Consider the following 115,343-nt stretch of genomic DNA (forward strand, 5'->3'; position numbering starts at 1 on the left):
TGCAGTAAAGGGGAATATTTTACACGGTAAAATTGAGTATATCCAGGATGTTCCTTTAGGCATTTTAATCATCGAGTTAATTGGCGATGCCGTACAAATCCATTCGGCATTGGAGTATATAAAAAATCGTTCCAGTTCTGTGGAGGTGTTAAAACATGTCACTGCTTAATCCCATCGTCAATATTTTACCTGATCTTAATAAAGCCTTTCTTGAAACGATTTATATGGTCGGCGTTTCTCTTGCAGTAGCCCTGCTGATCGGTTTACCGCTTGGAGTATTGCTATTTACAACAACCAGGAATTTATTTTTTGAAAATGGCATCGTGAATCGATCTCTCGGTTTCGCAGTCAATATTGTCCGTTCAATCCCGTTCATCATTCTCTTGGTCGCCCTCCTTCCTTTAACGGACCTACTTACGGGATCGACGATAGGGCCAAGAGCAGCTTCTGTTTCCCTGTCCGTTTCCGCAATCCCTTTTTTTGCAAGGATTGTTGAAACGGCATTACGTGAAATAGACAGAGGAGTGATTGAAGCTGCAATTGCCGTAGGTGCCACTCCATGGATGATCATTAAGGATGTACTTCTTCCAGAGGCAAAACCGGGAATCATTCAAGGACTGACATTAACGACCATTTCGCTAATCGGTTATTCAGCAATGGCTGGGACAATCGGCGGTGGCGGAATTGGCGACCTGGCCATCCGGTACGGATATTACCGATATGACAACACAGTCATGATCACGACGATCGTCGTGCTGATCTGCCTTGTGCAACTCATTCAAATGGTTGGTGACAAAGTTTCATACATAGTTAACAAGCGATAGGTTCAATCATTTTTTTAAATGACTCAATACATTTCATTACTCAGGAGGAATATCAAATGAAGAAAATAGCTTCGTTATTATCAGTCTGTGCACTTGCACTCGGCTTGGCAGCTTGCGGGAGCGATAATGCATCCCCAAATACAGAAGACAAAAAAGAATTGAAGATCGGGGCGACTACCGGGCCGTACGCCGATATGGTTAAGGAGGCCATCAAACCAGGTCTGGAAGATCTCGGATACAAAATAGAGATCGTCGAATTCACCGACTATATCCAGCCGAATAAGTCGCTTGGCAACAACTCGATCGACGCCAACCTTTTCCAGCATAAAGTATACATGGATAACTTCGCTAAAGAAAATGATTTAAAGCTTTCCGACCTTATCATAGTTCCAACAGCGCCAATGGGCATATATTCTAATAAGTATAATTCATTGAAAGAAGTGAAAGACGGTACATCGCTTGCAGTGCCCAATGATCCGGTTAACCTGGCACGTGCACTAAAAGTGCTGGTGGATGAAGGGTTGATTGAAGTCGATCCAAATGTCGACCCTTTAAAAGTATCTGAAAAGGATGTAACGAAAAATCCAAAAAACATCCAGCTAAAACCATTGGAATCCGCTCAGCTGCCCCGCGCAACAGACAGCGTTGACCTATCGGCGGTCCCTGGCAACTTTGCTCTTGCAGCGAAAATGGACCTCAAGGATGCCCTAGTTTTAGAAAGCATGCCGGATATGTATCGAAACGTTGTTGCAGTGAATACAAAAGATGTAGACGCTCAATTTGCCAAGGATATTAAATCTGTAGTGGAATCCGACCAGTTTGAAAAAGTGATCGATGACAAATTTGCCGGATTCGGAAAACCAGACTGGATGAATTGATCAAATAATCAAGGCCTGCTTCCCCTTTACCGGGAACAGGCCTTTCATTAAGGAGAGCAAATATGAATACCTTACTGGAGGTCCGCAGCGGCCCCGCTTATTACGCCTGTAAAGCAAATGTCCTTGAAAACCTGGAAGTGAAACTGTGTAGAGGGAACATTCGTAAAGTGCTCGTTATTCATGGACAAAAATCCTGGGAAGTTACTGAACCCTTCTTTCCTTCCTTAGAAAATATTGAGACGATCTTTTTCACATACGGCGGGGAATGCAGTGACCCGGAAATTGACCGCGTCATGAAGGCAGCTCTTGAACATGGTGCTGATGCCTTAATTGGCATTGGCGGCGGTAAGTTGCTCGACCTCGCCAAATCGGCCGGAAACTCACTTCAAAAGGAGATCATCCTCATTCCAACCTTGGCTTCCACCTGCGCTGCCTGGACACCGTTGAGTGTCATTTATGATGATAATGGTTCATATGTCCGTTATGATATTCATGAAAAAAGCACTTGGATGTTATTGATCGAACCAGGAATTCTTCTTAATTCGCCGATTAACTATTTACGTGCTGGAATCGGCGATACATTGGCGAAATGGTACGAGGGCAATGCACTGGCCGAAAAGCTTGCCACCAAGTCCGTTTGTATTGAATTGGCCCATCTGGCCGCAAGGCAATGCCAGGAAGTTTTATTGACATATGGCGAGGAAGCCTTAGCTGATTTGGAAAAAGGGAAATGGACAGATGCGCTGCAGCGTGTAATTGAAACGAACATCATCACAAGTGGTCTTGTTGGTGGGTTTGGCAGCCAGTACTTGCGCGTTGCCGGTGCCCACTCCATTCATAATGGCATTACTTCCATCACCCAAGCGCATCATTTACTTCACGGGGAAAAAGTTGCATATGGCATTTTAGTCCAGCTTGTGCTAGAAGGGAAATTCTCGGAAATCAAACAATTGCTGCCCATCTACCGGGTGCTTAAATTGCCGATGACATTTCTTGATATTGGCCTGACTGTTGAACATAAGGCGGAACTTCAACAGATTGCAGCCCACTCTGTCAAAGAAGGTGAAGACATCCATCTTCTTTTCCCTGATATCAACAAGGAAAAAGTGGCAGCCGCCATGGAAAACCTTGAAATCCTTACAAACCATGCAAGCCCTTCCTAAAAAAGCGATGGGGTTTTGACCCCATCGCTTTTTTTGATTCCTCATTGTATAAAATCATCCTTTCCACCGAGCATACATAATGTGCCATTAATACTTCAGTATAATAAAAGAAGGTCTCAACCTATTGTCTGTTTCCATAATCCAAGAAGATCGCTTTCATGTTGTCTGTGCATGCCTGCTTTTCTATCGGCGGATTCCGGACGGCCCTTTTCCCAATTCCATATATCTTCGAGAGTTTCTGATAGGGGACGGAATGTTAGTCCATTATTGATTGCTTTATCATTGTCGACAGCCAAAAACCCATTCAAAGGCTCCTTACCTCCTGGTAAAGGGAATTCTTCCGGTATCCATAAAGGCATTTCTCCCCACGGCTCTACTTTATTGTCATTTAAAAATTTTTCAGAGACCCATGTAAAGGCAGCATTACTTCTTGTTACCTTTTTGCAGCCTTCAAGTATTTGCCCCATAGTCAGTGTGTATTCTGGCCCAACGGCATTATACGTACCTGTCACGCCTTTTTCCATCATTTGGATGATCCATTGAGCCAAGTCCCTTGCATCGATAATTTGGATTGGACGTCCAGGGCGTCCAGGCGCTAAAACTTCTCCCCCTTCCGCTATTCTTTTAAGCCAGTACGGCAATCGGTCAGTGTAATCATATGGACCTACTATTTGCCCGGCACGAATTGACAAGACTTTCCCCGGCAGTTCTTTTTCAGCTGCTTTTTCGCTTAATGATTTTAACGGTCCATAATATTCACCGTATATCGGTCCAGCCGTTCCGCGGGTTATTTCTTCTGCTTTATCATCATTTAGTGCATGAACCTCTCCATTTTCATCAATACCTGGTTCGGTTGGATCACTATAAACCGAGATGCTTGAAATATATGTATAATGTTTAACTTGATTAAGCAACCGGCAAGATTTCGATACAGTTCGAGGGATAAAGCCTGATGTATCAATTACTGCATCCCACTGTCTTCCTTTCAGCATTTCAAGATCTCCGTCGCGGTCCCCTTTTAACTGTTCTATTTCGGGGAAAACATATGGGTCGTTTCCACGATTAAAAAGTGTGACATCATGCCCCTTCTCTATTGCAGATTTTGCTATATATCGGCCTAAAAACCGTGTACCACCCAATATTAAAATGTTCATGGATCTCCTCCTCTTAAACGATATTCCATAAAGCATACGCAATACCCTCTCCTAAAATTAATAATACTTGCACCTTTTCTTTAGTTTTCCCTTCTCGGAAAAACTAAAGATATCCTAATCTTTTGAACTTTATTCTTTTTCGCTATAATGATATGGAAAGGGAGAAAGAAGGTGGAACCGATGCTTGAAAATCTTAAACAAAAATTCCCGAACGCTCTTACCAATAAAAAGGATACTGATGATATTTCAAATTATGTTTGGTTCGAAGACTTCAGAAGTATACTTGGTATTCCCCGTTCAGAAATCACAGCAGAAGAAATCCGTTTATTGGAACTGCTTTTTGTTCCTTCCATAAACCCAAATAACCTCAATGCACATCCAGGCTCATCATGGAAAAATTTTTTATCCGAACCGAATGCACCATTGCCTTTAACGAGCTGGGAGAATGTTCGATTCCTTCATTTCAAGTTGACTCATGCTGATTTTTCCAACTCCGATTTTGAAGGGGCCTTCCTCGCTTTCGTTCAATCTGACGCAGCTATTATTTGGGAAAATGAAATGGCAGGCGTCTTAATTGAACCGGACAAGGATGAACCATTATCAAATAAAGAACTGATCGCCATTACTTCCACACTTGAAAGTGACTTTTATGTAAAGACCCGTATGTTCACCGGGCGATTTCACCCTGTAGATCAAGACCTTCGCCATCACTGGACTCAAGAGAAAAAGTGTTTTGAAGTGGCACAGGTGCATCTGCCGGATATAAAAGTGACTGATTTGGCAGACATCATCCCATACTCATTAATAAATGATCCATCCTTTAAGAATGCAAATTGGTTTATCAATGAAATTCTTGGCAAGACCAAGCAGGATACTGAGCTTATCAAAACGGTTAAAACGTATATCGAATGTAACTCCAATGCCACATATGCCGCCAAACAGCTTTATATACATCGGAACAGCTTACAATACCGAATCGATAAATTCTCTGAAAAAACTGGTCTCGATATTAGAAACTTCCGTCATGCCCTTACTGCATACTTGATACTTTTACTGAATGATTGATTTCCAATGTAAACACTTTTTTGTGCAATATGCCCATACTTTTTTCAAAACCTATAGCTTAGACTATAGCTAATTGGTACAAGTAATCTAAGAGTTTAAAAGGGGGATTTTTCATGGCAGAGTTAGTGTTGGATCATATATTCAAGATTTATGATAAAAAGGTGACGGCTGTTAAAGACTTCAACCTTCGTGTTGCCGATAAGGAATTCATCGTTTTTGTGGGACCTTCAGGTTGCGGTAAATCAACGACATTAAGGATGATTGCCGGACTGGAAGACATTTCCCAAGGGGATTTATACATAGACGGCAAGCGAGTCAATGATGTCCCCCCTAAAGATCGCGATATTGCGATGGTTTTCCAGAACTATGCCTTATATCCTCATATGTCTGTATTTGACAATATGGCATTCGGATTAAAGCTCAGGAAAACGCCAAAAGCTGAAATCAAGCAAAGAGTCAATGAAGCGGCAAGGATTCTCGGACTTGAAGAGCTGCTAAACAGGAAACCTAAAGCGCTTTCAGGTGGTCAGCGCCAGCGTGTTGCACTTGGCCGCGCAATTGTAAGGGACGCAAAAGTTTTCTTGATGGATGAGCCATTATCCAATCTCGACGCAAAGCTGCGGGTTCAAATGCGTGCGGAAATAGCTAAACTGCATAAACGGCTCGACACCACAACGATATATGTCACACATGACCAAACAGAGGCAATGACCATGGCGACACGTCTTGTTGTAATGAAAGATGGTATCATCCAACAGGTCGGTGCTCCAAAGGATGTTTATGAGAAACCAATAAACGTGTTCGTCGGCGGCTTTATCGGATCTCCTGCCATGAACTTCTTTACCGGGACTTTAAAAGAAGGCACAATCAAAATAGGCGAACAAACGCTTGAAATACCTGAATTTAAGATGAAAATGCTACGTGATCAAGGATATGTCGGAAAAGAAGTAATCCTTGGCATCCGTCCGGAAGATTTCCATAATGAAGGAGCTTATTTCACGGAGTCCCCTAACACTACATTCACGACCCAAATTGATGTAGCCGAACTCATGGGCGCGGAGATCATGCTCTACTCCACATTAGAGGGGCAGGACTTCGTTGCAAGGGTCGATGCCAATAACATTATCCAGGCAGGCGAAAAGATCGAACTTGCCCTCGACATGAATAAAGCGCACTTTTTTGATAAAGGGACCGAACATCGCATTTTGGTTGAAGAAGATGAACTGATGCAGGAAAGCATGAAGTTATCTGCAAATTAAAAATGAAAAGACCCATTCATTATGGGTCTTTTAACGTTTATTCAAATAAAGGGAGATTCATTCCTGGACCAATACCACTTCATCATGTCCGCATTCAGGGCATTTCATGAGATGGGGGCATTGCCCTTTTTGAAGGGATTGAGGGTATCCGTCGTTTTCTTTAAGTATGTCGATATCCATATAAGCACTGTAATCATCAGCATAATCCATGAATTTCCCTTTATCCTCAAGTTCACTGCCGCATTCCGGGCAATCCACATGAATTTTTCTTAGGCCGTTGCAAAGCGGGCATATAGACATTGTTTTTCCTCCTGTTCCCGATACTTATGATTTCAGTATTTGTCGATTCCATTATTTTAACACATGGAATCACCCTCCCTAATGCTAGAGGGAGGGTACTTCCATCCAATTATTTATTAACCATGTTAGCAGGATCGACCCATGCTTTGAATTCATCTTCCGTCAGGAACCCCAGTTTCAACGCCGCTTCTTTTAACGTGGAGTTGTCCTTGAAGGCAGTTTTGGCGATCTTGGCTGCTTTTTCATAACCGATATGCGGGTTCAATGCTGTTACCAGCATAAGGGAACGCTCTACATTTTCTTTGATCTTATCTTCATTTGCAGTGATGCCAACCGCACAATTATCGTTGAAGGAATGAATGCCTTCCGTCAATAATTTGACCGTTTGCAGGAAGTTATAGATGATGACTGGTTTGAATACATTCAATTCAAAGTTACCTTGGCTTGCTGCAAAGCCAATTGTAGCATCGTTACCCACGATTTGTGTCGCAATCATGGTAAGCGCTTCACTTTGGGTCGGATTGACTTTACCTGGCATGATGGAGCTGCCCGGCTCGTTTTCCGGAATGGCTATTTCTCCGATTCCGCTTCTAGGTCCACTTGCCAGCCATCTGACATCGTTTGCAATTTTCATTAAATCCGCCGCCAATGCTTTCAAAGCACCGTGTGCATAGACGATTTCGTTATGGCTAGTCAATGCATGGAACTTATTATCAGATGTGACAAAAGGATATCCTGTATCCGCTGCAATTTGTTTGGCGGAAAGTCCCGGGAATTCTTTCTTTGTATTGATTCCGGTTCCTACAGCCGTTCCGCCTAGAGCAAGGTTCAATAGTTTTTGGCTGCTTTCCTCAATCATCGCCAAATCTTTATCGAGCATCGCTTTCCAACCGGAAATTTCTTGTCCTAATGTTAATGGTGTAGCATCTTGAAGATGTGTCCGGCCGATTTTCACGACATCCCAAAATTCTTTTTCTTTTGTATCGAATGTATCACGAAGTGCTTTGATGGCAGGAACCAATTTTTCAGCGACTTCCATAAAGGCTGCAATATGCATGGCGGTCGGGAAAGTATCATTTGAGCTTTGTGCCTTGTTAACATCATCATTCGGATGAAGGATTTCCGATTCACCATTTTCTTTTAACCATTCATTCCCTTTGTTAGCGACCACTTCATTCACGTTCATATTACTTTGCGTACCGCTTCCCGTTTGCCACACTACAAGCGGGAAATGTTCATCAAGCGTACCTTCAAGGATTTCGCCGCAAATCTTGACGATGGCGTTCTTTTTAACTTCGGAAAGGTCACCAAGATCATAGTTCACCTTTGCAGCAGCTTGTTTAACGTATGCAAATGCACGAACCAATTCAATCGGCATTTTTTCGTTACCGATTTTAAAATTGTTACGGCTTCTCTCAGTTTGTGCTCCCCAATATTTATCAGCAGGAACTTTCACTTCACCCATCGTATCTCGTTCGATTCTGTATTCCATGTATTCTCCTCCTAAGTTTGCACTATTCATTGAAGAATTTTTGCATATGAAATGAATAATGTCGGATTATTCTTTCTCTCCATACATTGTACAAACTTTATTATTTTAAAGCAAAAATATCCCGCTGACCCTTTCCATATTTCTGGAAAATCCTAGGCCGTTCATATTTAGATGAAAATTTGGATATTCTTTTTTGACACATAAAGTGTAGGCACCTCTAGGCTTCAATTGACCTGGCCATGAACACAAACACATCATCACCCCCAAAATGTCCTTGACAGCGTTTTGTATATATAGTAAATTCAAAAGAAATTGAATAATCTAAACTCTTATCGAGAGAGGTAGAGGGAATGGCCCGATGACACCTCAGCAACCTTCATTTGTTTCAAACCAATGAAAAGGTGCTAATTCCACAAGTTTATGAACTTGGAAGATAAGAAGAATGACTCGTCCCTACTTAATCAAAGTCTTCTTCTTAAAGAAGACTTTTTTTTATTTTATTTAACTCAAAGGAGCAGTGAAAACCATGTATAAACCTGAAACATATCTTGCTCAATTAGGAAATCGCAGTGAAACGGCGACAGGAACAGTCAATCCGCCGGTATACTTTTCAACAGCTTTTCGCCACGAAGGAATCGGTCAATCGACGGGATTCGACTACACAAGGACAGGTAACCCTACCCGCCAGCTATTGGAGCGATCCATCGCCGATCTGGAAAAAGGAGACCAAGGCTATGCCTGCAGTTCAGGAATGGCCGCCATCTCCACTATACTCGCCCTTTTTAAATCCGGGGATGCGTGGATTGTCAGTGAAGATCTTTATGGCGGTACATATCGGCTGTTAGAACAAGGTTTTAAAAAATGGGGATTGCAGTGTGACTATGTAAACACTTGTTGTTTGGAGGATATCGAAAAAGCCATCACTCCTCACACGAAAGCCATCTTCATCGAAACTCCCACTAACCCTCTTATGCAGCAAACGGATATTAGCGCCGTTGCCGCATTGGCTAAACGATATAATTTATTGCTAATCGTTGATAACACTTTTTACACGCCTCTTATTCAACAACCCATCTTGCTTGGAGCTGATATTGTGATCCACAGTGCAACCAAGTATCTCGGTGGTCATAATGATGTGCTCGCCGGACTGATCGTTGCTAGCGGCGCTGAATTATGTGATGCACTTGCCTTCCATCATAATGGCACTGGAGCTGTCTTGAGCCCATTTGATTCTTGGCTGTTGATGCGCGGAATGAAAACCCTGGCATTGCGGATGGAGCGTCATGAAAAGAATGCCAAGATACTTGTAGATTACTTATCGGAGCATGATTGTGTTACGGACGTATTGTATCCAGGCCGGGGCGGCATGATTTCTTTCCGCATCATTGATGAAGCGGCGGTCAACCCATTTTTACAATCGCTCTCATTAATTTCCTTTGCAGAAAGCCTGGGAGGAGTTGAAAGCTTCATCACCTATCCTGCCACACAAACACATGCCGATATACCGCTTGAAGTCAGAACGGCAAACGGGGTTTGTAACCGACTGCTCCGCTTCTCCGTTGGCATCGAGGATAGCGACGATTTGATTGGTGACTTGCAGCAAGCATTCGCACATGTAAAAAGGGAGGCACTACGATGACAGATCAAAATTTTAGCTTTGAAACGAAATTACTTCATAATCAACATAAATTCGATCCGGCAACGGGCGGTGTGAGCGTCCCCATCCAGCATGCATCGACTTTCCATCAATCCGATATCGATCAATTCGGCAAATATGACTACAGCAGAAGCGGGAACCCAACCCGCGAGGCACTTGAAGACATCATTGCCGAACTTGAGGAAGGCACTCACGGCTTTGCCTTTTCATCAGGTATGGCTGCCATTTCAACAGCCTTCCTGCTATTGTCTGCCGGGGATCATATCGTCATTTCCGAAGATGTGTATGGCGGAACGTTCAGGATGGTCACAAGCGTATTGAACCGTTTCAATATTGAGCATACCTTCGTTGACATGACAGACCTTGAAAGTGTCAAAGCGGCGGTTCAGCCAAATACCAGGGCCATATACATTGAAACGCCTTCAAATCCTTTACTTAAAGTGACCGATATTCAAGCTGTATGTGATATCGCAAAAAAAGCCGGTGCCTTAAGTTTTGTTGATAATACATTCTTGACGCCCGCATTGCAAAAACCGCTGAATCTGGGCGCTGATGTTGTCCTTCATAGCGCGACGAAGTTTTTATCCGGACATAGTGATGTGGTAGCTGGGCTTGCGGTCGTGAAAGATCCGGAATTGGCGGCAAGACTCGGTTCGCTTCAAAACTCCTTTGGAGCGGTCCTTGGTGTCCAGGATGCCTGGCTCGTAATGAGAGGCTTGAAAACCTTGTCAGTTAGAATGGAACATTCACAAAAAGGGGCAGAAAAGATTGCAGCCTACTTAAAGGAGCAGCCCTTGGTGAAAAAAGTGTATTATCCCGGCCTAGCCGATCATCCACAGCACGCCATCCAGAAAGGCCAGTCACTCGGAGCAGGGGCGGTCCTATCATTTGAATTGGAAAGTGAGGAAATCTTCCGTTCCTTCGTGAACACTGTCGAGCTCCCTGTTTTTGCCGTAAGCCTGGGAGCGGTAGAATCCATATTATCCTACCCGGCCAAAATGTCCCATGCGGCCATGCCTGCTGATGAAAGGGAAAAGCGAGGCATCACGAATAGCTTGCTCCGCCTCTCTGTCGGACTGGAAAATCCGGACGATTTAATCAAGGACTTCGAAGCTGCCCTCGTCAATATTGCCAAAGGGGAAGCAATTGCTGCAAAATGATTAAAGTAGTGGGTGCCTCATATTTTATGGGCACCTTTTTTATTCCATCAATAAGAGAAGACCATCGATTTCCCGATGGCCTAACTCTCATTTCTTCATATTATATTTATCCAGGAAGCGATCCACCCGTCCGCCTTTTTCAGCAAACTTCTGCTTTCCTGTATAATAAGGGTGCGTATCCGAGCTGATTTCCACTTTTAATAAGGGATATGTTTGGCCGTCTTCCCAAACGATTGTTTCATTGGACGTCTTAGTGGAGCCTGTCAAAAATTTATACCCACTGTTGGTATCCATGAATACCACTTGTTGATAATCGGGATGAATTTCTTGTTTCACTATTATCACCTCATCGTCAGTATAGGTATATCTTAAACGTAATGATTACTATTATCAATCATTATGCTTGAAGGTACCAAAAGTCGGTACCTTCATTATAGTTTAATCTAGATGATCCACCCTTATTCCATTGTGTTCAGCCAGCCATGCCTTTATGCGGACCTGCCTGCAGTTCATACATTTGATAGTACTTCCCTTTCAGTTCCATTAATTCCTCATGTGTACCTTGCTCAGCAATCCGCCCTTTTTCCAGTACAAGAATTTGGTCGGCATTTTTTATCGTGGAAAGCCTATGTGCAATGATGAAGGTCGTTCTCCCTTTTTTCAGCACTTCCATACCCTCCTGGATAATTGCCTCGGTTTCGGTGTCGATGCTTGCTGTCGCTTCATCCAAGATCAATATGGCCGGATTGAATGCAAGGGCACGGGCAAAAGAGATTAGCTGACGCTGTCCGGAAGACAGCGTTCCGCCTTTTTCGATCACGGGCTCGTCAAGCCCTAAAGGAAGATGCTTCAGCACTTTGTCCCCCCCGACATCTCTTAATGCTTTTTCAACCATTTCCCTTGTAATGCCTTTATGATTGAGACTGATATTGGAGGCGATGGTGCCAGTAAATAAATAGGGGTCCTGAAGGACGATCCCCATATGCTCCCTAAGCGTCTGATGCGGGATATCCAATATATTTCTGCCATCGATTTTGATCTGTCCTTCACTGCTGTCATAAAAGCGGAATAATAAATTCATTATGGAGCTTTTTCCTGAACCGGTGTGGCCAACTAAAGCAACCGTTTCCCCCTGTTTAGCGGAGAAGGAAATGTCCCTTAACACATATTCTTTATCCTTATAACCAAAAGAAACATTTTCGAATTGTACGTTTCCTTTGTATCTGGATATGTTTTCATCGCTGACTGCCAATCCCTTTTCATCCAATAAGCTGAACGTCCTCTCCCCTGCAACAAGCGCCTGTTCAAGATTAGCGAACTGATTGACGATTCCGTGAAGCGGATGTAGCAGGCGGCTGATCAAATCAACAATTGCATACATCATCCCTAAGGAAATGGCCGAACCCGCTGTAAGGGAAATCCCGCCGAAATACCAGACGAATGCCATCAGCGCCAAAACCTTAATGACGCCAATCAAGTTTCCACCCGTCAACGAGTTCAAATGGAGCATTTTATTTTGATAGGAAAAATGCTCCCGGTTCAGATTTTCAAAAGATTGCTTCGTCTCCTTTTCACGTCCAAATGCCTGAATGATGCTCATACCAGAAATGGATTCATTGATCATTCCATTAATATCGCTGACCCGTTCCCGAATGATGTGATTATATTTCGAGGCGAATTTACGGTATACCATCGTCCAGATAACGATGATCGGAATAAGTATAAGGCCAATGGTACCGACACGTGGATCCAGAATAAACAAAGCAATTAGAACGCCGAAAATATTAATGGTACTCGAGAAGAAGTTGGCGAGCACGGTTACATATAATTCCCGGATCGCTTCCGTATCATTAGTGACCCTGGCTACAACTTTACCCGCTGGCATATTATCGAAATAACGTATCGGCAAACGGGAAATATGCCTAAATATATCATTTCGCATCTTCTGTATGATTCGGTTCGCCGCTTTCTGTAAATAAAAACTCTGGCCATATTGAAAAATGGAGGAAAGGATGACAAGGCTGAAATAAAAAGCCACAAGCTTAATGATCCGCGGGATTTCCGGTTGATAAAATCCCATCACTTCCTGACTCGTCAATTTCACTGCTTGCGCACGGTGCTCTTTCCCGTCTTTCTTGATGCTCAATGATTGGTTCTCCAAGGTTCTGCGCCCATCGATAGGGACAGCTTCATCTACGAAGACAAATTGATTGCCAACCTGCAGAACATGGACTTCCCTGCCTTTCTTCTCACCTTTTGCAAAGTAATCAGCACGTTTATACCAATTTCCATCATACTTAACTGCATCTTTTCCTTTACCTGCTTCATGCCAGGAAGATTCGATGCCAAGTATATGTGAATCGATGATTTTCTTGGCAACGAAAGGACCCGTTAAATCGGCCGCTACCGAAAGAGCAAGCATGATCAGGGCGCCAATGATCAATTTTTTATAAAGGGCAGCATAATTAAAAAGTTTCTTTACGACCTTCATGCCCTCACCTCCGTCCCTTCGTCAACCTGCTGTCGTTCATATTGCTCGCTATACCAGCCATCATTCAGCAGTAAATCCGCATGAGTCCCCTCTTCGATGATTTTCCCGCTGTCCAATACGATAATCCTGTCCGCGTGCTGAACGGCTGATAAGCGGTGGGTTGTGATGATGGTCGTTTTCCCTGCCCGTTCATTTTGGATATTATCGATGATCGTCGTTTCCGTTTTTGCATCGACAGCGGATAAGGAATCATCCAATATAAGGATTTCCGGATTTTTGATCAATGCTCTGGCAATCGAGATCCTCTGCTTTTGCCCACCGGACAGAGCGACACCCTTCTCACCGACGAGTGTCTCTAGACGATTTGGCAGCATCATTAAATCCTTCTCAAAATCCGCCAGCCGGATAGCTTCAGCCAGTTCATCTTCCGTTGCATCCATTTTACCGAATAAGATATTTTCCCTAACAGTCTTCGAGAATAAAAAATGGTCCTGTGGAACATATCCGATCCATTTACGGATATCTTCAAGGTGCAGTTGCTCCAGCGGCATGCCTGCAAAAGCGATTTCACCTGTACCTAAAGGATATTCCCGCAGCAATTGCTTCACGAATGTCGTTTTTCCACTACCTGTTTTCCCCACTATCCCCAATGTTTGACCGCGCTCAAGCTGAACGGAAATATCGGATAGATTCACAACCGTTGAGGAAGGGTATGTAAAATGCACTGAATTGAATTGGATATTCCCCGGGTTCGTAATACTCTCCAGTCCCATTGAATTCTTCACATCCGCTTCATACGAAAGGGTATCCTGAACACGATCTAGCGAAGCATTTCCCCTTTGCATGACATTGATCAGTTCACCCACCGCGATCATCGGCCAGATTAACATGCCTAGGTACACATTGAACGAAACAAGTCCGCCAAGCGTTATGGCCTGTTGAAACACAAGATAAGCCCCATAGCCCAACCCGATTAAATAGCTGATGCCGATGATAATGCTGATTGTCGGATCAAAGAGGGCGTCGATCCTTGCCACGGCTAGGTTTTTGCTATATACATCCTCGGTCATTTCCTCAAATCGCTTTTCATCTTCCCGTTCCTGGACATAGGCCCGGATAACACGGACACCGGAAATGGATTCCAGGACCTTGTCATTTAAAGTGCCAAAGGCTGCTTGTGCATCCGTAAAACGTTTGTAAATTTTCTTCACGTAAATTTGCATCAGCACTGCCATGATCGGAAGCGGGAGCACCGCCGCAATCGTCAACTGCCAGCTGATCGTGGCTCCCATCATGACCACTACCGTGATGGTGAACAGCACCGCGTCTACGAGGGTCAGTATCCCGAAACCAGCAGTGAGGGATATTGCCTTTAAATCATTGGTTGCCCTTGCCATTAAATCTCCTGTACGGTTTTTTTCATAAAAACTCGGCGTCATTTTCAGCAAATGGCCCATAAACCCTGACCTTAGTTTCCGTTCGACCAAGTTTCCGCCGCCGAATAACAGATAACTCCATAAGTAACCAAATAGATAACTGCCGATCAGTACCATGAGCAAATAAATAACGTATTTCATGACCCCTTCCTGTGTCATGCTGCCATTGTTCATATCATCGATGGCATTCCCGACAAGTTTTGGCGGGATAACCTCCAAGATATTCACTAGACATAGAAATAAAATCGCCAAGGTGTAACGCTGCCACTGTTCTTTAAAGAACCAGGACAGCTTTTTAAAAATTGCAAACATGAATTCCCCTCCCTTTTGTTCAAACCCTTCGCTCGCTAACCGCTTTCTGGATCTCCCGGCTGCAATAAGATTTCCAATGTCTTTTGTCTCATTTATAGTTCCTCCTATCCTGTATATGGAAAGGGTGCTAATGCACCTGGATCCAAAATGCCAAAAAGCCCCCGCCGATTAGCGGAAGCTTTTTTAGATGCGTAATAACACATATAAAAGCGCAGGCCGCGAAAATTCCACAACCTGCGCTTTAAAATCATGAATGGAAGCGAGGAATCCTATGTCTGGAAAGACAAGGTCTCAGGGCAGGCGGACGTATGATATTCAATTGTGACATCACTGTGCTTAACTGATTTAGTCATGACGTTCGCCTCCTTTTTCATTGATTAATGGTAATTTTTAACTTATTTTTAAAGATTACTACGTTTGCATATTTTTGTCAATTATGACTTTTCTAGATTATTGATGGATAATCCTTTATTCTAATAAGAATGACGCAACCTAAGGAGGTTCAGCATATGCAATGGAGAAAATATATACTCCTGGCGGTTCCCTTTTTATTATCAGCCATTTTCATCTTATTTGCCGTACCGGTCCAATATAGATTTTTATCCTTCACTCCTGTGTTTCTTTTCTGGATAATTTATTATATTTTATTGTACCGGGAAAAGAAGAAAAAAAGATGACATCACCTTGGGGGGTTGCAAATGCAACGCCCCTTTCTTGATGGCTATGCATATAATGATCGAAAAACATTCGTGGTGAAATGTATGATTTCCCAATATTTGCAAAAGCTGTTGGGTAAACACCCTGCCAAAACAAAACCGATCATCGATGCTGAAAGATATGACACGCTAAAATCCCGTTTACAAAAAGAGCTCTTTCAGCCTGTTGATGAGTCAAAAGCTTTTTTCCCCGAGGAAGCCGCCCTGATAAAAAGCATTCGAACCGAAACGGCTGCCTTGAACCGGAACAATATCACAAGAACACAAGCCTATCTTGCCTTTTACAATCGCAATCCGGAGGTTCACTGGGCCTTTTTAGCACATATGGTTTCGAGGAATGGAGGATACCATATGACTGACTTGAAAAGTTCAAACATGACCCATCTCCTTGACAGAGCGGAACGGCAGAAATTTTTCCTTTTCCTTGAGCGTGCAAATTCAGCCATATTTGCAGATGCCTTCCCCCAGCTTCTTTTATATGAACATTCTAAACAAAAAGAACTTCCGCTAAGAAGGTATTTACCAGTATTCCGCATTTCAAGATTCATGACCCCGATTTGGGAATCTTTCATCGAAGAGCCCCATTCACCCATTTTGACAACGGCCCTTATCATCAATGAACAAAGAATGCTTCAGGAAAGGATATTAAAACGCACCCGTCATGGTGAAATCCTCCGCAGGCTTGATTTTCAGCTTCAGGAATACTTAGGCTTCATGAAGGTGATCTTTCCTTATGCAAACAAGCAAAAAGGACTTCATTCCTTGACAGGACTTACCGTCGAACGCTTTGCCGACCCGAAACAGCGCATTGAAACGGGGAAATTATTATATGGGCTTCTTTTTCAGCATCCGGTGGTTTTTCGCGGAGTTGGCCATTTTACAAAAGAGATTCCCCACACGGGTTCCAGAGAGGATTATTGGGCAAGCATATATACCTCTGATGGATCCACGTCAAAAGATGATAAAATCTACAGCCCCACTCTTCATGATGCATGGAAGGATCAACTATTCTTTCCTCCCCATTCCTTTGATTGGTTCACGAATGAAAGCTTCATGGAAGATTTACGAAGTTTACCGGTCATTAAAAAGGAGGACCTGACCAACGAGGTGCTCGAAAATGTCAAGCAGCTCAAAACCCTTAACGAAATGAAAGCCATTTTCTAGCATGATGCCTCTTACTTTGAATATCCCATCCCCCATTTGGCAAGAATGGTTAGCAAAAAAGAATGGGTGAATCAAATGAGAGGCATTGTACTATTGAATCCAAATTACAAAATTGGGGATTTACATACGGATGAAAGCTTTGCAATCCAAAAGATCGTGACGGACAGGTATATGGAAGAGAATAATATTTCCCCGGTCATACTCAATCCGTATCAAATCCACCCTTATTACACCATCCCGCATGAGCTTCTATCCAATTTACAAAGTAAAAAAACGGGGCAAATCGATTCCCTTGTGCTTCATTCCCTGGAAACGATCGAACGCTTCAACTATATTTACCCTGAAAAGTGGCTTGAGCTAAGCGGATATTTCAAAGAGGTTATCACTGTCACGACTCAAACTCCTCCCGTTAGGGCTTATAAATCAAATTGATGCTTATCATGGTACTTTAGTCATTGCGAATGGATACTAAGGTTTAAAGACATTTTTCATTCATTTACAAAATTTCCTTCAAAGCGCTTTGGCCACAAGAGCGACTCATATATGCTTTTCTCCTCATGATTGTCGCTTTGCCGCTTCGCCCTCTCTCTATCTATTAAAACCCCCATTGACCTTATATGTATATCAATTTTCCCAATTATAAGATTACTAGGAATTATATAGCTTCAAAACATTCTTTTGGAAATATAGATAAATTTACGGATAAAGCATAGAAAAATAAGTTAATTTTATATATCATTGGAGATAGGAATTTTCTTATTTTTTACTTTTACTAGAAAGGAATGTTAATGATGGCCAAAGAAAAAAAGAAAAAAACCCCAATTCCTTTCCGACTGAACTTTATGTTCTTTTTAATATTCATTTTATTTTCAAGCTTAATAATCCGGCTTGGCATCGTCCAAATCGTGTATGGGGACGATTACCTCCGCGAAGTCGACAGAACGGAAAACGATGTGGCCAATACCCCCGTTCCCCGTGGTAAGATGTATGACCGGAACTTGAATCCGGTCGTTGATAATGAGCCGCGTAATGCCATCACCTATACGAAATACCCGAATACGAAAACGGCAGATATGGTGAAGACGGCAGAGGTCCTTGCCACCTTGATAGAAAAAGATACCAAAAAGGTAACCCTGCCGGATAAAAAGGATTTTTGGATTTTAAAACATCCGAAAGAAGCCGAAGCCTTGATCACCAAGGCCGAGAAGAAGAAAGTCATCGAAAAGAAACTGGAGCAAAAAGATTTATACAAACTTCAAATGGAGCGGGTAACCGATGAGAATATCAAGGAATTCTCCAAAGATGAATTGGAAGTGATCGCCATCTTCCGGGAATTCAATAGCGGCTATGCCCTCGCACCTTCGATCGTGAAGAATAAAGATGTCACCACTAAGGAATTCGCCAGGGTCAGCGAACATTTGGATGAAATGCCAGGTGTGGATGTAACGACGGATTGGGAAAGGACCTATAAGTATGACGAGACCCTCCGCTCGGTTCTTGGCAAGGTCTCTTCTTCCGAAGAAGGCATTCCCAGTGAAAATATCGACTATTACCTGGCACGCGACTATACCAGGAATGACCGGGTCGGAAAAAGTTATATTGAAAAACAATATGAAGATGTCCTGCGCGGTCAAAAGACGCGGATTGAAAATGTGCTGAGCAAAGGGGAAGTCATCAAAACGAATACCCTCACTGAAGGGCAAAGCGGAAAGGACTTGGTCCTTACAATTGATATGGAGCTGCAACAGCAGGTTGAAAAAATCCTCGAGAACGAATTGCGCAAAACCAAGGCTAAGGGAAATACCTACTTATTGGATCGTGCCTTCGTCGTTTTAATGGACCCGAATACAGGCGAGGTGCTCACGATGGCAGGCAGGCAATACGGCCGCAACAGTAAAACCGGATTGACCGAAATGAACGATTTTGCCCTTGGAAACATTACGACCTCGTATACGATGGGATCATCTGTTAAAGGAGCCACTATCTATACAGGCTTTCAGACAGGAGCCATCGCACCAGGGTCAGCTTTCTTTGACAGAAAACTCCTTTTAGCAGGGGCTAATCCCAAAGGATCTTATAGTGATTTGGGTTATGTAACCGATGTCTCTGCGTTAAAGAAATCGTCGAATGTCTATATGTTCATGACGGCAATCAAAATTGCCGGCGGTCATTATATCCCTCACCGGCCGTTAGGAATCAACCGTGAAGCTTATTCCATCATGCGGAATCATTATGCCCAATTCGGATTGGGTGTCCGTACAGGCATCGACCTGCCAAATGAATCCGTCGGGTTTAAAGGAGTCGATATGTCAACAGACGGATTGCTGCTGGATTTATCGATCGGGCAGTATGATACATATACCCCCATGCAATTGGCACAGTATGTTTCAACGATTGCAAATGGCGGAAAAAGGCTTGAGCCCCATATGGTCAGGGAAATCAGGAATCCATCCAACGAACACAATGAATTGGGCAGCGTCTTTAAAACAATGAGTCCCAAAGTGTTAAACGATTTAGGCGGGAAAGACGTTTGGCTGCAGCGTGTCCAGGAAGGATTCAGGCAGGTTGCCCAGGAGCCAGGCGGGACGGCATATAAATATTTCGGCGGGAAGTCTTACCGTGCGGCAGCAAAAACGGGTACTGCCGAAGCCTTTTACGACGGACCGCGGAGGAATCAATATAGCGCGCCAGTTCCGACTATCAATTTGACGCTTGTAGGTTATGCACCTCACAATAATCCGGAAGTGGCATTTTCTGTCGTCGTTCCATGGGTTTATCAAGGTCAGCCCTCTGATGATATTAACAAACGGATCGGGCGGGACGTAATGGACGCCTACTTTAAATTGAAGGAAAAAAGAGCAAAAGGTGAATCTGATGCAGGTAAAGCAGTAGAAAGCACTCAATGATGATTACAAAAAGGCCTGCTCGTAATCGAGCAGGCCTTTTTATGATGCCCATTCATTCCAGCTTTTGAACGAATTCCTTATAAAGGGCCCTAAGTGCATCTCCCCTGCTGATAATGCCGACTACTTTATCATTTTTGTCCAGGACGGGGATTTTCTTGAAATGATGCTTGGAAAGGACCTTTATCAATTCATCTAACGGATCTTCGGGAGATAGCTTTGTAATCCTTTTATTTTTAATGATTTGTGAGACTTTATCATTCATTTTGGATGTAACTTTTTCATCCAATTCTTCACCGGGAAGAACCGTAATGTAGGTGAAATACCCCATGATGGCTTCCTCTGCAGGCGTTAAGTAACGAAGGATATCCCCGTCCGTCACCATTCCCAGTAGCTTATCCTGTTCATCCACAACGGGGACCCCGCCAACTTTATTTTCGATCAAGATCCGCAGAATTTCCTTTAATGTAAAATCAGGACGGGCTACAAAGACTTCCCTTATCATGAAATCCTTAACTAACATAATACCACCCCTTTTTTAAGTTTGTACGTTCTGTATTCATCTCTCCCTATTAATACCCTTACTTACTCTATTTAAAAACCCTTGCCGCCTGAACTGCCTTTTTCCAGCCATTATATAAATCCTTCCGTTCCTGTTCTTCCATCTCGGGTTCGAATTTCTTATCGACCGCCCATAGCTTTGAAATCTCTTCCTGACTTTCCCAATATCCGACAGCGAGCCCAGCCAAATACGCCGCTCCTAACGCTGTCGTTTCACTAATAACGGGTCTTTCGACTGGTACATTCAGGAGGCCGCTTTGGAATTCCATCAAGAAGTTGTTTTTGACAACCCCGCCATCGACCCTCAATGCCTTTAGGTTAATCCCTGAATCGACTTCCATGGCGCAAAGGACATCTTTTGTCTGGTAGGCCAATGCTTCCAATGTTGCCCGGACGAAATGCTCCTTCGATGTCCCCCTTGTCAGTCCGAATACAGCTCCCCTGGCATCACTATCCCAATAAGGGGTGCCTAATCCAACAAATGCGGGAACTACATAGACACCATCGGCTGAAGTGACCCGCAAAGCATACTTTTCACTGTCTTTCGGATCATGTAAGAGTTCCAGTCCATCCCTTAACCATTGTATGGCCGAACCTGCGACAAAAACACTTCCTTCCAAGGCATATTCGACTTTTCCATTCAGCCCCCATGCAATCGTGGTCAACAGGCCATGCTCTGATTTCACTGCCTTTTCTCCTGTGTTCATCAGCATGAAGCATCCGGTGCCATACGTATTCTTAGCCATTCCTTTTTCAAAGCATTCTTGGCCGAACAATGCGGCCTGTTGATCTCCCGCTGCTCCGGCAATCGGGATTTCATGCCCAAAGAAATGGTGTGGCGCTGTTTTCCCGTATACCTCCGATGAAGAACGAACATCCGGAAGCATCGACCGCGGAACTTGCAGGATTTCCAGCAGCTCTTCGTCCCACTTCAGGTCATGAATGTTATACATCAGCGTCCTTGAGGCATTCGAATAATCGGTTACATGTGATTTACCACCCGAAAGTTTCCATATCAGCCACGTATCGATCGTACCAAACAATAAGTCTCCGTTTTCAGCCTTTTCCCGTGCCCCATCTACATGGTCGAGAATCCATTTCACCTTCGTTCCGGAAAAATATGCATCAATCAATAATCCGGTTTTCTGCAAAAATAAGTCATCGAGGCCTTCACCCTTCAATTGCGTACAAATTTCGCTTGTCTGCCGGGATTGCCAGACGATGGCATGATGAATCGGCTGACCTGTTTCCTTATCCCATACCACGGTCGTCTCCCGTTGATTCGTTATGCCAATTCCAGCGATCTGTTCAGGCTTTACATTCATTTCCGATAGACAGGAAGCGATTACCGATAGGATGGAACCCCAAATCTCATTGGCGTTATGCTCCACCCATCCTGGATTCGGAAAGTATTGGGTGAATTCCTTTTGGGCAATATGCAAAACTTCCCCGCTTTTATTAAATAAAATGGCCCGGGAACTTGTCGTTCCCTGGTCCAATGATAGTATGTAAGTCTCCACGGCTGTCTCCTCCTGCACTTAAGAAAAGGTTCATTTCAGCTTAAGTGTCATGCTGTTTTTTCTTTCTACATTTTACTAGATATACCCGTGAAAACAAAAAATATATAAACTACAGCAGAAAACTGAATAATATTGGCAGGTTAAGAGTTTATCTTTTACAATGAAAATAAGCGGATAGGAGGAATGGAAATTGAATAATCATGAAATAGATTTTAAGGTATATGGAGATGACATGCAGTTTGTAGAAGTGGAATTGGACCCTCAGGAAACGGTGATTGCCGAGGCTGGAAGCTTAATGATGATGGAAGATCAAATCAAGATGGAAACCATCTTTGGTGATGGGTCTTCAAATGGTGACAGCGGAATGATGGGTAAGCTATTCGGGGCCGGGAAACGGCTCCTTACTGGTGAGAGTCTTTTCATGACGGCTTTTACGAATGAAGGACGAGATAAAAAACACGTTTCATTCGCATCGCCATATCCAGGTAAAATCATCCCGATGGATTTAAGCGAGCTGGGCGGGAAAATCATATGTCAAAAAGACGCATTCCTGGCGGCCGCAAAAGGCGTTTCGGTCGGAATTGAGTTTCAGAGAAAAATAGGGGCAGGCTTCTTTGGCGGTGAAGGCTTCATCATGCAAAAACTAGAAGGAGATGGAATGACCTTCGTTCATGCCGGCGGCACGATCCATAAAAAGGAATTGGCAGCAGGGGAGATTTTACGCGTCGATACAGGATGTTTAGTGGCAATGACTAGCGGGGTAGATTATAATATTGAAACTGTAAAGGGTGTGAAAACCGCTTTGTTCGGCGGCGAAGGTTTATTCTTTGCAACATTAAAAGGACCCGGAACAGTCTGGGTGCAATCTTTGCCATTCAGCCGGCTAGCCAGCCGTGTATTTGCTGCAGCGCCGCAAAATGGAGGATCATCCGAAGAAGGCAGCGTAGCTAGAGGCTTATTCAATTTATTCAACGATAAATAAGAACCGGACCAATGGCTGCCATCCTGGCAGTCATTGATCTCTTTTGAAAAGGATGGGTAGCTACATGCAGCTTGTTAAGTGGTCCTACATGAGACGCTATAATATCAGGGCAATTTTTGATCAATTCCCGAATTCGCCTGTTATTTTCCGAAAAATAAGAGATTACTATTTTGTTTATACCGTTCACTGGACAGCTGCCGATGCCCCTATCGGCATAAAAGAGCTTGAAGAAATGGAACAGCTGCTCAACCGTGAGCTCGGGACTGAACTGCAATATCTCTACCGAAGAAAATGAGTTACTCCTCGTACATCATTTTTCTTGTCATGCCTCCATCGACGATAAGATCCTCACCCGTAACGAAATTATTTTCCGTTGCCGTCAAATAAAGACAGGCCCTTGCAATATCGTCCGGTTTGCCAACCCGATTGGAAAAATGCTGCTGGTGATCTTCATCCCTCAGCGATTCATAATCTCCCGTTTCAATCCACCCCGGAGAAATCGAATTGACCGTAATTTTCTCTTTGCCCAAAGAAGCGGCAAGCGCATGTGTCAGTGCTTTGATCCCTCCTTTGGTTGCTGCATAGGATTCCGAATCAGGCTCAGACATCATCGCTCTGGTTGATGCTATATTGATGATCGCACCTCCCATTTCATTTTTCCGCATCGATTCTGCCGCGGCCCGGGAACAAAGGAAAACACTGCGCAAATTCGTATTCATCATATCGTCCCATTCCTCTATCGTCAGATCAAAAAGCGATTTGAATAATGCCTTTCCTGCATTATTGATTAATATATCAATGGTCTTATATGTTTTTAGAGTTACATCCATCAATTGTTGAATGTCAGCTTCCTTGCGTACATCCGTTTTAACGAACATGGCTTCATGACCTTTACTTTTGAGCTCTTCCACACACAGAAGTCCTTCCCGCTCGTCCAAATCCGCGAGAACGACTGAAGCGCCGCTTTCTGCATATCCCTTTGCCACGCCTCTCCCTATCCCATTCGAAGCACCTGTTACAATCACCGTTTTATTTTTGAAACCCATTATTCCAACCTCACTTTCACAGCCGCTTTTCCCTATCATAATATCCAATCCTCTCCACTTCAAACAATTTTGAACTATATAAAAATCCTTTTCTTTTTCATCAATAATCGCAGGACCCTTATATTTTTGTAGCTGCCCTAAAGTGATGTATGATAGATGGTAACAACAAGAATGAACCAGAGTGAAAGGCATCCGCTATTATCTTTCTTACAGTGTAAAAATTTATATTGGAGGAATGTAAAAATGGACTTATTAAAAAATGTGTTTTCTTTAGGATTAGGTGCAGCCGCTGCTACAAAAGAGCAAATTGAAAAAGCGGTGGACTCTCTTGTCAAAAAAGGCGATATCAGCAAAGAAGACTCCAAGATCCTTATTAAGCAATGGGTCGAAAAAGGGGAGCAAGCCCAAAAGCAGCTGGACGATTCCGTCAAGGCCAAAGTCAATCAAGCGCTCAATGGCCTAAACTTGGCAACTAAAGAAGAAGTCGAGGAATTGGAGCGCCGCATCGTAATTTTGGAGAAACAGAACCAAAACTTACAACCGTGACAGGAGGTACTTGAATGTTTCGCAAGCGACTGAAACACGCACATCGTTACCAAGAAATCATTAATGCCTTTTTGAAAAATGGGTTTGGTTACTTCATCTATCGCCTGGGATTATCCGAGAGTAAAGCGGGATCGAAACTCCAACCCGATGAAAACCTGAACCTCCGCTCAATCGGAGAGCGGCTGCATACGATATTACAAAGCTTGGGACCTACATTCATTAAACTTGGGCAGATTGCAAGTACGAGGCGTGATTTCGTTCCTGACGAAATCGTCCGCGAGCTTGAAAAGTTACAGGACCAGGTCACCCCCTTTCCATTTGATAGGGTCCGTAAAATTGTCGAGGCCGAATTGGGTGATTCTTTGGAAAACATTTTCCTTGAATTTAATGAAACCCCACTGGCAACCGCCTCGATTGGACAGGTCCATACGGCTCGGCTTCCATCACAAGAAGTCGTAGCAATCAAAGTGCAGCGGCCAGATATTCTGCCGACTGTGGAAACGGATTTGGAAATTCTCGATGATTTGGCAAGACTTATGGAAGCACGCATATCTTGGGCAAGACGCTACCAAATCAGAAAAATGATTGATGAATTCGCTAAATCACTCCGCGCAGAACTTGATTATAACTCCGAGGGTCGAAACGGTGAAAGAATAGCCAAGCAATTCATCGATGATCAAGGGTTTAAGGTACCAAGGATCCATTGGGAGTTTTCCACAAAAAGGGTCCTGACAATGGATTTCATTCAGGGAATTAAGATCAATCATTATAAACAGCTTGATGATGAAGGTTATGATCGCCGGCAAATCGCGGAAAGATTAGCGAACTCCATGCTTCATCAAATATTGATCGATGGCTTTTACCACGGTGATCCCCACCCAGGCAATATCATCATATTGCCTGGGAATGTCGTCGCACTCATGGATTTTGGAATGGTGGGACGTCTCGAGGAAGAAACGAAATATCAGTTCGCCTCGCTTGTCATCAATCTGAAACGCGGAAGCACCAATGGATTGATCAAGACGCTTTCAGATATGGGTCTCTTGACGGACGAAATCGATATGGCCCCATTAAGGGGGGATATTGATGAACTGCGAAATAAATATTATGATATCCCATTGAGCCAAATCTCTTTAGGCGGAGCAGTCAATGACCTGTTCACGGTTGCCAATCGTCACCAAGTCCAAATCCCACCCGAATTCACGATGCTCGGCAAGGCTCTGCTTACCATGGAGGCCATTGTCGAAGGATTAGATCCGAATTTTAGCATCATGAAGGCAGCTGAACCTTTTGGGGAAAGGCTTTTTAAAGAACGCTACAACCCAAAAAACATTGCGAAGAACGCCTGGAATCAATTCATCGAGTCTGCTGAAGCCATTGCCGAACTGCCCAAGGATATCAGGGAAGTGACAGGTATCATTAAAAAAGGGAAATTGCGGCTCGATATCAACATCCCCGAACTTCAAGTTTTTTTACATAAGCTTGATCAAATCTCGAACCGGCTGTCGTTCAGTATCATCCTGCTTGCATTCAGCATTATCATGGTCGGTCTCATTATCGGCTCTGCAATAGGCGGGGAAACCTTGATCCTTTGGAAGATACCGGTTATCGAAATTGGTTTTGTCGTTGCAACCCTGATGTTCTTACTCATGCTCTACACTATTTTCAGATCCGGAAAAATGTAACTCACTTAAAACGGGATTCAGATTGGTCTCATCCCGAACGTGGAGTAGGAGGCACTGGAAACCGTAGCCTAAGAACCAAGGGTAAGCCATATTTGTTTCAACATCTTCAATACTTCTATTTTAAAAAAAAATGACTCTAGGCAAAAGTGGTCTACCTAAAAGGTAAGACACAGTTAATTGGAGCGGGTGTATGAGACTCCTGCTTAGAAAAGCGCGTCTAGAGGAGAACCCGCAGGCGAAAGCCGAGGGCCTACCGCCCGCGGAAAGCGAGTGCCATACGTTCCAATCAACGTCCAAATTGTACAAGCCATAAAAATAGACAAACTCGATCTTCATCGAGTTTGTCTACATTCAAGGAACCCCTTTGGTATAGGGGATTTTTCTTGATTTGATTCATTGGTTATTTATCCGACGTTCATATGAAACGGCATACGCACTATGGCGAAAATGCAAGATCCGGTCTTCCGAGCACTCGATTCCTTCAGGGATATTGGTTGGATCAAACAATAAAGTATCTTTACACACTTCCGATTTTTTGGAGATCATTAAATGCCCTATCGTGATTACCTGTTTATCTTCCGACCAAGCAATAGTCGGATCGTCAGTCGGGTCATTTTCCCCTCCTATTTGGATGTTCAATTTAAAGCCCACCGGTCCTTCTTTAAGCCTCTTTTCCATTTCTTCATCCAGATACTCCGGCGAATGCTCGGCAATCTCCCCTTTGTCTAACATACTAAGGCCGGCATCTGGCACCCACTCATACTTGATTGCCTGTCGCCTTCCTTCCTTGTTAATGAAATAGAATGCGTGAATGGAGTAATATTGGCACGTTGAAAAACTGGCTGGAGAACGCATTTCTTTAAGCATTTGCAAGCTTGCCTTACTTTCAGGGTATTTCCACAGGATTTTTGCAAGCTCTTTCAGATTAGGGAAACCTTCCTTTACAGATTGGAAAAAGCCAGCAATATCAACAAACGCTTGCGGTGTTTTCGCAAAGAATAACGGAATGGTCACAGTAATAAGATCTGACACCTTTCCATTCGGCAAATGAAACTTGACTGCCATGCCCTTTACAGGGGAAATGGCATCAGGATGGCTTGGAATCGGTGAGCTATTTGAAAACCGAATGATCACCGGCACGGCTTCATCCTGAAGATGCGAAGCCACCGTTAATGGGGACGCTTTTCCGTTTGGGGTAAAAACACCCTCATAAACATATCCCCTTGCATGCACGCGCCGATAACCAGGATGTGTACCTGCTACATTTTCAATCATATTTACTGCTTCCCTGGCCAGTTCAGGTTTGTAGTCGTCGGTTCCTTCCATGATACCTCACCCCACCTTTTCAGATTATAATCCATTATTACATGTACCCCTTATTCCATTAGATTATTCTTTCTTGAATCACCGAAAGCATTGATTGCAAAAAAAACCTGGCGCTGCAAACATATGTCATACCTTTATGGACACGTGATTTTATCCATTAATTCTAGAACCGTTCAAAATGATCGGCATATACAGATCTCTTTTTCTTACTTATAAAAATACTCATTCCTGTTCCGGCTCCACCTGTGAAAGGATAACATGGGTAACGGTTGCCGCAAAAGGAATGGTCCGATTGATGAATTCCTCCACTTCTTCAAGGCTCTGAGTGTGGATTTTCAGCATAAAGCAAGCCTGCCCGGCAATTCGATAACAAAAGTCAACATTCGGCACCTTGGAGATATACTTTTTGAATTTCTCATATTCCCCATTTTTTATTGTAGCTTCCACGATACACTCAATTGGAAAACCGATCTTTTTATGATCAATCTCGGCAACATACCCTTTAATGATCCCGAACGACTCCATTTGCCGTACCCGTTCGGCAACGGTGGGGGCCGAAAGGTTTACTTTCTTTGCCAATTCCCTCATGGAAATTCGGCTATTCAACGTTAATTCGGCAAGGATGCTATGGTCTTTCTCATCTATTTTCATTTTTAAATTATTCCCCTTTTTCTCTTTACATTCGTTCATTATTAAACCACATTTCTTTACAAACGGAATTAAAATTTCTGGATTTTTATATTAGGATTATCTCAAAGGAGAGATGTTCATGACAAGAATAAAAAAATCATCACAGGGCTCCAGTCCATTTCAAAGATTATTTCATTCTGAAGAGATTTCGCATAAATGGTCGGACCTCTCAGATTGCATATCTGCAGATGGGAAACTTTCGGAGAAATTGAAGGAAAACGTCAGAAGGGTGCTGGCATACGGTAATGGCTGCTCATACTGTCAGGGAAAAGGGACTCCGCTAAAGCCGGAAGATATGAAAGAAAGCTATGCAATTGCCTTTGCGGAAGTATTTCTCTTGCAACGTGAAAAAACGGAGGAAAAGTTTTTCCAAGTATTGAAGGAAGTGTTCAGTGATGAAGAGATTTCTGAACTATTGGCATTCATTTGTTTTACAACCGCCCAGCAATATTTCGGCGCTTTGATGGATTTAAAATAACACAAAAAAAGGAACAGGCCTTCCGCCTCGTTCCTATCTGTAAAAAACCTACATTCTACCCTTCATTAGTTTGAACGATACCCAAATCCTTTATCATCATCAGTTGAATGACCGCCTAGGATTTCGCACCATGATCCTCCCTTTCATTGATCCTTGGAAGAATGGAGCGGGAAGGTACCGGGGATGTCAAAACCACAGATGTATTCAGATGTCCATAGGGTATTAATCGATCTATCAGTAATCTCATGCTGTCCATATCAGCTAAAGCCGCTTTCAAAAAATATCCAACTGTTCCTGTTACACGGTGGCACTCGATAATGTCTAAATCATTTTTCACTAATTGCTCAAAATCGGAAACAGGAACCTTAAGTTCACTCACCTGAATGAACACAAGTACACCCCTTCCTATTGCCAAAGGGGAAACCCTTGCGCTGAACCCCTCAATGATCCCCTTTTCTTGCAGGCGGTACATTCGTTCAGAGATGCTAGGTCGACTGAGAGCCAATTTCTTCGATAGTTCACTAATCGTAATGCGTCCATCTTTTTGTAAAAGTTCCAGTAAACTGACATCTATTTCATCCATGAAGCAACCGCCTTTCATAATGAAGGAATATAAGCATATATTTCTTTAAAATGTTGTATGGATAGCGAAAAATACGTTCTTTTTTGTATGTAATTTTAACAGTTAATATTCTATCATTAAAATAATCAAATAGAAAAAGAAAATTCAGAACTTTACCAAAGGGAGGAACCTGCATTGACCTTTACAAAAATCCCGGTTCGACAAAACATCGAAAGCATTAGCCCATATGTTTCCGGCAAACCAATTGAAGAAGTGCAACGTGAACTTGGTCTTGAAACGATCGTTAAATTGGCATCCAATGAAAACCCATTCGGTTACTCACCTCTAGCAAAAGAAGCCATGCTTAACGAAATGGAGCAAACCTCCTTTTATCCTGAAGGCATGGCGCCTGCATTAGCTGAAAAACTGGCAAGAAACTTGAATATCAATAAAGATCATATCATTTTGGGCAATGGATCTGATGAGGTGATACGTTTGTTGACAAGAACCTATATCCAACAAAATGATGAAGTCATCATGGCTGATGTGACATTTCCACGCTATGAAACGAATGTATTGATTGACGGCGGCACACCTGTAAAGATTCCTCTTACCAATGGTGTACATGACCTTCAGGGTATGTATGAAGCCATAACAGAAAAAACGAGAATGATATTCGTCTGTAATCCCAATAATCCGACAGGAACGATCGTTCAAAAAGAAAAGTTACGCTCTTTCATCGAGAAGGTGCCGAAGCATATTTTACTGATCGTTGATGAAGCATACTATGAATATGTCGATGATGCAGAATATTTAGAAACCTTACCGCTTCTCAATATGCATTCAAATCTGGTTATCTTACGCACTTTTTCAAAGATTTATGGATTGGCTGCTTTAAGGATCGGATACGGTTTAATGGATGCTTCCATCATACAAGAGCTAGTTAAAGTGAAGGAACCCTTCAATACCAATCGTTTGGCACAGGCTGCGGCATTCGCTTCCCTCGACGACCATCCATTTGTTGAGAATTGTGTTCGTAAGAATGAGGAAGGAAGAAGATATCTAGAAAATGAACTAAGCAAGATGGGTTTGACATTCTTCCCTTCACATGCCAACTTCTTGATGGTTAAATTGAACCAGCCTGGCAAGGACATTTTTGAGAAGTTATTAATTCAGGGTGTCATCATCCGTTCAGGTCATTTGCTAGGCTATGAAAATACCATCCGCGTGACAATCGGCACTCCGCTTGAGAACGAGAGATTCATAGCATCCTTACAACATATAATCAAGAAAACATCTGGAAATGACCAATCGAAATGAAGTTGCAGAATATAAGTGATCAGTAATGAAAGATACGACATGGACGCCTTTGCCCATGTCGTATCTTTTATGCGGATTTATTTAGCGATATTTTTTTCTATTATAGGTGTTTCCTGTATGTCCACTCTTTTAAATTTAAAAATTGAAATCAAGATTAAGGCAGCCAACACAATCAGGCAAGTAATGATACTGATTCGATTCTGATCACTGAACACGAACGTGACACAAATGATGCTTAACGTGATTACGGTAAACAAGGTTATATATGGAAATCCCCACAATTTAAAACTGGGAGCTTTGGGATATGAATTGCGAAGTTTAAGCTGCGCTAAACAGATGCTGATCCATACAAGTGATACTACAAAACCCGGAAACGCCATTAATAGAGTAAATGCCTTGTCCTGTGCAACAAAAGTAATCATGGAGCCGACGACCAATACACCTGCACTTAATAGCAAACTGTACAAGGGAACGCCATTTTTTGATACATAAGAGAACGACTTGGGAGCTTCCCCTTCTGCAGCTAAAGAATGCAGCATTCGAGTACACCCATATATTCCAGAGTTAGCGGCTGATAAGACGGCCGTAATCAAAATGAAATTCATGATATGTGCAGATCCCTGAAAACCTGACATTGACAAAACCTGTACAAACGGACTTGCCTGGTCGCCAATTTCATTCCACGGAATCAAACCGCAGATTACAAGTATCGGTAAGGTGAAGAATAATACAACTCTCCAAATATAGTTTTTAATGACCTTAGGTAAAATGCGGTCTGCATCCTTTGCTTCCGTTACCGTCACCCCTATTAACTCGGAACCGCCATAGGAGAACATGACGATCAGTAATGCCGAAAAGATGGACATCCACCCATTCGGGAAAAATCCTCCATGCCCTGTAAAGTTTTGCAGATAATTAGATCCGCCGCTTGGGATCACACCAAATAAAATACAGGCTCCCAATATGATGAATAAGATGATCATTGTAATTTTAATGCCGGCAAACCAAAATTCGAATTCACCATAATTTTTGACATTCATCATGTTAATCCCAATGATGAAGGCCGCACACCCTAAACTTAATATCCATAGCGGGATTGCCGGGAGCCAATACTGCAAAAAGCTTCCTGCCACCACTACCTCAATGACACAAACGGACAGCCACATGAAACAATACATCCAGCCTACGATGAAGGAAAGGCGCTTACCGAATGCTTTCTGAACGAAGCCTTTCATATTCGTATTTGGATAGACAATTGCCATTTCCGCTATGGCACCCATGACTACTAGCAATAATAATCCTGCAAAAATATAAGTGAATATGACTCCAGGCCCTGCTAACGATATGGTTTCGGCACTTCCTTTAAAAATCCCAGTACCTATTGCCCCTCCCATTGCCATCATGCTAATATGCCTCGGCAATAATTTCTTTTGCAATGACCCACCATTTGACTCCATTACATTTGCCTCCTTCATTCCATAATTTTCTCGTATAAATTAAACCCATTTAATCGTTGAATGGCGAATAGATTTGTTATCTCATCAACCGTTATGGTTTAGGAGTGGAAGGATCCAAAGCCTTATTGAAAACTCTATACTTCCCCAAAGTAAAAATGATATCAATATGCCGATGGTTTTACAAGAGGGAATCATTGCAGGCCAATACGGCCCCTGTTTGGTCAAACGCCGGGACATAATTCCAAATGGAGTGAATTTACTGATAGCCTTGCCTTTCGGGTCTTTGACTCCATTAAGATAAAACTTTCTAATCGGGGACTACATTGGTAATCCCCATTAATTTACCTTTTCCTATTTATTTACGATGTGAATTGCATGTCCCAAAACTGCTTCAGCCGCTTCCAGCCACCCCTCGGTCAAGGTCGGATGAGGATGCATGCTGAGGGCTATATCTTCGACCCGAGCCGCCAGCTCAAGAGCAAGGACCCCTTCACCTATAAGGTTGGAAGCATCAGCACCTACCATATGCATTCCAAGCAATATATGACTATTGGCATCCACGATGACTTCTGCAAACCCCTCCGTTTCATTCGTTGCAAGCGCCCTTCCGTTGGCACTGAACGGAAATTTGCCAACCTTGACGCTGTATCCCTGTTGTTCGGCTTCTTCACGGCTTAAACCAACACCAGCTATTTGTGGTTCCGAGAAGATTACATAGGGAACATAAGGCGAGTCAACGGCACTTGGCAGCCCCGCTATCACTTCAGCTGCCACGATCCCCTGTTTGGACGCTCGATGGGCAAGTGCCGGACCAGGCGTAGTATCACCGATGGCAAAGATGTGCGGCACATTTGTACGGCATTCCATATCCACTGCTATATGGCCTTTCTCACCAACCGTCACTCCAGCCCGATTCAGGCCAATTTCTTCCGTGTTAGGAATCCTTCCAATTGTAACCAGGGTCTTTTCGCTCACGACCGCTTCCGTACCCTGTTCTTCCGAGGAAACAAGAAGATGCACTTGACCATCCACTACACTCGCTTTCTCTACCCTCGAGGATGTTTTGATATTGATCCCGAGCTTCTTGGCATTCCGGGTGACGTCCTTTACCAGGTTTTCAGCAACTTGAGGGAGTATGCGATTGGCCATCTCAATGATGGTCACTTTAGTCCCTAACTTTGCAAATGCCATACCCAGCTCGATTCCGATATATCCTCCGCCAATGATCGACAAGCTCGCTGGAACTTCATTCAGCTGCAAAGATGATGTTGAATCCAATATATATTCCCCATCGACTTTTATGAAGGATGGAATGAAAGGCCTGGACCCTGTCGCAATAATTGCCTGTTCAAACTTGTAGGTTTCAAAATCGCCACCGGTTTCAACTCCAATGCGGTCATCAGATAAAAAAGTTGCTTGGCCTTTAACCACCGTCACTCCGTTTTCCTTACACAAATGGGCAATACCATGCCCCAACTGGGATGTGATGCCCCCTTTCCAATCCTGCCAAACCCCCAAGTCCATAGTGGTTCTTTCCTGAGGCAGCCGGATTCCCATTTTCCCTAAATCGTTAAGCCCATGGTATTGATCAGCTGCGTGAATCAATGCTTTTGAAGGTATACAGCCCCGATTAAGGCAAACCCCGCCCAACTTATCCTTTTCAACCAGCACGACCGATTTACCTAACTGGCCGAGACGGATCGCCGCAGCATATCCTCCCGGACCTCCTCCCATGATGACAACATCCGTTTCAACAGCAACTTCCCCTACTACCATTTATCTCATCTCCACAACTAAACGAATTGGATTTTCCAGCAATTCCTTGATTTTATTGGTAAAGTGCACCGCTGTTACCCCATCAATCAAACGATGATCGAAAGAAAGAGACATATTCATCATTAAACGGATAACACCTTCCAAATCGCGAACGACCATGCGATGTTCCATTTTATGCAAAGCTAATATGGCAGCTTCCGGATAGTTAATGATCGGGGTAGCGTGCATCCCTCCGATCGGTCCTACATTGCTGATGGTAAATGTACTGCCTGTGATTTGGTTTATACTCAACTTCCCTTCACGGGCTTGGGTTGCCAATTGCCTGATTTCATCAGCCAGTTGGAAAATGGTTTTTTGATCGGCATGTTTGATCACAGGAACAATGAGACCCTCTTTTGTATTCGTCGCAATCCCAATATGATAATAATTTTTCAGGATGATTTCATTGGTTCTTTCATCAATTGAAGCATTTAATGTTTTGAACTCCTTTAAAGCGATGACAATGGCTTTAACGAAAAACGGCAAAAAAGTCAATTTTATATCCTTATCATCTGAGTACTCCTTTAATTGACTTTTAAATTCCTTCAATCGGTCCATTTCCAATTCATCTACATGCGTTACATGAGGAATGGTCGAAACGGACTTTACCATATGTTCAGCGATTTTTTTACGAATGCCTTTAAGCGGAATCCGCTCTTCCCGCTCATTTTCCAAACCATTTGCCAGTACGGCATCCTTCATCGGGGCCATCTCTTGACCAGTCTTGTCATCATGCTGTTTGGCATCTTCCCGTGTAATCGAATCATTTTCTTTAAACTGCTTCAGGTCACTTTCGGTAATTCGCCCAGCAGGACCGGAACCTTTAACCTTCTCGATATCAATCTTCATTTCCCTGGCCATTTGACGCACGAATGGGGTTGCCAACGCACGCACTGCCTGATGGTGCTGTTTAGTCGTAATATGCTCCGCATTTACTTTTACATCACCGGATTGCCCGACTTGGTTTTCTTCTTCACTAATATTTGTATCCGGAACTGGCACATCGTTCTCTTCCTGAATTGTGAATATAGTGGTTCCCACTTCCACGATATCCCCAACGGAAAAAAATATTTTCTTGACCACTCCCGCTGCCGGAGCTGTCAATTCCGCATTGACTTTATCCGTTTGCACCTCAACAATGGGTTGGTCCTGTTTTACCGCATCCCCTTCTTTGATGAGCCATTGGATAATTTCCCCTTCATGCATCCCTTCCCCTACATCAGGAAGTTTAAATTCCATCATGCGTCATCCTCCTTCTCTTTCTCCCTAAATCAATTAAAATGATAACGTTTCGACAATTCCTTGTTTTACACGGTCAACAGTCGGTAAATAATGATCTTCTATTGTAAACGGCGGAACCGGTACATCAAATCCTGTTACACGCTTAATCGGCGCTTTCAGGTAAATAAGAGCTTCATCATTAATGATGGAGATAATCTCCGCACCTAATCCGGCCGTCTTATGGGCTTCATGGACGATCAATGCACGACCTGTCTTTTTAATGGATTGAACGATCGCATCCCTATCTAAAGGGTATAAAGTTCTAAGATCGACCACTTCACACTTCCAGCCTTTTTCTGCTTCAATCCTTTTCGCGGCATTCAATGCCTCCCTTAACATGGCCCCCCAGGCAAAAATGGTCAGGTCGCTTCCCTCCTGGACCACTTTTGCCTGACCGATTGGTATTCGGTACATTTCATCGGGAACTTCTTCCTTGAAGGCCCGATACAATTTAGTCGGTTCCAAAAAAATCACTGGATCTGGATCTTCGAGCGCTGATATGAGCAGCCCTTTTGCGTCATATGGATTACTGGGTGCAACCACCTTTAAACCCGGAGTATGGGCAAAGAAGGTTTCGACACTTTCGGAATGAAGTTCAGGACCCCTGATTCCGGCACCATATGGCGTCCGGATTACGAGGGGCACCCCAAATTGCCCACGAGTACGATACCTCATACGGGCAGCATGGGAAACGAGCTGTTCGAACCCCGGATAAATAAAGGCGAGAAACTGGATCTCCACTATGGGCAGCATTCCGTTAAGAGCCAAACCAATGGCAGAGCCGATGATTCCGGATTCAGCTAATGGCGTATCCACAACTCGATCTTTTCCATACTTCTCATAAAGTCCTTCCGTCGCTCGAAAAACCCCGCCATTCACTCCAATATCCTCACCCAAGATCATCACGCGATCATCATGACCCAGCATTTGGTCCAGCGCTTCCGTAATAGCCTGGAGCATCGTTAAATTTTTGCCCATCATTTCTTCCCGCCTTTCCTTAAGATTTGGTTCAATTCCTGCTTCTGTTCCTTAAGATGCCATGTCTCCTCGGCATATACATGATTAAACATTTCGAGCGGGTCGGATTTCGGATACGCTTCGGCCTTTTTAAGGTGGGCATCGATCAGTTCGTTGAATTGCTTTAACACCAATTCTTCCTGCTCTTCATTCCAATGACCCTCTTTATTCAAATACTTTCTAAGGCGTGTAATGGGATCGCGGTTTTCCCTCCAGAACGTTGAAATTTCGTCCTGATCGCGATATATGTTCGGATTGTCTGCAGTAGTATGGGCGCCATAGCGAAAGGTAATGGCTTCGATTAATGTAGGCCCTTCCCCTTTAAGCGCTCTTTCGACAGCCTCCTTTACAGTCATCCATACGGCAAAAATATCATTTCCATCCACCCGCACCCCATGGATGTCATAAGCAGCAGCACGCTGGGATATTGTTTTTGATGCCGATTGCTTTTCAAAAGGGACACTGATTGCGTAGCCATTATTTTGGCAGAAAAAGATTGTCGGGGTTTTATAAACGCCGGCAAAATTCAGTGCTTCATGAAAGTCCCCTTCAGAAGTCGCTCCATCGCCAAAATAGGCGATGCTAACATTCTTTTCGCCTTTAAGCTTACTTGCCCAAGCCGTTCCAACTGCATGAACCATTTGAGTGGCAATTGGAACACTTGGAGGCAATATCCTTTTTCCTTCTGGACAAATCGAACCATCAAAATGCGCCATCCAGTATAGGAAAACACGGTATAATTCCTGTCCATGAATGATTGCCGCTCCATGATCACGGTATGTGGGAAACATCCAATCCCCTGCCGACAATGCTAAAGCGCTTCCTGCTTGGGATGCTTCCTGCCCTTCGAAAGGTGCATAAGTCCCAATCCTGCCTTGGCGCTGGAGATTTATTGATTTTCGGTCAAATGTTCTGAGCAGGAGCATGCTCTCATACATCTTTAACATAAGTGATTTATCGATTTTTCCATCAATCGCTTCAATCATTTCCCCATCAGGAGTCAATACACGAAACATTTCCGGCTCAACTCCGCTTGAATGCGCTTTCATTATTGGGTTTCCCGTCTTTTCCATTTCATTTCTCCCCTTAAGATAGATTTGTTTCGCAAACTTACCTAGGTTTTGAACAGTCATGAAATAACAGCCCAAAATGTTTTTATTGGTCTTTCTGTCTGTGATTAAATGCTGTTTCATAAACTACATTTCCTTATATAAAAGGATAATACATCCATGTTTTTAATAATATGTTAAATAGAATGAATTTTTTACATATTACCTTTATTTAGAAGATGTTTTCTGATACTTCGCCTTCATTTTGAAAATGAGAACCTTTAATGGGAAATTTCATAATGATTACCTTCAAAATGTGATATGCTCCCGACAGATTTAGAACCTTCATCCAAAAAGTATCCAGCACAAAAAAGACCCATTATATTAATATATGGGTCTTAGACTGTAAAAAAACTCCAAGAAATCAGTTGCCTACGTTTTTTCAACAGACAGTTGATTTCAGAAATCCGCATCCCTTTGAGCCGACTGCCTGCCAAGCGTCTGCGGGGTCTCGGCTAGCCAGTTTTTCGGCAAGAGTGTCGCATATTTCTTCCATCCATTTAGGAGTACAGGGAAAAACATGAAGGATAAACTAGTCTAAAACTTGGTTCGGAATAGACCAGCCTGCAGTTTTTTCTTTAATAATTCCAGTTGATTTCAGAAATCCGCTCCCTTTCCGCCGACTGGCTGCCAAGCCTCCTCGACGCAAGCGTCTGTGGGGTCTCGGCTAACCAGTTTTTCGGCAGGAGTGTCGCATATTTCTTCCATCTATTAAGGAGTTCAGGGAAAAACATGAAAGATATACTAGTCTTAAAGGGTTCGGAATAAGACGAACCTGCATTTTTTTCAATAACACAAAGTTGAATGGAACGAAAGGCGCGAGACTCCTGCGGGAAAAGCGTGGCATGGGAGACCCCGCAGGCGGACCGAGGAGGCTCCCGCCCGCCCGCGGAAAGCGAGTGCATGAAGTTGAAATCATTACACATACCCTATTTCAGAAATCCGAAATTAGATCAATGTTACCCTTTTTGCATTTCATGATGGGGTAGGGCCCGCAACGGGAATTGCACCCAAAGGTAGAAAAGGTCTATTTTTCAAATGTTCCTTTAACGACAGCATGGCCATCTTTGACCATCATCTGCCCCATCGCGATAACACTATTTATTTCTAAAGTTCGTTGATTCATCATGATGATATCGGCGTCCTTACCTACCGAAAGCTTTCCCTTTGCAGAAAGCTTTAAAATATTTGCCGGGTTTTCTGTCACAACCCGTAGGGCATCGGCAATTGCCACTCCATCCTCGAGGACCGCATCGACAACACAATCATATAACGACATGCATGTACCAATGTTCAAACCGCGCAGGTTACCGCTTCCATCGAAGTCAGGCAGGCTGGCTTGCCCATCTGAAGTTATGGTGATCTGCCCGATTTCAACGCCTTCTTCTAGTGCCATTTTAATTGCTGTACTTGCTTTGACCTCGCCTTCTTCAAGGAATTTCTGGATTGTACTTGTCGTAAAATCTATATACCCCCCTTTTTTTGCATATTCCACCCCTGCATTGAATAAATGCGGATTTCGGTTTATATGTGTAGGGTAGAACTGAGTGATCGGAATTTCCGTTGTCTCGACAACTTCTTCAATTACGTGCAAATGATCTAGACTGTCGCCGACATGAATATTGACGATACCGCTTTTCCCGGATAACAGACCTCCATTACGTGCCTGCGAGGCCAGTTTAGCGAGTTCCGCTGCAGTCGGCTGCGAAGAACGATGATCGGCAATGGCTATTTCGCCAACACCGATAATTTTATCCACAAGAATCAAATCATCCTCGATCTTACCAGTTAATGTCTTGACTGGAACTTGATACGAACCAGTCTGAACGAAGCAGCTAATTCCTTCTTCTTCAAGCGCTCTCGCTTTAGCGAGCAGTGCAGGCATCGTCCTTGTCGTACCATCTGTGCCGATGACCCCTACCAAAGTCGTTATACCGGCTAAAGTGGCATCTGTTAATTGGATTTCAGGTGTCCTCGATTTAAAACCCCCTTCCCCGCCTCCGCCGATAATATGTACGTGGGCATCTATAAAACCCGGAGCCACAATTTGACCACTCGCATCAATCACTTTCATTTCAACGAAATTGGCAGGTACATCAATCTGGTCCTCAATGAAGCCAATTTGCTTTCCTACCAAGAGGATATCTTTTTGGCCCATATATTCCGGTCCATAAAGCTCCCCATTTTTAATAAGCGTGAGCATTGTCCATTCCCCCTCCAAAAATTGAAATTTTCAAATAGGTTTCAAAATCTTTCACGCGGGTAAATATACAACATGACCCGCTAACAATTACATAAAAAAAGTCCAAAACATACTTGTTCATTTTTAAACGTTGTAGCTGAATTGACATCTTGATTATGCTTTTCCAAAAGTATAAAACAAAAGGAGTAAACGACATGAATAAAGTGATTTCTTCTGACATTCAAACAAATAAAAGATTATCCATGCGACAAATCATGAACCTATATCAAGTTACAAAAGAATTTAAAGGGAATATATATTTTATCTGCAACCATAAATTGGTCGATGCCAAGAAACTTTCGACTTTCGTATCCTTCGTGCTCATTCTTCAAGAGTGTGCAACGATGAAAGTCATACTTGAAGGCGAGAATGTACACGCCATGCTTGAAAAAGTACAGGCTATTTGTAAAGAAAATGATGAAAGTGCATTTCGTTTCCAATCGAACCAAACCGTAAATATTTAAATGATTCCAACTACGTTTGAAGAGGGTGTATTTATATGAGAACCATTTTAATGGTGATAGGCGCAATCGTCGTAATCGGCATAATAGCAAATCTCATTTTTTAAGAATGATGAAAGACTGTCAATTATTGACAGTCTTTTTTGTTGATTTGATTTAGAAAGGCTTGATCATGCTTCCGGACCTGGAATCACCACGGAACCTCCCAGTCCCTCCATTTATTCAAGCCTTCCCGTATTTCATTTCCTTTGTCAATCCAATATTGTCTCCTCTTCTCCTCTTCTTCCTTCTCCTGTTGCTCAGCTATAAGTGCCTGTTGTTCTGCTATAAGCGGACCGATATCTTGAGCTTTAAAAGATTGAGCAGCTTGATTCTGTAAGGCTTTCGACATTATTTTTTGAAAGATGAGTGCACTTCCCTGACTGCTGTGTGTCGTTAGATAATGTTTTGCGTCCGTCTTATCATATCCCGCCCAAACAGCACCGACCAGCGAAGGTGAATAACCGATGAACCATTGATCTTTAACCCCTGATACTCCTTCGATGGGAACTTGTGTAGATCCTGTTTTACCTGCTATTTCATAACCGGAAACAGCCGCGTTTTTCGCTGTGCCATATTCCACTGTTCCAAGCAGCATGGCATTCATTTTGTCGACGGCGCCTACAGAGGTCACTTTGGTGCTTTTCTCTTTCCAGGCGGCAACCTCTTTTCCATCGGCATTTTCTATCCTTACAATGGCGTGGGTTTCCATCCGTTCTCCTTCGTTGGCGAAAGCAGAAAACGCTCCTGCCATCTGCAGCGGGGACACACCTTTTTTCATCCCTCCTAAAGCGATAGACAGGTTTCGATCATCCTTGTCATATGGAATCCCAAACCGCTTAAGTGAATCAAGCCCCCTATCGATGCCAATCTCATTCAATAGCCAAACCGTCGGTACATTCAAGGAATTCATCACCGCTTCATACATGGGGACTTCTCCTTTATATTGACCACTCAGGTTTGTTGGCTCATATTCACCGAAGCTCATTTTTTCATCCTTTAAAGGGTCAGTGATATCATATCCCTCTTCAACAGCCGGCGTGTAAACGACAAGCGGTTTAATGGATGAACCAGGAGACCTTGTCAGTTGGGTTGCCCGGTTATATCCCATGAATTGGTGTTCACCCCTCCCGCCGACAAGTGCTTTTATGCCGCCTGTTTCAGGATCAAGAAGGACAGACCCGCTTTGAACCAGTTCCTCTGTACTCGTCCCAACCGGAAAATTGGCTGAATTCTCATACACGCTTTCTGTAGCCTGCTGCATGGACTGGTCCAGGGTCGTGTAAATTTTATACCCCTTTGAAAGCAGTTCCTCAAGCTTAATTCCATATTTACTCGATGCTTCCGATAAAACATGATCGACATAATAAGGATACTTACCTCTTAATGGATCGGCTTCCTTCTCCCCCATAAGAAGTGTCACCGAATCTTTTTTTGCGGCCGCTTCTTCATCTTTCGTCAAATAACCATGTTCCGCCATTCGCGAAAGAACCAAATCACGCCGCTTCACTGCACCATCCAAATTCTTGTATGGATCAAGTTTGGATGGCAAGTTAATGACTCCCGCCAGCAAAGCTCCCTCGGCAACGGTCAATTCAGAGACCTCTTTGGAAAAATAAATATTTGCAGCCTTTTTGATTCCCCATGCCCCATGGCCAAAATAAACTTGATTCAAATACATTTCCAGGATTTCATCTTTTGTATATTTATTTTCAACTTCCTGGGCTAGAAAAAACTCTTCTATCTTCCTCTTCAGTGTTCGATCTGATTCCAGCATCGTGATTTTCACAAGCTGCTGGGTGAGCGTGCTCCCGCCTTCAACAACACTTCCAGCCTTCGCATTTTTAACCAAAGCCCGCATGATCCCTTGATAATCTATGCCGTGATGTTCATAAAAACGGTGATCCTCAATGGAAACCACCGCTTGTTTCATATGTTCCGGTATTTCATCTATCGCAACGCCCTCGGATTTATTTGCCGTGATCGTACTGGCCAGATTCCCATCCAGATCATAGATCCCTGTCGGTTGCTGAAGACTATTTTCAAGATGACTTATATCAGCACCCTGCCTGAAATACAATAGTGAACCGGCGCCTAAAACCACAATCGCCAATATTATAATTAGACCTAATTTAACTAACCCTCTCATTTGTACCCCCATTTTCCCATCTGCGACATGTTTCATTAAAAATATTTTACCCTTTTTGTTAAAGAAAACTCGTCGATTGAATAAAAGGCGCTCATTTCTTGTAGCACTTTACACGTGAATCGGCATCCTTGCCGATGATATCCCTTCATCGTCTGAGTATGCCAATTAACTGAAGGAGCATTTTCATCCTACCATTTTAACTATGCTCGTATCTATCCTTTACCCGTAAAAGGCAATCTATATACCGATTAAAGGCGTGTAGCCATTTAAAAGCGGGTATAACACTATTAAGGTCTTATAAAGGGGAGAGATGATAGTAATGAAAGACTTAAAACATATTGTCGTCGCTTTTGATGGAAATGAAGAAAGTAAACGGGCCGTCGAATATGGAGCAACATTGAAAAAGGCCTTTCCAAAAGCTGAGTTGACCGTCGTTCATGTCCTAAATGATAAGGTTGAACAGCGTATCATGGGTAACGCCTCCGCGCCGGGGTTCGTGCCCTCTGCCGGATTTTATGTGGATCCAGTCCAGACACATCCTGTTGTTGAAGTTGACCAGCCAAGAAATCAAAAGGTAAATGACACCCCCTCCGCCCTCGAGAATAGTATTCAGAACGCAGAAAGTAATACGTTGAGATTGTTAAGTGAATGTCAAGTGACGGGGAAATTCGAACTATTGGAAGGATATGCGCCAGATAGCGTATGTGACTTTGCAGCGAGAAATTCAGCTGATCTTATCGTTGTCGGCAATAGCGATAAAAGCGGTTTGGAAAAATTCTTCCTTGGCAGTACAAGTAGTTCCATTGCGAAAAACGCACCATGTTCGGTATTCATTGCAAAATGAAGAATGAGCGGGTTTTTCCCTATTGGTTCGAGTCATACATTCTCCGAAAAAGGCCGGGTTCATATAGAATCCGGCCTTTTTCGGATTTTTTCAGTATTACATTCGGAGCAGCCTAAAAACACCGGGTTGCTAATTGCTGCCCAAAACCACATCCTGCATCAGTACTGACTATCAGGTTCAAAATGGCTGAACCAGAACCGTTCACCCTCAGCCTTTAGGCTCCCCTTGTGGAAGTATTTAATTTTCGATCATCGGTTAGAATATCTATTAGTTTCTTTAGATGCCAATTAAAGAAAAACTGTACATGTCATCGAAACTCACCCTTTTACCATTTCATGTAAATATCATTTCGTTAATCCAACTTCTTTACAGACTTTCAATACACCTGCTGATAACCAAGTTAGAATGCGACAATTTTTCTATAGACTCACTAAGGTTTGATTTTATTAAGCCTAATTTACATTGGGGAGGGAATGGACATGGATAAACATTCGATATCAGCTGAAAAAGGCGCCTACATAAGCATTGCCGCTTACATATTCTTGTCTGCTCTTAAATTGTCATTTGGTTATTTCGGTGATTCTAAAGGGCTTTGGGCTGATGGTTTAAATAATACGACCGACATCATCGCTTCCATAGCCGTTTTGATTGGTTTGAAAATTTCAAAGAGACCTCCTGATGATAATCATTCATATGGTCATTTACGGGCGGAAACCGTAGCGTCATTGGTAGCTGCCTTCATCATGATCACTGTGGGCCTTCAGGTTATATACAGTGCCATTGAATCCTTCTTTCACCAAGATTCAACAACCGTACCCAGTATGCTGACCGGTTATGTCGCTCTATTCTCTGCCATCTTCATGTACGGAACCTACCGTTATAACCTTACATTAAGTAAAAAAATCAACAGCTCTTCCATCTATGCCGTTGCTCAGGATAATCGTTCCGATGCCCTTGTCAGTGTTGGTGCTTTCATTGGAATCATCGGTACTAAGTTGGGAATCCCTTGGCTGGATGCGATAGCTGCAGCAGTCGTTGGGGTCATTATATGCAAAACGGCCTGGGATATCTTTCGTGATGCATCCATCTCTTTAACCGATGGTTTCGACGAGCAACTCCTGCAAAAGATCGGACAAACGATTATATTGACAGAGGGTGTTAAAGACATGAGTGAAATTAAAGCACGGATGCACGGAAGTGAAATCCTGCTCGAAACTACCGTTCATGTCAACCCTCTTTTGACCGTCATCCAAGGTCATGATATTACAGTTAGAATCGAAGAAAATCTTTTGAAGGAATATAATATCCAGCATGTGATCGTACACATCGAACCATATGCATTTCATAAAAAAGGTAACCGTCATTAACTTTACGGATACCTTTTTTTGTTATTTATTCCTGTAATTACTGTAATAAAACTGTGTCAAAAAAAGGTATTTATTGATTGATTGCCGAATATTTATCCAATTGACACATGTTAAAGGAACAGTAATCTGTTATCATGAAAACAAGTTGTAATTATTTTGATATTTTGTAATTTCATTCAAATAAAGCACTTTCTGGTTCAAAAGTAAATTCATTTTCCTATAGTATGGAGGGCAAAATGGTATCTAATCGAGAAATGACCATTCACTTTTTATCTTCTCAAAAAAACAGTATCATTTCCAAATGGAAAGATGAGTTGCTGCATTTACCGGACGGATATCTGGGGTATTTCAAAGGAGAAGTGGAAAATATTTTTAATTTTCTAATGGATCAGGTTGGAAAATCGGATACTGACATAGACGATGTACTGAAGGTCGTGGGGGAAAAAATTGCGGCTGATCGCGTTACTAAGCAATTGGATATGGAAAATTTCTTTTCCACTGTAACCATCGGGAGATCCGTCATCATAGAGCACATTTTGAATTCCGGCGCACACAAAGAAGAAATATCGGCTTTAATAAAACGGGTAAACGTTTACTTCGATAAACTCATTCATTTTGCATTATCCCATTATACCGAATTGAAAACGATGGAACTTGAAGAACGCTATCAATTCATAAGCCCAAACCATAAAGACCGTTTGACGCTCCTTGGCCAAATGACCTCAAGCTTTGTCCATGAATTCAGAAATCCACTGACTTCCATCATGGGGTTCATACAATTATTACAGGCAGAACAACCTGAGATAAAGTACCTTGATATCATTTCAAAGGAATTGGATCAGCTCAATTACCGGATCACGCAATTTCTTAATATTTCCAAAAAGGAGACTTCAACAACACAACCTGATCTATTTTCCATTGCTCAGCTTGTGAATGAGGTGATCGAATTTTTATATCCCAGCATTTTGGAAGTTAATGCTTCCATTACATGCAATATTGCCGAGGATGCCGTAATTTCGGGTTCTAAAGAAGAATTCCGTCAAGTTTTACTAAATATTATATTAAATGCTCTTGATGTGGTTGCAGGGATGCCTTCCCCATCCATTTACATTTCAGGCTCTGAATCGCCACCCGGCATTCTTACTTTAAATATATCGAATAATGGGCCGAAGATACCTGACGACGTCCTGCCGAATATTTTTGAGCCATTCATCACCACAAAAAAAAGAGGAACGGGATTGGGATTATTCGTCTGTAAAGAAATCGTTTTAAAGCATCAAGGAACATTATCCTGTCACTCTACCGATTTCCTAACAACCTTTTCCATACAATTAAAAACTAAATAATGGATAAATATCCTTTTTTCCTTAGGGTTTTAGTGTGAAATTTTTGACTGATTGACGTCCAGTTACTTATACTAATAGGAAGGTTCCACTACTGATCGAGGTGAATGATCCTATAGATTGAAAATAAAAACCAGATTTCATACAAGATAGCGAATTATTTTTCCATCTAACATTTTATATACTAATATCATTTCATTCATTATTGGTTTTGGGAGGTGACTGGGATAATTAAATCGTTCGGCACATCTGGCGATTCAATAAAGTCCCACACTAATTGGACATATTAAGTTTTTTATTTGTCATTATTTTAATTGCTTTAACAGCCTTTTTTGTAGCTTCGGAATTTTCGATCATAAGGGTTCGCAGCTCCAGGATCGATCAACTGATTGAAGAAGGAAACAAAAAAGCCATTGCGGCAAAGAAGGTCACATCCGATCTTGATGAATACCTATCCGCGACACAGCTAGGAATTACCGTTACTGCCCTTGGACTGGGGTGGCTAGGACAACCGACCGTCCTCAAATTGGTTGGGCCCTTATTCAATGCCTTGAATATCCCACAAGAAGTTACAAGCATTCTGACATTTGTCATTTCATTTTCCCTGATTACGTTCCTGAATGTGGTTGTAGGTGAATTGGCTCCAAAGACGGTTGCCATCCAAAAGGCTGAGCAAGTGACCTTGGCAATTGCCGGCCCGCTGATTTTTTTCCATAAGATAGCCTTTCCCTTCATCTGGGCCTTGAATCATTCTTCCCGATTCGTTGTCGGATTATTTGGCTTTAAGCCAGCATCCGAAAGCGAAATAGCCCATACGGAAGAAGAATTGCGTTTCATCCTTTCAGATAGCTATAAAAGCGGGGAGATTAACCAGTCGGAATTTAAATATGTAAATAACATCTTTGAATTCGATGATCGAGTTGCCAAGGAAATCATGGTTCCACGGACAGAAATCATGACCATATCCAAGGATGAAACGGTACAGGAATTCGTCGATGTGGCCAAATTGGAAAAATACACTAGATATCCTGTTGTCGAAGGTGATAAAGACCATGTCATCGGCCTAGTGAACTTAAAGGAAGTTTTCTCGGATCTTATCAAGAACCGGGAAATCCATATCAAAGCGATTGAAAATTACGCTCGTCCGATCATTCGGGTAATGGAAAATATACCAATTCACGATTTGTTGTTAAAAATGCAAAAAGAACGCATTCATATGGCTATTTTGATGGATGAATACGGCGGAACTTCCGGACTTGTCACAGTCGAGGATATCCTCGAGGAAATCGTTGGGGAAATTCGTGATGAATTCGATATCGATGAAGTTGCCTCAATCAGGAAAATTAAAGAAGGACATTATATTTTGGACTCTAAACTTCTTGTAAAGGAAGTGAATGATCTCCTTGGCATTCACTTGGAAGAAGATGATGTAGATACTATAGGCGGATGGGTCCTTACTGAAAACTATGATGTGAAGGTAGGGGACATCATGGAAAAAGACGGATTCTGCTTTAAAGTGATTGAAATGGAAGATCACGCCATCCGTTCCATCGAGGTTACAAAAAAGGTCGTACATCTTCCTCTTGAAGAAGATCTTACCCAAGGTTAATGATCAAAAACAGCCACGTAAAAGGTTATTTTACGTGGCTGTTTTTTTAACGATTTGTTCATTTATCGGGAAACCGTCCCATTTTTTTGACCGTTACAATTGGAGGTGTGCTCTTTTTTTTCCATAAGATATACAGCATGATGAGGATAAAGGAAAAACCAGCAGCCGGTATTAGATAGGGTTCAGTTATTTCCCGGATTTGCTGCCAATTCTCGCCGAGGATCCTTCCTAAGGTCAGGAACAATATGGTCCAAGGTATGACAGCCGCAACCGTATAAAATATAAACTTCCATACTGACATCCTCGCAATTCCGGCAGGGATGGAAATGGCATGGCGAACAACCGGAATGAATCGAGCCGTAAAAACCACGCCCACGCCATACCGCTTAAACCACTCTTCAGCATGTACAATATGATTTTCTTTAATTAGAATATATTTTCCATATTTCAAGAGAAAGGGCCTTCCTCCATAATACCCCGCCCAATAGAGAAATAATTGTGCCATCGTCCCGCCTGCCACACCGGCAAGAACAGCTCCCCAAAAATTCATTTTCCCCAGGCCGACCACATAACCACCGTATCCAAGAACAAGCTCACTCGGGATGATTTCAACCATCAGCCCCAATAAAATCCCCATATAGCCCATTTCCGCAAACCAATTCAATATCGTCATAATAAGCTGTGATATCATGCTATCGGACTCCCCTTACCGCTAATTTCAAATTGTTTGTCCTTCTATCCTATTCAGCTCATAACGTTCTATTCGATTTTTCATATCCAGTTTCACAATGCACCACATTCAGGATTGCACAAAAAAAGACCAGCTGCTATGTACTCCGGTCTCTTTACATCAATATTCTTTTAGCTCCCCTTTTTGGGAAATTTGAGAAAAAACAGCGGTAGTGAGTAAGGATGAATCATTTTGTGAAACATTAGTGAAAATCTCCTGCCGTGATTTCGTTTTTTCAATATGAATCCCGAGATCTTTATACTTGTTGATTATTTGATTATTCATGCTTACCCTCCTTTTCTGCTGTACCGTTATCCTTTAACTTCCCATTTAACGAAGTAATAAAACCTGTTTAAACGATTCGATCCAAAAAACAATCAATTGACATGAATGGTTTGCAGTTGGTGTTCATGCACTTCGTCTTTTTCAACATGGACCTGGACCTTATAGGTTCCCGCTTCTTCGAAAGATACCTTATTTAGATATGTTCCATTCCCATCTTCTTCAGCTTTGGTGAAATGACTCTCTTCGCTGCCTTCCTTCCACACCTCGAAATTCACATCTGCATTTGTCAGCGGCTTCCCATTCAATTCAACCGTCGCTTCAAAGTTCGAACTGTTTCCTGCCTTTACAGGGTTACTTTGAAACCCGATAGATACATCCGTACCAGGATGAACCGATGCACCTTCACTTTCATGTCCTGGAACGACAACTTCTTTTTCAGGCATTACATGAAGGCCTTCAGCCGTTACATGGGACACTACAATATATTTGCCTTGTTCCTCAAAAGTATGCATCACTTGATACATGCCACTTCCAGTATTCTTTGCTTCAAGCATTTCCCGTTTATCCTGTCCGGACTTTCTCACTTCAAACAGCACCTCATCAGCTTCATTCACCAATTGGCTTCCCTGTTTCACTGTCGTTTCAAGAATGACTTCTTTTCCAGGCTCCACCTTCCCTTTAATGACAATTGATGCATCCATCGATTCTGGAATAGCACTGTTCACTTCCTTATCCTCTGGCATTTCAGACTCTTGACACCCTGCCAGCATAACTAACAACGCAGTACACATATAAAGTTTTTTCATATGAACTTCCCTTTACTATTTATTAGACTAAAAATCTGTCCTCTTCATATTGCCCATCCTTTCCTTTTTTCAGATTTTTATACATAATTTTACATCAAATGGTTCGCATTACGGTGACTGAAGTCAGCATGGCTACCGCGATGATCGTTAAAAATGAATATAAAAAGATTGAAGTCCCCACAACGCTCAATCCGCAAAGCAGTACACACCCATCAATGAAAAAAATCAGCAGACCTACATTGAGTCCACTTTTCCTGGAAAGGATCTGTGCCAACATATCGGTTCCGCCTGTAGAGGTCCCATACCGGAGCATTAAACCGATTCCAAGTCCAATCAACCCTCCCCCGATTATCGCACTTACATAAATGGGGAGGTTCCATCCTGTGACAGCGTCGGAAAAAATATCGATGCATAAAGAGGAAAAAAGCAAGCCATGCAAGCTGTTCAGGAATAATTTTTTTTCAAAGTACCAAGCATATATATATAATGGAATGCTGCTCAAAATCACACCCAGTCCTGTCGGAAGTCCTATATAGTAATGAAAAATCAGCCCAATCCCTATCATGCCTCCATCCAATAAATGATAAGGTATCAGAAAAAAATTGATTCCCACACCTACAAGCATGCTGCCGGCAATGATCGCTGCCATCCGTTCCATGATTTTCATGGCCGCCACCCCCTTTAATTCTTGCATTTAAAACTTGTCTTGGTTTCTATAGAATATGTTTGTACCATCAAAAAAATAATGAAACTGACCAATTTTTTATGAAACGGCCCTTAGTTTTCTGAATATTCTATAATATGTTACAATAAAGTAGAGAAAACAGTCAAAAACAGCTAATTATTAGCTCAAACTGATCCTTTACAAGCAATTTACCGGATTTAAGGTGCCGTAAGCTGTTTGACTGAATGATTAACTCTTTCTATAATGAAAGTATTTAAATTAATTAGATTGAGGTGATTTGATGGGGCATTAAAGAATGTTCGTTTTGACGGACAGGCGCTGCTTTGCGTAACGGATATGTGCATCCTTTTGGAAAATGGCTGCACTCCTTCAGACAGAAATTCTTCTATTTCCCGTCTACGCATCGCTAATCGGCATATACTATTATTCTCTTCATCACTAAAAGAAATGGGAGTTCAAGCTGCTGCACATCCATGGCCACAGGCCTTTTTGAAGCAATCCCGAAAAATATTCAGCACGGCAAAAAAAATATACTTGTATATTTTAAAAATGTAGGAGGTGTACTCCTTATTCGTCTCGAAGGCGAGTTAAGGGAGACTATTTGGACATAATAAACTTGGTTCTTATTGCCATTTTAATTGCTTTAACAGCATTTTTTGTAGCTACGGAGTTTGCGATTGTTAAAGTGAGAAGCACGAGGGTCGATCAATTAATTGAAGAAGGAACGAGGAATGCCATTTCAGCAAAGAAGGTCATCTCCAACCTGGATGAATACCTGTCAACTTGTCAGCTCGGAATTACCGTTACAGCTCTAGGGCTTGGATTCCTTGGGGAACCGACAGTTGAAAGCATTTTGCACCCACTCTTGAATCAATTGAATCTTCCAAATTCAGCTTCACATGCACTCTCGGTTGCAATTGCCTTTTCTTTCATTACGTTCATACATGTCGTTGTTGGAGAATTGGCACCGAAAACATTGGCGATTCAAAAAGCGGAGCAAGTAACATTATTGGTTTCGAAACCTTTAATCGCCTTTAACAAAGTCATGTATCCATTCATCTGGGTACTGAATGGCTCTGCAAGGACGCTTACAAGAATGCTAGGATTAAAAGCGGTTTCCGAACATGATTTGGCTCATACAGAAGAAGAGCTTCGAATCATTGTTTCCGAAAGCTACAAAAGTGGCGAAATTAACCAATCAGAGTTTAAATATGTGAATAAGATTTTTGAATTCGATGATCGGATAGCAAAAGAAATCATGGTTCCACGTACAGAAATTGCAACGGTATCCAAAGATGATACGATCCAGCAGTTTTTCACCGTAATGGCGGAAGAGAATTTTACGCGATATCCTGTCATTGATGGTGATAAGGATCATGTTATAGGAATGGTCAATATCAAAGAACTATTCACTGAAATGATAGACAGAAACAATCAGGCAGCGTCAACGATCGACCGATATGTTCGTCCGATCATCCGTGTCATTGACAGTATCCCGATTCACGATTTACTTTTAAAAATGCAAAAGGAACGGATCCACATGGCCATCCTCATGGATGAATACGGCGGTACGTCAGGTTTGGTTACCGTTGAAGATATCCTTGAAGAAATCGTTGGCGATATCCGCGATGAATTCGACCTGGATGAAGTTCCCGATGTCCGCAAATTAAAAGAAGATCACTACATCATCGATGCCAAGGTATTAGTAAGTGAAGTGAATGATTTACTTGGATTGGATATCAATGATGAAGATATTGATACGATGGGCGGATGGATCCTTACGGAGGATTATGAGGCCAAACAAGGTGATATCCTGACTTATGGTCCCTATAACTTCAGGATAAAGGAAATGGAAGATCACCATATTCGTTATATTGAAATATTTAAACAAGCAAAAGTCGTAAGCGAAGTGAAAGAATTCCCGATCATATCACAAACCGAAATCGTTTCATGATAATAACCCCCGTTCCTAAAACAATAGGAGCGGGGGTTATTTTTTTCAACTGGTACATGAAATAAAATAAATACATATTATATAAAACCTGCTTCATTTAACATTGGATGATTACATGAAGTATAGTTCTACCTTTATTGTTTCATACTGATAAAAAAGCGATACTTTTTGAAGGAGTGAAGAATCATGAAACTCATAACCATTTGCCAGCACTGCAAAGGGAAAGGGAAAACCCGTTATCTTCAATTCTTTTCCCGGGACTGCAATCATTGCAACGGTCAAGGTAAAGCCGTAAAAGATATGTCAAATTTAAGAAATCAGGCCAAAAACATCTAATAATCTTTCATATTTTGAAGTTGGTTTTAATGACACCTGCCCTCTTTAGCGTATCATAAACAATCAGTATCGAAGGTCCAAGGAAAAGCCCAAGGAAACCAAGCATCTTAAACCCTAAATAAAGACTTACCAACGATGCCAATGGGCTCAACCCCATATTTGCTGAATAGATTTTTGGTTCGATTGTCCTTCTTATGATGGTAATGACCAGAAATAGAATGATGAGGCCAACACCAAGATGATGATTTCCTTGAGCCCAAACAATCGCTGCCCAAGGAACCAGCACAGATCCCGTCCCCAAGATAGGAAGAATGTCCACCACCACTATTAACATTGCCAATGGAATCATATACTTCACATTTAACAACCATAGTCCTCCATAAGCCATGATGAACGTTATTAAACTCAACAGGATTTGTGCCTTTATGAAGCCTACGGCTGCCATCCTTAAATCTTGATAAACTAGCGAAATTTTTTGATAGGTGGATGTCTTTAAATAAAGGACTGCCTTTTTTCTTAATTTAGGCAATTCAAGACTGAATAAGAATAAAGCGATTAAGTAAATTAAAAAGTCAATGAAAAATCCCGGAATGAGTGTAACGAACTGGACCATATCCTGAACAAAGCCCTCTGTGAACCCCTCCAGAGCCATGACTCCCTTTTCCATCGTCTGTTCTACCGATTGAATGAGGTTTGTCGGCAAAGTTTGCGAATACCGTTCCCATTGCCTAATGACTGGCAAAATAGCCGTCAAATACACTTCACGTATGAAACCGGGAAATTCTTCCGAATAGACAATGACCTTCTTGATTAATACTGAAAAAGAATAATAAGTGATGCTCATAAGCCCGCCTACATATAAAACAAATGAAATCAATACTGCCCAAAAACGATGCATCTTTGCCGTTTCACCAATCATGCGGACCAACCCATCCAAAAGAATGGCGGTGAGCAGCGCTAAAATCAACGCCCATGAATAGGGAATGACGATTAATATGACTAGAAGGAGTATTCCCCTCCAAAACCAGCGAAAAAAGACAGCGACATTCACTGAACAAACCCTCCTTGCACCTTCCTGTTCTCCTTATATTTATGAAACGGGGACACATATATTTCGCTTATACGTTTTATTTTCTCAATAAGGGGAAAAAGAGATATAAAGAGATGGAGGGATTCACATTGGATAATAAAGATAAAGAAAAGTATCTTGAGGAGCGTAATGATAAATCCAAGGCCTTCAAGAAAAATCAGGAGAAACAGCTGGAACGTGATCAAGTGGTCATGCCCATTGATGATTTACCAATTGATGAAATTAAATATGAGCATCAAGAAGAACGAAATAAAAAAGAAACAAAGCACCGCTCCACCAGCGAGAAGTTTTAAACAAAAACCAGCCACTTTTTAGAGGCTGGTTTTTGTTTGCAGGATATACTGCATTCAGCGCGTTTTATACTTTCACCAATTTCGTCGGCACTTATGGACCATTTCAAAGAGTAATATATTCTTCCCATCATATATTACAAGCAGTAGCTAAAAGGGGTCCGGAAAGTGTATCTATCTTTAATTGATGTACCGGCAGCACCTTCAACTCCTCAGGTATGGTTTCTAACTAAATGTTATAACAAAGTTGATTGGAGCGGGTGTTCGAGACTCCTGCGGGAAAAGCGTGTCCAAGGGAGATCCCGCAGGTGCAAGCCGAGGAGGCTCCCCGGACCGCCCGCGGAAAGCGAGTGCCTGGAACGGAAATAAATGCCCAAATGGAGAAACCACAAAAAAACTGTAGGCAAACATGAATTCTCGAATTTGTCTCTAGGCTGAAATATATTCCATCATGATTAAGGTTCTTCTTGTGATTGTACATATGCTTCCCCCTTTGTTGTTTGAGATTTGGGAAGACAGAGCTTTCAATCAATTCATTCATATTGCCAGAATTTTACCCTTCCCCGCTTTGCTTCCAAAAATAAACATTGACTGAAATAAATGATTCTTTACAATAGACTTTTAAGAATTAAAGAATATAATGGACTGGTCGACCATTATAAAGGAGAATCATATGACGAACCCTACTCAATTATTTCATCAATATTTACAAGTATCGAGATCATTAGTCAGCAAAATGAATGAACAAATTACAGCCCTTGAAATTTACCATAATCAGTGGACAATCCTGAATTACTTAAAGAACTGTGGCTATTCCACAATCCCCGATATTTGCAGTTACCTGGATGTAGACAGTGTGATCATCACACGTTCGGTCAACAGCATGGAACAGAATAATATGATTAAACAAGTTCCTGGTAAAGATGAACAGGAAAAACGAATAGAACTGACCCCCCGGGGCAAAGAGGTACATACAAAATGTCTTAAGATTGCAGAAAAAATCGAAGGAAAGGCCTTGGAAGGCATTACTGAAGAAGAACAGGAAGTATTTTTCCAGACGGTCCTTAAAATCCTCAATAATATAAGAAACTAAAATGGATAGCTTGTATCATTTTAGAATAAGTGTGAAGCAAGGAATTTCCTCACTTTCACACCAAGCTATAGCCATGCCTTTTTTAAAAGCCGGATTCCAGCTTCGATTTCCCTTTCGGTTAAACCACCGTACCCAATCAAAATAGTCGGATCTTTCACTTTCTTTGAATGATAAACCGATGTTGGGTGGACTTTAACCCCCACACAGGCAGCCCTTTGGATGAGCTCTGCCTCACTGCTGCCGTTTTTTACGTTTAAAAGAACGTGCAATCCTGACTTTTCACCGATTATGGCTACACGATCATGGAAGCTCTCTTCCATTGCGTTCAACAGCACCTTATTCTTTTTACGATAAATCGTTCGCATTTTATTCAGATGGCGTTCCCAATGTCCATTTTTCATAAAAAGACAGAGCGTTTCCTGAATCAGTCTGGAAACGGTCTGTTTATATCCGATTAACTTCTGCTGAAATCGGCAAGACAACTCCATGGGTAACACCATAAATCCCACCCTGATCGATGGGATGAACGACTTTGAAAACGTGCCTAGGTAGACGACCCTTCCATTTGTGTCCAACCCCTGCAACGACGGAATCGGTTTGCCTGCATGTCGGAATTCCCCGTCATAATCATCCTCAATAATATAACCTTTTTTTTCCACCGCCCAATTCAATAATTCCACCCGTCTAGTTACCGGCATGATCATACCGGAAGGAAATTGATGGGAAGGCGTTACATAGGCTACATCCGCTGTACTCTCTTTCAATGAGTCCACACTCATTCCACTTTCATCCAAAGGTATGAATTCCGTAACCGCCCCCTCCAGCCTCAGTACCTCCCTTACCCGATGAAAGCCAGGATCTTCTAACCCAAATACCCGCTCATTTCCAAGTAGTAACCGCAGAAGATGGATGAAATACTGGGTACCTGCCCCAATGATGATTTGATCAGCCCCGCAGCGAACTCCTCTTGATTGGAATAGATAGGATGAAATCTCAGCCCTAAGCCCCCATTCCCCTTGTGGATCACCGCTCATGAACATTTCCCTTTCGTGTAGATACAACGTATTATTCAAGCATTTTTTCCATACGGCATGCGGGAAAGAATCCACGTCCACCCGGCCATGATTGTAATCTATCTCATTTCTTTCATTGAGAGGGTCCATTATCCCTTCTGTAACAGGCAATGGCTCATTCAAAGCTGAAATCGGTTCTAAATCGGCTACGTAGTAACCTTTCCTTAATTGACTTTCCACATATCCTTCTGCCATCAACTGCTGATAAGCCGTATCAACTGTATTCAGGCCTATCCCTAAATGCAAGGCCAGTTTTCGTTTAGAAGGCAGTTTCATTCCGGCCTTTATTTGTCCATTCTGGATTTCCTTTATAAAGTATTTATACAATTGCACATATAAAGCTTCTTTGTTCGTTTTATCTAGGGTTAGAGTGATTTCAAACATTTGGTCCTCCTTCAAACTGGTTCCATAAATTATATCAGCATTGGTCCTTATTGCAGAACCACAATATTTTTATAATGAAGATATCAATCAATAGGAGGAAACTATGGAGCATTTCGAATTATACGGTAAACACGTGATACTCACCCCGATGATGGAACATCATATCGAACCGCTTTACGCCGCTTCCCTGCCATCTGAAATATGGAAATGGAGTGCAACAAAGATTTTGTCATATGAAGAGGCGATCTCCTATGTAAAGGAAGGCATTCGAGCAAGGGAACAGGAACTTCATCATCCATTTGTCGTTATCGATCGGACAGATGATTCGGTAGTTGGCAGCACGAGCTTAAGGAATATTCACTTTCATAATCAATCGCTGGAAATCGGCGCGACTTGGTATCATCCCGACAAATGGCGTACAGCCATTAACACTGAATGTAAGTACTTGTTATTGCAGCATGCTTTTGAAAAGTGGCAAATGAAACGGGTTGAATTCAGGACGGATGAATGCAACAAAAGGTCGCGTGCCGCAATAACCAGGCTCGGCGCCCTTGAAGAAGGGATTTTGAGGATGGAGAAAAAACTGCAAGATGGGAGGATCAGGAACACGGTGGTCTATAGTATTCTCGAGCATGAATGGCCCAGTGTGAAAAGGGATTTAGAAGCTTTTTTAGAAAGGTGAAAATGAGAAAAAGAGTGCCGTTGTTTTGCACTCTTTTCTCTTGCTGCTATTATTCATGTGAGACTTCACGAATTTCCGATAAAGAATCCTTTTGCCTTTTCGTTGATCGAATGAATATGAAAACACCAATCGCAAATAAAAATGGCATTAGTAAAGCAAAAAGAAGATAAATCATATCACCAAGAACAAGTTCATTACCCCCCTAGCACCCTTTTGTCAGTAAAGCTTTTCCGTCAGACTTGGATGATCCCTGCTTAGTCCAAGCTTTGTGACAAGCGAATCATATCCTGGCACTGAATCCCATTTTCATAAATGGCCTCGGAATAGTTTCTAGTAAAAAAATCCCGATCGACCCCAGTTATTCTAAAACCGCATTTTTGGTAAAGGGCAAGCTGCCCTATCCCCGAATTCCCCGTTCCGATTTCAATCATTTTATATCCCTGTTTCCTTGCATGGCCTATCGCATGTTCGATCAATTGCCTGCCGATTCCTCTTCCATGGTACTGTTCATCGACCGCTATGTTCATTATCTCTATCAGTTCCGGGCCTTTTTGCAGTAAAACACAAACGCCGATCATCCGGTTATCACTCATGGCAACAAAGCACGTTCCGCTTCCCAAATATTCCTCGACCAATTTCCTTGAAGGATCTGCCAAAAGCAATAAATGCATCGGGGGTGGCTCCTCCAAGAATAATTCCCTTATCTCCATCAGCATCCAAACCCTCCTCAGTTTAATTCATCTACTAGCAGTTCAACCAATTCCGATGCAGGAAGTTCCCTGCTCAACTTATAACCCTGTCCTGCCCACAAAGCCATCAATTCAGGATTGTTCTTTTGTCCTGCTGCTTTTCGCATTTGTTTGGTCATGTGGTGGACATAAGGATAGGCGACCGGTGCAACACTATCATATTCCGTTAAAAAGTGATTCACCAACCCGCGTGCCCTCCGGCCGCTGAAGGCTCGGGTAACAGCAGTCTTGGTAAATCGGGGATTTCCCAGCGCCGCCTTATGGACCGGACTTGCCCCGCTTTCGGGACAGCGAAGGAAAGCGGTACCCAATTGCGCCGCTGTTGCTCCCGCTTCGAGCACGGCTGCGATATCCTTTCCATGCATCAGTCCGCCTGCAGCAATGATCGGTAAGTCCAGCTCAGCCCCTATCATCCGAATCAATACTAAAAGGCCGTAATCATCTTCTGTGCGGTTATCAAAGCTGGCCCTGTGCCCCCCTGCTTCAAACCCCTGCACACATAGAACGTCCGCACCTGCTCCCGCCGCCTTTTTTGCTTCCTGAAGGTTGGTTACTGTCACGGCTATAAGGGAACCGACATCTTGGAGCTCCCTTATTACATCTTCCGTTGGACATCCAAACGTAAAACTGACGACCGCGACCCCAGCCCCCTTCAATACATCTAGTTTATTTCCCCAATCATCGTCATCACTATCGGCTTTTCCAATCTCAGCCCCAACGCTCTCGGCCTCTTTTTCTATCTTATCACGATAGCCAGATAATATATTTTCATCCACCGGCTCGTTGCCTGGCACAAATACATTCACGCCAAAAGGGCGTTCAGTCAACTGACGGGTCTGCCCTATCTCGTCCTTCATCTCTTCTGCAGTCTTATAGCCAGCTGCGAGAAAGCCCAATCCTCCTGCATTGGATACTGAAGCCGCAAGCTCTGGAGTGGAAGCTCCTCCTGCCATCGGTGCCTGAATGATTGGATATCTCATTAACTCTTTCAACATTCGATACAACTCCTCTTGATTTTTCTTCATGCCCTTATCATTTTTACGTTTTCTTGGTATAATGATTATCTGTAAGAGAAAAGTGTCTAAATGATCACCCTTTATATCTTGCAAATATAAAACATAGGTGGTAAATAAAAAATGGAAACAAAACCATATAGAGTATTACTTTATTATTTGTATGTACCTATCGAGAATCACGAAGAATTCGCAGCCGAGCATCTAGCGGCATGTAAAGCCCTTGAATTGAAAGGCCGTATCTTGGTGGCTTCAGAAGGTATCAACGGAACGGTTTCAGGTACGATCGAACAAACCGACAAATATATGGACATGATGAAAAGCGATCCCCGCTTTGCCGATATCGTGTTTAAAATAGATGAAGCTGAAGGCCATGCTTTCAAAAAAATGCATGTTCGTCCACGCAATGAACTTGTAACGCTTCGCTTGGAAGACGACATCAACCCGAACAAGACGACAGGCAAATACTTGAGCCCGAAGGAGTTCTTCGAGCAAATGCAAGATGAAAACACCATCGTCCTTGATGCCAGAAATGACTATGAATTTGATTTAGGACATTTCAGGGGTGCAATCAAGCCAGAAATCACGAATTTCCGTGAACTTCCGGAATGGGTACGGGAAAATAAAGAAATGTTCGAAGGCAAAAAAATCCTAACGTATTGCACCGGCGGTATCCGCTGTGAGAAATTCTCCGGCTGGCTTGTCGAAGAAGGCTTTGAAGATGTAAGCCAGCTGCATGGCGGCATCGCAACATACGGGAAGGATCCCGAAGTCCAAGGTGAGCTATGGGATGGCCAAATGTATGTTTTCGATGAAAGGATTGCCGTACCTATCAATCAAAAGGAACATGTCATTGTCGGACGCGATATTTATTCCGGCGAACCTTGTGAACGTTATGTCAATTGCGCTAATCCTGAATGCAACAAGAAAATCCTTTGCAGCGAAGAGAACGAACACAAACATATGCGCAGCTGTACCCATGAATGCCGAGTGCATCCGCGTAATCGCTATGTAGTCGAGCATAACCTTTCTGAAGAAGAAGTGGCTGAGAGATTACAGCTAATCGAAGATTCCATTACGGCAAAATGATTTTAGCAAACCCGAATCAGTGGACATGATCCCTGTTCGGGTTTTTTTATCGATTCAAACCAAATCTTATTTTCCTATATTAAACCTATGCCTTGGACTTCCCTTCCACTGCAAGAATTAAATATGATCTTTTAATGCCATCTGCTTTTACTGCAATATTACTTCCATTCTTACTTCTATATCACAATAGAAAAAACCTTCTTAAAACGTAAAAAGAATGGTTTCCGCTTTAAGATTTTAGCAGTCACCAGTCTTACCTACATGAAAAGAGCGATTCCTCTTTAGGGGAATCGCTCTTTTCATGTTATTTTGCCTCTGCACTTACAACAATCCCACAAGCTTGTCTATCGCCTGCATCACCAGTTTTCAAAGTATCTGCATCCGGCCCTTTTTCTCCATTGGCTTCATAGCGGTCAGGAATATTGGCAAAGTTGTCTGGATTAGCATGAACGATTACAGCCAGCTCTTCTTTCTTCAGTTGGTCTATTGTCATGTTATCCAATGTTGCCGTATATTTTGCTGTCCCATCTTCTTTTACATATAAAGGGGGCATATCACCTGCGTGTTTAGAATGCGTTTCATCAGTTGGGTTGAAGTGCCCTCCCGCTGTAGTGAAAGGGCCATCCTTGGCATCCGGCTCACATGCTGCGTTCTCGTGAACATGGAATCCATGATAGCCTGGCTCAAGACCTTCCAAAGCGGTCTCGATCACTACAGAATTCTCTTCAGCGGTAAAGTTCACCGTCCCAAGTGTTTTACCTTCTACATCTTTAACTTCCGCTTTCACCTGCGGATCAACCTCTGTATCTGTTCCTTGTCCCACTGTAGTCATGTCCTCGGCATCATTATCGGCCTCATTTGAATCATCCGCTGAATTGCATCCATACAGTAAAAAGGCAGCACACATAGGCAGTATAAGTTTTTGTTTATAGTTCATGATAACTTCCCTCCACTCTCTTATATGTATCTTCCTCTTATTACTTTCCACTATTATGGAAGAATAAACAAATAGCGTCATAAATAGGAAAAAAGATTACACCAATGAGAGTGAATACCTTACTAAATTCACAGACAAGGATTTTACAATATAGCTTATTGGGCTCACATTTTTACAAAGTGATGACCCCGAAAGTAATGGCTGCGATCGTCATGATGATCGTTGTCCCAAACGCCCATTTAAACAGGAATTTTTGATGATCCCCAAAATCCACGCCTACAAGGCCAATCAATATGAATGTTGCAGGCACCAATGGCGATAAGGGGAACCCTGCGGTCGAATGACCTAATAATGCCGCCCTTCCGATTTCTACAGGGGCAATGCCGAAGTTCGACGCCGTTTCACTTATGATTGGCAAAATGCCAAAATAATAGGCATCAGGTGAAAAAATGAACCCCATCGGTATGCTCGTCAGCGCTACCACCAGTGGCAAATGTGCCCCGAGCCACTCCGGAATGACAGTTACGATTGAAGCAGCCATCGAGTCCATCATCTTTGTTTCCGTGAATACACCCGTAAAAATCCCAGCTGCGAAAATGAGTGTACAAATCATCACGAAACTATTGGCATGACTTAAAATCCTTTCCTGCTGTTCTTTTGGGTTAGGAAAGTTAACGAATAGTGCAATCGCAAAAGCGGAGGCAAATAAGATTTGGATCGGCAGCACTTCCATCACCAGCAATACCATCAGTAAAATCGTCAAGAACCAATTAAACCAAAAAAGCCTGGATGTTCCTTGAGGTGCGGATTCAACAGCTGCAGCCTGCTCGCCCATACCAGGTTGGATGTTCGTCTCCAAGGAGCTGACTCCCAATCTCTCCCTTTCCTTTTTGCCAAGTACATATGCCGAAAAAAGCGTCCATAAAAGACCGCAAACCATGACCGGAATAAGAGGAATGAATAACTCCGATACTTCAACCTGAAGGCTCGCGGCCGCCCTTACCAAAGGACCGCCCCATGGAATCATGTTCATGACGCCAGCGGCCAAACCAACGACACATGCCAATACGAGCCTGTTCATCCCTAATTTGATATAAAGCGGCAGCATGGCCGAAACAGTGATCATGAATGTAGAAGAACCGTCTCCGTCCAAACCTACCAATATGGTTATAATGGCGGTTGCCATGACAACCTTTAGCGGATCTCCTTTTACAAAACTCAGTATTTTAGCGATCATGGGCTCGAATAAACCAACGTCAATCATTAAACCAAAATACAGAATAGCAAAAACGATCATGACTGCTGTCGGTGTCACCTTTAAAATACCCGCAACCATCATATCTCCCATTTCCGAGGCAAACCCACCAATCAGACCAAAAGCTATCGCCGTGAAGATAAAAGCGACAACCACTGATAAACGCTTCGTGATGACCAAGACCAGAAACGTTAAAATCATACAAAACCCTAAAATCGTCAACATGTTTAAAACTCCTTTAATTGGAAAATGTATACCTTTTGTTTATTTAACTTTTCTGAAAAATCAGTATTTTCACATTATACCATTTGCCCATTCATTAAAAAACCTGCTAAACAAATTCGTTTAATAAATTAGTTAATTTCTGTATACTATTATTTAGGAACCCGAAGTTTTTTTCGGAGGAAAGAAGTGTTGTATGTAAAATGAACGCTCATAAAATAGCAAAACGGAATCTTTTCATCATGTGGTTCGCCAATTTCTTCATAGGCGGGAGCATGACGATGGTTCTCCCTTTCATATCCTTATACATTGGTACATTCGGAGATTATTCGACTCAATATATCCAGCATTGGTCCGGATGGACTTTTGGAATCACTTTCGTGACAGCCTTTTTATTTTCACCCATTTGGGGACGGATTGGTGACCGGTATGGCAGAAAGAAAATCTTGATTGCCTGCGCCTTTGGGATGGGCCTGTCCATCTTCCTGATGGGATTCGTCGAAAATGTTTGGCAGCTATTCGTCCTAAGGATGTTCACAGGAATATTCACTGGCTTCATTTCCATGTCCCAGGCCTTCATATCAACACAGACACCAAAAGAAATTGCCGGACGTGTACTGGGAACCTTACAAACGGGAAATATAACCGGTTCCCTTTTCGGACCATTGCTTGGCGGCGTGCTTGCAGACACACTAGGCTATTCAACCGCCTTTAAATTCACCTCCATCACCATTTTCATCTCTGGTCTTCTTGTTTTTGCAACCAAGGAGTACCGAATGGAGCGGCAGGAGGGAACGAAGTCGAGCTATACAAGCAGGGAGGTTCTCTCACATATCATAAGGAATCCCATCTTGGTGAATGTCATGCTCATCTCCACGCTTGTCCAAGTTGCCCACTTCAGCATCCAGCCCATTCTTTCTTTATACGTTGGTGAGCTGCATGGAACTTCCAATCTTGGTTTTTATTCAGGAATCGCCTTTTCTGCAGCAGGCCTGGGGAATTTATTGATGGCGCGTCACTGGGGCAAGATTGGTGATCGGCATGGACATGTGAAGATTCTTGTGCTGCTTCTTTTTCTGACAGCTCTTGTCTACTTGCCCGGTGCCTTCATCAATCATTTTTGGCAGCTTGTCTTTGTACGTTTCATACTAGGCATGGCAATAGGCGGCATCATCCCTGTAAGGATTGCCTACATTCGCCAAGAAGCGCCTGTCGCAATGCAGGGGGAAGTGCTTGGGTACAATACGAGCCTGCGCTTTTTAGGCAATATCATCGGACCCGCAATGGGCGGAATGGTTGCTGGTTTCTACGGATTCTCTGCCGTCTTCATCACGACCAGCACGTTACTCCTCATAGCCGGACTTGTCCTCTATTTCGCGATGCACCGCAATCCGGAGTTGGCCAGATCACATTAATCACATTTTTGGCAAGAAAGCCTGCTTCCATCTTTAAGCAGGCTTTTCCCGTTTAATGCTCATACAGCTGTAGTGTGCTGGATGCTTCTGGAGCCTTTTGTATATGGGAAATGATCGAAGAGAAATCAAGGAAGAAGATTTGAAGGGGTCACGTTCATGCTTATCCGTAAAGTCCACCAACCCTTATGACACACCCACAAACTGATAAGTATTTTTCCAGCACTTCATAACCCATCGAACTTTATGTTAAGATTAATTCAGGCAAATTTTATGAAAGTAAAAGACGCAAAGCCACGGGCCTAAACCAACAACTTAGTTGTCACGGCAGCCGGGTTGCCAAGATTTTTCTTGAATGGATCACTTTATAATTAATTTCTTGCCCCTTTTTAATTTGCCTAAAATTAATACAAGGAGGGTTATATATGTTCTTTCCAACCATTTATTCAGCTACTACGGATGAGAGACACATAGTTAAAGATAAAAATACTTGTGCATGCGGCACAAGATATAATGCATTCGCAATGTTATCCAGAAGCGACCTTCGAAATATCAGGTTCAAGCATTATAAAGAAGTAACATGTCCTATATGTAAATCCAGTATCATTGATGAGGAATAGCCTCTTAACACAAGGACGGTTCATACTCCTAAACTTTGATAGAGCTGGCCTTTCCATCCTCACCACTTCCATCTATGGTAAAACGGGAAAATATCATTCCGATAAAAAAACTCTCTTACCTCCTGCCCACATATTGACACAGTTAAAGCACGATTTTTTTTCATTATACGAATGGTAAATGTACGGTCAACCTATAATGGGCTCGATAAGATATAAATCATGAAGTAATCATTTGATTGAATCGCGTTTCGATAGTTCTAAAACCCATTTCTAGAATGTCATGAATCGGTTCCAACCGGTGGTGTAAAGCTAGTAGGAAAGGGAAATCCATGTTATGTGATTTATAATTATGAAATAGATCTCTACCGTTTTACTCCACTCTCCCTTAGCGGGAATTTTACAAAAGCCTATAGGAGCCCCTTACGTCAAAAATGGCCAGCCATTAACGGAAATCCAATTCGACTGACTTTATTACAAGCATGACCTGTATGCATTCGCCTACCTCCATATAATTGACTTCCCTCACATGATAGCTCAATCACCTTTTGCACCAATTCTTCTCTCTTAAAGCATTTTTCCTACGTACGATAAGAAATGAATAGCCCTCGATTTGTCGTTTATATTATCCATATAGATAGAATAAAGGACTCATGCTATAATTTAGTGCGTTAAAAAAGAAATGAACACATATAAAAGAAAGAAGGAATGTTTCTTTGAATACATCTGCATACAAAAAGGAATGGTTCGGCAACGTTAGAGGAGATGTTCTATCGGGAATTGTCGTTGCCTTGGCATTGATTCCGGAGGCGATTGCCTTTTCGATCATTGCTGGCGTTGACCCAATGGTTGGTCTATATGCCTCATTCTGCATTGCCATCGTCATCTCCTTTGTTGGCGGAAGGCCGGGAATGATATCGGCTGCCACGGGCGCAATGGCACTCGTCATGGTCGACCTTGTTAAAGATCATGGCTTGAACTATTTACTTGCTGCTACAATATTGACTGGTTTGCTGCAAATTTTACTAGGGGTTTTAAAAATCGGGAAATTAATGAAGTTCATTCCGAAGCCGGTCATGACTGGTTTTGTGAATTCTTTAGCCATCTTGATTTTCACGGCACAGCTCACCCATTTCGTGGGCGAAACATGGATCATGTATGTCATGACAGCCGTTTCATTAGCTATCATTTATCTTTTTCCGCTGATCACGAAAGTCATACCTTCACCACTTGTCGCCATCATATTCATGACGATCGTTGCAGTTACCACGGGGGCTACGGTGCGGACGGTTGGGGATATGGGGCAATTGACCGAAGCGCTTCCGATGTTCATGCTTCCAGACATCCCTTTGACCTTTGAAACTTTGACGGTCATTTTCCCTTATTCCATTGCCCTTGCGTTTGTTGGACTGCTTGAATCGTTATTGACGGCTCAAATTGTCGATGAGATGACTGACACGGACAGTAATAAGAATAAGGAAGCCAAAGGTCAGGGGATTGCGAATATCATCGCCGGATGTTTTGGCGGCATGGCAGGATGTGCGATGATCGGCCAATCCGGTATCAACATTAAATCTGGTGGAAGGGGCCGGCTCTCGACATTTGTAGCGGGCGCATTCCTTATGGTATTAATCGTGGTATTGAATGATGTCCTTATCAAAATACCGATGGCTGCACTTGTCGCAGTCATGATCATGGTTTCAATCGGGACATTTGACTGGTCTTCCCTAAAGAGGCTCACTAGAGCTCCTAAGTCGGATGCAGCCGTGATGATCGTGACGGTCCTCATTGTCCTTTATACACATGACTTATCAAAAGGGGTATTTGCCGGAGTGCTTTTGAGCATGATTTTCTTCTCGGCTAAAATTTCTAAAGTGGCAGTAGAGAAAACGGCAGACATCCAGGCTAAGAAAATCACTTACCGTATCAGCGGACAAATATTTTTCGCTTCTGTCCAGGACTTTATTTCAAAGTTCGACTTCAAGGAAAAAGCCGATGCAATCGTCATCGACTTCTCCCATTCCAAGATCTGGGATGCTTCGGCAGTCGGTGCTGTCGATACGGTTATTCTTAAATATCAGCTCTTGGGAATACCTGTCCAAGTCCAAGGACTCGATGAAGAAAGTTCGACATTGCTTGAAAAACTTGCCACCTCAGAAAGTAAAATATCTTAAAGAAGTAAAATTCTGCTGAATAGAAACTTTTCAAACCGACAAAATAGATAACATGAATCATTTCCTTTTGAAAGGAGCGAAAAGCATGACACCTGAGCAGGATTATACGGCAGCAAATCTGTCACCGGATTTATTGAATGAACTGAAAAGCTTTGAAAGCAAACTTGGCGAGGAAGCCAATAAAGAATTGATTGTCATCGCCTATGAAAAAGAAAAGGAATCTTTAAATTAAGAAAAAAGACTCAAACACCCTTAATGGGATGGTTGAGTCTTTTTTTGAATGTACAGAAAAAGGGTGCCCATGTTTTTAATGAGCAACCCTTTTCCTGTATTATTTGCTGAATACGTCGGTTAAGACCGGCACGATTTGTTTTTTACGCGATACAACGCCTTCCAAGACGGCGATGTTATTGTTTAATGAAACGTCATATGCCTTTTCAACCGCATATGCCGCTTTACCAAGGGCCAAGGCAACGGAATCATTAGTCAGGATATCCGTTACGACGAATAGGAACAAGTCCAATTCCTTCACTGCGATGACCGCTTCAATCGCCGCTTCCAATTCAGCTTGCTTAGCAAGGACTTCGTTCGGGTCAACAGCATTGACCTGTGCTATTTCCACTTTAGCCATTCCCATGGAGAATTCCTTTGCATCGAGAGTGATGAGCTGGGCAATCGTTTTGTCGCTCAAGTCAGCTCCTGCTTTTAACATTTCCAAGCCATATTTTTCTGCGTCGACTCCCGCAATGGCAGCGAGTTCCATTGCTGCTGCAACGTCCTGCTCCGTGCAAGTCGGGGATTTGAACAATAAAGAATCGGAAATGATGGCAGACAGCATAAGACCTGCGATTGCTTTAGGGACTTCAATTCCGTTTTCTTTATAAATTTTATTTAAAATGGTTGCCGTACAGCCAACTGGTTCCGCACGGTAATATAATGGATCGCTTGTTTCAAAGTTAGCGATACGGTGATGGTCGATAACTTCCAACACACGGACTTGGTCAATGTCTTCAGCGCTTTGCTGGCGTTCGTTATGATCGACCAGGATTACGCCATCAGCTTCCCCTGCAACTTTTTCCACAAGACGGGGAGCATCGAATTTGAATTGGTCCAATGCATATTGAGTTTCACCATTCACTTCACCCAGACGAACTGGTTCAGCGTTGATACCTAGCTGTTTTTTAAGATCTGCATAAGCGATTGCTGAACAGATTGTGTCTGTATCCGGGTTTTTATGTCCAAAAACTAATACTTTTTCCAAGATTTTATCCCCTTTTTCATAAATATTTTTTCCGCGAATCCCCTCAGTGCAATAACGGAGAGCCACCTTTACTAGACACTTTATTTTAACACAAAATCCCGTAAAATCAGCGCTTGATTTATCCATTCCCCCATAAAATCTTTCATTCCCCCACCCTCTTCCATCACTTTGTCAATAGATAAGGGTTGGTTTTTTTCAAATATATTAGTTGAATTATCATCGTATATGGCTTACGATAATATAAGCAGAAATACTAGATATTGATTACATAAACAATTCCAATAACTATATATAGAATTTTTATAATCCAAGGTGCCAGTGATGGCTGAAAAGGGAATCCGGTGTAAACCCGGAACTGTCCCCGCAACTGTAAATGTGACGAAATGAGAAAACCACTGTATAGCTCTCTATACGGGAAGGACTCAAAGTAGGATGATCATGAGTCAGGAGACCTGCCTTGAATTTTTCACGTTTCTTATTCTTCGGGGATTGAGATGATGAAACGATAGTATAACGGCTATTTTTTCATGCCTCTTTTATTCTATCGTTTGATCCGCTCAATTCTTTGGGCGGTTTTTTTATTTTAGCGGAAGTTAACAAGGAGGATTATTAATGACTCAAACATATAATGACACAGAAGCGAAATCCATCCAGCTTGAGATGTTATCGAAGGAATTCGAAGGCCGTCTCGATATGGAAAAGTTCAAAAAGCGTTTTACAAAATGGCTTGATCGCAAAAGTGACTCAACCGAAGAGCAGGCATCAAAAAAACTGATTCAGCTCGCTCTTGAAGGCGTGGATATCGATGCTCCGGATTGGACTTTCGTTGCTGCAGCAGAACTGTTGAATACAATGTATAGGGATGCACAAGCCAATCGAGGTTATGAAGGCAAGAGTTATGGTCCATTCTATGAGCTGATCACAGAACTCTCCCAGCTATCGGAAGGTCAGCGTTATCCCATTTATAAACCAGAACTGCTATCTTCATATACAAAAGCGGAAATTGAGGAATTGGGATCGGTGATCGACCCGGAAAAAGATAAATTATTCTCTTACATAGGCATCTACTTATTGAATGACCGTTATCTGGCCCGCCCAAAAAAGGACAAGGTCTTCGAACTGCCGCAAGAACGTTTCATGATCATCGCGATGGAAATCATGCGAATGGAAAAAACGGAGCACCGCCTGCAACTGATAAAAGAAGCATACTGGGCCATGTCCAACCTTTATATGACCGTTGCGACTCCTACACTCTCCAATGCAGGTAAAACACATGGACAGTTAAGCTCCTGCTTTATCGACGCAATTGAAGATTCCATCGACGGAATCTACTTATCAAACTACGATGCGGCAAAAGTATCTAAATTCGGCGGCGGTGTCGGTCTTTACGTCGGTAAGGTTCGCTCGCTTGGTTCCGATATCCGCGGTTTCTCTGGAAACAGTTCCGGCACGACGCCCTGGATTCGACTATTCAACCAGACAGCTGTAAGTGTCGATCAATTGGGTCAACGTAAAGGTGCCATCGCGATTTACTTGGATGCCTGGCATAAAGATATCATGAGCTTCCTCGATTTGAAGACTCAAAACGGCGATGACAGATTAAAAGCACATGATATTTTTACAGGTGTATGCATACCGGATTTATTCATGGAAGCTGTACGCGACAGAAAAGAATGGTATCTTTTCGATCCGCATACCGTTAAGCAAACCCTTGGATTTTCACTTGAAGATCTTTATGACGAAAAGAAAGGCGAAGGAAGCTTCAGGAATCATTATGCACTTGCTGTCGAGGCCGCAGAAAATGGCACGCTTCCAAACTATAGCTTTGAAAAAATCAATGCGATGGACATCATGAAAAGCATCATGATTTCTCAATTAGAAGAAGGCGTACCGTATATGTTCTACCGCGATGAAGTGAATCGGAAGAATCCGAATAAACATAAAGGTATGATTTATTGTTCTAACCTTTGCACGGAGATTGCCCAAAACCTAAGCCCTTCGACGATCACGGATGAATATGAAACAGAAGATGGAGATGTTGTTGTGGTTCGTAAAAGCGGGGATTTCGTTGTCTGCAACCTTTCATCCATTAACTTGCCCCGAGCGGTGGGCAGCGACGTTCTGGAAAGATTGATTCCCATTCAGATCCGTATGCTGGACAATGTCATTGATGTGAATAATCTTCCTGTCAAACAAGCATCCATCTCGAACAAACGGTACCGTGCAATTGGTTTAGGAACGTTTGGATGGCATCATTTACTTGCCACACAGAATATTTATTGGGAATCCGATGAGGCTGTTCACTATGCAGATGCTTTATACGAAAAGATCGCTTACTTAACTATCAAGGCATCCAACGAATTGGCCAAGGAAAAAGGATCTTACCCATATTTTGAAGGTTCTGATTGGCATACAGGGGACTATTTCGAACTGCGTGACTATACAGATCAAAAATGGCTGGATTTAAAAGCAGACGTGCAGGAGCACGGAACCCGTAATGGCTATTTAATGGCGATTGCCCCCAATTCATCGACAGCCAAAATCGGTAATTCCACGGATGGAATCGATCCTTTGTATGAAATTGAATTTTACGAAGAAAAGAAGAACTTCAAATTCAAGGTGACCGCACCAGGATTGACGCCAAATACGTATGAATATTATAAAAAGACGCGATTCAATTTGGATCAACTGGAAAGCATCAGGCAAAATGCAGCCCGCCAACGCCATATTGACCAAGCAATCAGCTTTAATCTGTATGTACACAATACAATCAAAGCGAAGGTCCTGTTGGATATCCATTTAACGGCATGGGAAAGCGGGTTGAAATCAACGTATTATGTTCGTTCGACGTCTTCCGAATATGACAATGCCTGCGAAAGCTGTTCAAGTTAACGTCAATCATGACCCAGTAATCTATTCTTAAAGGAGTTTTCCCGAATGACCAATCATATAAAAAAAATTCGGATGCTCGAACCGACGCATCCAACAAAGGCAACCGGTGTTTTCAAAGGAGAAGCTTCAGGCTTCCTCCTTTGGAACGATATACAGTATGAAAAATTCTATGATACCTATACACAGCTCATCAATAACTTTTGGAAGCCTTCGAGCGTGAACATGATTCAGGATAAAAAGCAGTGGGGCGAATTGGATGAAGATATCCAGGACGCTTTTCTCGATATCCTTACGATGATTGCCGGAATGGACAGTCTTCAAACGCCCACTTTAGTAGAAATCCTTCGGTACATCAAAGATCCGGCGGCAAAAGCTATCCTGGCCAACATGGCCCAGCAGGAATCGATCCATAATGAGTCTTATTCCTATATCCTTGCTTCCTTGATTCCAGTAGGCAAGCAAAAACAGCTTTTCGACCGCATCAAAGAACATCCTGAAGTGATTAAGCGTAACCAACCGATCGTTGATGCTTATCAAACGTTCGTGGACGACCCCAGCCCTCAGCATTTATTCGAGGCACTGATCCATTCAACGAACCTTGAAGGGATTTATTTCTATCTGGCTTTCGCCTTTTATTATAATCTAGGACGCCAAAATTTAATGACCGGTTCAGCTACGATGATATCCTATATTCATCGTGATGAAATGGTCCATTTCGATTTCATTGGCATGCTCGTTCAAATCTTGATGTATGAATATCCTGAGTTAAATAATGAAGAAAACACGAAGTTCATCTATACAACGATTGAAAAGGCAGTCGAACTCGAAAAGGAATGGTCTGAATATATGCTCGAAGATATCCAAACGAAAGCCGATCTCGATTTGGAAGAATTCAATGAGTACATCGAATATATCGCCAACAAACGGTTACGGATGCTAGGCCTTGAAAACTTGTATAAAGAGTATGGCGAGAACCCGATGCCATGGATCAAAACGTTCGATGATGAATCCATCGGCCTTACCAAAACCGATTTCTTCGAACAGAAGTCAAGGACTTACAGTCAAGTAAATGCCAGCAATGGGTTCGATGAGCTGTAAAATTGCCATTGTCTATCATTCTGCCGGCGGCAATACAAAAGCGCTTGCCGAAGCCCTCGCTGCCCTTTTACCTGAGGCTTTTCTATATCGAATGAATGAATTCGATTTACGTACATTGCCGGATTACGATGCCTTGATCGTCGGCACCTATACATGGGGCAATGGGGAGCTTCCCGCTAAATCAGCTGCCTTTTATAAAGAACTGGAACAGTTGCCTATTGCTCGCCTGAAAACGGGAGTCTTCGGCACTGGCGAAACCAACTATAATCATTTTTGTGGGGCGGTCGATCAGTTCCGGGACATGCTATTTGCCAAGAGCCAGTTATTGGTGACATTGAAGATAGAACAGATGTATCAAGAATCAGACCTGCACAGACTTCAAAAGTTCGCCTCGCTATTCCAGAACTGACTGAAAGGGGATATGCGTTTTCGCATATCCCCTTTCAGTGTTTTTTTTAAAACTCGGCTTCCTTAATCATAGCAACGGTAAGCATGAAGTATAATGGAAGAAAAAAGAAGATGATATCCATTGACTGAGAATATAACCCAGTTCCTGCCTGTCCTTTTCATGCTAGTGCTTGTCGCATTCGTTATATTCATCGTATTTTTCCTGTCAGGGCATTTTAATCGTACTAAACGGATCGAAGAAAAATTGGACAAAGCATTAAAGGAAATCGCCGAAAAAAAGGAAAAATAAAAAGACTCCAAAATCGGAGTCTTTTTTTTATATGCGTTCAATTATTTTTGAACGTTAGCAGCTTGTGGTCCACGAGCGCCTTGCTCGATTTCGAAAGAAACTTCTTGGCCTTCTTCAAGCGTTTTGAAGCCTTCACCTTGGATAGCTGAGAAATGTACGAATACATCGTCTTGGCCTTCAACTTCGATGAAACCGAAACCTTTTTCTGCGTTAAACCATTTTACTTTACCTTGTACCATGATAGTTCCTCCTGTGTTTGGAAAAATCCATTTTATTACTATTTTTGGTTCTGGATAATGTTTCAAGAGGAATCCTATTACAGTAAATCCTTCTATCAAACTTTTCCGAACAAAAATAATTACTCATATTATATCATGGAAAATCCTAAAAAAACAAGATTATCGCCGTAAATCAACCGACAAATTATCCTAAAATTCTACATATTCCTCTTCTTGCTTTGTCGGAAGCCTTCGTCCAATAAGTAGCGCTCCGCCTCAACCGGACTTTCGAAACATTCCTCAAGATTCGACCCTGAATAAACATTCCAAAGCAGGTCTTCCTTTTGAAGTGTAAGCTCTTGCTTTTCAGGGCCAATCCATGCCCCTTCCAACCTAGCGAACTCGTTTTCTTCTTCTTCGATTTCAGCCGGGGGTTCAGATAAGTAATCCACGCTTCTTTGGATCAATTCTTTTAATTCGGCTTCATTATAGTCACGTATATTGATAAACCCTTTACGGTCAGTGTCTTTTTTTCTCATATGCCCTGCGTAAACGAACCCATTTCCATTGGGATGCAAGTGCTGAACGACGATCTTTTTCTCCTGGACGCTACCTGGATAATGGAAGTTCACACGTCCCAATGAAACGTCTTTTCGCTGTAATTCCGGAAAAGTTTCAATGATGCTCAATTTTTCTTCAAATGTTAACAAATTTCTTCCTCATTTCATTAGTTCATATTGTTTGTCGATTATAACACAGACTGATTAGAAACAATAATCCCCCTCTTCCATTATAATGTAATGAAAAGGAGTGATAGGATTTGATCATGAGAATTCGGGACCTGGAATCAGACTATGGCCAGCAGCTATTTAAACTGCAGAAAGAAGCCTATAAGGTGGAAGCGGAAATGATCGGTTTTGCCGATATACCTCCTTTATTGGAAACATATGAACAATTCATACATTGCCATGAAACGTTTTTATGCTATTTAAAGGGTGATGCCTTAGCTGGTGCCATATCTTTTACTAAAGAGAATGGCCAAATGCTAATTTGCCGAATGGTCGTCCATCCTGATTATTTTCGGCAGGGTATTGCGGACGCATTGTTGCATGCTCTTCAATTACATGTCGACTGGGAAAAAATTTCCGTTTCGACCGGTAAAATGAACCTTCCAGCACGAAACCTTTACGAAAAAAACGGATTCACCCATAAAGAGGACGTAGAAGCCGCACCTCGCCTATCCATAAGCATTTACGAAAAACAGCATTCATTTTATGTATGTCACGATAAAAAGCATAATGAATGAAATGACAATGATTACGGCAACCCATAGCCAGGCCAAGGTCATATTCCCGGAGTCCATGGCGATATAAATTGCGGTCGGTATGGTTTGTGTCTGTCCAGGAATGTTTCCGGCAAACATGAGTGTGGCCCCGAACTCCCCCAACGCACGCGCAGAACTCAAGATGGTACCTGTGACGATCGATTTGACCGCCAATGGGAAGGTTACAAACAGGAATAACCTCCACTCCCCGGCCCCGTCAACCCTTGCTGCATTTTCAATTTCTTCATCTATACCTTCAAAGCCCGTTTTAGCGGATTGGTACATTAGCGGAAAAGCTACCACGGTAGATGCAATGACCGCAGCCCACCAGGTGAACATCAAGGGCTGGTCAAAAACCCTTTCAATGAATTGTCCCGGCAGTCCATTCTTGCCAAAAATCACGATCAATAAAAAACCAATGACGGACGGCGGCAAAACAAGCGGCAATAAAAACGCTGTTTCCAACAGGACTCTTCCCCTGAATTGCTTTTTAGCCATCATTCGCGCCAGGAAAATTCCTAAAATGAAAACAAGGATACCCGCTAGTCCCGCTACTTGTATCGATAGCCTGACTGGTGACCAAAAATCCCCTGTCATGATACTTCTACACCACTATTAAATATCGGCATATGCAGGTCCTTATTCGGTTTCATTACCCAAACCGTTTCTTTTTCATTAAAGGCAGATTTCATTTCATTTTCTCCCTTTCCTTTTAAATAACATTTAAGTTTATTTTTCTTGACATCTTGCTGACACAAAGAAACGTTAAAGTAAGAGTATCACAAATATAAAAATAATTTCATTCCAATAAACTTGAAAACTTTGAAGGAGTCGATTTTAATGGTAACAATTTATACTACTCCAAGCAGTTTAGCCTGTCGTAAAGCAAAAGCTTGGCTTAAGAAGAACGAAATTTCCTTTAATGAACGTAACCTATATTCCCAACCTCTTTCCATAGAAGAAATAAAAGAGATTTTACGTAAAACGGAAGGCGGGACAGATGAAATCATCTCAACCCGTTCAAAAAAATTCAAAAGCCTGAATATCGATATAAATAATACACCGCTTAATGATCTTTGCAAACTTATTCAAGATAACCCGGATTTACTTCGCCGGCCAATCATTTTCGATCATAAGAACTTGCATGCAGGATATAATGAAGAGGAAATGGGACGCTTCCTTCCAAGGAAGGTCCGTCATGTACAATTATGGCGGGCAATCAGCCAATTAGCTTAATTAGTTAGCATTCTGCATAATAAGAGGGTTGTCCATTCCCAGGACAACCCTTTTTTATATTTGATCCGCATTTTCTATGACAATCGTAAAGATGGTGCCTTGTTCATTGCTATCCTTAAGCACAAGATCTCCCTTTTGCGCTTTTGCGAGCATCTTACTGAATGGCAGTCCCAAACCTAAACCGCGTACCTTTAACTTTTTGTTTTCGCCTCGATAAAATGGTTCGAACACATATTGTTGTTCATGCTTTGGAATCCCCCGCCCGCTGTCCAGAACATCAATGCAGATTCGTTCTTCATCCTTTTCATAAAGATGAATCGCTATTTTGCCTTTGCCGTCAAGTGCATGTCTGGCATTATTCAAAAGGTTAATGACGATTTGCTGCATCCGCAAAGAATCAATTTGACCAAAGACCGGTTCATCAGGAACGTTTATCTCCAAAGCGAACGCTTGATCATCATCTTGGGTCACCTGCCAGCGATAAGCGATTTCCTTGATGAATATATTGATATTCTCTTTTTGCAACCGGATTTTAAAAGCGCCTGCTGATATGGCATTATAATTGAGTAAATCCTCTATCATACCTTGTAAACGCTGAGTTTCCTTTAATGAAATATCGAGGAATTCCTTACTTTGCTCTCCCTTGACGACATCATCTTTCACCGCTTGTATCAGTCCGCTAATGGAAGTGACTGGCGTTTTCAAATCATGGGTTACGCCCGCGAGCAATTCCGCCCGCAACTTCTCCATGACCTTCAATCGATTGGTCATTTCCTTAAATGATTCTATCAGTTCATAGATTTCTTCTTCCTTGATTTCCTCTTCCTCTTTGAAATGGATATCATAGTTGCCTTCACGAACCTGGACCGCGGCGTTAGCTACGTCTTGGATGGGGCGCGAAATCTGCCTGGAAAGAAAATAAATGACGCCCGTTCCGAGAATCAGAAGTCCTCCAATCATTATCGCCAACAAACCATGATCTTGGTTGATTTCCTTCAATGCCCCTTCTTCCTGAGCAATGACCACCCAGCCTCTCGTCTCATCATTGAACGTAATGGGGGATTTGACGACATATACTTTGTTGTCGGAAATCTTGACCTTCTGGACCAACTCCGTATTTTTCATGATGACGTCCGGGAGTTTATTTTCATCCGGATCGATATACAACTGCGGCATCGTATATATGATGGTGGCATCGGGATCGACGATATAGATGATTGGCTGTTGATTCAGATGGAGGATTTTCTCTCTTTCCTCAACAATTTCCGAAAGGATCGGGCCAACGACAATCTGGCCATTTTCCTTTATCGCCCGATCGGATGTTTCATCCGCTAAGTACTTTAGAAGGCTGAGCCTATATTCCAAAGCCGTTTTTTCCATCCACCATAAGGAAAAAACAGATAATAATATCAAACCGGAAATCAAGGTCAATACGTATCTCTTTGTCCAATAGCGTTGTAAAGTGGTTCTTTTTTTAGTTTTCATAGACACTCAATTGATACCCCAATCCACGCAATGTTTTTATTTCCCCCTCGGTTACCGGCCATGCATCTATCGCCTTCCTGATACGTTTGATCGCCAGGTCCACCGCACGGTCACTGCCGTCATAATCCATGCCCCACACCTGGTCGAGCAGCTGTTCCCTCGTGAAAATTTGATTAGGGTGCTTAGCGAAAAAAACGAGAAGAGACAAATCACGCGGCGTCAAGTTTATCTCTTCCCCATTCAAATGCACCATATATGACAGATCATCGATGATTAAACTCCCAAACTCGTGTACATGACCATCTTCCGTAACAACCGATGATGATCTTCTTAAAACGGCATGCACCCGGGCCACGACTTCTTCAGCAACGAAGGGTTTGGAGATGTAATCATCCGCACCTGACTTAAATCCCGATAATCTGTAATCGACATCTGTCAGTGCAGTCAACATGATAACCGGACATGTATCGTCCTCCCGAATTTCCTTCAATATATCCCAGCCTTCCTTACCCGGCAGCATGACATCAAGCAGGACAAGGTCTGGCTTCGTTTCTTCAAACACTGGAATGGCCTTTAGCCCATCGTAAACTTGGACTACATCAAAACCTTCCCGCTCCAAATATGCTTTCAATACCATCGATATGGCAATTTCATCTTCTACTACAAGAATTTTCTTCATATATGGATTCCTCCTTCCTGAATTATAGTGGAATTATTTTGTATATGCTAATTATAAAAAAACACCAAGCCTTTTCCCTCGATTTTACCCTTTTTATGTGTCAGGATTATGTTCGCAGTAAAATTAACCGGTGTTTTCACTTCGTAACTTTGTGTAAGTGATCTCGATTCATTTTAACAGGAATGCCGCTATGTGATCGTAAAAATCATACAGAAAAACCATGAGCTCCTCATTACACTCTAAAGAGGCTGGCTCTAAACTGAGCCAGCCTTTTCAATTACATGTCTCGTGTGGATTTGGACAGCCCGCTTCCTGCCTTTCCACTTGGATCGTACTATGTTCAATTCCAAACTGATCATGAAGTAGTTTTTGCGCTTCTGCTAAAACTGAATCGTGATTACCGTTCTCATCTATGACAACATGGCAGCTCATTGTCAAAAAACCAGAAGTGATCGTCCAGATATGGAGATCATGGACATCGGATACACCGTCCAATTTTACCAGGGATGCTTTCACTTCATCCATATCGACTTGATCTGGTGTGCCCTCCATCAAGATATGGAAAGAATCCCTTACTACCCTAAAACCGCTGATAATAATTAAAATCGCGACTATGACGCTCGCAATCGGATCTGCAATTCCCCAATCGAAAAAATAAATCAAGAGTGCGGCCGCAATGGCACCCACAGATCCAAGCATATCACCAATGACATGTAAAAAAGCACTTCGCACATTCAGATTGTCTTCCTTATCTCCGCTCATTAAAATCCAGGCGGCAATGACATTAACAAGTAAGCCGATAATTGAAATCATTAGCATTCCCATGCTTTGAACCTCAGGAGGATCCAGGAACCTCTTAATTGCCTCAAAGAAAATGAATACGGATATGACGATCAATGTCAATCCATTCAAGCAAGCAGCAATGATCTCAAACCGTTTATACCCAAACGATTTGGACGATGTCGATTTCCTTTCCCCCAACCTTATCGCTGTATAACTAAGCCCTAATGCTGCCGCATCGCTAAGCATGTGACCTGCATCCGACAGTAAAGCCAGACTATTTGTCAAGAATCCCCCAATGACCTCTACTATCATAAATGTGGAGATTAATAAGAAAGATGCCAACAATGCTTTTTTATTGTTAGAATGGTGGTGTCCGTGTCCATGATCATGGGAGTGACCATGATGATGTCCCATGCCATCCCTCCTCTCGATTTGAAACTTATATATAGTATGGGATAAATCCAGAATGGTTTCAAATGATTCACTTCAGGGATTCACTGGCTGCAAAAAGAGCGATCAAACGGGCAGGAAGTGATTTTTTACGAAAAATAAAAATCGGACTTCAACCAATTCAAAGTAAAAATAAACGCTACAGACATTTCCTGCAGCGTTTTCCCCGTTTATTTTTCCTCTTGCATCGTATCATCGACAATGGCATAAAGATCCTTATTAAACAATTCATCATTACAGACAAGACTATGCCGTTCCATCTCTTCCTGCTCTTGAATTACCTGTTCATTTTCCTTCATGACCTACCTCCAGCTTCATATTGTTTGCCTATTAGCGTATCCGCAGGCATGTACCTTTATGCTCAACATTTCCCCAACCTTCATCTTTTATAAACGTCTTAGGCCTGCTGCCCGCCATGGAAGGCACGTATAATGAATTCACGCTCTGGAACTTGTAAGCTTTGGTACGATGATAGGAACGATGTATTATCATAGGCCACTTTTTCAAGCTTTACCTGAATACCCGCATTTTCAATTGAAACAATGGCATAAGGAGCAACTGGTTCACCATTACAGCCAAGAGAACCAGGGTTCAGGAATATCGTTCGGTCATTTTTATAAAGGTGGATAGGATGATGATGTCCGAATCCTATTAAATCGTGATGCTGATCTTTGAAAAGCATTTCCAAGTTATTTAAACTCGGTTCAACGATTTTACTATATGGATTTTGGCTTATGTGCTCATCCAATTTCTTCGATTCCATGTGATAATGGGTGAAGTAAACGGAGTGATCATTAATGATATGATGTATGGTTCGAGGCAATTTTTCCAATTCATTTATGAATTTCCGCTGCATCCTTTCAGCTATCCATTCATGATGCTCCTTAACATGAATATGACCGTCCGGATGCGGCTCCCCGTTAATGATGGCCAGGACAGCTTCATCATGATTTCCAGTTATCATCGATAAATCATTTCTTGAAAATAAAAGTTCAAGGACTTCATTTGTATCGGGGCCAATCCCAACCATATCTCCCAAACAATAGAGACGATCTATTTCTTCCCTTTGATCAATATCCCTAAGGACGGCTTTTAACGCTGAAGCATTACCATGCACATCCGTTATAATGGCAACTTTCATGACTTAATTCAGCTCCCTTCCTCCACAATCCACATGGTATATTATAACATTCAAAACGAAATCAAAAAAATATTCGGGCTTAATCCCTTGGTTTGCCCACGCCCATTTTTTATGAATAAGCAAACACTTCGGCCTAGAATACATAGTATGAAGTATTCCCGGTAAAGATGTTTTGCTAGGTATGTAATTCATAATATATATGAGGAGGAAATCAAATGGGTGGAAATGGTAACGAATGTTGTGGCGGCGGTTTCGATAACGGATTCGCATTGCTGATCGTATTATTCATCTTGCTGATCATCATTGGATGCAGTTGGGGATTCGGCGGCGGCTTCGGCGGATGCTGCTAATAATGACATAAATCAAAAAGGCGCCTGATCATGGCGCCTTTTTTGTAATGGATTGACTTTTTAGTTTTTGTTTTTACTATTCCAAAGAGGCTTTCCCTCTTCAAACTTTTTTTACATAATATTAGGAAGGATCTATAAACTTTTAGATGTTTCTTCTAGACATGAACGTTTGGCAAATTAGGTACCTTCCGCACTCAAATCATAAAAGGGGCAGAGAGCCTGCTCAAACCATCCTCCATTTGTTTTTTCGCATCTTTCATCATGCCATCAAGTAATTCCTTTACCGTGGGTATATCGTCAATCAATCCGGCAACCTGGCCGCTGTTCATAAAACCATTGGTAACATCCCCGTTCATCGCTCCATTAATATGATGGACTTCAGAGGTCATTTCACGATAATTCACAGGAGACAGACCCTGCTTCTCCAGATCCAGCACTTTCTCGGTATATGGGTCCTTCAATACCCTTCTGACCTGTCCAAATGATCTGCCCAAAATTACTGTATCATTGCCCATCGCTTCGATTAGTTTCTGCTTATATGATGGATGGAACGGTGCTTCTTGTGTAGCAATCAGCCTGGTTCCCAATTGGACGCCTGAAGCCCCCAGCATCAATGCAGCTGCCACCCCCTGCCCATTGCCTATTCCGCCAGCGGCCAAAACGGGAAGCGTCACATGCTTGCTGATTTGCGGAATGAGTGTAAACGTCGTCATTTCCAGGTTCGAGTTGATGCCGGCGGCTTCAAACCCTTCCGCGACCAGCACATCTGCCCCTGCATCTTGCGCTTTTTGTGCGTGCTTGACTGACGCAACGATGGCAATCACTTTTATATTCTTTTTTTGCAATAGTGGAATGAAAGGGGCAGGATTACCTGCAGATAAGGAAACTACAGGTATATCATGCTTCAGGACAAGATTCATTAACTCATCCGTATATGGACTAACGTTTATTGGAATGTTCAACGCAAAATTGTTATTGGTTTTATCTTTGGTTTCGAGAATGATGGCTTCTACCTGTTCAGGGGTCATGGTGCCGCACCCTATTGTTCCCAGGCCCCCTGCATTGGATACTGCAGCCGCAAGACTTGCATTGCTTATATTCCCCATGCCGCCTTGAATAATTGGATATTTTATCTCAAAAAGTTCACAAATATATTTCACTTTCATCCCTCCCAGTCAATTTAATGTTATACTATATTCATTAGAAAAACAATTCTGACTTTTTAAAAAAAGGAGCGAGACTATGATTATTCCGTACAATAATAAAAAACCATCCATTGATGATACCGTTTTCGTGGCACCCGGCGCTCATTTAATCGGTGATGTTTCGATTGGGAAAGACTCGACCATTTGGTTTAATTCCGTACTGCGCGGTGATGAAGATTCAATTACAATAGGAGAAAAATGCAGTATTCAGGATAACTCCACCATTCATTTATTTGAAGGATGCCCGGTTGTCATTGAAGATGAAGTGACGGTCGGTCACAATGTCATCCTGCATGGCTGTAAAATAGGCAAACGCTCCATTATCGGTATGGGATCAACGATATTGGATAATGTAGAGATCGGCGAAGAATGCATCGTCGGAGCGAACACATTGATTTCCTCTGGCAAAATCATACCTCCACGTTCACTGGTCATTGGTTCCCCGGGGAAAGTGGTTCGCAGATTGAATGATAAAGATCTTGAATTGATCCAACTTTCCATCGATACATATGTTCAAAAAGGGAAAGACTTCAAAGGGATACTCGATTAATTATTGCAAGGAATTTGAAAAGAGCTCCGGCCAGTCGTCATTAACGACTGGCTGAAGCTCTTTTTCACTTAATGATGAGTGGATGGTCCTTGGCATCATAGGTTTCATCTTTCCGGCATAGATCATTGTTTTCCTGAAATACGCTTTCAAAGAAACGGCTTGCTGGTTCAGCCAAGACTTGATAATATTGGCTAAATAAAAGAGCAGCATGATTCCCATTCCACTTAGAAGGCAGAAGTTCCTTTGGCAGGCCCGGATCGATGAATAAAAATTTACGGTATTCATGCACCAAGTTCGTTCGTTCCACAAAACAATCTGCATCGGACATTTCACCCCTGCTAATGATGCTTTGATGAACGATGAATTGTTTACTGTATTTCTCGATGAATTCTTCATATTTATTTTCAATCTCTTCTAATTGCCAGCTCTTCTCTACAAGCGATTGGTTTTCTTTTGGACCTTTGTACTCCGAGATGAAAAAATCAACATATTCATCTATGTCATATTTCTCGATCAAGCGATTGATTTGCTTCTCCAAATCATTGGGGGAAATCCAGCAACCACTTGAAAAACTGCCAAATCCGCTCCATAATAATTCTTTGCGGAGATCATCCCGTAATTGCCGCTTATCTTCAGGGATCGTGTACATTAAGATGCGCCATTTACCGTCCCATTCATTCGGTTTCATCTTATATATGCGATTGGCCGCTTCATCCATTCTCTGCACACCGCGATCAGTCAAAAAATAATAGCTTTTATTTCCCTGCTTCTCTGACTGAATCCACCCTTGCTTGACCATTCGTGAAACGGCTACACGAACGCCCTGCTCATTATGGCCGAATTCCTTTAACAAACGAATTAAACTGCCTATCCAGATTTTACTTCCATAGTTACGGATATAATCGCCGTATATCGTAAAAATCATGGATTGTGTATTAGTACCTATCTTTCTCACCTCGTCCTAACATTGTTACTATTTTCACACGGAAGACATAATAATTATTATATCTTTTTAACATGAAAGTGCAATATTATTCACCAGTAAATCGCGCTTTTCTCCGTTCACTAAATGCCAGGAGCGCTTCCGATCTATCTTGAGTCGGAATGGTCAATTCATAGGCTTTTCCTTCTATAGCCATTCCCGTTTGCAAATCCGTATTCATTCCTTGGTCAATCGCATATTTGGCTTGTTTGACTGCAATCGGCCCATTCTTCATGATATTGGCTGCCAATTCCTCACAGGCTGACATTAGACGATCCCTTGGCACGACCTTCAAAAGGATCCCTAATTGACATGCTTCTTCCGCAGTCAATTTTTTAGCGGTGAAGATCAATTCCTTCGCCTTCATTTCCCCAATCAATCTCGGCAGCCGCTGTGTACCGCCTGCTCCCGGAATAATGGCCCAGCTAGTTTCAGTGAGCCCCAAAGAAACACCTTCCGCAGCAATTGCAAAGTCACATGAAAGCAGCCATTCAAATCCTCCCCCCAATGCATACCCATTGACGGCAGCAATTGTCGGCTGCGGAAGCCCTGCGATACTATTAAAAACATCGCGAATCGCTTTAACGTTCCTTCTTACTTCGGCATCATTCAAAGACTTCCTTTCTTTCAAATCCGCTCCCGCGCTGAATGCTTTTTCCCCTGCACCGGTGAAAATGACGATACGGATATCGCCGTCATAATAAACGGCATCGATGACTTGCTGCAGTTCACAAAGTGTCTCATAGTCGAAGCAGTTCAATACGTCGGGCCGATTCACTGTTATATAGCCGATTTGATTTATCACTTTATAAATAACCTTTGACATGAGTCTCCTCCCCTTTTTGAAAAAATGACCCTTATGCAGATAAAATTAAATAAGGGCCATACGCTTAATCATTCTTTATCGATATTTTCTATAATGGCGGATATGCCTTGGCCGACGCCTACACACATCGTCGCAAGGCCATAGCGTACTTTCCGCTTTTTCATTTCGTGGACGAGTGTTGTTAAAATACGCGCCCCGCTTGCACCTAGCGGATGGCCAAAAGCTATTGCCCCGCCGTTGACATTCACTTTCTCCTGATCCAATTTCAATTGGCGGATGCACTCCAAGGATTGGGAAGCGAATGCTTCATTCAATTCCACCAGCCCGATGTCTTCAATCGTCAAACTTGCCCTCTCCAATGCTTTTTTAGTGGCATGAATCGGGCCAAGGCCCATAATGGACGGTTCCAAGCCCGCTACCGCCCCTACAACATATTTGGCCAGAGGCTTCAATCCAAGCTCCCGTGCTTTTTCCGCACTCATCAAAAGCAGTGCCGAGGCTCCATCATTTACACCTGAAGCATTACCGGCGGTTACAGTGCCGCCTTTAAAGATCGGTTTGAGTTTTTCCAGCTTTTCAATGGTCGTGTCAGGACGAGGGTGTTCATCCTTCTCGATAATGACCTCATTCCCTTTTCGATCCGTATATCGAACAGGTACGATTTCATTAATGAAACGCTCATTTTCCACTGCGTTTTTCGCCCTTTGCTGGCTTTGATAAGCGAATTGATCTTGGTCCTCCCTTGAAACAGAAAAACGCAGGGCGACGTTTTCAGCCGTTTGAGGCATGGAATCCGCACCATACATTTCTTTAAGTTTCTCATTAGTGAAACGCCATCCGATCGTTGTATCCTGAAGCTCCATTGAACCCCGCGGAAATTCACTCTCAGGTTTGGCCATGACGTACGGCGCCCTTGTCATGCTTTCAGTACCCCCTGCGATATAAATATCGCCTTCACCGACTGCAATGGAGCGCGCTGCATACATGACGGCATCCAATCCGGATCCACATAAACGATTTATTGTCGTTCCAGCTACATTTACCGGAAGACCAGCTAAGAGGGCGGACATCCGGGCCACATCGCGATTATCCTCACCCGCTTGATTTGCATTCCCGAAGATGACATCCTCAATTTGATCAGGCGGCAGCTCTGGATTGCGATCTATCAGCGCCTTGATTACAATTGCGCCGAGGTCATCCGGGCGAACGCTTTTCAATGCGCCTTTATATCTTCCGATTGGTGTTCTCACAGCATCAATGATCACAACATCCTTCATTTCCTCACCAGCTCGCCATCTTTTGTATAATCGTACACACCTTTACCAGACTTACGGCCGAGCCTGCCAGCTTTAACATATTGTTCAAGGAGGGGAGCCGGGCGGTATTTCTCACCCAGTTTACTATGTAAATATTTTAAATTATTCAAGCGGGCATCCAATCCCACCAAATCTCCTAGCTCAAATGGTCCCATTGGGTAATTCAGCCCTAACTTTATTGCCTTATCGATTTCTTCTGGTGTTCCTAAGCCTTCTTGAAGCATAAAGAACGCTTCATTACCTACCAAACAGCTGATCCTGCTTGTAACAAACCCAGGGAATTCATTTATGACCACGGTCTCTTTCCCCATTTTTTCGGCTACCTCTTTTATTATGGCTGCCGTTTCATCACTTGTTTCAAGACCACGTACAATTTCAACGAGCGGCATTTTTTGTACAGGATTGAAAAAATGCATGGCAATCGTTTTTTCGGGACGCTTTCCATAAGAACCAATTTCCGTCGGACTCATCGTGGAAGTATTGGTTGCAAAGTAACAATCTTCTTTTGCATGGACTTCAATCGTTTCGAAGACTGCCCTCTTGATTTCCGCCTTTTCCGGAACTGCCTCTATGATCAAGTCGGCATATGCTGCTGATTCTTTCAGATTGGCAGAATAGGTAAATCTGCTTTTTGCAGCTGCCGCTTCTTCCTCGGTAATCTTTTGGTAGCGCAAACCCTTTTCAAAAATGGAATCGATTTCGTTTCTTGCACTTTCCAAAGCATCCTGATTCACATCCACCAATATTACATTAAAGCCCCCAATTGCTCCTACATAAGCTATTCCCCTGCCCATGACACCAGAACCGACGACCACTAGATTACTAATCATTCGTTCATTCCTCCTTCAAAAATAAATAGGGCTGGCTCGGATGAATCAGATCAGCATTCAACCATACCTGAATTACTTTTCCGACATACCGTTTAGCCAGCCGTCTATTTTTTTGTTTTATTGAATTCCAAATGGATTTAAGGGACGGCTTCCATGATAGGAAATGATGCTTTTCGTTTCTGTATAAAGATCAAGTGTCTCAATGCAAAGTTCCCGGCCGAATCCTGAATGTTTATACCCTCCGAAAGGTGTTCCAGGAAATGCGGAGAATGGGCAATTCACCATGACGATTCCAGCTTCTATTTGATTGGCCACTCTAGTCGCACGCCCGCCATCTTTTGTCCAAAGGGCTGAACCCAAACCGAATTCCGTATCATTCGCGAGCCTCACAGCTTCTTTTTCATCTTTGAATTTCATTATGACAACGACCGGCCCGAATATTTCCTCTTTCACTACATCCATTTCATGATTGACATTCGCTATTACCGTCGGCTCATACCAATAACCGTTTTCGAAGCCTTCAATGACCGCTGGCTTTCCTCCCGTCAGGATCTTCGCTCCATCAGTAATGGCAGATTGGACATAATTTTCGATGACATCCAATTGCCCTTGATCTATGACTGCACCGATGTGTGTTTCTTTGTCGAGCGGATTGCCCAATTTCAATTTTTTCGTCTTTTCTACGAATCTTGCAACGAACTCATCGTATATGTCTTCGTGAACGTATAAACGGGATCTAGCTTCGCAAGACTGCCCAGTATTATAGAAAATTCCATATAATGATCCATCGATGGCTGCTTCAAGGTCTGCATCTTCAAAAACAATATTAGGGGACTTACCGCCAAGCTCCAATGTGACCCTTTTTAATGTCTGAGAAGCCTTGCCCATAAGATCTCTGCCGATTGGCGTAGAACCCGTAAAGGCCACCTTATTCACTTTCGGATGCTGAACAAGGTAATTCCCTACGTCCGATCCAGGACCTGGAATGATATTGACCACGCCTGAAGGAACACCTGCTTCTAAACAGATTTCCCCTAAAACAAGGGCCGTCAGCGGCGTTAACGAGGCTGGCTTAACGATTACCGAACAGCCAACCGCGATTGCAGGTGCAATTTTCCACGCTGCCATCATCATAGGGTAATTCCATGGGATAATTTGGGCACAAACGCCTACTGGCTCTTTTTCCGTATAGTTATGGAATTGACCAGGCACATTATTCACAGATCCGCGGTGTGCAACTAACGCTCCTGCATAAAATTCGAAATCTTCAATTGCCTGCATGACTTGGCCTTGCGCTGCAGAAATGGATTTGCCGCTGTTCAGGACTTCCAATTCAACCAATTCATTAAAGCGTGAACGCATGATCGCTGCAATTTTGTTCAAAACACGAGACCGTTTGTTAATCGGAGTCCTCTTCCATTTCCCGTTATCAAATGCTTCACGTGCAGCTTGAACAGCCTTTTCCGCATCTTCCTTGGTCGCCTTTGCAACCTTGGCAATGATTTCACCAGTCGCAGGATTGTACGCATCAATCGTGGAACCATCCGAGCTTTCCACTCTTTCTCCATTAATGATCAGATGATAATAATCACGCTTCATTTCCGCTTTTTCAAATGCCGCCTCTTGTACTCTAACCATGTAATCCCACTCCCTTTTCTATATTACTTACCTATGAATTGAGCTTTCCTTTTTTCAGTGAATGCTGTCACACCTTCTGCATAATCCTTCGTTAAGCCAGCAATGCGCTGACCCTCCGCTTCTTCTTTTAAGTATTCTTCCAATGAAAGATGATAGGACGCCTCTAAGTATCTTTTGATTAATCCGATTGCCTTCGTTGGTTTGTTTGCGATATTCTCTGCAAAGGCTTTCAATTGCTCGTTCCACTCATCCACACCGATCACTTTTGTAGCGAGCCCGATATTTTTCGCCTCGCCAGCCGTAACCTTTTCGCCCAATAATGATAATTCCAGGGCTTTCGCATGACCAACGATTCGCGAAAGGTAATACAGATTCCCCGAATCAGGAATCAATCCAATATTGACAAAGGCATTTAAAAAACTGGCTTTTTCAGAAACAAGCCGAAAATCGCATGCCAACGCCAGGCTGAAGCCAGCACCTGCAGCCACCCCATTGACTCCTGCAATGATCGGTTTTTCACAGTTTGCTATTTGCTCCATCATCGGACCGTAATCCTCACGCAGCTTCTGGCCTAAATTCATGCCCTCATCAACATCCGATAAATCCTGCCCCGAACAAAATGCCCTGCCTTCCCCAGTAATGATAATGGCCCGGACTTCATCTGCCCCTGCGGATATTTTGATCGCTTTCTGTATTTCCTTATTCATTTGGGACGTAAAGGCATTTAGTTTATCAGGACGGTTCAAAGTAAGCCAAGCAACTCCATTTTCAACCCTATATTTGATCGTTTCGTACATAGAGCACCCCTTATCCGCCTGTGAATTTTGGCTCCCTTTTTTCAACAAATGCTTTCATTCCTTCTTTTTGGTCCTCTGATGCGAAAAGGATATAGAAATTCTTCCGTTCAAATTGCATGCCCTCATTTAATGGATAATCAACGGCCTTATTGATGGATTCTTTGATCAGCCTTACAGCTAACGGGGGTTGCTTTGCTATCTTTCTAGCAAAACCAACCGATTCTTCCATTAACAATTCAGGTGCCACGATCTTATTAATGAAACCATATTGTTGGGCTGTCTTTGCCTTTATCCTTTCAGCCGTCAATATCCATTCAAGCGCCTTCGTCTTGCCTACCAATTTCGTCAATCTTTGGGTTCCTCCTGCACCAGGCATGACCCCTAGTGTCACTTCAGGAAAGGAAAACTGGGTATCGCTGGCGGCAATCAGGAAATCACAGGATAAAGCAAGTTCAAAACCACCGCCGAATACAAAACTTTTCACCGCACCAATCACAGGCTTCTTGACTAGGCTTATTCGGTCCCAATCGGCAAATTGGTTCGTTAACTCCATACTGATTGGATCATCGTTCACCATCTCGTCAATATCAGCTCCAGCGGAAAATGCTTTTCCATTGCCCGATAGCAAAATCACCTTCACTTGCGGGTCCCGGTCGAATTCTTCCATGGTTGAAACAATTTCCCTAACCATTATCCTGTTAAGGGCATTAAGTTGCTTAGGCCGATTTAAAGAGATATAACCAATTCCATCCGAGATTGACGTTTCGATGAATTGAAGCGCATTCATTTTATTTCTTCACCGATCATCATCGTTACAAGTTTCCCGGCAAAGCCCATTAGGTCTTTCCCTGATGCTTTTCCTTCCGGGGAACGCATTCCTTGTTGCAATGCATCATGGTCTTCATAATACATTTCACAAAGAATGTAGTACTCAGAGTCTTTGCCCATTGGGGTCCCTACAATTTTAGTGACCTCCATTTTTTGAAGACCAGGAATTTTTTCCGTTATCGGACCATGTACATTGAAGTAGTGCTCATCGAATTCTTCCTTGTTTTCAGGTTGTTTATAAAGGGCGATTAGTTTTACCATTTTAGAAAACCTCCATTTTATTAGATTATTTTTATCATCGGTTTCATCGCTTCGAACGGATTTTTGCATGCCTTACAATATAAAATGCTGCGGCAGGCCGTGGGACCGAAGATATTTTCCATTGTGACATATGTCGATTCACAATATGGGCAATCCACATGCCATGATCCATCACTTTTCATTTGTCGAGGAGGAGGGGAGATTCCGAAAACCTTCAATCCAGCTTTCCCCTTTTCCGTAATTCGATCGGATGTCCAGGAAGGGGAACGTAAAAATTCCACACTTACATTTTTTACGGCAGGCAGCTGTTTAAGGGCTGTTTCCACATTTTTTTGAATGATCGACAATGCCGGGCACCCAAGAAAAGTTGGCAGCATTTTTACCGAAACGTCCTGGCCCGAAACCGTCACGTCTTGGACCATCCCTAAATCCAGAATACTTACTGTATCGATTTCGGGATCTTTAACGTCTTCCAGGAGCCTATATATTTCTTCTGTGTTTAACTGTACGGTCGCCATGGTACCCCTCCCCTTTCTATTGATTCACCATGAAGCTGCTTTATCGCTTGCGTATACTTCGCTTAACGTTTCTAGCGCCTTTTCCAAATCTTCCGTATGCTGGCCATTACGGCCATCACCTCTTGCCATCCCTATTTGAATCGTTGCTGCCAAGCCGACACTTTCAAAAATTGGTGTGATGGCCTCGATCCATTTTTTCTGTAAAACAGCTTCGCCCTCTATCAAGCCGAGCTCCACCATTTCCTCCCCATATTGTCCAAGTGAAAATACGCCAGCAAAATCGGGCATTGTTTTCCCGATCGCCGCTTTCATTCTCGAAACCGCTTCCAAGTGACCAGATCCCAGCAATTGGACGAACCAGGTTTTCCAGTGCATCAAATGATAGTAAAGTTCCATCTGTACCTTTTGTGCCACTTCAGCAAGCGGTTCATATGAACATGAATGAAGGGATTGAACCTTAATTGCTTTGGCTTGGGTATAAAAATAATTCCGCACTACCGCAAACGCCCAATCATAATCCGGGTCTTTCATATAGTGACCAGGACCATTGACCAATTCGAGAATGATCGCATTGCGCCGTTCCTTGGCGGGACGGTCATGAGCCAGCTTATCCGCATCCCCTTCACCGAGTTCATCAAGTAACTTATAATAAATGGCTGAATGCCCCATCGTGTCTTGGGATATCGAGGCGGATGCAACATCTTCTTCGATATGCGGTGCGAGTCCCAACCATTCTGCACCACGGTATGAATGGATGAAGTCATCGTCCGCCAGTTGAAGCAGCAATTCCTTGATTGCGATGTCCTTCAATGATTCATTCCTCATTTTTCACACCTCCAGCCCAAGACATTATCTCTTTTTCATCGAGCATTCCCTGCTCATACTTCCGCCATTTTTTCTTTAAATACCCGTACCCTTTTGTGGTCCTGTAGTCTTTATTATCGATACGTTGAAGCGTTTTCTTTTCCTCGGCCGTCATTTTCCGTATATTCCGTCTCTTCACGACCCAGATATCATCAACCGCTTCACGTCTCATGAAATTTTCTTGTGCCATCATGATGGCGATATCCTCATTCGGGGCGAGCAGGCTGAAGTGGTATTGAACGGGTGATGATTGCGTTTTACGGCTGAATACTTCAAATTCTTCAAAGTAATTTCCTTGTCTAGTTTCCATATCGTCCTTCCCCCTCCCTTAAATGACCTTTGGAGCCAATGCCTCGCGTACCCATTTATTTTTTTCATAAGAATTTCTTCGAAGACTTAAGCGATCCTGCGAACGGGGACCTTCATTCCTTGCGAACACCTTCAATTTCCCCCAATCGGGTTGTTGGTAAATCCAGGTTTCAGACTCTTTGTCAAACCTAAGCGTTTCATCTGGAATGCTGAAGCCAAGTGAAAGGATCCGCTTCACATATTTTGAAAAAAAAGCTTGTCGAAGTTCTTCATTCGTACTGGTTCTGATTTTGTACTTAATCGTTATATCCTGTTTGGATGTGCCCACTTCTTTCTTACTGGGAGGTCCAAAGAAAAGTAATAAAGATTCCCACCAATAATTGATGGAGTCTTGAACCAATTTCCTTTGTTCTTCCGTCCCTTCAGCCAAAGCCATGATTATCGCTTCACCGTGCTGCGCGTGAAAAACTTCTTCCGCGCAAATCCTCTGTAATGCCCGGGCATAAGGCCCGTATGAGGCGCCAAGCATGTTCGTCTGGGAAATGATGGCTGCACCATCAACCAGCCAGCCAATCAATCCAGCATCGCCCCAGGATTTGGCTTCCATATGGAAAACATTATGAAACTTTAAATCTCCTTTAAACAAATCTTGCATGAGGTCATCCCGTTTTTTACTGTAAGGCTTTAGCAAATCCTCGGCGACGCGAAGCAATAATTGCCCATGCCCCATTTCATCCTGCACCTTTGCCATGATTCCAAGTTTCCTATTTAAAGTCGGGGCTTTAGGTACCCATTCCTTTTCTGGAAGCGCCCCCATGATTTCACTGATTCCATGCATTGATATTAATTTGATTAAAGTGCCCCGGTATTCTTCCGGCATCCAATCATCCGCCTCTATCTTTTCTCCCGCTTCGATTCTGGCAATGAATTGATTTAGCTTTTCTTCTCCTGCCATATCATTTAAAAGAACGTTCATCCAAATCACCTCTTTTTTCAAATATAACGTTTATATAACGTTATTATATTTTACTGTTATACTTAATGCAAGACTATTCTGTCTTTTTTTAAAGTAAAAGGAAATTTTCTGGGTTTCTTTAAATCTTTTAATCCACTAAAACTTTAAAGGGCGAAGTTTCCACTTTGATAGAATCTGTCGGACAACCCTCCGCCGCATCATCCAGATCATCAAATAAACCTTCTGCGACCTCTGCAGTTCCTTCATTTTCATCCAGGATGACAAATGCCACTCCCTCATCATTGTAATCAAAGATTTCAGGTGCAGCGGCACCGCATGCAATGCAGGTTTCTTGATCCACAACTGTATATTTTGACAAGAGGCCCTCCTCCTTCTCCATTTAATGATTGGCTCCATCTTCTCTTCCATTAAGAGATAAACCCATATTTAAACACGATTGCATCCGCTTTATGTATGGCGTTTACTTGTTCGATTTCTTCAGCTCCACTTATTCCAATCGATACTTCAGCTGGAAAGAACTGAACGACAGAATCGTCCGGTTTAACATCCATATTCATGAGCATGGAATTTACAAACGAATGACTTCATCCTTCCGCTTATCAACGACACGAATCGCTTTTCCTTCTGAACGGGGAATGCTTTTTGGGATGTTGACAACAATATCCATCGTGACAAGACATGCGGATTTCAAATGATGCTGAACCGTTTTCCTTAATCTCTCTACATTCCCATGCGTTAAGTCTTCTTCAATCTCTTTGTAGAAACCGCTTTCAATTTCAATGTGCAATTCAACACCATCCATATTTCCCTTCTTAACGAGATGAATCTGATAGTGCGGCACAATTCCCTCCATTTGGAATAACACACGCTCTATTTCAGATGGAAATACATTCACTCCCCTGACTATGATCATATCATCCGTTCTGCCCTTAACACGGGACATTCTAGTTGTCGTACGCCCGCATTTACACGGTTCATGTGTAATTGAGGCGATGTCCCCTGTACGGTAACGAATGATTGGAAGCGCTTCCTTTGTAAGGCTGGTGAATACAAGTTCCCCATCTTCGCCGTCCTCAACCGGTTCAAGCGTGTCCGGGTTAATGACCTCGACAAGAAAATGGTCTTCTGCGATATGGAGTCCATCCTGTGCTTCATGACATTCAATCGCAACTCCCGGCCCCATGATTTCACTTAATCCGTAAATATCGATGGCTTTCAATTTTAGTTTCCTCTCAAGTGTTGCCCTCATTGCCTCCGACCATGGCTCAGCTCCGAAAATTCCGTACTCAAGCCCATTATCAGCAGGATCAATTCCCATCTCTTCCATCTTTTCAGCGATATTCAAAATATAAGTAGGGGTTCCGCAAATGCCTCGCGGTTTAAAGTCATTGATGATCGTAATCTGCCTATCGGTATTCCCCCCTGAAATGGGTACTGTCGCAACTCCTAGCTTTTCTGCCCCGCAATGCAAGCCCAGCCCCCCTGTAAACAGACCATATCCATATGCGTTATGGAAAATATCTGACTTGCGGCCTCCTGCAGCTACAATTCCACGTGCGACGATAGTTGCCCAGTTTTCCAAATCATTTTTCGTATACCCGACAATTGTAGGCTTTCCGCTCGTTCCGGATGAACCATGAATACGTGTTACATCCTCCATCGGAACGGCAAATAAACCGAATGGATACTGATCACGAAGCGTCTGTTTTTTTGTAAAGGGAAGCTTTATCACATCGTTTAGAGTTTGAATATCTTCTGGTTCCAGGCCCATCTCCCTAAACTTTTCTCTGTAATAAGGTACATTTTCATAAACATGGCTAATCGTTTTTTTAAGGCGTGCCATTTGTAAACTTTCCATTTCAGCACGCGAAGCCGTTTCAACTTCCGGATTGTACATTTTTTCAGTCCCCCTCAATTTTACTATTGTCCCACCGACATTCATAACAGTAATAAAACGGAGAATAAATTATTGTTATGATTTAGTTCAAGATTAATACGTCATTTCTACGTTGTCAATCATGTTTTTATAATTCAGACAAAATGACTGAATAGACAAAATACTAATTTACTAAATTTTCAGACTATGTTAATTTTAACAATGATATATCATTTTATCAAACACTCGTTTTAAAAACGTACTACTTAAAAGGGGGCTTACCATGGAATCACAGGCTAAAAATGGGCATTCACCATCAGGACATGACAGAGGAAATAAGTATCGTCAATTAATTGAAACGGAAGAATTCAAGGAACTAATCCAAAGGAAAAAAGCTTTTATCGTACCTGTCACTCTCTTCTTTCTTGCTTTTTATTTTGTTCTGCCAATTTTAGCTGCTTATAGCGAAGTGTTGAAAGGCGAAGCCTTCTTCCATATTACTTGGGCTTGGGTATACGCACTCCTCCAATTTGCCGTCGTATGGATAGGGGGAATCGTCTATATAAAAAAAGCAGCGAAGTACGACAAGATGGCAAAAAAAATCTTGAATAAATATGAGAAGGAGCTTGGCGAATGAGCATTTTATCCCTCACGCTTTTTTTGGGCATCATCTTGTTAACGCTTACTATAACCTATTACTCTTCTAAGAAGACGAAAAATGCCAGTGATTTTTATACGGCCGGCGGCGGATTGACAGCATGGCAGAATGGATTGGCCGTGGCAGGTGACTTTATGTCAGCCGCATCTTTCCTCGGAATTACGGGTGCAATCGCACTGATTGGTTTTGATGGCTTTTACATGAGCATCGGGAACCTTGTTGCCTTTCTTGTCTTATTGTATCTAGTGTCGGAACCACTACGCAATCTAGGTAAGTTTACGCTGGCAGATATGATTTCAGCACGCTTCAAATCAAAAAAAGTGCGAGGGATAGCTGCGGCTAACACACTTGTCATTTCAATCTTTTACATGATTGCCCAACTTGTCGGTGCAGGAGGATTAATTAAACTCTTGCTCGGCATCGATTATTGGCTATCCGTACTGCTTGTCGGTGTACTGATGACGATTTATGTGATTTTCGGAGGGATGACAGCGACAAGCTGGGTGCAGATCACCAAGGCGGTTCTCTTGCTAGGCGGTTCTGCCGTGTTGACGTTCATCGTATTTTCGCGTTTTAATTTCAACATTTCAGAAATGTTCCATCATGTCCAAACTGCAACACCGCTCGGAAAGGATTTTTTGAATCCAGGAAATAAATACACCGATGGACTCGACATGATTTCATTCAATATGTCGCTTGTCCTTGGAGCAGCCGGCCTTCCGCATTTACTCGTCCGCTTCTTTACAGTAAAGGACGCAGCTACTGCAAGGAAATCCGTCGTATATTCCACATGGTTTATAGGGGTATTTTTCATCATGACGATTTTCCTTGGTTTCGGCGCTGCATCTTTCGTCGGGTTTGAGCGGATCGTCGATGCAAACCCGGCTGGAAACATGGCCGCTCCTCTTCTTGCATTAACCATTGGAGGTGAATTTTTATTCGCATTCGTTTCTGCGGTAGCATTTGCCACGATTTTAGCGGTTGTATCCGGTCTTGTTTTAACATCGGCATCCGCTTTTGCACATGATATATATGGTGAAATCATCAAAGATGGAAATATTACGGGAAAACAGCAAGTACTCGTTGCCCGATTGGCTTCTGTCGGCGTAGCGGTCATTTCGATTCTACTTGCTTTATTCGCACAATCAATGAATGTCGCTTTTCTTTCAGTCCTCGCGCTTGGGATTGCTGCCAGTGCCAATTTACCGATCATCCTTTGCACAATATATTGGAAACGCTTCAACTCAACCGGAGCGATCACAGGAATGTCATTCGGGTTACTCAGCTCCATCATACTGGTCATGCTTAGCCCCAATGTATGGAACCCGGAACCTGGAATGGGGATTTTCACAGGCGATCCCCTCTTTACGATGAGCAACCCGACCATTTTCACCGTGCCGCTCGGCTTTATTGGAGCTTATTTAGGCACAATCTTGTCAAAGGCAAAAGATGAGGAAAACAGTTTTGCTGAAGTACTGTTCAAATCAAACACCGGATATGGGATAAGTTCAGCAAAAGACCATTAAAAAGGGGGATTTCCATGACCGCACATTTAGATAAGGATATTCACGAATTGCATTACGATCAAATCAAACAAGTACTAGTCGACGAACCATATGCTTCTTTTCTAGGAATGAGATTGACGAAACTCGGTCCCGGCACAGCGGAAGCAGAATTGATTCCAAGTGACCACATGCTAAATAGCCACGGAACGGTTCATGGTGCCATTATCTTTTCACTTGCTGATTACGTGTTCGCAGCAGCCAGCAATTCATATGGCAAAATAGCGGTTGGCGTTTCAAACAACATCAATTTCTTATCAGCTGGCAAACGGGGTGAAACTTTAACTGCCAGAGCGGAAGAGATCAAGAAAAACCATAAACTGGCCTGGTATAAAATAGACGTGTTAAATGAAAGGGAATTGATTGCAACCATGGAAGCGATGGTATTCAGGAAAAATCAATATTTCGTTGACCAAGTTGAATAAGTAACGTTTGAAACCGGACAAGCAATCCATTTGTCCGGTTTCCTCTCCCTTGATTTGCCAAGGATACGTAAGCATAGAAAAAAAGGGGGATTCCCGATTGGAATCCCCCCTCCCCTATTTTATAACCCTTCTTCTGGTTATTGACCGCAATACGGAAATCTATCACTATTAACGACTCCCCGCACTCCCGTTCACTTATCCCATCCGTCTGATTAGCGATTTTCCCTCCATGCCTTTTCGATGATCATTGCCAGGATTGCTGAAATGCACATGGACATCCATTAATCAAAGAGATCCTTGTGATGCTACCATTTTCTCCTTCTTTCCTACATATACATCAAGCGCAGCCTGCAAAGCCTCTCCCCGATTAACTTGGAACCCTTGGCGCAAAAGGACAGCTTCCAAAGAGGCCAATACAAACAGGATGTTTTCTTTCCTGCAACTGAATCCCATAGTCCCGATTCTCCAGATTTTCCCGTGAAGCGGACCAAATGAGGAAGCGATTTCGATGCCAAATTCATTCAACAGCATGTCTCTTACAGCTTCACCATCGATTCCTTTTGGAATTTCAATGCAAGTTACACATGGAAGTTTGTTTTTCCCATCCCCGAATAACATTAGTCCCATTGCCTTGATCCCTTCAACGAGAGCAGCTTCGTGGAGTTCATGACGGGCAAAGCGCGTTTCCAGACCTTCTTCGAGCACAAGGCGCAATCCTTCACGTAACGCATAAATCATGGAAGTTGCTTCTGTATGATGATTCAAACGACGCGGTCCCCAATAATCCTGCAGCATGCTTAAATCGAAATAATTACTGGCGATCGGACGGCTGAGCGAAACCTGTTGGTTGTCTTCATCCGTGGCAATACCACGTTCCACCTTTTTGCGGGACTGGATGATTTCTTCTATTCGCTCATTATACGTAATCGGTGCCATACCGGAAGGAACGGACAAGCATTTTTGTGTCCCTCCTATCAATCCATCAATACACCATTCATCCACCTTAACATCTGTGCCCCCGATGGAGGCAACCGCATCCACAACAAGCAGGACACCCAATTCACGGCAGGCCCGCCCGATTTCCTTCAAAGGCTGCATACAACCAGTGGAGGTTTCCCCATGCACGATTGCTGTTATTTTTGGGGAGACTTTCTTGATTTCCGCAATGACTGCTTGCGGTTCGAACACTTCTCCCCAAGGACATTCCATCGTATGGACTTCAGCTCCGTATCGCTCACAGATTTCCACCAATAAATGACCGAACCTTCCGAATATAGGAACCAGTACCTTATCCCCCGGCTCAATGATGCTGCATAGAATCGCTTCATTACCGGATCTTGAGGTGCCATCTATCGGGAACGCCCATTTATTTTTAGTTTGAAAAACCAAACGCAGCATTTCCATCACTTCATTCATGATAGTGGTGAATGCAGGATCGAATTGCCCCAATATCGGTGTGCTCATCGCCCTTAAAACACGCGGGTCAACTTCGACCGGTCCTGGTGTCATGATCGTTCTCATCGGTGCATTCAATTCTGAATATGCCATTTTTACCAACTCCTTCAAAAGGCTATTTTATAAAGTATTTCATTCAAAAATCCGATTCCCTTATCCATATCCATCGCAACAGGTTTGACACCCATCCATTGTGAAACCCCAGCCTCATTTCCGCTTTCTTTGCCAGGGAATCGAGAGTCGAAAATGTCCTTACAAAACCTTTCAAAAACCTCTTCCTCTCCGATGCCATTCGGAACATTGAATTCCGAAGCCAGACGACAGCATCCTTCCTGTATCCAATGGGAGTGGTGCCCGCATGATCACTCTTAATGATTTTCACCGTATAAAGGCGGTGACGCCCCATCCTTGTCCGTTTCCATATGGGAACTGGTCGGAATGATTCCACCGGAGGGACCCCCTAAATCATACACTAACAAAATATATAATAAGTTTTTTCCCATCCTCAGCTTTCATTGCCTGCTGTGCGCTCATCCTTTCCTTGGAATATAATATCCGTGTCACCCCATTACTCTCTGTTGCCCCGAAAAATGCCAACCATTCTATCATCGAACGCAACATCATCCTTTTCATCTATTAATTTTTCATTTTGATTGCCCATCATATCGCTTCCCTTCGCAATAGCCTTTGATGTCATGAACATTCACAAAATTTATATCATCTATTATTTTACTTGCTTTCGCATTTAACTTCATTGACAATTTTGTTAGTATTTCGGTGTTTTTTTGTGCAAAATAACCAACTGAAAGACAACCAATAATGTGTATATATACAGATTTCTATGAGAACTTTTATTACAGGCAGCTCCTCATCATATTAAATGGTTTTTTTTAGTTAATTGAGATGCTAGTTCCACTTATGCCGGCCAAATTAACTTTTGATGGACTGCAAACCTAAAAAGATGATGTCTAATCTTTGTTACATCTAATTCACATATGTTTTATTTGCTTTTTCTTTTTATAAAGAATTAGACCAAAATGGGGAACAAGTAATCGTGATTACTTGTTCCCCATTTTATCGAATACTCACTCATTTTTATCCGAAGCCCCGTATGAATTACTGGTTGAAGTTAAGATCTGACACTATGCTAAGCCTCATGTATTTAATAACATTGCATCTGGTTGGTCTGATGCCCCAGAAATCACTTAATGTTTACACTTATTTTCCTTCGCTTCAATGCGTCGACGATGCAGGATAGGCTCAGTATACCCACTTGGTTGGTTATAGCCTTGAAACACTAGGTCGCATGCAGCTTGGAACGCCACTGAGCTGTCGTAATTATCCGCGATACATTGATAGGCTGAATCTCCACTGTTTTGTTCATCCACTACTTTAGCCATTCGTTGTAAAGTCTCCAAAACCTGTCCTTTTGTACAAATTCCGTGGTGAAGCCAGTTAGCGATATGCTGACTCGAAATTCTTAGTGTGGCACGGTCTTCCATCAACCCTACATTATTGATATCTGGTACTTTGGAACAACCAATTCCTTGTTCTACCCAACGTACAACATAACCGAGGATACCTTGGGCATTGTTATCCAGCTCTTGCTGAATTTCTTCCGGACTCCATTCGGGGTTTTGAGCCACCGGGATTTCCAAAATATCATCACGTAAATTTACTGGATTCTTTTTCAACTCATCTTGCACCTTTTTTACATCCACTTGATGATAATGAAGAGCATGCAATGTCGCTGCAGTCGGTGAAGGCACCCATGCTGTATTCGCCCCCGCTTTCAGATGGCCAATCTTTTGCGTTAGCATTTCCGCCATCATGTCAGGTATTGCCCACATTCCCTTACCAATTTGAGCTCGACATTGAAAACCGGTTGCTAGACCTACATTGACATTCGATTTTTCATAACCTTGTAGCCATTTTGATCCTTTCATGTTATTTTTGAGGATCATAGGTCCAGCTTCCATAGAAGTAAGAATTTCGTCTCCCGTTCGATCTAAGAACCCTGTATTAATAAATGCCACTCTTTCTTTAACTTGGCGGATACAAGCTTTCAAGTTCAATGAAGTTCGACGTTCTTCGTCCATAACACCAATTTTCAGTGTATTTCGCTGTAGACCAAGCATGTCTTCCACACGATCAAAGAGCTCATTGGCAAAAGCCACCTCTTCGGATCCATGCATTTTTGGCTTAACGATATAAACTGATCCTTTAGATGAATTTTGATATTTACCATTCCCCAACAAGGAATGTTTGGCAAGTAAACTAGTCATGACTGTATCCATAATCCCTTCAGGAATCTCCTCACCATTTGCATCCAGGACTGCGTTTGTGGTCATTAAATGTCCCACGTTACGGACAAACATAAGTGAACGGCCAGGTAAAGAGAATTCTTCTCCATTTGGAGCTCTGTATAAACGATCCGGGTTCATTGTACGTGTCATCAATTTATTATCCTTTTTGAAAGTTACAGCCAGATCCCCCCTCATAAGACCTAACCAATTTCGATAGACCAGGACTTTATCATCAGCATCCACTGCCGCAACAGAATCCTCACAATCCATAATGGTCGTAAGAGTAGATTCCATTAGAATGTCCTTAACGCCTGCTTTATCTATTTTACCGATCGGATGACTTCTATCAATCTGAATTTCAAAATGCAACCCATTATTTTTTAATAATATCGCCGATGGCTTTCCGTATTCACCTTGATTGCCAACTAGCTTAGATTCCTCTACTAAACTCGTAATTTCTCCATTTTTGAGTGTAACAGCTAATTTCCCATCTACTACTGTATATTTCACAGCGTCTTTATGTGAATGATCCTTTAAAGGAGTTACTTGATCAAGAAAATCCTTTGCAAATGAAATGACTTCTCCACCGCGTACTTCATTGTAGCTCCCTTCTCGGTAGGCTTCTTCTTTTTCGCTAATAACATCTGTACCATATAGGGCATTATAAAGGCTTCCCCACCTTGCATTTGAAGCGTTAATAGCATAACGAGCATTATCAACCGGGACAACTAGCTGCGGACCGGCTTGGAAGGCAATTTCATCATCTACCCCTTCTGTGGTAATATGAAAGTCTTCTCCTTCAGGTTCGAGATAGCCAATTTCTTGTAAAAATGTTTTATATTCAGCAAAGTCCATCTCTTTATTTTCCCTGTGCCATGTATTGATTTTGGTTTGAATTTCATCACGACGAGCTAATAATTTTTTGTTTTTTGGAGACATGTCATGTACCAATTTTTCAAAATCATCCCAAAATTGTTCCTGATTCAGTCCGCTTCCAGGCAGCCCATCTTTATTGATAAATTCAAAAAGTATCGAAGCCACTTGAAGATTACCTACTTTCACATATTCTCCCATGATGTATTCCTCCTCTAAAATTAGTTTGACTCCCGGCATACGCCGAGATAATTTTCTTAAACCAGGTAATCTCTCCTCCCTTTGAACGGGTTCAATACTTAGTTTGTTTTCGATTTCAAGTTCTCAAATTTATTGTTTTGTTTTCTTATAATCAATTTCAAGTTTATCGTTAGAGGTGTCAAATATAGTCAGTATGGTATGAACACCTTTTTTCTTCACTCGCAAAATGAAAGCCCATTTTTTTTAAAATAATCACTTTACTTTTCCATCTTCAGGTAGATAGATCGGTTACTGCCCGACCTCCAACTTATTCATTAATTTATTCCAATTAATGAATTTCTCCAAAAAGATCGATATAATGACACCCATAATGAGACCATTTGTAATGAAAGGCTGCAAGAGGACAGGTATACTGCCGAATAATGCTGGCGGGATGTTCATAATGCTAACTCCAACTAGGACCGGCCCTGCTAAACGGAGTATCGTTTCAGAGTTGAATAACGTTCCTTTCAGACTGTTTAATGCGGTCCCGAACAATTGAAGGTATGCGACAAATAAAACAGCGTTACCTATTGTTAATGGTATTGTTCCTAAGAATCTCCCTAATGGCGGAATAACTCCAAGGAGAGTAAACAAAAATCCGCTTATAATGAATGGCTTTCGTTTGAATAAATTGGTACTTTGTAAAAAACCTATCGTAGATGTAAATGGTGTAAAAGGGACCAAGCCAAAAATCGAAGTGATAAACGCAAAAATACCTGTTACAAAAATAGATCTCCTGTATTGACTATGTTCCACCTTTTCCTTGTAAACATCGGCAACTGCTTGAATAGAAGCGAAAGAATTCGTTAAATTCAGAAGGACAGCAAAGAAGGAAACAAAAATAATACCAATATTCAAGTTTGGAGTTCCAAGGGGAAAGAAAGTGAATGCCATACCTGAAGAGCTAGCCGTCGGAAGATCTGAAGGGAAAATAAATCGATATAATGACCACCCTACGATAATTCCGATCAGGATTGAAAAATTGCCTAGTATTTTCCCTCCTTTAATCTTTAAAAAGCCGACGAAGATGACAATCAAGATTGAAAACAAACTGACAGGGAGATCAATTGTTCCACTTTCGGTTATTTTAAACATACCTTTGAAGAAAATAAAGATGAGCTGAAAGGTCAGTAAAAATATATAAACACTTATCACCATCGGCTTAATTACTTTTTGTATGATATAAATCAGGTTAAATGCCGCTAGCAGTACGGTTACAGCTCCAGCTAGCAAAATACCTGTTGCAATTCCTCCCCCTACGGTTGCAAAATCCAATCCGAGTGCAGATGCAGAGATGCCCATATTTATCATCAGACCCCACATTAGCCCTGAATGGCTGTCCAATAATGGATAACGATGCCCAACCCATGCCTGCAGAATACAGGATATTCCGGTAAAGATAAAGGAGCACCTTATCGTCATTTCAATTGTTTCTGTAGGAAGCTGGAATGCTGCTCCTACAGAAATTGGTACGACAACCGTATTGGCAAAAATAAAAATAAGCCACTGTAAAGAGGAGAATAATGTTACAGTAACTCCTTGCTGTTTCATCTTAATCATCACCATTTCCGATTTCTGGATTTTTATAAAATCTGTTTGCTAGTTTTTAAGGAAGCCAATCGTAGAAATTACAAAATCATTACTTTTTATAAATAAAAATATAAGCGAAGCGCTGTCTTCACTACAATCGCTTCGCCTTAATCACTTTTTTGTTTTTTAAAAGAAGAAACTTAAATTATTTTATAATGTTTAATAAACTTAGCATTTTTTTAATATCTTGTTATATCCATAGGCAATGCCCCTGCAGCAAAGCCTACAAACATGAATCGGCTGTTTCCTGTATTTCGCATTCCATGAATTTGATTAGGCTTGGCCAATACTACCATTCCTTTTCTGATCGTGATCTCATTCTCGAGGTCAGGGAAGTATGTTCCTTCCCCCTCAATGCAGACCCAAATATCATCAACATTCGAATGGGAATGTAAATATACTTCCTGCTCAGGTTCAAGACACCAAACTGCCCCAACAGTTTTATCCGTTTCATAGAAATAATTTTTTTGTGGTGCATTAGAATCGAATTTTGCTATTTTATCGATTTCAAAAACTCTTTCCTCTATTATCGACTTTTTGTTCAAAATTACATTCTGGTCCATACCTCAGCACCTCTTTTATATTTAATGGTTTTGAATTACACTTACCGGATCTCCCTAAAATACAATTCTGCCCGCATTAAATCTCTTGAAGTTGTCATCTACTCATTTCTTCTATATGATGTGACCTTTTACAAGGATGCATCACGATTACAATCTTTAGAGTAAACATATGTTAAATTTTCTCTGCCTACCGCATAGGCTGCTTGATGTACATATGGACCCATAAAAATGTAATCTCCTTTCTTTACAGGAACCCACTGATTATCCAGATTATACATCCCTTCTCCCGAGAGTAAGTAGGCTCCATGTTCTTGCACATGTGTTTCGATGAATGGATGAGATGCAGCAGGATCAAAGGAAAGAATATGAAAATTCATATCAAAATCTATATCAGCAGGCAAAAGATCCTTGAGATGGACATTATGCATATCATCATAAATCCTGAATTCGATGTTGTTCGCATGGTTTGAATGAACCCATGGCCTCCGTCCTTCAAGCGGACGATACTTTTGCTTATATAGGAAAAGTTTAGAATCTCCATCCGATTGGTTTTCTAAATACATCTTTGTTCCGGGCGGACAATATAAATAACCGCTTTCATCGAGGACAAACTCCTGTTCACCCGCAGCAGCTTTTATTTTCCCTTCAATAACATAGACAAATGTCTCAACATCTTCTTGTCCACCAAACCCCTCGCTGTTCTTTCCATCCTTTTGCATTGTCACAATGTAATCGACAAAACTTGCTCCAAGCTTTGGAGAACCCAAAATGGAAATGATACAATTCTCAAATCCCGGAATAACATTATTAACCAATCCTTCAGGTGCAATTAACGCATATTTACCGTGCTCAATTATTGATCTGCTTGCTAATAAATCTTTAGGATAACCCATCTTTTAAACTCTCCTTTTAATCGTATTTTATTTGAAATATGTGACTCATGGTGTGCCCATTTCCCGCTATTAATAAACTTATAATTGTAGCTTCTTTTCATATATTATTAGCTTGTGTTAGAAACGATTAAGTCCCTTATATAAATATTAACCGCTTTCATTTAATTAGTCTTTATGCCTAATTGATAAAAACGTTTTATATTTTTGTTCATTATAGATAAAAAGATTTTCTCCAGTCCTTTATGCTTAACAATCCTAGATTTTAATTTTTTCCACAGTGGTAATGCTTCCATTTTCAAAAACAATATCCCCATTGACGATCGTTGTTGTTACTTGCCCTTTGAATGTCCTGCCAACATAAGGCGACTGCTGATGGCGGTAGAACAAATCTTCCTTTTTCAGCTCGAAGCTTTTGTTCAGATTAACTATCGCCAGATCAGCGTCGCTATCAACGGCTATTATCCCTTTATGGGGATAAAGGCCAAATAACTTAGCTGGATTCGTTGATGTTAATTCAACAATTTTCCCCAGAGGAAGATTACGGTTGAAATGCCCCTCTGTCAACATAATATTGAGTGTAGATTGGGCACCGGAAATCCCACCCCAGGCACTGAAAAAGTCATCATTTATTACTTCTTTCATAGAGGCAGGTGCTGGTGAATGGTCGGATGCTATTACGTCAATTTCACCGTTTGCTACAGCTTCCCATAATTGTTCCACTTCTTCATCATCACGCAGGGGAGGGCAGCATTTTGCCAAACCGCCTTTTTCCTCTAAATCTTTTAATGTCAAAGATAAATAATGAGGGCATGTTTCTACCGTAATATCCAGGCCTCTTTGTTTTGCCTGATTGATGACTTCCACTACTTTGCGGCTGCTCGCATGAACAATATGCAGTTTACACCCTGTAGCTTCTGCATATGAAATTATTCTTCTTACCGCTTCAATTTCGGAAATTATCGGTCTTGATTCGACGAAGTCTTTTGCAGTCGTCTTTTTTTGTCTTTGTTTTTCTTGTGCAAGCTGATCACAAATCACTGTACTTTCAGCATGAACGGCTAAAAGTGAACCTACAGAGGCAATTTCTCTCATCCCTTTAAAAATCGTACTATCATCGACATGATTGAAATCGACAATTCCGCTCGGTGACATAAAAGCTTTAAATCCAATTACTCCATTTTCATCAAGTTCCTTAATATTCTCAATATTTTCCGGTATAAGTCCACCCCAAAAGCGGCAATTGACTACCGACTTTTCTTCGGAGCAAGCTCTCTTTAATGCCAAATATTCTTTATTGATTGTTGGTGGTGTACTGTTCAATGGCATATCAAAATAGGTTGTCACCCCACCTGCCGCTAAACTTCTGCTACCAGTTTGAACACCTTCCCACTCAGTTCTGCCTGGCTCGTTGAAATGAACATGAGTATCAATTAATCCTGGGAGGATGTGCTGCCCCTCAGCATTAATTTCTCTTGTTGCTAAAGCATCAATATTTTTTCCGATAGTCACTTCTTTAATTTTCCCTTCCTTAATTGCAATATCTCCTTGAACAATCGAATCAAACATTACAAGATTTCCATTTCTAATGAGTAAATCATATGTAGCCATAGGTTCATTCCTTTCTGTGGGAAATCAAATTTTTAAAAACTTTTAAGGAGAATCCTCTTTTACAAGTTGCATAATGAAGAAACGAACATCTTGCTTTTGCAGCTGAAATCGTATTCGGAATTAAATACAACTATTCTGAACATCGTTTTGAGATTTAGTAGATTCCGCTAAAACTTCTATCAAGCAATTTTGGAATGAAACTCACAATCCATCTCCCCAACTTAATCGCATCCACCTTTATGAAGACAGGAAGCGAGATGCGCAGCCTTGGCTGTTACCTTGTTTTGTACGGCACCCTCACCAAGGCCGTCAACACTGATCAATTTTTTAAATATTCGGACTCTTTTCCTGACTATTTCACGTTTCCATCAATTAAGCCCCTTTAACCACATCCTCTCGTTCCTGTTGCGCTTTTTAAACAAGGCTCTTTTCTTAAAGATTGTTGTTTTTAAAACGAAACTATTTTAGGTTGATTGGAGCGGAAGTGCAAGACTCCTGCGGGAGCAGCGGGACAGGTGAGACCCCACAGGCGTTTACGCCGAGGAGGCTCACCGCCCGCCCCGCGGAAAGCGAGCACCTGGAGGGGCAATCAACCACACTGCACTACTTCGTAAATAGCAACAAAGTATGCGAAAACAGCCTTAAACAAAAACAATATAGATGAACGAATGCGAGCATCGTACCTGAGAAAAATGATAGAGAACTGGCGGATTGTATACGCTTCAAAATATAAATATAGTTTCTAAATATAATAAGAACTTGGGATTTATGGAATGTAAAAAAAAATCTTGAAAACAGTTTCATTAACCTTCAATCCTCTATACAATTGATTATAAGCCGATTCATTCATAAAATCATTATGCGATGTAAACAATTTCCATTTAAATTTTTGTCCAAATTTAACAAGGTTCGTTTGCTTCCCTTTCTAGTAATAAAAACTGACAAAATGTAGAATTAGAAGGTGTATGATGAAAAAGGTAGAAGATTTATTTATCGTTGATGTGTTTCAAGAAGCCAAAATTATCGCTGGACATGCCGGACTTAAAAGGAAAGTAGAATCAATTGAGATTTCAGAAACACCAGATGCCATCAATTTTTTAGCTAAGAACTCCCTATTATTGACAACAGGATACGCTTTTAAAAACGACCCCCATGCATTATGCAATCTCATTTCCCAAATTAATGAACTTCCATGTGCAGGGATTGCCATTAAACTTAAAAGATTCATTGATGAGATCCCGCAGGATGTAATCGAATTGGCCGATTCATTAGAATTTCCAATTATTCAAATTCCAGAGACATTAACATTAGGTGCGGTTGCTCATCAATTATTAAGCTTTATATGGGATAACCAAATTGAAGAGTTATTCTATGCGATGCATATTCACAAGGAATTTACCAATATGATGATAAAAGGCTACAGTCTGAATTCTTTAATTGAAAATCTTGGCTCCCTATTAAAATGTCCTGTTCTCCTACTTGATCCTATTGGTGATGTGACATCCTTTTCTCATCACTTTCGTACAGGAAATATGAAAATCGTTATGAAAAATGTTCAAGAACAAATTAAACGTGATATAGAAACATACCTAGAGAAAAACCAGCTTACTATCGACATCCAAAATACGGACATTTCTATAAAAATGTTTCGGGTGAAAACAATGCGTCCCTATCCCTATTTTCTATTAATTCTTCACCCTGAGAAGCTTTCATATCCATCTTCACAATTAGCTATAGAACAAGCATCAACAGTCATTTCATTCACGCTGCTTAAAAACGAGGCTATTAGAGAAAACAGTCGTTTGTTAGAAAATAACTTTTTTGCTTCCCTTGTTGATGGAAAGATTTCTAACAAACAAGAAATTATTCATAGGGGAAAACAGCATGGCTTAATCGACAATATGAAATATGTATGCATTGTATGTAAGATTGATGATGATAAACAAAACGCTTTACAAAAAAGTGCAGACATAATGAATAGATTATACGACTATTTATATAAATTTTTACATAAATCATTTTTAAAAATAGATACTAACAACATCGTTTTTATGAAAGATGGATATTTTGTTATTTTGATGCAAGCTCCTCTGAATATTAATGATTCGATTAAAAGCATAATAGAAGAACGGCTGAAGGAGTTCCAGAATGAGGCTTATTCAAATCTAAAAATTTCGTTGTCGTTTGGAGTTGGTAACTTTTCTAATGACCTTACCTATATCCACCTTACATACGAAGAGGCAGTGGAGGCATGGACAAATGGGGCTGAACTGTTTCAAAATAAATTTATCAACTTTTACGAGACCAAGCAATTAATCGAACTGATTCGGTTAATTCCCGAAAAAGATTTAAAAAAATTTTATGAAAATACTTTACGTTCTTTATCCTACCCGAAAAATAAAGATGAAAAAGACTTAGTTAATACCTTATTGGTATATTTGGATAATAATTGTGAACTTGCTATTACATCCAGGAAACTGTTTGTTCACCGTAATACCGTTAAATACCGAATTGCCAAATGTGAGGACATGTTGAATTATTCCGTTCATGATGCAAAAAACTCACTTCATTTACGTATAGCTTTACTCATGAGTTCAATTTTCAGGGGTAATAGTGATTAATAAGTTATTGTAATCACTACTAAAGCAGATATTGACTGAAGGTAAACTGCTCCACGCAGACAGAGATCAATATAAAGAGTAAATCTCGACTTTATTTTCTGGAAGTGTCTTGGATTATGGAGGAATCCAGGAATTTCAGTGGCTTTTTTAAATTACATTGGATCATTGTCGATACGCATGACTGTTTCATCGAATGAAGGATCTTTGTCCTATAATTGAAATGTATTCATTTTGAAAAAACTCGTGTTCCGATACAGTCGGATCACGAGTTTTTTTGTAAGTTCTCTTTTAGTTGATAGCTAAAACTTATAAGTTCCTCAATATTGTTTTGTGGCTATCTTAATCACTGTAGAGTAAAGGACTCTAGCTCCTGCACCCATATCTTCTACAGTCACGAATTCATCTGGGTGATGACTGAGACCATCTTTACAACGAACGAAAATCATTGCAACATTCGTTACATCCGCCATAGCCATTGCATCGTGACCAGCACCGCTTACAAGACTGATAGGACTGCCATCCAATTCGCTAATGGTCTCCTCGATTACTTTAATCAATTGTTCATCACAGTATACAGGATCAGCTTCCATGACCTGTTCAAAATGAATTTGGAGTCCTCTAGCTTTTGCTACTCTTTCACCTTCAGTTAATATGGCATCAATGGCTTTTTTCTTACGATCCACATTTAAATCACGGATATCCAGCGTTCCTGTTACAAGGCCAGGTATTACATTACTAGCACCCGGACTTACAGTAAGTTTTCCAATGGTCGCCACTAATGGTTCATTTTGGATAGCGATGTTCTCAATGTAGGAAATGAGATCACTAGCTCCTAAAAGCGCATCTTGTCTAAGGGCAACAGGAACTGTCCCTGCATGTCCAGGTTTCCCGATAATTTCAAAATAAAATCTTGTAGCACCAGCAATCCCACGAACTATGCCGACAGGTTCATTCTCCTTCTCAAGCACAGGCCCCTGTTCGATATGAAGTTCCAAATAAGCGAGAAGTTCTTCTGGAGTACGACTAGCGTCTTTATAAGCATATGGGTCAGCAATACCAATTCCTTTTAACGCTTCAGCAATTGTTATTCCTTGCTCATCTGCTCTTTCTAAATCTTCAGCAGTAAAAGTTCCTGCAATCGCTTTACTACCAAGGAAAGTTGAGTGAAACCTTACTCCTTCCTCATCACAAAAACCTACCACTTCGATTGGATTGTATAATATAATGCCATTATCCTTAAGAGTTTGAACAACTTCTATTCCAGTTATAACTCCTAGAATCCCATCATATTTACCTGCTTCAATCACGCTATCTAAATGTGAACCAATCATTAAAACTGGAGCTGTGGGATCTTTCCCTTCATAACGTCCGATTATATTATTAAGAGCATCTTTTCTTACCGTCATCCCAGCTGCTTTCATCCACTCTTCAACTAGACTTTCTGCTTTTAAACTTTCCACTGTGAAAGGTAGTCTAGTGACACCAACAGTTGTGGATGAACAAGCAGCAAGTTCTTCGGTTCTAGTGTTGATTCTTATAGCATCAACATCCTTCTGAAGTTTAACCAATCGATCACTTCCCTGCCAATTTAATCTCTAAGTAAAATTTTTGTTATTTAAATCCAGTTACTTAATATGCAAAGTCATATTAACACTTTATTTAGTCTTTGCTCAATAGGAATTCTGCATGATAAGCTAATTAAAAGTTAGATTAAACGGTGACAAGCAAAAGCACTTGTCACCGTTTAATACATATCGTACATATATATAGGTTAACTAACTAAACGCCCTTTTTTTGAATGTAATAATGACCATGCATCAACGAGAGTACGTTTTGACTGTGCAATTACAATATCAGATGATTCTGTACCGACAGGTTTTACTTCAAAAGCGACTATATTCTTTATACCTTCACCGATGTAACCAATTTCTAATAGAGATCGTAAATACTCCGCTAATTCAGGAACATCAACTTCACTTCCTGGATATCCGAAACGCGGATGCTGATCGCCGTAAGCAGGATCAGAAGTATCTTTAATATAGCAATTTCCGATATGGGCATGGTTAATATAATCACGAGCTAACGTTAATGCATCATGAGACGTTTCACGCTGCATTGGTAAATGACTTAAATCAAGCATTAAACCGAAAGTGGGATCTACTTTACGAACTTCTTTTGCAACTTCAACAGCAAGTTTATTCGAACCGATTAAACATTTCTTATCAGTCTCATCATCAAATGTTTCAAGTGAGAGTACTAAATCACCTTTAGATTTTGCATAATCGCATAATTCTTTGATAGAATTCGTTAGTAATTGTAAGGCAACATCTTGTTGAGTATCTGGTTTAGCCCCACTTAAGAAACCAAGTTTAGCAGCATTTACTTCGTAAGCCTGGTCAATTCCGCCTTTTACTAAATCGATAGCCCTTCTACGCTCAGCTTCATCAAAAGAATTAAGGTTTCCTTTGTTTCTTAATAGAATCGGTTGTGCACCAAATCCTACATTCATTCCACCGGATTGTAAAATTTGAGCAGCCTCTTTACGTTCTTCAGGATTGTTAATAGATGTAATTTCAATTCCAGAGAAAAAATCATCTTGTACAATTTTCTTAATTGTTTCAACAGCTGGGCCATCTCCACCCATCGTTTCCGGATAAGCCATGAAGTGAACAATTCCGACTTTCATAGAATTATGAAGATTTGCTGACATTGTTTCGCCGATTTTTCGGCTTCCCTCCTTTAATGAACTCATTATTTAAGTACAGTCAAGACTGCTTTTCATTACTAATATGTTTTTTGAAGCAATAGGTTATATCCCATTGCTTCAAAAAACACTTCCATCAAGAGTGATGATTATTTAGAATAATCAATTTTTTCTGAGTATTTGAAGCCGTTAAGTGCACCGTTATTAGAGAATTCGCATGCGTTCTTAGGATCTGGATCAACTATAACTTCGATTAAATATGGTTTACCTGAGTCAACTGCACGTTGCAGAGCTGGTTTGATATCATCATAATGTGTAACAAGCTCACCACGAACACCCATACCTTCAGCCGTTTTAACAAAGTCGATTCCGCGCTCTTCATTATCACATAATTCATTTTTGTAAATTAAGTCCGTAGAAATTTGACGTCCATTATAGAACCAGTTTTGTTGTTGACGAATTAATCCCATTAATGAGTTATTCATACAGAAAATAATGACCGGAATATCATGCTTTGCAGCTGTAGCAATATCTTGTAATGACATCCCCAAGCTTCCATCACCAAGGATGTTTACACTTTGTCTTTCAGGAAATGCAAGTTTCGCTGCCATTGCTGCACCAAGGCCCCAACCCATTGTCCCCGCACCACCAGTTAATAAGTAGGTTCTTGGTACATACGTTTCAAATAATTGAGAAGACCAGATTTGGCTGATACCGCAGTCATGTGATACGAAGGCATCGCGATCTAAGAATTCACGAAGTTCTCGCAATGCACGTTCTTGTCTGATTGGAAGTGTTGTGTAATCCGTTTTTCGTGCCCATTTCTTACGCTCTTCAGTTAAGTTAACCCTAGTACCTACTTCGGCAGTTGCAGCTACTTGAGCACCAAGTGCTTTATGGGCTTCTGCAAGTTTAACCATGAATGTTTTAACATCAGTAACGATACCTAAAATCGTTGGTACTACTTTACCAATTTCCTTATTATCAAGATTAACGTGAATAATTTTCTTACCGTTTTGTGTGAATACAGAAACATTACCAGTTGAACGATCAGCGAAACGTCCGGCAAGGTTGATTACTAAGTCAGCTTCAACAATTGTTTTGTTACCGAATGGAGTATCAAGCATCGTTCCCATACGTCCAGCGAATAAAGGGTGATCGTTAGGGAAAGTATCCATCCCCATGCCAGAAGTTACTACAGGGATTTGCAGTTCTTCAGCTAACGCTTTCAATTCAATGGTAGCGTTTGCAATGTTGACCCCTCCACCAGACAGTAAGACCGGTCTTTTAGCATCTTTTAATAATTCCAATGTTTTCTCTATATCAGCGTCAGAAGCTTGTGGTAAGTTATCGACTGGAGTAGAACCGATAAGCACATCTAAGTCGACTTCTATTTCAACTTTTTGTTGATCAACTGGTAAATCAAGAAGAACTGGACCTTTTCTGCCAGTAGTAGCTGTTACCCATGCTTCATGGATAAATTCAGCAGCTTTCGAACCGTCAGTTAAGCGGTATGCAGCTTTCGTTACAGGCTTTGCCATTTCAACGATAGGCGCTTCTTGGAATTGCATGGTTCCAATTAAACTATTTTTTTGTTGACCGGTAATGGCTATCATTGGAATGGAATCCATCCATGCACCGTAAAGGCCAGTTAAGAAGTTAGTTCCGCCAGGACCTGATGTGGCAGCACATACGCCTACTTCACCAGTTGCTCTTGAATAACCATCAGCCATGAAAGCACCCGTTTGTTCGTGACGAACAATATATGATTCAATTTTAGTTAATTCTTTTACTGCATCATAGAATGGTAAAATCGCAGCTCCCGGTACACCATAAACATGTTTCACCCCTCTTTTTTCTAAATACAAGGCAATTAACTCAGCAGCTGTCATTTTTTGTTTAGCCATTTATATCTCTCCCTTTTGATCCTTTTTTATATTTTCAAAGATTTGAGCAATTGAATCTTTATCCCCAACATTGCCCGGAAATACGATATAAGGTGTATCTTTGAACTTAGCTTCACTTCCGGTTAACCATACTGGAACACCGGCGATCGCTTGCCCTAAAATTTTTGCATATTTAATATCTAAGCCGTCAGTTGCCACATCACTCGAAGTTATACCACCTTTTGCAATGATGAATTTCGGCTTTACTTTTAGTGAGCGAATAACTTTAACTAAAGAACTTGAAACAGTTTGACTAATCTTTAAGTTTTCTTCCTTATCTTTCGCACTAATTAAATCTCTACTCGTATATACAAGCGTATCGCGATTAGAAGAAATATTTTGATCTACTAATTGACATACTCGTGTTAGCTCTTCAATTCTTGTTTCTTCATTTAGAACTTTCACAACACTCATTTCGATTTGTTCAATCGGATATTTACTCATTAGTTCCTTAATTTGTTCCGTAGTTTTATTCGTGTGAGAACCTACTATAATAAAGCCACCATTGTTTTGGCTTTCATCATTTGAAACAATCTCATTAGCTGATAAATATGGACGATCCTGAATTCCCGCAATCGATTTTACAATAGATGCTGCAGTTCTAAACAAGAATTGCTTGCCAGAATCAATTGCTTTAAGGACAGCTAATGATACGATGTCCAAATCATAATAAGATTTAGCATTTACTATAATAGGAGCATTATTGTTAGCAGATAGTAAAATCTCATAAACTCTATCAATGCCGCCATCATGAATATCTTCCAGTGAAATGATCAATGCTGACTCTGAAGCTACGCTTCCATTTGTCTTTTCTTCAATCCATTTTGGCAAATTAGCGGTTTTGAAACCGAATACGGAATCATTCGCAAATTCTGATTCATTTACTGGGACAAGCTGGCCGTCCACACCTAAATAATGAATATTATCTATGGTGTAACGATGTGCTTCAAAAAAAGCCGGAATGATTAAATGACCTGAAATTTGTACATCAGCAGTTTTTAATAATTCATCTTGGAGCACATTAATTTCAAGTGGATAATGCCCTCTTAATGTTGAGTCACTTCTACTGATAATTGAATAATTGATTCCCATTTCCTTAGTAACGTCAACAATGTTTTGGACAATCTCCCTATTGATGTTTTCCGTCTTTTCTGCATTATGACTTCTTGTGTTTGTTAAAATATAAAGTACACTTCTCTCATCAGATAATCCTTTTTTAATCCAGTCTTTTCCCCAGTCCGTGATGACAAAAATATCATGTACCGTTTGGACACCGGTTGGATCATCATCTAAAACGATAAACTTATGTTTTGTTTGATTTAAATGAGCTTTGATTTCAGCACGAAGGCTGTCATCCGATTTAGAGAAGAGGTCTAAAGTATCCTTTAAACTTAGATATTGGGTTGCGTTCGACAAAAACCCTCCCCCTTTCATTATCTAAAAATGTGATTAGCTAGTTACTCTATGCCCTAATAATTCATTTGCAGTAGAAATAATACGGTGTGCTCTTAATTCAAATAAATCAAGTAATTCATCCATTTTTCCAGAAACCCCAAAACGATCATTTGTACCGATTCTTCTTAATTTAGCTGGTTGGTTTTCCGATAATACTTCAGCAACAGCACTACCTAATCCACCTATAATTGAATGCTCTTCAACTGTGATGACATGTTTTGTTTTCGCAGCAGATGCAATAATGGCTTCTTTATCAATAGGTTTAATTGTATGGATGTGTAAAAGTTCGGCGCTTACACCTTGCTTTTCCAATTCACCTACTGCTTTTAGTGATTCATCAAGCATTATCCCAGTACTGATGATTGTAATATCAGATCCTTCACGGTATTTAATTGCTTTACCTATTTTGAATGGTTCTTCTTTTTTGGTAACGATCGGTACTGGCAATTTGCCAACACGGAGGTAAATTGGTCCTTCATGGTAATAAGCAGCTTCTACTGCTTTTTCCATTTCAACCGCATCAGCTGGAACAATTACCGTCATACGTGGAAGTGAGCGCATTAAAGAAATATCTTCAAGCGGTAAATGTGTTGCACCTTCTTGTGCAGCTGATGTACCAGCGTTATGACCGACAATTTTCACATTGTTATTTGAATAACATACTGAAATTCTCATTTGATCAAATGCGCGCCCAGTAAGGAAGTTTGCATAAGCATTGGCAAATGGCACTTTACCCGCCACTGCCATACCGG

109 protein-coding genes, 1 pseudogene and 3 riboswitches (2 of these 113 only partly in view) are annotated in these 115,343 nt (G+C 41.9%); of the genes and pseudogenes, 43 read left to right on the forward strand and 67 right to left on the reverse strand.

Annotation, left to right across the window (positions count from 1 at the left end; translation table 11 throughout):
- The 4 genes from ACFX4H_RS09815 to ACFX4H_RS09830 all read left to right on the forward strand — a co-directional run.
- Nucleotides 1-169, forward strand: partial view of a methionine ABC transporter ATP-binding protein gene (locus ACFX4H_RS09815; RefSeq protein WP_048687407.1) — the 3' end only. Its footprint begins 848 nt before the window's first position; only the last 169 of its 1,017 coding nucleotides appear in the window; its start codon lies beyond the left edge, outside the window; the stop codon is at nt 167-169.
- A complete protein-coding gene (locus tag ACFX4H_RS09820) occupies nt 156-824 on the forward strand; it encodes a methionine ABC transporter permease (protein ID WP_048687408.1) in 669 nt (222 codons plus the stop codon). Before ACFX4H_RS09815 ends, ACFX4H_RS09820 begins: the two co-directional genes overlap by 14 nt.
- 56 nt (nt 825-880) lie before the next feature.
- Nucleotides 881-1,702 (forward strand): MetQ/NlpA family ABC transporter substrate-binding protein, encoded by an 822-nt coding sequence (locus ACFX4H_RS09825; RefSeq protein ID WP_241636825.1) that lies wholly within the window; start codon nt 881-883, stop codon nt 1,700-1,702.
- 62 nt (nt 1,703-1,764) lie between these two features.
- Complete coding sequence (locus ACFX4H_RS09830; protein WP_377435082.1) at nt 1,765-2,865, forward strand: iron-containing alcohol dehydrogenase family protein; 1,101 nt, start codon at nt 1,765-1,767, stop codon at nt 2,863-2,865.
- Between the two features lie 116 nt (nt 2,866-2,981).
- On the opposite strand, the gene ACFX4H_RS09835 is transcribed toward ACFX4H_RS09830, so the two are convergent.
- Nucleotides 2,982-4,019 (reverse strand): NAD-dependent epimerase/dehydratase family protein, encoded by a 1,038-nt coding sequence (locus ACFX4H_RS09835; RefSeq protein WP_377435084.1) that lies wholly within the window; start codon nt 4,017-4,019, stop codon nt 2,982-2,984.
- 180 nt (nt 4,020-4,199) lie between these two features.
- Here ACFX4H_RS09835 and ACFX4H_RS09840 point away from each other — a divergent pair, with 180 nt between their 5' ends.
- Nucleotides 4,200-5,084, forward strand: a complete 885-nt coding sequence (locus tag ACFX4H_RS09840; RefSeq protein ID WP_377435086.1) for a PucR family transcriptional regulator — start codon at nt 4,200-4,202, stop codon at nt 5,082-5,084.
- A gap of 113 nt (nt 5,085-5,197) precedes the next feature.
- On the forward strand, nt 5,198-6,343 hold the full coding sequence (locus ACFX4H_RS09845) for an ABC transporter ATP-binding protein (protein ID WP_052137502.1): 1,146 nt from the start codon (nt 5,198-5,200) through the stop codon (nt 6,341-6,343).
- Nucleotides 6,344-6,400: 57 nt separating this feature from the next.
- On the opposite strand, the gene ACFX4H_RS09850 is transcribed toward ACFX4H_RS09845, so the two are convergent.
- Together ACFX4H_RS09850 and fumC are read right to left on the reverse strand one after the other, a co-directional pair.
- Nucleotides 6,401-6,643 carry a hypothetical protein gene (locus ACFX4H_RS09850; protein ID WP_034314767.1) on the reverse strand — a complete coding sequence of 81 codons (243 nt, stop codon included), beginning with the start codon at nt 6,641-6,643 and terminating at the stop codon, nt 6,401-6,403.
- Nucleotides 6,644-6,752: 109 nt separating this feature from the next.
- Nucleotides 6,753-8,135, reverse strand: a complete 1,383-nt coding sequence (fumC, locus tag ACFX4H_RS09855; RefSeq protein ID WP_034314769.1) for a class II fumarate hydratase — start codon at nt 8,133-8,135, stop codon at nt 6,753-6,755.
- Between the two features lie 326 nt (nt 8,136-8,461).
- Nucleotides 8,462-8,575, forward strand: a riboswitch (SAM riboswitch).
- An 86-nt stretch (nt 8,576-8,661) separates the two neighbouring features.
- On the opposite strand from fumC, the gene ACFX4H_RS09860 reads away from it, so the two are divergent.
- Together ACFX4H_RS09860 and metC are read left to right on the forward strand one after the other, a co-directional pair.
- A complete protein-coding gene (locus ACFX4H_RS09860) occupies nt 8,662-9,774 on the forward strand; it encodes a methionine biosynthesis PLP-dependent protein (RefSeq protein ID WP_034314771.1) in 1,113 nt (370 codons plus the stop codon).
- Nucleotides 9,771-10,952, forward strand: a complete 1,182-nt coding sequence (gene metC, locus ACFX4H_RS09865; RefSeq protein WP_377435087.1) for a cystathionine beta-lyase — start codon at nt 9,771-9,773, stop codon at nt 10,950-10,952. The genes ACFX4H_RS09860 and metC overlap by 4 nt, the downstream gene beginning before the upstream one ends.
- Before the next feature lie 87 nt (nt 10,953-11,039).
- On the opposite strand, the gene ACFX4H_RS09870 is transcribed toward metC, so the two are convergent.
- The 3 genes from ACFX4H_RS09870 to ACFX4H_RS09880 form a co-directional block, all read right to left on the reverse strand.
- On the reverse strand, nt 11,040-11,288 hold the full coding sequence (locus ACFX4H_RS09870) for a type B 50S ribosomal protein L31 (protein ID WP_034314776.1): 249 nt from the start codon (nt 11,286-11,288) through the stop codon (nt 11,040-11,042).
- 136 nt (nt 11,289-11,424) lie between these two features.
- On the reverse strand, nt 11,425-13,443 hold the full coding sequence (locus tag ACFX4H_RS09875) for an ABC transporter ATP-binding protein (RefSeq protein ID WP_377435088.1): 2,019 nt from the start codon (nt 13,441-13,443) through the stop codon (nt 11,425-11,427).
- Nucleotides 13,440-15,191 carry an ABC transporter ATP-binding protein gene (locus ACFX4H_RS09880; RefSeq protein ID WP_377435090.1) on the reverse strand — a complete coding sequence of 584 codons (1,752 nt, stop codon included), beginning with the start codon at nt 15,189-15,191 and terminating at the stop codon, nt 13,440-13,442. The genes ACFX4H_RS09875 and ACFX4H_RS09880 overlap by 4 nt, the downstream gene beginning before the upstream one ends.
- 509 nt (nt 15,192-15,700) lie before the next feature.
- Between ACFX4H_RS09880 and ACFX4H_RS09885 the strand changes: the two genes are divergently transcribed.
- The 4 genes from ACFX4H_RS09885 to ACFX4H_RS09900 all read left to right on the forward strand — a co-directional run bounded on the left by ACFX4H_RS09885 (nt 15,701) and on the right by ACFX4H_RS09900 (nt 19,977).
- A complete protein-coding gene (locus ACFX4H_RS09885; protein WP_328137088.1) occupies nt 15,701-15,868 on the forward strand; it encodes a hypothetical protein in 168 nt (55 codons plus the stop codon).
- A gap of 21 nt (nt 15,869-15,889) precedes the next feature.
- Nucleotides 15,890-17,071 carry a DUF2515 family protein gene (locus tag ACFX4H_RS09890; RefSeq protein ID WP_377435091.1) on the forward strand — a complete coding sequence of 394 codons (1,182 nt, stop codon included), beginning with the start codon at nt 15,890-15,892 and terminating at the stop codon, nt 17,069-17,071.
- A 75-nt stretch (nt 17,072-17,146) separates the two neighbouring features.
- The gene (locus tag ACFX4H_RS09895) at nt 17,147-17,503 is read left to right on the forward strand and encodes a hypothetical protein (protein WP_377435092.1); all 357 of its coding nucleotides are present in this window, start codon (nt 17,147-17,149) and stop codon (nt 17,501-17,503) included.
- Between the two features lie 359 nt (nt 17,504-17,862).
- Nucleotides 17,863-19,977, forward strand: a complete 2,115-nt coding sequence (locus ACFX4H_RS09900; protein ID WP_377435298.1) for a peptidoglycan D,D-transpeptidase FtsI family protein — start codon at nt 17,863-17,865, stop codon at nt 19,975-19,977.
- Between the two features lie 52 nt (nt 19,978-20,029).
- On the opposite strand, the gene ACFX4H_RS09905 is transcribed toward ACFX4H_RS09900, so the two are convergent.
- Both ACFX4H_RS09905 and glpK read right to left on the reverse strand, forming a co-directional pair.
- On the reverse strand, nt 20,030-20,497 hold the full coding sequence (locus ACFX4H_RS09905; protein ID WP_377435093.1) for a CBS domain-containing protein: 468 nt from the start codon (nt 20,495-20,497) through the stop codon (nt 20,030-20,032).
- 67 nt (nt 20,498-20,564) lie between these two features.
- Nucleotides 20,565-22,055: a glycerol kinase GlpK gene (glpK, locus tag ACFX4H_RS09910; RefSeq protein WP_377435094.1), complete on the reverse strand. Its 1,491-nt coding sequence runs from the start codon at nt 22,053-22,055 to the stop codon at nt 20,565-20,567.
- Nucleotides 22,056-22,245: 190 nt separating this feature from the next.
- Here glpK and ACFX4H_RS09915 point away from each other — a divergent pair, with 190 nt between their 5' ends.
- Both ACFX4H_RS09915 and ACFX4H_RS09920 read left to right on the forward strand, forming a co-directional pair.
- Nucleotides 22,246-23,037 carry a TIGR00266 family protein gene (locus tag ACFX4H_RS09915; protein ID WP_057275762.1) on the forward strand — a complete coding sequence of 264 codons (792 nt, stop codon included), beginning with the start codon at nt 22,246-22,248 and terminating at the stop codon, nt 23,035-23,037.
- Nucleotides 23,038-23,125: 88 nt separating this feature from the next.
- A complete protein-coding gene (locus ACFX4H_RS09920) occupies nt 23,126-23,332 on the forward strand; it encodes a hypothetical protein (protein ID WP_225989084.1) in 207 nt (68 codons plus the stop codon).
- Between the two features lies 1 nt (nt 23,333).
- Here ACFX4H_RS09920 and ACFX4H_RS09925 read toward each other — a convergent pair whose 3' ends face one another.
- Entirely contained in the window at nt 23,334-24,083 is a 750-nt protein-coding gene (locus tag ACFX4H_RS09925; protein WP_283867247.1) for a glucose 1-dehydrogenase, read from the reverse strand.
- Between the two features lie 243 nt (nt 24,084-24,326).
- Between ACFX4H_RS09925 and ACFX4H_RS09930 the strand changes: the two genes are divergently transcribed.
- Both ACFX4H_RS09930 and ACFX4H_RS09935 read left to right on the forward strand, forming a co-directional pair.
- On the forward strand, nt 24,327-24,629 hold the full coding sequence (locus tag ACFX4H_RS09930) for a phasin family protein (protein WP_098187558.1): 303 nt from the start codon (nt 24,327-24,329) through the stop codon (nt 24,627-24,629).
- 14 nt (nt 24,630-24,643) lie between these two features.
- A complete protein-coding gene (locus tag ACFX4H_RS09935) occupies nt 24,644-26,314 on the forward strand; it encodes an ABC1 kinase family protein (RefSeq protein ID WP_053534040.1) in 1,671 nt (556 codons plus the stop codon).
- A 393-nt stretch (nt 26,315-26,707) separates the two neighbouring features.
- Here the strand turns inward: ACFX4H_RS09935 and ACFX4H_RS09940 are convergent, their stop codons facing one another.
- Both ACFX4H_RS09940 and ACFX4H_RS09945 read right to left on the reverse strand, forming a co-directional pair.
- The gene (locus tag ACFX4H_RS09940; RefSeq protein WP_249596978.1) at nt 26,708-27,640 is read right to left on the reverse strand and encodes a catalase family peroxidase; all 933 of its coding nucleotides are present in this window, start codon (nt 27,638-27,640) and stop codon (nt 26,708-26,710) included.
- 222 nt (nt 27,641-27,862) lie between these two features.
- The gene (locus ACFX4H_RS09945) at nt 27,863-28,291 is read right to left on the reverse strand and encodes an Lrp/AsnC family transcriptional regulator (protein WP_034315544.1); all 429 of its coding nucleotides are present in this window, start codon (nt 28,289-28,291) and stop codon (nt 27,863-27,865) included.
- Nucleotides 28,292-28,409: 118 nt separating this feature from the next.
- Here ACFX4H_RS09945 and ACFX4H_RS09950 point away from each other — a divergent pair, with 118 nt between their 5' ends.
- Complete coding sequence (locus ACFX4H_RS09950; RefSeq protein WP_034314804.1) at nt 28,410-28,808, forward strand: carboxymuconolactone decarboxylase family protein; 399 nt, start codon at nt 28,410-28,412, stop codon at nt 28,806-28,808.
- A gap of 115 nt (nt 28,809-28,923) precedes the next feature.
- Here the strand turns inward: ACFX4H_RS09950 and ACFX4H_RS09955 are convergent, their stop codons facing one another.
- Complete coding sequence (locus ACFX4H_RS09955) at nt 28,924-29,391, reverse strand: Lrp/AsnC family transcriptional regulator (protein ID WP_377435096.1); 468 nt, start codon at nt 29,389-29,391, stop codon at nt 28,924-28,926.
- 174 nt (nt 29,392-29,565) lie between these two features.
- Here ACFX4H_RS09955 and hisC point away from each other — a divergent pair, with 174 nt between their 5' ends.
- Entirely contained in the window at nt 29,566-30,690 is a 1,125-nt protein-coding gene (hisC, locus tag ACFX4H_RS09960) for a histidinol-phosphate transaminase (protein WP_323602089.1), read from the forward strand.
- Between the two features lie 77 nt (nt 30,691-30,767).
- On the opposite strand, the gene ACFX4H_RS09965 is transcribed toward hisC, so the two are convergent.
- The 6 genes from ACFX4H_RS09965 to iadA all read right to left on the reverse strand — a co-directional run bounded on the left by ACFX4H_RS09965 (nt 30,768) and on the right by iadA (nt 39,572).
- Nucleotides 30,768-32,147: an amino acid permease gene (locus ACFX4H_RS09965; protein WP_377435098.1), complete on the reverse strand. Its 1,380-nt coding sequence runs from the start codon at nt 32,145-32,147 to the stop codon at nt 30,768-30,770.
- 351 nt (nt 32,148-32,498) lie between these two features.
- Complete coding sequence (gene lpdA, locus ACFX4H_RS09970) at nt 32,499-33,923, reverse strand: dihydrolipoyl dehydrogenase (protein WP_063591900.1); 1,425 nt, start codon at nt 33,921-33,923, stop codon at nt 32,499-32,501.
- Complete coding sequence (locus tag ACFX4H_RS09975) at nt 33,924-35,204, reverse strand: dihydrolipoamide acetyltransferase family protein (RefSeq protein ID WP_063577149.1); 1,281 nt, start codon at nt 35,202-35,204, stop codon at nt 33,924-33,926.
- A gap of 33 nt (nt 35,205-35,237) precedes the next feature.
- Nucleotides 35,238-36,221 carry an alpha-ketoacid dehydrogenase subunit beta gene (locus ACFX4H_RS09980; RefSeq protein ID WP_063592649.1) on the reverse strand — a complete coding sequence of 328 codons (984 nt, stop codon included), beginning with the start codon at nt 36,219-36,221 and terminating at the stop codon, nt 35,238-35,240.
- Nucleotides 36,221-37,333 (reverse strand): pyruvate dehydrogenase (acetyl-transferring) E1 component subunit alpha, encoded by a 1,113-nt coding sequence (pdhA, locus tag ACFX4H_RS09985; protein ID WP_241636849.1) that lies wholly within the window; start codon nt 37,331-37,333, stop codon nt 36,221-36,223. The genes ACFX4H_RS09980 and pdhA overlap by 1 nt, the downstream gene beginning before the upstream one ends.
- Nucleotides 37,334-38,396: 1,063 nt before the next feature.
- On the reverse strand, nt 38,397-39,572 hold the full coding sequence (iadA, locus tag ACFX4H_RS09990) for a beta-aspartyl-peptidase (protein ID WP_063591902.1): 1,176 nt from the start codon (nt 39,570-39,572) through the stop codon (nt 38,397-38,399).
- Nucleotides 39,573-39,766: 194 nt separating this feature from the next.
- Between iadA and ACFX4H_RS09995 the strand changes: the two genes are divergently transcribed.
- Nucleotides 39,767-40,075 carry a hypothetical protein gene (locus ACFX4H_RS09995; protein ID WP_034314818.1) on the forward strand — a complete coding sequence of 103 codons (309 nt, stop codon included), beginning with the start codon at nt 39,767-39,769 and terminating at the stop codon, nt 40,073-40,075.
- Nucleotides 40,076-40,262: 187 nt separating this feature from the next.
- Here the strand turns inward: ACFX4H_RS09995 and ACFX4H_RS10000 are convergent, their stop codons facing one another.
- Complete coding sequence (locus ACFX4H_RS10000; protein WP_241636854.1) at nt 40,263-42,260, reverse strand: transglycosylase domain-containing protein; 1,998 nt, start codon at nt 42,258-42,260, stop codon at nt 40,263-40,265.
- Nucleotides 42,261-42,579: 319 nt separating this feature from the next.
- Here ACFX4H_RS10000 and ACFX4H_RS10005 point away from each other — a divergent pair, with 319 nt between their 5' ends.
- The 4 genes from ACFX4H_RS10005 (at nt 42,580) to ACFX4H_RS10020 (ending at nt 47,423) form a co-directional block, all read left to right on the forward strand.
- The gene (locus ACFX4H_RS10005) at nt 42,580-43,104 is read left to right on the forward strand and encodes a universal stress protein (protein WP_063591904.1); all 525 of its coding nucleotides are present in this window, start codon (nt 42,580-42,582) and stop codon (nt 43,102-43,104) included.
- Nucleotides 43,105-43,577: 473 nt separating this feature from the next.
- Nucleotides 43,578-44,471 (forward strand): cation diffusion facilitator family transporter, encoded by an 894-nt coding sequence (locus ACFX4H_RS10010; protein ID WP_063591905.1) that lies wholly within the window; start codon nt 43,578-43,580, stop codon nt 44,469-44,471.
- 236 nt (nt 44,472-44,707) lie between these two features.
- Nucleotides 44,708-45,817: a sensor histidine kinase gene (locus tag ACFX4H_RS10015; RefSeq protein WP_241636857.1), complete on the forward strand. Its 1,110-nt coding sequence runs from the start codon at nt 44,708-44,710 to the stop codon at nt 45,815-45,817.
- A gap of 274 nt (nt 45,818-46,091) precedes the next feature.
- Nucleotides 46,092-47,423, forward strand: coding sequence for a hemolysin family protein (locus tag ACFX4H_RS10020; protein WP_096339913.1), 1,332 nt, complete (start codon nt 46,092-46,094; stop codon nt 47,421-47,423).
- 58 nt (nt 47,424-47,481) lie between these two features.
- Here the strand turns inward: ACFX4H_RS10020 and uptA are convergent, their stop codons facing one another.
- The 4 genes from uptA to ACFX4H_RS10040 all read right to left on the reverse strand — a co-directional run bounded on the left by uptA (nt 47,482) and on the right by ACFX4H_RS10040 (nt 49,911).
- Nucleotides 47,482-48,111 carry an undecaprenyl phosphate transporter UptA gene (gene uptA, locus ACFX4H_RS10025; RefSeq protein ID WP_063592651.1) on the reverse strand — a complete coding sequence of 210 codons (630 nt, stop codon included), beginning with the start codon at nt 48,109-48,111 and terminating at the stop codon, nt 47,482-47,484.
- A 162-nt stretch (nt 48,112-48,273) separates the two neighbouring features.
- On the reverse strand, nt 48,274-48,438 hold the full coding sequence (locus ACFX4H_RS10030; protein WP_156319568.1) for a hypothetical protein: 165 nt from the start codon (nt 48,436-48,438) through the stop codon (nt 48,274-48,276).
- 92 nt (nt 48,439-48,530) lie between these two features.
- On the reverse strand, nt 48,531-49,244 hold the full coding sequence (locus tag ACFX4H_RS10035) for a FixH family protein (RefSeq protein ID WP_377435100.1): 714 nt from the start codon (nt 49,242-49,244) through the stop codon (nt 48,531-48,533).
- Between the two features lie 94 nt (nt 49,245-49,338).
- Entirely contained in the window at nt 49,339-49,911 is a 573-nt protein-coding gene (locus ACFX4H_RS10040; protein ID WP_048678063.1) for a YitT family protein, read from the reverse strand.
- Nucleotides 49,912-50,530: 619 nt separating this feature from the next.
- On the opposite strand from ACFX4H_RS10040, the gene ACFX4H_RS10045 reads away from it, so the two are divergent.
- On the forward strand, nt 50,531-51,883 hold the full coding sequence (locus ACFX4H_RS10045) for a hemolysin family protein (RefSeq protein ID WP_034314845.1): 1,353 nt from the start codon (nt 50,531-50,533) through the stop codon (nt 51,881-51,883).
- Nucleotides 51,884-52,226: 343 nt separating this feature from the next.
- Here ACFX4H_RS10045 and ytvI read toward each other — a convergent pair whose 3' ends face one another.
- The gene (ytvI, locus tag ACFX4H_RS10050) at nt 52,227-53,270 is read right to left on the reverse strand and encodes a sporulation integral membrane protein YtvI (protein ID WP_241636860.1); all 1,044 of its coding nucleotides are present in this window, start codon (nt 53,268-53,270) and stop codon (nt 52,227-52,229) included.
- Between the two features lie 128 nt (nt 53,271-53,398).
- Here ytvI and ACFX4H_RS10055 point away from each other — a divergent pair, with 128 nt between their 5' ends.
- Together ACFX4H_RS10055 and ACFX4H_RS10060 are read left to right on the forward strand one after the other, a co-directional pair.
- Nucleotides 53,399-53,602, forward strand: coding sequence for a hypothetical protein (locus tag ACFX4H_RS10055; protein WP_057275739.1), 204 nt, complete (start codon nt 53,399-53,401; stop codon nt 53,600-53,602).
- Nucleotides 53,603-54,272: 670 nt separating this feature from the next.
- Nucleotides 54,273-54,692 carry a MarR family winged helix-turn-helix transcriptional regulator gene (locus ACFX4H_RS10060; protein WP_034314851.1) on the forward strand — a complete coding sequence of 140 codons (420 nt, stop codon included), beginning with the start codon at nt 54,273-54,275 and terminating at the stop codon, nt 54,690-54,692.
- Nucleotides 54,693-54,757: 65 nt separating this feature from the next.
- Here the strand turns inward: ACFX4H_RS10060 and pdxR are convergent, their stop codons facing one another.
- A complete protein-coding gene (gene pdxR / locus ACFX4H_RS10065) occupies nt 54,758-56,149 on the reverse strand; it encodes a MocR-like pyridoxine biosynthesis transcription factor PdxR (protein WP_249596971.1) in 1,392 nt (463 codons plus the stop codon).
- A gap of 103 nt (nt 56,150-56,252) precedes the next feature.
- On the opposite strand from pdxR, the gene ACFX4H_RS10070 reads away from it, so the two are divergent.
- Entirely contained in the window at nt 56,253-56,831 is a 579-nt protein-coding gene (locus ACFX4H_RS10070; protein ID WP_377435101.1) for a GNAT family N-acetyltransferase, read from the forward strand.
- Nucleotides 56,832-57,085: 254 nt separating this feature from the next.
- Here ACFX4H_RS10070 and ACFX4H_RS10075 read toward each other — a convergent pair whose 3' ends face one another.
- Both ACFX4H_RS10075 and ACFX4H_RS10080 read right to left on the reverse strand, forming a co-directional pair.
- Nucleotides 57,086-57,541 carry a GNAT family N-acetyltransferase gene (locus ACFX4H_RS10075; protein ID WP_377435299.1) on the reverse strand — a complete coding sequence of 152 codons (456 nt, stop codon included), beginning with the start codon at nt 57,539-57,541 and terminating at the stop codon, nt 57,086-57,088.
- A gap of 17 nt (nt 57,542-57,558) precedes the next feature.
- The gene (locus ACFX4H_RS10080) at nt 57,559-58,575 is read right to left on the reverse strand and encodes a nitronate monooxygenase (protein ID WP_328137100.1); all 1,017 of its coding nucleotides are present in this window, start codon (nt 58,573-58,575) and stop codon (nt 57,559-57,561) included.
- A gap of 141 nt (nt 58,576-58,716) precedes the next feature.
- Here ACFX4H_RS10080 and trhO point away from each other — a divergent pair, with 141 nt between their 5' ends.
- Nucleotides 58,717-59,682, forward strand: a complete 966-nt coding sequence (trhO, locus tag ACFX4H_RS10085; RefSeq protein WP_034314859.1) for an oxygen-dependent tRNA uridine(34) hydroxylase TrhO — start codon at nt 58,717-58,719, stop codon at nt 59,680-59,682.
- A 304-nt stretch (nt 59,683-59,986) separates the two neighbouring features.
- Here the strand turns inward: trhO and ACFX4H_RS10090 are convergent, their stop codons facing one another.
- The gene (locus tag ACFX4H_RS10090; protein ID WP_241636864.1) at nt 59,987-60,619 is read right to left on the reverse strand and encodes a superoxide dismutase family protein; all 633 of its coding nucleotides are present in this window, start codon (nt 60,617-60,619) and stop codon (nt 59,987-59,989) included.
- A gap of 172 nt (nt 60,620-60,791) precedes the next feature.
- Entirely contained in the window at nt 60,792-62,099 is a 1,308-nt protein-coding gene (locus ACFX4H_RS10095; RefSeq protein ID WP_063591913.1) for a CitMHS family transporter, read from the reverse strand.
- 200 nt (nt 62,100-62,299) lie between these two features.
- Between ACFX4H_RS10095 and ACFX4H_RS10100 the strand changes: the two genes are divergently transcribed.
- The 3 genes from ACFX4H_RS10100 (at nt 62,300) to ACFX4H_RS10110 (ending at nt 66,531) form a co-directional block, all read left to right on the forward strand.
- Nucleotides 62,300-63,511, forward strand: a complete 1,212-nt coding sequence (locus tag ACFX4H_RS10100) for an MFS transporter (RefSeq protein ID WP_063591914.1) — start codon at nt 62,300-62,302, stop codon at nt 63,509-63,511.
- Nucleotides 63,512-63,761: 250 nt separating this feature from the next.
- A riboswitch (cyclic di-GMP riboswitch) is annotated at nt 63,762-63,852 on the forward strand.
- Between the two features lie 989 nt (nt 63,853-64,841).
- Entirely contained in the window at nt 64,842-66,299 is a 1,458-nt protein-coding gene (locus ACFX4H_RS10105; RefSeq protein ID WP_323602095.1) for a SulP family inorganic anion transporter, read from the forward strand.
- Nucleotides 66,300-66,384: 85 nt separating this feature from the next.
- Nucleotides 66,385-66,531 (forward strand): hypothetical protein, encoded by a 147-nt coding sequence (locus ACFX4H_RS10110; RefSeq protein WP_153246080.1) that lies wholly within the window; start codon nt 66,385-66,387, stop codon nt 66,529-66,531.
- A gap of 99 nt (nt 66,532-66,630) precedes the next feature.
- Here ACFX4H_RS10110 and ACFX4H_RS10115 read toward each other — a convergent pair whose 3' ends face one another.
- The gene (locus tag ACFX4H_RS10115) at nt 66,631-67,560 is read right to left on the reverse strand and encodes a manganese-dependent inorganic pyrophosphatase (protein ID WP_034314865.1); all 930 of its coding nucleotides are present in this window, start codon (nt 67,558-67,560) and stop codon (nt 66,631-66,633) included.
- A gap of 293 nt (nt 67,561-67,853) precedes the next feature.
- Nucleotides 67,854-68,034: riboswitch (cobalamin riboswitch) on the forward strand.
- A 138-nt stretch (nt 68,035-68,172) separates the two neighbouring features.
- Between ACFX4H_RS10115 and ACFX4H_RS10120 the strand changes: the two genes are divergently transcribed.
- From ACFX4H_RS10120 to ACFX4H_RS10135, 4 genes are all read left to right on the forward strand, one after another.
- Nucleotides 68,173-70,452: a ribonucleoside-diphosphate reductase subunit alpha gene (locus ACFX4H_RS10120; protein WP_283249094.1), complete on the forward strand. Its 2,280-nt coding sequence runs from the start codon at nt 68,173-68,175 to the stop codon at nt 70,450-70,452.
- A 45-nt stretch (nt 70,453-70,497) separates the two neighbouring features.
- Nucleotides 70,498-71,550: a ribonucleotide-diphosphate reductase subunit beta gene (locus ACFX4H_RS10125; protein ID WP_034314867.1), complete on the forward strand. Its 1,053-nt coding sequence runs from the start codon at nt 70,498-70,500 to the stop codon at nt 71,548-71,550.
- Complete coding sequence (locus ACFX4H_RS10130; protein WP_084738040.1) at nt 71,522-71,959, forward strand: flavodoxin domain-containing protein; 438 nt, start codon at nt 71,522-71,524, stop codon at nt 71,957-71,959. The genes ACFX4H_RS10125 and ACFX4H_RS10130 overlap by 29 nt, the downstream gene beginning before the upstream one ends.
- Nucleotides 71,960-72,079: 120 nt before the next feature.
- On the forward strand, nt 72,080-72,247 hold the full coding sequence (locus ACFX4H_RS10135) for a hypothetical protein (protein ID WP_174878755.1): 168 nt from the start codon (nt 72,080-72,082) through the stop codon (nt 72,245-72,247).
- Between the two features lie 41 nt (nt 72,248-72,288).
- On the opposite strand, the gene ACFX4H_RS10140 is transcribed toward ACFX4H_RS10135, so the two are convergent.
- Nucleotides 72,289-72,486 (reverse strand): cold-shock protein, encoded by a 198-nt coding sequence (locus ACFX4H_RS10140; RefSeq protein WP_028393295.1) that lies wholly within the window; start codon nt 72,484-72,486, stop codon nt 72,289-72,291.
- Nucleotides 72,487-72,683: 197 nt separating this feature from the next.
- Nucleotides 72,684-73,175: a hypothetical protein gene (locus tag ACFX4H_RS10145; protein ID WP_063591918.1), complete on the reverse strand. Its 492-nt coding sequence runs from the start codon at nt 73,173-73,175 to the stop codon at nt 72,684-72,686.
- A 116-nt stretch (nt 73,176-73,291) separates the two neighbouring features.
- On the opposite strand from ACFX4H_RS10145, the gene ACFX4H_RS10150 reads away from it, so the two are divergent.
- A complete protein-coding gene (locus tag ACFX4H_RS10150) occupies nt 73,292-73,771 on the forward strand; it encodes a GNAT family N-acetyltransferase (RefSeq protein ID WP_063592656.1) in 480 nt (159 codons plus the stop codon).
- Here the strand turns inward: ACFX4H_RS10150 and modB are convergent.
- Complete coding sequence (modB, locus tag ACFX4H_RS10155; protein WP_241636872.1) at nt 73,733-74,386, reverse strand: molybdate ABC transporter permease subunit; 654 nt, start codon at nt 74,384-74,386, stop codon at nt 73,733-73,735. The two genes, ACFX4H_RS10150 and modB, sit on opposite strands and share 39 nt — an antisense overlap.
- A gap of 243 nt (nt 74,387-74,629) precedes the next feature.
- Between modB and spx the strand changes: the two genes are divergently transcribed.
- The gene (gene spx, locus ACFX4H_RS10160) at nt 74,630-75,025 is read left to right on the forward strand and encodes a transcriptional regulator Spx (protein ID WP_034314875.1); all 396 of its coding nucleotides are present in this window, start codon (nt 74,630-74,632) and stop codon (nt 75,023-75,025) included.
- Between the two features lie 54 nt (nt 75,026-75,079).
- Here the strand turns inward: spx and ACFX4H_RS10165 are convergent, their stop codons facing one another.
- The 5 genes from ACFX4H_RS10165 to ACFX4H_RS10185 all read right to left on the reverse strand — a co-directional run bounded on the left by ACFX4H_RS10165 (nt 75,080) and on the right by ACFX4H_RS10185 (nt 79,563).
- Entirely contained in the window at nt 75,080-76,510 is a 1,431-nt protein-coding gene (locus ACFX4H_RS10165) for a HAMP domain-containing sensor histidine kinase (protein WP_241637007.1), read from the reverse strand.
- Complete coding sequence (locus tag ACFX4H_RS10170; RefSeq protein WP_034314880.1) at nt 76,500-77,189, reverse strand: response regulator transcription factor; 690 nt, start codon at nt 77,187-77,189, stop codon at nt 76,500-76,502. Before ACFX4H_RS10170 ends, ACFX4H_RS10165 begins: the two co-directional genes overlap by 11 nt.
- A 273-nt stretch (nt 77,190-77,462) precedes the next feature.
- A complete protein-coding gene (locus tag ACFX4H_RS10175; RefSeq protein WP_034314883.1) occupies nt 77,463-78,386 on the reverse strand; it encodes a cation diffusion facilitator family transporter in 924 nt (307 codons plus the stop codon).
- Between the two features lie 206 nt (nt 78,387-78,592).
- Entirely contained in the window at nt 78,593-78,721 is a 129-nt protein-coding gene (locus ACFX4H_RS10180) for a hypothetical protein (protein WP_255256801.1), read from the reverse strand.
- Nucleotides 78,722-78,819: 98 nt separating this feature from the next.
- The gene (locus ACFX4H_RS10185) at nt 78,820-79,563 is read right to left on the reverse strand and encodes a metallophosphoesterase family protein (RefSeq protein ID WP_034314884.1); all 744 of its coding nucleotides are present in this window, start codon (nt 79,561-79,563) and stop codon (nt 78,820-78,822) included.
- A 215-nt stretch (nt 79,564-79,778) separates the two neighbouring features.
- On the opposite strand from ACFX4H_RS10185, the gene ACFX4H_RS10190 reads away from it, so the two are divergent.
- Nucleotides 79,779-79,913, forward strand: a complete 135-nt coding sequence (locus tag ACFX4H_RS10190) for a YjcZ family sporulation protein (RefSeq protein ID WP_063577172.1) — start codon at nt 79,779-79,781, stop codon at nt 79,911-79,913.
- 194 nt (nt 79,914-80,107) lie between these two features.
- On the opposite strand, the gene ACFX4H_RS10195 is transcribed toward ACFX4H_RS10190, so the two are convergent.
- Nucleotides 80,108-81,073 (reverse strand): NAD(P)H-dependent flavin oxidoreductase, encoded by a 966-nt coding sequence (locus ACFX4H_RS10195; RefSeq protein WP_328137103.1) that lies wholly within the window; start codon nt 81,071-81,073, stop codon nt 80,108-80,110.
- A gap of 82 nt (nt 81,074-81,155) precedes the next feature.
- Between ACFX4H_RS10195 and ACFX4H_RS10200 the strand changes: the two genes are divergently transcribed.
- On the forward strand, nt 81,156-81,668 hold the full coding sequence (locus tag ACFX4H_RS10200) for a gamma carbonic anhydrase family protein (protein ID WP_034314889.1): 513 nt from the start codon (nt 81,156-81,158) through the stop codon (nt 81,666-81,668).
- 64 nt (nt 81,669-81,732) lie between these two features.
- Here the strand turns inward: ACFX4H_RS10200 and paaX are convergent, their stop codons facing one another.
- The 15 genes from paaX to ACFX4H_RS10275 form a co-directional block, all read right to left on the reverse strand.
- Nucleotides 81,733-82,614: a phenylacetic acid degradation operon negative regulatory protein PaaX gene (gene paaX, locus ACFX4H_RS10205; RefSeq protein WP_095391064.1), complete on the reverse strand. Its 882-nt coding sequence runs from the start codon at nt 82,612-82,614 to the stop codon at nt 81,733-81,735.
- A gap of 85 nt (nt 82,615-82,699) precedes the next feature.
- Nucleotides 82,700-83,476 carry an enoyl-CoA hydratase-related protein gene (locus ACFX4H_RS10210; RefSeq protein ID WP_328137104.1) on the reverse strand — a complete coding sequence of 259 codons (777 nt, stop codon included), beginning with the start codon at nt 83,474-83,476 and terminating at the stop codon, nt 82,700-82,702.
- Between the two features lie 68 nt (nt 83,477-83,544).
- On the reverse strand, nt 83,545-84,753 hold the full coding sequence (locus ACFX4H_RS10215) for an acetyl-CoA C-acyltransferase (RefSeq protein WP_034314894.1): 1,209 nt from the start codon (nt 84,751-84,753) through the stop codon (nt 83,545-83,547).
- Nucleotides 84,750-85,622 carry a 3-hydroxyacyl-CoA dehydrogenase gene (locus ACFX4H_RS10220; RefSeq protein WP_063591924.1) on the reverse strand — a complete coding sequence of 291 codons (873 nt, stop codon included), beginning with the start codon at nt 85,620-85,622 and terminating at the stop codon, nt 84,750-84,752. Before ACFX4H_RS10220 ends, ACFX4H_RS10215 begins: the two co-directional genes overlap by 4 nt.
- A 117-nt stretch (nt 85,623-85,739) precedes the next feature.
- Nucleotides 85,740-87,260 (reverse strand): aldehyde dehydrogenase family protein, encoded by a 1,521-nt coding sequence (locus tag ACFX4H_RS10225; RefSeq protein WP_377435104.1) that lies wholly within the window; start codon nt 87,258-87,260, stop codon nt 85,740-85,742.
- Between the two features lie 23 nt (nt 87,261-87,283).
- On the reverse strand, nt 87,284-88,057 hold the full coding sequence (locus ACFX4H_RS10230) for an enoyl-CoA hydratase-related protein (protein ID WP_063591926.1): 774 nt from the start codon (nt 88,055-88,057) through the stop codon (nt 87,284-87,286).
- Nucleotides 88,058-88,067: 10 nt separating this feature from the next.
- The gene (locus ACFX4H_RS10235; protein WP_377435106.1) at nt 88,068-88,844 is read right to left on the reverse strand and encodes an enoyl-CoA hydratase/isomerase family protein; all 777 of its coding nucleotides are present in this window, start codon (nt 88,842-88,844) and stop codon (nt 88,068-88,070) included.
- Nucleotides 88,841-89,146, reverse strand: coding sequence for an EthD family reductase (locus tag ACFX4H_RS10240; protein WP_034314904.1), 306 nt, complete (start codon nt 89,144-89,146; stop codon nt 88,841-88,843). Before ACFX4H_RS10240 ends, ACFX4H_RS10235 begins: the two co-directional genes overlap by 4 nt.
- A gap of 20 nt (nt 89,147-89,166) precedes the next feature.
- Nucleotides 89,167-89,664 carry a 1,2-phenylacetyl-CoA epoxidase subunit PaaD gene (gene paaD / locus ACFX4H_RS10245; RefSeq protein WP_057275714.1) on the reverse strand — a complete coding sequence of 166 codons (498 nt, stop codon included), beginning with the start codon at nt 89,662-89,664 and terminating at the stop codon, nt 89,167-89,169.
- A gap of 24 nt (nt 89,665-89,688) precedes the next feature.
- The gene (paaC, locus tag ACFX4H_RS10250; RefSeq protein ID WP_377435108.1) at nt 89,689-90,489 is read right to left on the reverse strand and encodes a 1,2-phenylacetyl-CoA epoxidase subunit PaaC; all 801 of its coding nucleotides are present in this window, start codon (nt 90,487-90,489) and stop codon (nt 89,689-89,691) included.
- A complete protein-coding gene (paaB, locus tag ACFX4H_RS10255) occupies nt 90,479-90,838 on the reverse strand; it encodes a 1,2-phenylacetyl-CoA epoxidase subunit PaaB (protein ID WP_034314912.1) in 360 nt (119 codons plus the stop codon). Before paaB ends, paaC begins: the two co-directional genes overlap by 11 nt.
- An 18-nt stretch (nt 90,839-90,856) precedes the next feature.
- Nucleotides 90,857-91,813 carry a 1,2-phenylacetyl-CoA epoxidase subunit PaaA gene (paaA, locus tag ACFX4H_RS10260; RefSeq protein ID WP_034314915.1) on the reverse strand — a complete coding sequence of 319 codons (957 nt, stop codon included), beginning with the start codon at nt 91,811-91,813 and terminating at the stop codon, nt 90,857-90,859.
- Between the two features lie 127 nt (nt 91,814-91,940).
- The gene (locus ACFX4H_RS10265) at nt 91,941-92,171 is read right to left on the reverse strand and encodes a ferredoxin (RefSeq protein WP_249596961.1); all 231 of its coding nucleotides are present in this window, start codon (nt 92,169-92,171) and stop codon (nt 91,941-91,943) included.
- A 49-nt stretch (nt 92,172-92,220) separates the two neighbouring features.
- Nucleotides 92,221-92,370 carry a hypothetical protein gene (locus ACFX4H_RS10270; RefSeq protein ID WP_161784891.1) on the reverse strand — a complete coding sequence of 50 codons (150 nt, stop codon included), beginning with the start codon at nt 92,368-92,370 and terminating at the stop codon, nt 92,221-92,223.
- A gap of 11 nt (nt 92,371-92,381) precedes the next feature.
- Nucleotides 92,382-93,710, reverse strand: coding sequence for a phenylacetate--CoA ligase family protein (locus tag ACFX4H_RS10275; protein ID WP_377435110.1), 1,329 nt, complete (start codon nt 93,708-93,710; stop codon nt 92,382-92,384).
- A 262-nt stretch (nt 93,711-93,972) separates the two neighbouring features.
- Between ACFX4H_RS10275 and ACFX4H_RS10280 the strand changes: the two genes are divergently transcribed.
- From ACFX4H_RS10280 to ACFX4H_RS10290, 3 genes are read left to right on the forward strand one after another with little or no spacing between them, the layout of a single operon-like run.
- Nucleotides 93,973-94,326 carry a DUF485 domain-containing protein gene (locus tag ACFX4H_RS10280; protein ID WP_249596958.1) on the forward strand — a complete coding sequence of 118 codons (354 nt, stop codon included), beginning with the start codon at nt 93,973-93,975 and terminating at the stop codon, nt 94,324-94,326.
- Nucleotides 94,323-95,873: a solute symporter family protein gene (locus tag ACFX4H_RS10285; RefSeq protein ID WP_241636884.1), complete on the forward strand. Its 1,551-nt coding sequence runs from the start codon at nt 94,323-94,325 to the stop codon at nt 95,871-95,873. Before ACFX4H_RS10280 ends, ACFX4H_RS10285 begins: the two co-directional genes overlap by 4 nt.
- Nucleotides 95,874-95,887: 14 nt before the next feature.
- Nucleotides 95,888-96,334, forward strand: a complete 447-nt coding sequence (locus ACFX4H_RS10290; RefSeq protein ID WP_057275710.1) for a PaaI family thioesterase — start codon at nt 95,888-95,890, stop codon at nt 96,332-96,334.
- Between the two features lie 285 nt (nt 96,335-96,619).
- Here the strand turns inward: ACFX4H_RS10290 and ACFX4H_RS10295 are convergent, their stop codons facing one another.
- The 8 genes and pseudogenes from ACFX4H_RS10295 to ACFX4H_RS10330 all read right to left on the reverse strand — a co-directional run bounded on the left by ACFX4H_RS10295 (nt 96,620) and on the right by ACFX4H_RS10330 (nt 105,865).
- The gene (locus tag ACFX4H_RS10295) at nt 96,620-97,882 is read right to left on the reverse strand and encodes a pyridoxal-phosphate-dependent aminotransferase family protein (RefSeq protein WP_054397375.1); all 1,263 of its coding nucleotides are present in this window, start codon (nt 97,880-97,882) and stop codon (nt 96,620-96,622) included.
- Nucleotides 97,883-97,925: 43 nt separating this feature from the next.
- Entirely contained in the window at nt 97,926-98,237 is a 312-nt protein-coding gene (locus tag ACFX4H_RS10300) for a hypothetical protein (RefSeq protein ID WP_241636887.1), read from the reverse strand.
- A 56-nt stretch (nt 98,238-98,293) separates the two neighbouring features.
- A pseudogene (locus ACFX4H_RS10305) lies at nt 98,294-98,398 on the reverse strand (hypothetical protein); the annotation flags it as partial.
- A 596-nt stretch (nt 98,399-98,994) separates the two neighbouring features.
- Nucleotides 98,995-101,169 (reverse strand): malate synthase G, encoded by a 2,175-nt coding sequence (locus ACFX4H_RS10310; protein WP_377435112.1) that lies wholly within the window; start codon nt 101,167-101,169, stop codon nt 98,995-98,997.
- 288 nt (nt 101,170-101,457) lie between these two features.
- Nucleotides 101,458-102,762 carry a uracil/xanthine transporter gene (locus ACFX4H_RS10315; RefSeq protein ID WP_377435114.1) on the reverse strand — a complete coding sequence of 435 codons (1,305 nt, stop codon included), beginning with the start codon at nt 102,760-102,762 and terminating at the stop codon, nt 101,458-101,460.
- 218 nt (nt 102,763-102,980) lie between these two features.
- A complete protein-coding gene (locus tag ACFX4H_RS10320; RefSeq protein WP_194719361.1) occupies nt 102,981-103,364 on the reverse strand; it encodes a cupin domain-containing protein in 384 nt (127 codons plus the stop codon).
- A 128-nt stretch (nt 103,365-103,492) separates the two neighbouring features.
- Nucleotides 103,493-104,257 (reverse strand): (S)-ureidoglycine aminohydrolase, encoded by a 765-nt coding sequence (gene allE / locus ACFX4H_RS10325; RefSeq protein WP_057275704.1) that lies wholly within the window; start codon nt 104,255-104,257, stop codon nt 103,493-103,495.
- A 255-nt stretch (nt 104,258-104,512) separates the two neighbouring features.
- A complete protein-coding gene (locus ACFX4H_RS10330) occupies nt 104,513-105,865 on the reverse strand; it encodes an allantoinase (protein WP_034314938.1) in 1,353 nt (450 codons plus the stop codon).
- A gap of 968 nt (nt 105,866-106,833) precedes the next feature.
- Between ACFX4H_RS10330 and ACFX4H_RS10335 the strand changes: the two genes are divergently transcribed.
- Complete coding sequence (locus tag ACFX4H_RS10335; protein ID WP_063577191.1) at nt 106,834-108,486, forward strand: PucR family transcriptional regulator; 1,653 nt, start codon at nt 106,834-106,836, stop codon at nt 108,484-108,486.
- Between the two features lie 317 nt (nt 108,487-108,803).
- On the opposite strand, the gene ACFX4H_RS10340 is transcribed toward ACFX4H_RS10335, so the two are convergent.
- The 5 genes from ACFX4H_RS10340 to ACFX4H_RS10360 all read right to left on the reverse strand — a co-directional run.
- Nucleotides 108,804-110,054, reverse strand: coding sequence for an allantoate amidohydrolase (locus ACFX4H_RS10340; RefSeq protein ID WP_241636889.1), 1,251 nt, complete (start codon nt 110,052-110,054; stop codon nt 108,804-108,806).
- 203 nt (nt 110,055-110,257) lie between these two features.
- Nucleotides 110,258-111,196 carry a sugar phosphate isomerase/epimerase family protein gene (locus tag ACFX4H_RS10345; RefSeq protein WP_057275700.1) on the reverse strand — a complete coding sequence of 313 codons (939 nt, stop codon included), beginning with the start codon at nt 111,194-111,196 and terminating at the stop codon, nt 110,258-110,260.
- A gap of 143 nt (nt 111,197-111,339) precedes the next feature.
- Nucleotides 111,340-113,097: a thiamine pyrophosphate-binding protein gene (locus ACFX4H_RS10350; protein ID WP_377435116.1), complete on the reverse strand. Its 1,758-nt coding sequence runs from the start codon at nt 113,095-113,097 to the stop codon at nt 111,340-111,342.
- Nucleotides 113,098-114,552, reverse strand: coding sequence for a four-carbon acid sugar kinase family protein (locus ACFX4H_RS10355; RefSeq protein ID WP_377435118.1), 1,455 nt, complete (start codon nt 114,550-114,552; stop codon nt 113,098-113,100).
- Nucleotides 114,553-114,585: 33 nt separating this feature from the next.
- Nucleotides 114,586-115,343: the 3' portion of a transketolase family protein gene (locus ACFX4H_RS10360; RefSeq protein WP_283867223.1), read on the reverse strand. 190 nt of this gene lie beyond the right edge of the window; the window shows 758 of its 948 coding nt (coding positions 191-948); its start codon lies off the right edge, out of view — the gene reads right to left on this strand; it ends in the stop codon at nt 114,586-114,588.

The organism is Peribacillus sp. YIM B13477 (genome assembly GCF_042787955.1).
Classification (GTDB): domain Bacteria; phylum Bacillota; class Bacilli; order Bacillales; family DSM-1321; genus Peribacillus; species Peribacillus frigoritolerans.

Excerpts from the sequence above, each read along its gene's own strand:
- ACFX4H_RS09820 (WP_048687408.1), top strand. The coding sequence starts at position 156 with ATGTCACTGCTTAATCCCATCGTCAATATTTTACCTGATCTTAATAAA.
- ACFX4H_RS09825 (WP_241636825.1), top strand. The coding sequence starts at position 881 with ATGAAGAAAATAGCTTCGTTATTATCAGTCTGTGCACTTGCACTCGGC.
- ACFX4H_RS09830 (WP_377435082.1), top strand. The coding sequence starts at position 1,765 with ATGAATACCTTACTGGAGGTCCGCAGCGGCCCCGCTTATTACGCCTGT.
- ACFX4H_RS09835 (WP_377435084.1), bottom strand. The coding sequence starts at position 4,019 with ATGAACATTTTAATATTGGGTGGTACACGGTTTTTAGGCCGATATATA.
- ACFX4H_RS09840 (WP_377435086.1), top strand. The coding sequence starts at position 4,200 with ATGCTTGAAAATCTTAAACAAAAATTCCCGAACGCTCTTACCAATAAA.
- ACFX4H_RS09845 (WP_052137502.1), top strand. The coding sequence starts at position 5,198 with ATGGCAGAGTTAGTGTTGGATCATATATTCAAGATTTATGATAAAAAG.
- ACFX4H_RS09850 (WP_034314767.1), bottom strand. The coding sequence starts at position 6,643 with ATGTCTATATGCCCGCTTTGCAACGGCCTAAGAAAAATTCATGTGGAT.
- fumC (WP_034314769.1), bottom strand. The coding sequence starts at position 8,135 with ATGGAATACAGAATCGAACGAGATACGATGGGTGAAGTGAAAGTTCCT.
- ACFX4H_RS09860 (WP_034314771.1), top strand. The coding sequence starts at position 8,662 with ATGTATAAACCTGAAACATATCTTGCTCAATTAGGAAATCGCAGTGAA.
- metC (WP_377435087.1), top strand. The coding sequence starts at position 9,771 with ATGACAGATCAAAATTTTAGCTTTGAAACGAAATTACTTCATAATCAA.
- ACFX4H_RS09875 (WP_377435088.1), bottom strand. The coding sequence starts at position 13,443 with ATGAAGGTCGTAAAGAAACTTTTTAATTATGCTGCCCTTTATAAAAAA.
- ACFX4H_RS09880 (WP_377435090.1), bottom strand. The coding sequence starts at position 15,191 with ATGTTTGCAATTTTTAAAAAGCTGTCCTGGTTCTTTAAAGAACAGTGG.
- ACFX4H_RS09885 (WP_328137088.1), top strand. The coding sequence starts at position 15,701 with ATGCAATGGAGAAAATATATACTCCTGGCGGTTCCCTTTTTATTATCA.
- ACFX4H_RS09890 (WP_377435091.1), top strand. The coding sequence starts at position 15,890 with ATGCAACGCCCCTTTCTTGATGGCTATGCATATAATGATCGAAAAACA.
- ACFX4H_RS09895 (WP_377435092.1), top strand. The coding sequence starts at position 17,147 with ATGAGAGGCATTGTACTATTGAATCCAAATTACAAAATTGGGGATTTA.
- ACFX4H_RS09900 (WP_377435298.1), top strand. The coding sequence starts at position 17,863 with ATGGCCAAAGAAAAAAAGAAAAAAACCCCAATTCCTTTCCGACTGAAC.
- ACFX4H_RS09905 (WP_377435093.1), bottom strand. The coding sequence starts at position 20,497 with ATGTTAGTTAAGGATTTCATGATAAGGGAAGTCTTTGTAGCCCGTCCT.
- ACFX4H_RS09920 (WP_225989084.1), top strand. The coding sequence starts at position 23,126 with ATGAGACGCTATAATATCAGGGCAATTTTTGATCAATTCCCGAATTCG.
- ACFX4H_RS09925 (WP_283867247.1), bottom strand. The coding sequence starts at position 24,083 with ATGGGTTTCAAAAATAAAACGGTGATTGTAACAGGTGCTTCGAATGGG.
- ACFX4H_RS09930 (WP_098187558.1), top strand. The coding sequence starts at position 24,327 with ATGGACTTATTAAAAAATGTGTTTTCTTTAGGATTAGGTGCAGCCGCT.
- ACFX4H_RS09935 (WP_053534040.1), top strand. The coding sequence starts at position 24,644 with ATGTTTCGCAAGCGACTGAAACACGCACATCGTTACCAAGAAATCATT.
- ACFX4H_RS09940 (WP_249596978.1), bottom strand. The coding sequence starts at position 27,640 with ATGGAAGGAACCGACGACTACAAACCTGAACTGGCCAGGGAAGCAGTA.
- ACFX4H_RS09945 (WP_034315544.1), bottom strand. The coding sequence starts at position 28,291 with ATGAAAATAGATGAGAAAGACCATAGCATCCTTGCCGAATTAACGTTG.
- ACFX4H_RS09950 (WP_034314804.1), top strand. The coding sequence starts at position 28,410 with ATGACAAGAATAAAAAAATCATCACAGGGCTCCAGTCCATTTCAAAGA.
- ACFX4H_RS09955 (WP_377435096.1), bottom strand. The coding sequence starts at position 29,391 with ATGGATGAAATAGATGTCAGTTTACTGGAACTTTTACAAAAAGATGGA.
- ACFX4H_RS09965 (WP_377435098.1), bottom strand. The coding sequence starts at position 32,147 with ATGGAGTCAAATGGTGGGTCATTGCAAAAGAAATTATTGCCGAGGCAT.
- lpdA (WP_063591900.1), bottom strand. The coding sequence starts at position 33,923 with ATGGTAGTAGGGGAAGTTGCTGTTGAAACGGATGTTGTCATCATGGGA.
- ACFX4H_RS09975 (WP_063577149.1), bottom strand. The coding sequence starts at position 35,204 with ATGATGGAATTTAAACTTCCTGATGTAGGGGAAGGGATGCATGAAGGG.
- ACFX4H_RS09980 (WP_063592649.1), bottom strand. The coding sequence starts at position 36,221 with ATGGGCAAAAATTTAACGATGCTCCAGGCTATTACGGAAGCGCTGGAC.
- pdhA (WP_241636849.1), bottom strand. The coding sequence starts at position 37,333 with ATGGAAAAGACGGGAAACCCAATAATGAAAGCGCATTCAAGCGGAGTT.
- iadA (WP_063591902.1), bottom strand. The coding sequence starts at position 39,572 with ATGCTCACGCTTATTAAAAATGGGGAGCTTTATGGACCGGAATATATG.
- ACFX4H_RS09995 (WP_034314818.1), top strand. The coding sequence starts at position 39,767 with ATGAATAAAGTGATTTCTTCTGACATTCAAACAAATAAAAGATTATCC.
- ACFX4H_RS10000 (WP_241636854.1), bottom strand. The coding sequence starts at position 42,260 with ATGAGAGGGTTAGTTAAATTAGGTCTAATTATAATATTGGCGATTGTG.
- ACFX4H_RS10005 (WP_063591904.1), top strand. The coding sequence starts at position 42,580 with ATGAAAGACTTAAAACATATTGTCGTCGCTTTTGATGGAAATGAAGAA.
- ACFX4H_RS10010 (WP_063591905.1), top strand. The coding sequence starts at position 43,578 with ATGGACATGGATAAACATTCGATATCAGCTGAAAAAGGCGCCTACATA.
- ACFX4H_RS10015 (WP_241636857.1), top strand. The coding sequence starts at position 44,708 with ATGGTATCTAATCGAGAAATGACCATTCACTTTTTATCTTCTCAAAAA.
- ACFX4H_RS10030 (WP_156319568.1), bottom strand. The coding sequence starts at position 48,438 with ATGAATAATCAAATAATCAACAAGTATAAAGATCTCGGGATTCATATT.
- ACFX4H_RS10035 (WP_377435100.1), bottom strand. The coding sequence starts at position 49,244 with ATGAAAAAACTTTATATGTGTACTGCGTTGTTAGTTATGCTGGCAGGG.
- ACFX4H_RS10040 (WP_048678063.1), bottom strand. The coding sequence starts at position 49,911 with ATGAAAATCATGGAACGGATGGCAGCGATCATTGCCGGCAGCATGCTT.
- ACFX4H_RS10060 (WP_034314851.1), top strand. The coding sequence starts at position 54,273 with ATGACGAACCCTACTCAATTATTTCATCAATATTTACAAGTATCGAGA.
- pdxR (WP_249596971.1), bottom strand. The coding sequence starts at position 56,149 with ATGTTTGAAATCACTCTAACCCTAGATAAAACGAACAAAGAAGCTTTA.
- ACFX4H_RS10070 (WP_377435101.1), top strand. The coding sequence starts at position 56,253 with ATGGAGCATTTCGAATTATACGGTAAACACGTGATACTCACCCCGATG.
- ACFX4H_RS10075 (WP_377435299.1), bottom strand. The coding sequence starts at position 57,541 with ATGGAGATAAGGGAATTATTCTTGGAGGAGCCACCCCCGATGCATTTA.
- ACFX4H_RS10080 (WP_328137100.1), bottom strand. The coding sequence starts at position 58,575 with ATGTTGAAAGAGTTAATGAGATATCCAATCATTCAGGCACCGATGGCA.
- trhO (WP_034314859.1), top strand. The coding sequence starts at position 58,717 with ATGGAAACAAAACCATATAGAGTATTACTTTATTATTTGTATGTACCT.
- ACFX4H_RS10090 (WP_241636864.1), bottom strand. The coding sequence starts at position 60,619 with ATGAACTATAAACAAAAACTTATACTGCCTATGTGTGCTGCCTTTTTA.
- ACFX4H_RS10095 (WP_063591913.1), bottom strand. The coding sequence starts at position 62,099 with ATGTTGACGATTTTAGGGTTTTGTATGATTTTAACGTTTCTGGTCTTG.
- ACFX4H_RS10100 (WP_063591914.1), top strand. The coding sequence starts at position 62,300 with ATGAACGCTCATAAAATAGCAAAACGGAATCTTTTCATCATGTGGTTC.
- ACFX4H_RS10110 (WP_153246080.1), top strand. The coding sequence starts at position 66,385 with ATGACACCTGAGCAGGATTATACGGCAGCAAATCTGTCACCGGATTTA.
- ACFX4H_RS10120 (WP_283249094.1), top strand. The coding sequence starts at position 68,173 with ATGACTCAAACATATAATGACACAGAAGCGAAATCCATCCAGCTTGAG.
- ACFX4H_RS10125 (WP_034314867.1), top strand. The coding sequence starts at position 70,498 with ATGACCAATCATATAAAAAAAATTCGGATGCTCGAACCGACGCATCCA.
- ACFX4H_RS10130 (WP_084738040.1), top strand. The coding sequence starts at position 71,522 with ATGCCAGCAATGGGTTCGATGAGCTGTAAAATTGCCATTGTCTATCAT.
- ACFX4H_RS10140 (WP_028393295.1), bottom strand. The coding sequence starts at position 72,486 with ATGGTACAAGGTAAAGTAAAATGGTTTAACGCAGAAAAAGGTTTCGGT.
- ACFX4H_RS10150 (WP_063592656.1), top strand. The coding sequence starts at position 73,292 with ATGAGAATTCGGGACCTGGAATCAGACTATGGCCAGCAGCTATTTAAA.
- modB (WP_241636872.1), bottom strand. The coding sequence starts at position 74,386 with ATGACAGGGGATTTTTGGTCACCAGTCAGGCTATCGATACAAGTAGCG.
- spx (WP_034314875.1), top strand. The coding sequence starts at position 74,630 with ATGGTAACAATTTATACTACTCCAAGCAGTTTAGCCTGTCGTAAAGCA.
- ACFX4H_RS10165 (WP_241637007.1), bottom strand. The coding sequence starts at position 76,510 with ATGAAAACTAAAAAAAGAACCACTTTACAACGCTATTGGACAAAGAGA.
- ACFX4H_RS10170 (WP_034314880.1), bottom strand. The coding sequence starts at position 77,189 with ATGAAGAAAATTCTTGTAGTAGAAGATGAAATTGCCATATCGATGGTA.
- ACFX4H_RS10175 (WP_034314883.1), bottom strand. The coding sequence starts at position 78,386 with ATGGGACATCATCATGGTCACTCCCATGATCATGGACACGGACACCAC.
- ACFX4H_RS10180 (WP_255256801.1), bottom strand. The coding sequence starts at position 78,721 with ATGAAGGAAAATGAACAGGTAATTCAAGAGCAGGAAGAGATGGAACGG.
- ACFX4H_RS10185 (WP_034314884.1), bottom strand. The coding sequence starts at position 79,563 with ATGAAAGTTGCCATTATAACGGATGTGCATGGTAATGCTTCAGCGTTA.
- ACFX4H_RS10190 (WP_063577172.1), top strand. The coding sequence starts at position 79,779 with ATGGGTGGAAATGGTAACGAATGTTGTGGCGGCGGTTTCGATAACGGA.
- ACFX4H_RS10200 (WP_034314889.1), top strand. The coding sequence starts at position 81,156 with ATGATTATTCCGTACAATAATAAAAAACCATCCATTGATGATACCGTT.
- ACFX4H_RS10210 (WP_328137104.1), bottom strand. The coding sequence starts at position 83,476 with ATGTCAAAGGTTATTTATAAAGTGATAAATCAAATCGGCTATATAACA.
- ACFX4H_RS10215 (WP_034314894.1), bottom strand. The coding sequence starts at position 84,753 with ATGAAGGATGTTGTGATCATTGATGCTGTGAGAACACCAATCGGAAGA.
- ACFX4H_RS10220 (WP_063591924.1), bottom strand. The coding sequence starts at position 85,622 with ATGATTAGTAATCTAGTGGTCGTCGGTTCTGGTGTCATGGGCAGGGGA.
- ACFX4H_RS10225 (WP_377435104.1), bottom strand. The coding sequence starts at position 87,260 with ATGGTTAGAGTACAAGAGGCGGCATTTGAAAAAGCGGAAATGAAGCGT.
- ACFX4H_RS10230 (WP_063591926.1), bottom strand. The coding sequence starts at position 88,057 with ATGTACGAAACGATCAAATATAGGGTTGAAAATGGAGTTGCTTGGCTT.
- ACFX4H_RS10235 (WP_377435106.1), bottom strand. The coding sequence starts at position 88,844 with ATGAATGCGCTTCAATTCATCGAAACGTCAATCTCGGATGGAATTGGT.
- ACFX4H_RS10240 (WP_034314904.1), bottom strand. The coding sequence starts at position 89,146 with ATGGTAAAACTAATCGCCCTTTATAAACAACCTGAAAACAAGGAAGAA.
- paaD (WP_057275714.1), bottom strand. The coding sequence starts at position 89,664 with ATGGCGACCGTACAGTTAAACACAGAAGAAATATATAGGCTCCTGGAA.
- paaC (WP_377435108.1), bottom strand. The coding sequence starts at position 90,489 with ATGAGGAATGAATCATTGAAGGACATCGCAATCAAGGAATTGCTGCTT.
- paaB (WP_034314912.1), bottom strand. The coding sequence starts at position 90,838 with ATGGAAACTAGACAAGGAAATTACTTTGAAGAATTTGAAGTATTCAGC.
- paaA (WP_034314915.1), bottom strand. The coding sequence starts at position 91,813 with ATGAACGTTCTTTTAAATGATATGGCAGGAGAAGAAAAGCTAAATCAA.
- ACFX4H_RS10270 (WP_161784891.1), bottom strand. The coding sequence starts at position 92,370 with ATGAATATGGATGTTAAACCGGACGATTCTGTCGTTCAGTTCTTTCCA.
- ACFX4H_RS10275 (WP_377435110.1), bottom strand. The coding sequence starts at position 93,710 with ATGTACAATCCGGAAGTTGAAACGGCTTCGCGTGCTGAAATGGAAAGT.
- ACFX4H_RS10280 (WP_249596958.1), top strand. The coding sequence starts at position 93,973 with ATGGAATCACAGGCTAAAAATGGGCATTCACCATCAGGACATGACAGA.
- ACFX4H_RS10285 (WP_241636884.1), top strand. The coding sequence starts at position 94,323 with ATGAGCATTTTATCCCTCACGCTTTTTTTGGGCATCATCTTGTTAACG.
- ACFX4H_RS10290 (WP_057275710.1), top strand. The coding sequence starts at position 95,888 with ATGACCGCACATTTAGATAAGGATATTCACGAATTGCATTACGATCAA.
- ACFX4H_RS10295 (WP_054397375.1), bottom strand. The coding sequence starts at position 97,882 with ATGGCATATTCAGAATTGAATGCACCGATGAGAACGATCATGACACCA.
- ACFX4H_RS10310 (WP_377435112.1), bottom strand. The coding sequence starts at position 101,169 with ATGGGAGAATATGTGAAAGTAGGTAATCTTCAAGTGGCTTCGATACTT.
- ACFX4H_RS10315 (WP_377435114.1), bottom strand. The coding sequence starts at position 102,762 with ATGAAACAGCAAGGAGTTACTGTAACATTATTCTCCTCTTTACAGTGG.
- ACFX4H_RS10320 (WP_194719361.1), bottom strand. The coding sequence starts at position 103,364 with ATGGACCAGAATGTAATTTTGAACAAAAAGTCGATAATAGAGGAAAGA.
- allE (WP_057275704.1), bottom strand. The coding sequence starts at position 104,257 with ATGGGTTATCCTAAAGATTTATTAGCAAGCAGATCAATAATTGAGCAC.
- ACFX4H_RS10330 (WP_034314938.1), bottom strand. The coding sequence starts at position 105,865 with ATGGCTACATATGATTTACTCATTAGAAATGGAAATCTTGTAATGTTT.
- ACFX4H_RS10335 (WP_063577191.1), top strand. The coding sequence starts at position 106,834 with ATGAAAAAGGTAGAAGATTTATTTATCGTTGATGTGTTTCAAGAAGCC.
- ACFX4H_RS10345 (WP_057275700.1), bottom strand. The coding sequence starts at position 111,196 with ATGTCAGCAAATCTTCATAATTCTATGAAAGTCGGAATTGTTCACTTC.
- ACFX4H_RS10350 (WP_377435116.1), bottom strand. The coding sequence starts at position 113,097 with ATGGCTAAACAAAAAATGACAGCTGCTGAGTTAATTGCCTTGTATTTA.